Source organism: Streptomyces olivaceus, assembly GCF_000721235.1.
Classification (GTDB): domain Bacteria; phylum Actinomycetota; class Actinomycetes; order Streptomycetales; family Streptomycetaceae; genus Streptomyces; species Streptomyces olivaceus.
This window is the reverse complement of sequence record NZ_JOFH01000016.1, coordinates 1-112,856: the sequence shown is the minus strand read 5'-3', so window position 1 is coordinate 112,856 and position 112,856 is coordinate 1. Positions and strand designations below refer to the sequence as shown.

General features: G+C 73.7%; 105 protein-coding genes, 1 pseudogene and 1 riboswitch (1 of these 107 running past the window's edge). Of the genes and pseudogenes, 61 read left to right on the top strand and 45 right to left on the bottom strand.

Going from position 1 to position 112,856, the window contains the following annotated elements; all coding sequences use genetic code 11:
• On the top strand, nt 1-68 hold the end of the coding sequence (locus IG94_RS0119530; protein WP_224221567.1) for a PASTA domain-containing protein. Its footprint begins 682 nt before the window's first position; 68 of the gene's 750 nt are visible here — the last part of the coding sequence; the start codon falls outside the window, past its left edge; its stop codon occupies nt 66-68.
• 24 nt (nt 69-92) lie between these two features.
• Here IG94_RS0119530 and IG94_RS0119525 read toward each other — a convergent pair whose 3' ends face one another.
• Nucleotides 93-1,064, bottom strand: coding sequence for a glucosyl-3-phosphoglycerate synthase (locus tag IG94_RS0119525; protein ID WP_031038186.1), 972 nt, complete (start codon nt 1,062-1,064; stop codon nt 93-95).
• A 189-nt stretch (nt 1,065-1,253) separates the two neighbouring features.
• Nucleotides 1,254-1,418, top strand: a riboswitch (SAM riboswitch).
• Between the two features lie 17 nt (nt 1,419-1,435).
• Between IG94_RS0119525 and thrC the strand changes: the two genes are divergently transcribed.
• The 6 genes from thrC to IG94_RS0119495 all read left to right on the top strand — a co-directional run bounded on the left by thrC (nt 1,436) and on the right by IG94_RS0119495 (nt 8,574).
• A complete protein-coding gene (gene thrC, locus IG94_RS0119520; RefSeq protein WP_031038183.1) occupies nt 1,436-2,725 on the top strand; it encodes a threonine synthase in 1,290 nt (429 codons plus the stop codon).
• A complete protein-coding gene (locus IG94_RS0119515; RefSeq protein WP_031038180.1) occupies nt 2,722-2,997 on the top strand; it encodes a MoaD/ThiS family protein in 276 nt (91 codons plus the stop codon). Before thrC ends, IG94_RS0119515 begins: the two co-directional genes overlap by 4 nt.
• A 406-nt stretch (nt 2,998-3,403) precedes the next feature.
• Nucleotides 3,404-3,607 (top strand): cold-shock protein, encoded by a 204-nt coding sequence (locus IG94_RS0119510; RefSeq protein WP_004929928.1) that lies wholly within the window; start codon nt 3,404-3,406, stop codon nt 3,605-3,607.
• A 335-nt stretch (nt 3,608-3,942) separates the two neighbouring features.
• A complete protein-coding gene (gene groL, locus IG94_RS0119505) occupies nt 3,943-5,568 on the top strand; it encodes a chaperonin GroEL (RefSeq protein WP_031038175.1) in 1,626 nt (541 codons plus the stop codon).
• Nucleotides 5,569-5,848: 280 nt separating this feature from the next.
• Nucleotides 5,849-6,979, top strand: a complete 1,131-nt coding sequence (locus IG94_RS0119500) for an NADH:flavin oxidoreductase (RefSeq protein WP_031038172.1) — start codon at nt 5,849-5,851, stop codon at nt 6,977-6,979.
• Nucleotides 6,980-7,041: 62 nt separating this feature from the next.
• The gene (locus IG94_RS0119495; protein ID WP_031038170.1) at nt 7,042-8,574 is read left to right on the top strand and encodes a carboxylesterase/lipase family protein; all 1,533 of its coding nucleotides are present in this window, start codon (nt 7,042-7,044) and stop codon (nt 8,572-8,574) included.
• Nucleotides 8,575-8,664: 90 nt separating this feature from the next.
• On the opposite strand, the gene IG94_RS0119490 is transcribed toward IG94_RS0119495, so the two are convergent.
• A complete protein-coding gene (locus IG94_RS0119490; protein ID WP_031038168.1) occupies nt 8,665-9,273 on the bottom strand; it encodes a TetR/AcrR family transcriptional regulator in 609 nt (202 codons plus the stop codon).
• A 94-nt stretch (nt 9,274-9,367) separates the two neighbouring features.
• On the opposite strand from IG94_RS0119490, the gene IG94_RS0119485 reads away from it, so the two are divergent.
• On the top strand, nt 9,368-10,117 hold the full coding sequence (locus IG94_RS0119485) for an SDR family NAD(P)-dependent oxidoreductase (protein ID WP_031038166.1): 750 nt from the start codon (nt 9,368-9,370) through the stop codon (nt 10,115-10,117).
• 36 nt (nt 10,118-10,153) lie between these two features.
• Here the strand turns inward: IG94_RS0119485 and IG94_RS0119480 are convergent, their stop codons facing one another.
• The 3 genes from IG94_RS0119480 to IG94_RS0119470 form a co-directional block, all read right to left on the bottom strand.
• Nucleotides 10,154-10,723, bottom strand: coding sequence for a hypothetical protein (locus IG94_RS0119480; protein ID WP_031038165.1), 570 nt, complete (start codon nt 10,721-10,723; stop codon nt 10,154-10,156).
• Between the two features lie 69 nt (nt 10,724-10,792).
• Nucleotides 10,793-11,728, bottom strand: coding sequence for an N-acetylmuramic acid 6-phosphate etherase (gene murQ, locus IG94_RS0119475; RefSeq protein ID WP_031038163.1), 936 nt, complete (start codon nt 11,726-11,728; stop codon nt 10,793-10,795).
• A 143-nt stretch (nt 11,729-11,871) separates the two neighbouring features.
• Nucleotides 11,872-12,828, bottom strand: coding sequence for a MurR/RpiR family transcriptional regulator (locus IG94_RS0119470; RefSeq protein WP_031038161.1), 957 nt, complete (start codon nt 12,826-12,828; stop codon nt 11,872-11,874).
• 68 nt (nt 12,829-12,896) lie between these two features.
• On the opposite strand from IG94_RS0119470, the gene IG94_RS0119465 reads away from it, so the two are divergent.
• Both IG94_RS0119465 and IG94_RS0119460 read left to right on the top strand, forming a co-directional pair.
• Nucleotides 12,897-13,274, top strand: coding sequence for a hypothetical protein (locus tag IG94_RS0119465; RefSeq protein WP_031038160.1), 378 nt, complete (start codon nt 12,897-12,899; stop codon nt 13,272-13,274).
• A 13-nt stretch (nt 13,275-13,287) separates the two neighbouring features.
• A complete protein-coding gene (locus IG94_RS0119460; RefSeq protein ID WP_031038158.1) occupies nt 13,288-13,566 on the top strand; it encodes a DUF4031 domain-containing protein in 279 nt (92 codons plus the stop codon).
• Here the strand turns inward: IG94_RS0119460 and IG94_RS0119455 are convergent.
• Entirely contained in the window at nt 13,548-14,609 is a 1,062-nt protein-coding gene (locus IG94_RS0119455) for a GNAT family N-acetyltransferase (protein WP_031038155.1), read from the bottom strand. The genes IG94_RS0119460 and IG94_RS0119455 overlap by 19 nt on opposite strands.
• 58 nt (nt 14,610-14,667) lie before the next feature.
• Nucleotides 14,668-15,330 carry an HD domain-containing protein gene (locus IG94_RS0119450; protein WP_031038152.1) on the bottom strand — a complete coding sequence of 221 codons (663 nt, stop codon included), beginning with the start codon at nt 15,328-15,330 and terminating at the stop codon, nt 14,668-14,670.
• A 61-nt stretch (nt 15,331-15,391) separates the two neighbouring features.
• Here IG94_RS0119450 and IG94_RS0119445 point away from each other — a divergent pair, with 61 nt between their 5' ends.
• Nucleotides 15,392-16,075: a maleylpyruvate isomerase family mycothiol-dependent enzyme gene (locus IG94_RS0119445; protein WP_031038149.1), complete on the top strand. Its 684-nt coding sequence runs from the start codon at nt 15,392-15,394 to the stop codon at nt 16,073-16,075.
• A gap of 151 nt (nt 16,076-16,226) precedes the next feature.
• Complete coding sequence (locus IG94_RS0119440) at nt 16,227-16,916, top strand: copper homeostasis protein CutC (protein ID WP_031038146.1); 690 nt, start codon at nt 16,227-16,229, stop codon at nt 16,914-16,916.
• 95 nt (nt 16,917-17,011) lie between these two features.
• Here the strand turns inward: IG94_RS0119440 and IG94_RS0119435 are convergent, their stop codons facing one another.
• Nucleotides 17,012-19,087 (bottom strand): HelD family protein, encoded by a 2,076-nt coding sequence (locus IG94_RS0119435; RefSeq protein ID WP_031038143.1) that lies wholly within the window; start codon nt 19,085-19,087, stop codon nt 17,012-17,014.
• A gap of 315 nt (nt 19,088-19,402) precedes the next feature.
• Here IG94_RS0119435 and IG94_RS0119430 point away from each other — a divergent pair, with 315 nt between their 5' ends.
• Nucleotides 19,403-19,582 carry a hypothetical protein gene (locus IG94_RS0119430; RefSeq protein ID WP_031038139.1) on the top strand — a complete coding sequence of 60 codons (180 nt, stop codon included), beginning with the start codon at nt 19,403-19,405 and terminating at the stop codon, nt 19,580-19,582.
• A gap of 23 nt (nt 19,583-19,605) precedes the next feature.
• Here IG94_RS0119430 and IG94_RS0119425 read toward each other — a convergent pair whose 3' ends face one another.
• Both IG94_RS0119425 and IG94_RS0119420 read right to left on the bottom strand, forming a co-directional pair.
• Entirely contained in the window at nt 19,606-21,252 is a 1,647-nt protein-coding gene (locus IG94_RS0119425; protein WP_031038136.1) for a DNA repair helicase XPB, read from the bottom strand.
• A 149-nt stretch (nt 21,253-21,401) separates the two neighbouring features.
• Nucleotides 21,402-23,978: a helicase C-terminal domain-containing protein gene (locus IG94_RS0119420; RefSeq protein WP_031038133.1), complete on the bottom strand. Its 2,577-nt coding sequence runs from the start codon at nt 23,976-23,978 to the stop codon at nt 21,402-21,404.
• A gap of 239 nt (nt 23,979-24,217) precedes the next feature.
• Here IG94_RS0119420 and IG94_RS0119415 point away from each other — a divergent pair, with 239 nt between their 5' ends.
• The gene (locus tag IG94_RS0119415) at nt 24,218-25,243 is read left to right on the top strand and encodes a membrane protein (RefSeq protein WP_031038131.1); all 1,026 of its coding nucleotides are present in this window, start codon (nt 24,218-24,220) and stop codon (nt 25,241-25,243) included.
• Between the two features lie 615 nt (nt 25,244-25,858).
• Entirely contained in the window at nt 25,859-26,518 is a 660-nt protein-coding gene (locus IG94_RS0119410; protein WP_031038129.1) for an HAD family hydrolase, read from the top strand.
• Here the strand turns inward: IG94_RS0119410 and IG94_RS0119405 are convergent.
• A complete protein-coding gene (locus tag IG94_RS0119405) occupies nt 26,473-26,745 on the bottom strand; it encodes a hypothetical protein (RefSeq protein WP_031038128.1) in 273 nt (90 codons plus the stop codon). The genes IG94_RS0119410 and IG94_RS0119405 overlap by 46 nt on opposite strands.
• Nucleotides 26,746-26,919: 174 nt before the next feature.
• Between IG94_RS0119405 and IG94_RS44090 the strand changes: the two genes are divergently transcribed.
• Nucleotides 26,920-27,303, top strand: coding sequence for a cold-shock protein (locus IG94_RS44090; protein ID WP_003974650.1), 384 nt, complete (start codon nt 26,920-26,922; stop codon nt 27,301-27,303).
• Nucleotides 27,304-27,321: 18 nt separating this feature from the next.
• On the opposite strand, the gene IG94_RS0119395 is transcribed toward IG94_RS44090, so the two are convergent.
• From IG94_RS0119395 to IG94_RS0119380, 4 genes are read right to left on the bottom strand one after another with little or no spacing between them, the layout of a single operon-like run.
• Nucleotides 27,322-28,278: a 1,4-dihydroxy-6-naphtoate synthase gene (locus tag IG94_RS0119395; RefSeq protein ID WP_372459480.1), complete on the bottom strand. Its 957-nt coding sequence runs from the start codon at nt 28,276-28,278 to the stop codon at nt 27,322-27,324.
• Entirely contained in the window at nt 28,262-29,020 is a 759-nt protein-coding gene (locus tag IG94_RS0119390) for a futalosine hydrolase (protein WP_078892350.1), read from the bottom strand. The genes IG94_RS0119395 and IG94_RS0119390 overlap by 17 nt, the downstream gene beginning before the upstream one ends.
• On the bottom strand, nt 28,990-29,502 hold the full coding sequence (locus IG94_RS0119385; RefSeq protein ID WP_224326469.1) for a DUF2771 domain-containing protein: 513 nt from the start codon (nt 29,500-29,502) through the stop codon (nt 28,990-28,992). The genes IG94_RS0119390 and IG94_RS0119385 overlap by 31 nt, the downstream gene beginning before the upstream one ends.
• A gap of 58 nt (nt 29,503-29,560) precedes the next feature.
• Nucleotides 29,561-30,952 (bottom strand): MFS transporter, encoded by a 1,392-nt coding sequence (locus IG94_RS0119380; RefSeq protein ID WP_031038113.1) that lies wholly within the window; start codon nt 30,950-30,952, stop codon nt 29,561-29,563.
• Nucleotides 30,953-31,565: 613 nt separating this feature from the next.
• Between IG94_RS0119380 and IG94_RS0119375 the strand changes: the two genes are divergently transcribed.
• Together IG94_RS0119375 and IG94_RS0119370 are read left to right on the top strand one after the other, a co-directional pair.
• Nucleotides 31,566-32,492 (top strand): DUF3027 domain-containing protein, encoded by a 927-nt coding sequence (locus IG94_RS0119375; protein WP_031038109.1) that lies wholly within the window; start codon nt 31,566-31,568, stop codon nt 32,490-32,492.
• Nucleotides 32,493-32,953: 461 nt separating this feature from the next.
• Nucleotides 32,954-36,115, top strand: coding sequence for a sacsin N-terminal ATP-binding-like domain-containing protein (locus tag IG94_RS0119370; protein WP_031038107.1), 3,162 nt, complete (start codon nt 32,954-32,956; stop codon nt 36,113-36,115).
• A 67-nt stretch (nt 36,116-36,182) separates the two neighbouring features.
• On the opposite strand, the gene IG94_RS0119365 is transcribed toward IG94_RS0119370, so the two are convergent.
• A complete protein-coding gene (locus tag IG94_RS0119365) occupies nt 36,183-38,585 on the bottom strand; it encodes a cation-translocating P-type ATPase (protein ID WP_031038104.1) in 2,403 nt (800 codons plus the stop codon).
• 141 nt (nt 38,586-38,726) lie between these two features.
• Nucleotides 38,727-38,993: a DUF2530 domain-containing protein gene (locus tag IG94_RS0119360; RefSeq protein ID WP_031038101.1), complete on the bottom strand. Its 267-nt coding sequence runs from the start codon at nt 38,991-38,993 to the stop codon at nt 38,727-38,729.
• A 237-nt stretch (nt 38,994-39,230) separates the two neighbouring features.
• On the opposite strand from IG94_RS0119360, the gene IG94_RS0119355 reads away from it, so the two are divergent.
• Nucleotides 39,231-40,688, top strand: a complete 1,458-nt coding sequence (locus tag IG94_RS0119355; RefSeq protein ID WP_031038099.1) for an NCS2 family permease — start codon at nt 39,231-39,233, stop codon at nt 40,686-40,688.
• Between the two features lie 25 nt (nt 40,689-40,713).
• On the opposite strand, the gene IG94_RS0119350 is transcribed toward IG94_RS0119355, so the two are convergent.
• Nucleotides 40,714-40,902 (bottom strand): hypothetical protein, encoded by a 189-nt coding sequence (locus IG94_RS0119350; protein ID WP_031038097.1) that lies wholly within the window; start codon nt 40,900-40,902, stop codon nt 40,714-40,716.
• Between the two features lie 150 nt (nt 40,903-41,052).
• Between IG94_RS0119350 and IG94_RS0119345 the strand changes: the two genes are divergently transcribed.
• Both IG94_RS0119345 and IG94_RS0119340 read left to right on the top strand, forming a co-directional pair.
• Complete coding sequence (locus tag IG94_RS0119345; RefSeq protein WP_031038094.1) at nt 41,053-41,490, top strand: MarR family winged helix-turn-helix transcriptional regulator; 438 nt, start codon at nt 41,053-41,055, stop codon at nt 41,488-41,490.
• A gap of 27 nt (nt 41,491-41,517) precedes the next feature.
• Entirely contained in the window at nt 41,518-42,882 is a 1,365-nt protein-coding gene (locus tag IG94_RS0119340; protein ID WP_031038090.1) for an MFS transporter, read from the top strand.
• 16 nt (nt 42,883-42,898) lie between these two features.
• Here the strand turns inward: IG94_RS0119340 and IG94_RS44215 are convergent, their stop codons facing one another.
• Complete coding sequence (locus IG94_RS44215; RefSeq protein WP_308043533.1) at nt 42,899-43,042, bottom strand: hypothetical protein; 144 nt, start codon at nt 43,040-43,042, stop codon at nt 42,899-42,901.
• A gap of 238 nt (nt 43,043-43,280) precedes the next feature.
• On the opposite strand from IG94_RS44215, the gene thpR reads away from it, so the two are divergent.
• The gene (thpR, locus tag IG94_RS0119330) at nt 43,281-43,865 is read left to right on the top strand and encodes an RNA 2',3'-cyclic phosphodiesterase (RefSeq protein WP_031038087.1); all 585 of its coding nucleotides are present in this window, start codon (nt 43,281-43,283) and stop codon (nt 43,863-43,865) included.
• Nucleotides 43,866-44,042: 177 nt separating this feature from the next.
• Here thpR and IG94_RS0119320 read toward each other — a convergent pair whose 3' ends face one another.
• The 3 genes and pseudogenes from IG94_RS0119320 to IG94_RS0119310 form a co-directional block, all read right to left on the bottom strand.
• Nucleotides 44,043-45,035, bottom strand: coding sequence for an aldo/keto reductase (locus tag IG94_RS0119320; protein ID WP_031038084.1), 993 nt, complete (start codon nt 45,033-45,035; stop codon nt 44,043-44,045).
• Between the two features lie 51 nt (nt 45,036-45,086).
• A pseudogene (locus IG94_RS41785) lies at nt 45,087-45,413 on the bottom strand (Uma2 family endonuclease); the annotation flags it as partial.
• A gap of 59 nt (nt 45,414-45,472) precedes the next feature.
• A complete protein-coding gene (locus tag IG94_RS0119310) occupies nt 45,473-46,153 on the bottom strand; it encodes a GDSL-type esterase/lipase family protein (RefSeq protein ID WP_031038078.1) in 681 nt (226 codons plus the stop codon).
• 123 nt (nt 46,154-46,276) lie between these two features.
• Between IG94_RS0119310 and IG94_RS0119305 the strand changes: the two genes are divergently transcribed.
• Nucleotides 46,277-47,257, top strand: coding sequence for a hypothetical protein (locus IG94_RS0119305; protein WP_031038075.1), 981 nt, complete (start codon nt 46,277-46,279; stop codon nt 47,255-47,257).
• Here the strand turns inward: IG94_RS0119305 and IG94_RS0119300 are convergent.
• Entirely contained in the window at nt 47,231-48,055 is an 825-nt protein-coding gene (locus tag IG94_RS0119300; protein WP_031038072.1) for a TetR/AcrR family transcriptional regulator, read from the bottom strand. The two genes, IG94_RS0119305 and IG94_RS0119300, sit on opposite strands and share 27 nt — an antisense overlap.
• A 111-nt stretch (nt 48,056-48,166) precedes the next feature.
• Between IG94_RS0119300 and IG94_RS0119295 the strand changes: the two genes are divergently transcribed.
• The 5 genes from IG94_RS0119295 to IG94_RS0119275 all read left to right on the top strand — a co-directional run bounded on the left by IG94_RS0119295 (nt 48,167) and on the right by IG94_RS0119275 (nt 52,560).
• On the top strand, nt 48,167-49,171 hold the full coding sequence (locus IG94_RS0119295) for a daunorubicin resistance protein DrrA family ABC transporter ATP-binding protein (protein WP_031038069.1): 1,005 nt from the start codon (nt 48,167-48,169) through the stop codon (nt 49,169-49,171).
• A complete protein-coding gene (locus tag IG94_RS0119290) occupies nt 49,168-49,992 on the top strand; it encodes an ABC transporter permease (RefSeq protein WP_031038065.1) in 825 nt (274 codons plus the stop codon). Before IG94_RS0119295 ends, IG94_RS0119290 begins: the two co-directional genes overlap by 4 nt.
• A gap of 158 nt (nt 49,993-50,150) precedes the next feature.
• Nucleotides 50,151-50,684 (top strand): hypothetical protein, encoded by a 534-nt coding sequence (locus IG94_RS0119285; protein WP_031038062.1) that lies wholly within the window; start codon nt 50,151-50,153, stop codon nt 50,682-50,684.
• Nucleotides 50,685-50,686: 2 nt separating this feature from the next.
• Entirely contained in the window at nt 50,687-51,886 is a 1,200-nt protein-coding gene (locus IG94_RS0119280; RefSeq protein WP_043484040.1) for a sensor histidine kinase, read from the top strand.
• Nucleotides 51,883-52,560 carry a response regulator transcription factor gene (locus IG94_RS0119275; protein WP_031038057.1) on the top strand — a complete coding sequence of 226 codons (678 nt, stop codon included), beginning with the start codon at nt 51,883-51,885 and terminating at the stop codon, nt 52,558-52,560. The genes IG94_RS0119280 and IG94_RS0119275 overlap by 4 nt, the downstream gene beginning before the upstream one ends.
• 4 nt (nt 52,561-52,564) lie before the next feature.
• Here IG94_RS0119275 and IG94_RS0119270 read toward each other — a convergent pair whose 3' ends face one another.
• Nucleotides 52,565-53,047 (bottom strand): hypothetical protein, encoded by a 483-nt coding sequence (locus IG94_RS0119270; protein ID WP_031038055.1) that lies wholly within the window; start codon nt 53,045-53,047, stop codon nt 52,565-52,567.
• A 133-nt stretch (nt 53,048-53,180) separates the two neighbouring features.
• Here IG94_RS0119270 and IG94_RS0119265 point away from each other — a divergent pair, with 133 nt between their 5' ends.
• Entirely contained in the window at nt 53,181-53,360 is a 180-nt protein-coding gene (locus IG94_RS0119265; RefSeq protein ID WP_031038052.1) for a DUF397 domain-containing protein, read from the top strand.
• A gap of 4 nt (nt 53,361-53,364) precedes the next feature.
• Here the strand turns inward: IG94_RS0119265 and IG94_RS0119260 are convergent, their stop codons facing one another.
• The 4 genes from IG94_RS0119260 to IG94_RS0119245 all read right to left on the bottom strand — a co-directional run bounded on the left by IG94_RS0119260 (nt 53,365) and on the right by IG94_RS0119245 (nt 59,198).
• Nucleotides 53,365-54,213: a putative RNA methyltransferase gene (locus tag IG94_RS0119260; RefSeq protein ID WP_031038049.1), complete on the bottom strand. Its 849-nt coding sequence runs from the start codon at nt 54,211-54,213 to the stop codon at nt 53,365-53,367.
• A gap of 307 nt (nt 54,214-54,520) precedes the next feature.
• Nucleotides 54,521-56,146: an ABC transporter substrate-binding protein gene (locus tag IG94_RS41775; RefSeq protein WP_031038046.1), complete on the bottom strand. Its 1,626-nt coding sequence runs from the start codon at nt 56,144-56,146 to the stop codon at nt 54,521-54,523.
• The gene (locus tag IG94_RS0119250) at nt 56,143-58,413 is read right to left on the bottom strand and encodes a hypothetical protein (RefSeq protein ID WP_031038043.1); all 2,271 of its coding nucleotides are present in this window, start codon (nt 58,411-58,413) and stop codon (nt 56,143-56,145) included. Before IG94_RS0119250 ends, IG94_RS41775 begins: the two co-directional genes overlap by 4 nt.
• The gene (locus IG94_RS0119245) at nt 58,410-59,198 is read right to left on the bottom strand and encodes a hypothetical protein (protein ID WP_157852277.1); all 789 of its coding nucleotides are present in this window, start codon (nt 59,196-59,198) and stop codon (nt 58,410-58,412) included. The genes IG94_RS0119250 and IG94_RS0119245 overlap by 4 nt, the downstream gene beginning before the upstream one ends.
• Before the next feature lie 172 nt (nt 59,199-59,370).
• On the opposite strand from IG94_RS0119245, the gene IG94_RS0119240 reads away from it, so the two are divergent.
• Nucleotides 59,371-60,030, top strand: a complete 660-nt coding sequence (locus IG94_RS0119240; protein WP_169752371.1) for a hypothetical protein — start codon at nt 59,371-59,373, stop codon at nt 60,028-60,030.
• Nucleotides 60,031-60,089: 59 nt separating this feature from the next.
• On the opposite strand, the gene serC is transcribed toward IG94_RS0119240, so the two are convergent.
• Nucleotides 60,090-61,208 (bottom strand): phosphoserine transaminase, encoded by a 1,119-nt coding sequence (serC, locus tag IG94_RS0119235; RefSeq protein WP_031038035.1) that lies wholly within the window; start codon nt 61,206-61,208, stop codon nt 60,090-60,092.
• A 110-nt stretch (nt 61,209-61,318) separates the two neighbouring features.
• On the opposite strand from serC, the gene IG94_RS0119230 reads away from it, so the two are divergent.
• Entirely contained in the window at nt 61,319-64,192 is a 2,874-nt protein-coding gene (locus IG94_RS0119230) for an FAD-binding and (Fe-S)-binding domain-containing protein (RefSeq protein WP_031038033.1), read from the top strand.
• A gap of 118 nt (nt 64,193-64,310) precedes the next feature.
• Complete coding sequence (locus tag IG94_RS0119225; protein ID WP_031038030.1) at nt 64,311-64,892, top strand: DinB family protein; 582 nt, start codon at nt 64,311-64,313, stop codon at nt 64,890-64,892.
• A 124-nt stretch (nt 64,893-65,016) separates the two neighbouring features.
• On the opposite strand, the gene IG94_RS0119220 is transcribed toward IG94_RS0119225, so the two are convergent.
• The gene (locus IG94_RS0119220) at nt 65,017-65,700 is read right to left on the bottom strand and encodes a DUF3159 domain-containing protein (protein WP_031038027.1); all 684 of its coding nucleotides are present in this window, start codon (nt 65,698-65,700) and stop codon (nt 65,017-65,019) included.
• Nucleotides 65,701-66,054: 354 nt separating this feature from the next.
• Between IG94_RS0119220 and IG94_RS0119215 the strand changes: the two genes are divergently transcribed.
• The 3 genes from IG94_RS0119215 (at nt 66,055) to IG94_RS0119205 (ending at nt 68,118) form a co-directional block, all read left to right on the top strand.
• Nucleotides 66,055-66,708: a GOLPH3/VPS74 family protein gene (locus IG94_RS0119215; protein WP_031038024.1), complete on the top strand. Its 654-nt coding sequence runs from the start codon at nt 66,055-66,057 to the stop codon at nt 66,706-66,708.
• A gap of 65 nt (nt 66,709-66,773) precedes the next feature.
• Nucleotides 66,774-67,442, top strand: a complete 669-nt coding sequence (locus IG94_RS0119210; RefSeq protein ID WP_031038022.1) for a Type 1 glutamine amidotransferase-like domain-containing protein — start codon at nt 66,774-66,776, stop codon at nt 67,440-67,442.
• 115 nt (nt 67,443-67,557) lie between these two features.
• A complete protein-coding gene (locus tag IG94_RS0119205; protein WP_063763396.1) occupies nt 67,558-68,118 on the top strand; it encodes a hypothetical protein in 561 nt (186 codons plus the stop codon).
• 128 nt (nt 68,119-68,246) lie between these two features.
• Here the strand turns inward: IG94_RS0119205 and IG94_RS0119200 are convergent, their stop codons facing one another.
• Complete coding sequence (locus IG94_RS0119200; RefSeq protein WP_031038018.1) at nt 68,247-69,179, bottom strand: NADP-dependent oxidoreductase; 933 nt, start codon at nt 69,177-69,179, stop codon at nt 68,247-68,249.
• A gap of 180 nt (nt 69,180-69,359) precedes the next feature.
• On the opposite strand from IG94_RS0119200, the gene IG94_RS0119195 reads away from it, so the two are divergent.
• Entirely contained in the window at nt 69,360-69,740 is a 381-nt protein-coding gene (locus IG94_RS0119195) for a winged helix-turn-helix transcriptional regulator (protein ID WP_031038015.1), read from the top strand.
• A 25-nt stretch (nt 69,741-69,765) separates the two neighbouring features.
• Here IG94_RS0119195 and IG94_RS0119190 read toward each other — a convergent pair whose 3' ends face one another.
• Nucleotides 69,766-70,380 (bottom strand): TetR/AcrR family transcriptional regulator, encoded by a 615-nt coding sequence (locus IG94_RS0119190; RefSeq protein ID WP_031038013.1) that lies wholly within the window; start codon nt 70,378-70,380, stop codon nt 69,766-69,768.
• 122 nt (nt 70,381-70,502) lie between these two features.
• On the opposite strand from IG94_RS0119190, the gene IG94_RS0119185 reads away from it, so the two are divergent.
• Together IG94_RS0119185 and IG94_RS0119180 are read left to right on the top strand one after the other, a co-directional pair.
• Nucleotides 70,503-71,438 (top strand): zinc-binding dehydrogenase, encoded by a 936-nt coding sequence (locus IG94_RS0119185; RefSeq protein WP_031038009.1) that lies wholly within the window; start codon nt 70,503-70,505, stop codon nt 71,436-71,438.
• A 109-nt stretch (nt 71,439-71,547) separates the two neighbouring features.
• Nucleotides 71,548-71,961 carry a hypothetical protein gene (locus tag IG94_RS0119180; RefSeq protein WP_031038006.1) on the top strand — a complete coding sequence of 138 codons (414 nt, stop codon included), beginning with the start codon at nt 71,548-71,550 and terminating at the stop codon, nt 71,959-71,961.
• A 28-nt stretch (nt 71,962-71,989) separates the two neighbouring features.
• On the opposite strand, the gene IG94_RS0119175 is transcribed toward IG94_RS0119180, so the two are convergent.
• The gene (locus tag IG94_RS0119175; RefSeq protein ID WP_031038002.1) at nt 71,990-72,442 is read right to left on the bottom strand and encodes an NUDIX hydrolase; all 453 of its coding nucleotides are present in this window, start codon (nt 72,440-72,442) and stop codon (nt 71,990-71,992) included.
• Nucleotides 72,443-72,647: 205 nt separating this feature from the next.
• On the opposite strand from IG94_RS0119175, the gene IG94_RS0119170 reads away from it, so the two are divergent.
• The 10 genes from IG94_RS0119170 (at nt 72,648) to IG94_RS0119125 (ending at nt 84,189) form a co-directional block, all read left to right on the top strand.
• Complete coding sequence (locus IG94_RS0119170; protein ID WP_031038000.1) at nt 72,648-73,613, top strand: EamA family transporter; 966 nt, start codon at nt 72,648-72,650, stop codon at nt 73,611-73,613.
• A gap of 271 nt (nt 73,614-73,884) precedes the next feature.
• On the top strand, nt 73,885-74,691 hold the full coding sequence (locus IG94_RS0119165; RefSeq protein ID WP_031037996.1) for a TIGR03084 family metal-binding protein: 807 nt from the start codon (nt 73,885-73,887) through the stop codon (nt 74,689-74,691).
• A complete protein-coding gene (locus IG94_RS0119160; RefSeq protein WP_031037994.1) occupies nt 74,688-76,358 on the top strand; it encodes an acyclic terpene utilization AtuA family protein in 1,671 nt (556 codons plus the stop codon). Before IG94_RS0119165 ends, IG94_RS0119160 begins: the two co-directional genes overlap by 4 nt.
• On the top strand, nt 76,355-76,522 hold the full coding sequence (locus tag IG94_RS42600; RefSeq protein ID WP_157852273.1) for a hypothetical protein: 168 nt from the start codon (nt 76,355-76,357) through the stop codon (nt 76,520-76,522). Before IG94_RS0119160 ends, IG94_RS42600 begins: the two co-directional genes overlap by 4 nt.
• Nucleotides 76,519-78,126, top strand: coding sequence for an acyl-CoA carboxylase subunit beta (locus tag IG94_RS0119150; protein WP_031037992.1), 1,608 nt, complete (start codon nt 76,519-76,521; stop codon nt 78,124-78,126). Before IG94_RS42600 ends, IG94_RS0119150 begins: the two co-directional genes overlap by 4 nt.
• Nucleotides 78,127-78,134: 8 nt before the next feature.
• Nucleotides 78,135-79,985 (top strand): acetyl/propionyl/methylcrotonyl-CoA carboxylase subunit alpha, encoded by a 1,851-nt coding sequence (locus tag IG94_RS0119145; RefSeq protein WP_031037990.1) that lies wholly within the window; start codon nt 78,135-78,137, stop codon nt 79,983-79,985.
• 80 nt (nt 79,986-80,065) lie between these two features.
• Entirely contained in the window at nt 80,066-81,208 is a 1,143-nt protein-coding gene (locus IG94_RS0119140; protein ID WP_031037988.1) for an acyl-CoA dehydrogenase family protein, read from the top strand.
• 55 nt (nt 81,209-81,263) lie between these two features.
• Nucleotides 81,264-82,832: a 4-coumarate--CoA ligase family protein gene (locus IG94_RS0119135; protein ID WP_031037986.1), complete on the top strand. Its 1,569-nt coding sequence runs from the start codon at nt 81,264-81,266 to the stop codon at nt 82,830-82,832.
• The gene (locus tag IG94_RS0119130; protein ID WP_031037984.1) at nt 82,829-83,563 is read left to right on the top strand and encodes an enoyl-CoA hydratase family protein; all 735 of its coding nucleotides are present in this window, start codon (nt 82,829-82,831) and stop codon (nt 83,561-83,563) included. The genes IG94_RS0119135 and IG94_RS0119130 overlap by 4 nt, the downstream gene beginning before the upstream one ends.
• Nucleotides 83,551-84,189 carry a TetR/AcrR family transcriptional regulator gene (locus IG94_RS0119125; RefSeq protein ID WP_031037982.1) on the top strand — a complete coding sequence of 213 codons (639 nt, stop codon included), beginning with the start codon at nt 83,551-83,553 and terminating at the stop codon, nt 84,187-84,189. The genes IG94_RS0119130 and IG94_RS0119125 overlap by 13 nt, the downstream gene beginning before the upstream one ends.
• Here IG94_RS0119125 and pdxH read toward each other — a convergent pair.
• A complete protein-coding gene (gene pdxH / locus IG94_RS0119120; RefSeq protein ID WP_052410759.1) occupies nt 84,179-84,808 on the bottom strand; it encodes a pyridoxamine 5'-phosphate oxidase in 630 nt (209 codons plus the stop codon). The two genes, IG94_RS0119125 and pdxH, sit on opposite strands and share 11 nt — an antisense overlap.
• 519 nt (nt 84,809-85,327) lie before the next feature.
• On the opposite strand from pdxH, the gene IG94_RS0119115 reads away from it, so the two are divergent.
• A complete protein-coding gene (locus tag IG94_RS0119115) occupies nt 85,328-86,428 on the top strand; it encodes a citrate synthase 2 (protein ID WP_031037978.1) in 1,101 nt (366 codons plus the stop codon).
• A 577-nt stretch (nt 86,429-87,005) separates the two neighbouring features.
• Nucleotides 87,006-88,412, top strand: a complete 1,407-nt coding sequence (locus tag IG94_RS0119110) for a PAS domain-containing protein (protein WP_031037975.1) — start codon at nt 87,006-87,008, stop codon at nt 88,410-88,412.
• Between the two features lie 131 nt (nt 88,413-88,543).
• Here the strand turns inward: IG94_RS0119110 and IG94_RS0119105 are convergent, their stop codons facing one another.
• Nucleotides 88,544-89,299 (bottom strand): SIS domain-containing protein, encoded by a 756-nt coding sequence (locus tag IG94_RS0119105; protein WP_031037973.1) that lies wholly within the window; start codon nt 89,297-89,299, stop codon nt 88,544-88,546.
• Nucleotides 89,300-89,545: 246 nt separating this feature from the next.
• Between IG94_RS0119105 and IG94_RS0119100 the strand changes: the two genes are divergently transcribed.
• Together IG94_RS0119100 and IG94_RS0119095 are read left to right on the top strand one after the other, a co-directional pair.
• Nucleotides 89,546-90,238 (top strand): iron-dependent transcriptional repressor DtxR, encoded by a 693-nt coding sequence (locus tag IG94_RS0119100; protein ID WP_031037972.1) that lies wholly within the window; start codon nt 89,546-89,548, stop codon nt 90,236-90,238.
• A 567-nt stretch (nt 90,239-90,805) separates the two neighbouring features.
• Nucleotides 90,806-91,741 (top strand): alpha/beta fold hydrolase, encoded by a 936-nt coding sequence (locus tag IG94_RS0119095; protein WP_031037969.1) that lies wholly within the window; start codon nt 90,806-90,808, stop codon nt 91,739-91,741.
• A gap of 50 nt (nt 91,742-91,791) precedes the next feature.
• Here the strand turns inward: IG94_RS0119095 and IG94_RS0119090 are convergent, their stop codons facing one another.
• From IG94_RS0119090 to IG94_RS0119080, 3 genes are all read right to left on the bottom strand, one after another.
• The gene (locus tag IG94_RS0119090; RefSeq protein ID WP_031037967.1) at nt 91,792-93,438 is read right to left on the bottom strand and encodes a hypothetical protein; all 1,647 of its coding nucleotides are present in this window, start codon (nt 93,436-93,438) and stop codon (nt 91,792-91,794) included.
• Nucleotides 93,435-94,208: an ABC transporter ATP-binding protein gene (locus tag IG94_RS0119085; RefSeq protein ID WP_031037963.1), complete on the bottom strand. Its 774-nt coding sequence runs from the start codon at nt 94,206-94,208 to the stop codon at nt 93,435-93,437. The genes IG94_RS0119090 and IG94_RS0119085 overlap by 4 nt, the downstream gene beginning before the upstream one ends.
• Before the next feature lie 241 nt (nt 94,209-94,449).
• Nucleotides 94,450-95,103, bottom strand: a complete 654-nt coding sequence (locus tag IG94_RS0119080; protein ID WP_031037960.1) for a bifunctional DNA primase/polymerase — start codon at nt 95,101-95,103, stop codon at nt 94,450-94,452.
• Nucleotides 95,104-95,405: 302 nt separating this feature from the next.
• Here IG94_RS0119080 and IG94_RS0119075 point away from each other — a divergent pair, with 302 nt between their 5' ends.
• Together IG94_RS0119075 and IG94_RS0119070 are read left to right on the top strand one after the other, a co-directional pair.
• Nucleotides 95,406-96,791: an NsdA family TPR-like regulatory protein gene (locus IG94_RS0119075; RefSeq protein ID WP_031037956.1), complete on the top strand. Its 1,386-nt coding sequence runs from the start codon at nt 95,406-95,408 to the stop codon at nt 96,789-96,791.
• 201 nt (nt 96,792-96,992) lie between these two features.
• Complete coding sequence (locus IG94_RS0119070) at nt 96,993-98,780, top strand: hypothetical protein (RefSeq protein WP_031037953.1); 1,788 nt, start codon at nt 96,993-96,995, stop codon at nt 98,778-98,780.
• A gap of 69 nt (nt 98,781-98,849) precedes the next feature.
• On the opposite strand, the gene IG94_RS0119065 is transcribed toward IG94_RS0119070, so the two are convergent.
• Nucleotides 98,850-100,166, bottom strand: coding sequence for an ABC transporter substrate-binding protein (locus tag IG94_RS0119065; RefSeq protein ID WP_031037950.1), 1,317 nt, complete (start codon nt 100,164-100,166; stop codon nt 98,850-98,852).
• A 170-nt stretch (nt 100,167-100,336) separates the two neighbouring features.
• Here IG94_RS0119065 and IG94_RS0119060 point away from each other — a divergent pair, with 170 nt between their 5' ends.
• A complete protein-coding gene (locus IG94_RS0119060; protein WP_052410758.1) occupies nt 100,337-100,783 on the top strand; it encodes an SCO4402 family protein in 447 nt (148 codons plus the stop codon).
• Nucleotides 100,784-100,861: 78 nt separating this feature from the next.
• A complete protein-coding gene (gene purU / locus IG94_RS0119055; protein WP_031037945.1) occupies nt 100,862-101,755 on the top strand; it encodes a formyltetrahydrofolate deformylase in 894 nt (297 codons plus the stop codon).
• Nucleotides 101,756-101,998: 243 nt separating this feature from the next.
• Here purU and IG94_RS0119050 read toward each other — a convergent pair whose 3' ends face one another.
• Nucleotides 101,999-103,288, bottom strand: a complete 1,290-nt coding sequence (locus IG94_RS0119050; RefSeq protein WP_031037942.1) for a maleylpyruvate isomerase N-terminal domain-containing protein — start codon at nt 103,286-103,288, stop codon at nt 101,999-102,001.
• A complete protein-coding gene (locus tag IG94_RS0119045; RefSeq protein WP_031037939.1) occupies nt 103,285-103,881 on the bottom strand; it encodes a sigma-70 family RNA polymerase sigma factor in 597 nt (198 codons plus the stop codon). Before IG94_RS0119045 ends, IG94_RS0119050 begins: the two co-directional genes overlap by 4 nt.
• Nucleotides 103,882-104,226: 345 nt before the next feature.
• On the opposite strand from IG94_RS0119045, the gene IG94_RS0119040 reads away from it, so the two are divergent.
• From IG94_RS0119040 to IG94_RS0119025, 3 genes are all read left to right on the top strand, one after another.
• Entirely contained in the window at nt 104,227-104,607 is a 381-nt protein-coding gene (locus IG94_RS0119040) for an STAS domain-containing protein (protein ID WP_031037936.1), read from the top strand.
• A 154-nt stretch (nt 104,608-104,761) separates the two neighbouring features.
• Entirely contained in the window at nt 104,762-105,274 is a 513-nt protein-coding gene (locus tag IG94_RS0119035; RefSeq protein ID WP_031037934.1) for an EF-hand domain-containing protein, read from the top strand.
• Nucleotides 105,275-106,013: 739 nt separating this feature from the next.
• Nucleotides 106,014-106,496: an ATP-binding protein gene (locus tag IG94_RS0119025; RefSeq protein WP_031037933.1), complete on the top strand. Its 483-nt coding sequence runs from the start codon at nt 106,014-106,016 to the stop codon at nt 106,494-106,496.
• 377 nt (nt 106,497-106,873) lie between these two features.
• Here the strand turns inward: IG94_RS0119025 and IG94_RS0119020 are convergent, their stop codons facing one another.
• Nucleotides 106,874-107,965 carry a GlxA family transcriptional regulator gene (locus tag IG94_RS0119020; protein ID WP_224326471.1) on the bottom strand — a complete coding sequence of 364 codons (1,092 nt, stop codon included), beginning with the start codon at nt 107,963-107,965 and terminating at the stop codon, nt 106,874-106,876.
• A gap of 71 nt (nt 107,966-108,036) precedes the next feature.
• On the opposite strand from IG94_RS0119020, the gene IG94_RS0119015 reads away from it, so the two are divergent.
• Nucleotides 108,037-109,371, top strand: a complete 1,335-nt coding sequence (locus tag IG94_RS0119015; RefSeq protein WP_031037930.1) for an MFS transporter — start codon at nt 108,037-108,039, stop codon at nt 109,369-109,371.
• A 102-nt stretch (nt 109,372-109,473) separates the two neighbouring features.
• On the opposite strand, the gene IG94_RS0119010 is transcribed toward IG94_RS0119015, so the two are convergent.
• A complete protein-coding gene (locus IG94_RS0119010) occupies nt 109,474-110,709 on the bottom strand; it encodes a flavin-containing monooxygenase (protein WP_031037928.1) in 1,236 nt (411 codons plus the stop codon).
• 99 nt (nt 110,710-110,808) lie between these two features.
• Here IG94_RS0119010 and IG94_RS0119005 point away from each other — a divergent pair, with 99 nt between their 5' ends.
• Nucleotides 110,809-111,438 carry a GNAT family N-acetyltransferase gene (locus tag IG94_RS0119005; protein ID WP_037767878.1) on the top strand — a complete coding sequence of 210 codons (630 nt, stop codon included), beginning with the start codon at nt 110,809-110,811 and terminating at the stop codon, nt 111,436-111,438.
• 106 nt (nt 111,439-111,544) lie between these two features.
• On the opposite strand, the gene IG94_RS0119000 is transcribed toward IG94_RS0119005, so the two are convergent.
• Entirely contained in the window at nt 111,545-112,252 is a 708-nt protein-coding gene (locus IG94_RS0119000; protein ID WP_031037925.1) for a pyridoxine/pyridoxamine 5'-phosphate oxidase, read from the bottom strand.
• The gene (locus IG94_RS0118995) at nt 112,249-112,674 is read right to left on the bottom strand and encodes a pyridoxamine 5'-phosphate oxidase family protein (RefSeq protein WP_031037923.1); all 426 of its coding nucleotides are present in this window, start codon (nt 112,672-112,674) and stop codon (nt 112,249-112,251) included. Before IG94_RS0118995 ends, IG94_RS0119000 begins: the two co-directional genes overlap by 4 nt.
• Nucleotides 112,675-112,856 lie beyond the last annotated feature (182 nt).

Sequence of the window (112,856 nt, the reverse complement as noted above, 5' to 3'; positions counted from 1 at the left end):
GCGAGTACCTGACCTGCCGGCAGGACTCCGGCGGCGTCTGGCGCTGGTCGGACGGCGTCCCCGGCTGACGCGCGGGTGAGGGGCGGCGGGCCTCAGGCCACCCGCCGGGCCGCGTACTCCGCGATCTCCGCCATCGGGGGCCGCTCCTCGGTGTCCACCGCGTAGGTGCGCGGCTCGAAGCCGTCGGCGCCCCGCTCGAACTGGGTGAGCGTCGGCCGGACCAGGTGGCCGCGGGCCAGCCGGAGCTGGGCGGTGCGGTAGATCGCGGCGGCCATCCGGCCGAGTGCCCGCCCGTCCTGGTGGCGGTGGACGCGGACCCCGACGTCGACCTGCGCGAGCGCGTCCAGGCCCACCAGGTGCAGGGAGTCGACCAGCATGCCCAGCTCGACGCCGTAGCCGACGGGGAAGGGGAGCCGTTCCAGCAGGGAGCGGCGGGCCGCGTACTCGCCGCCGAGCGGCTGGACGAACCCGGCCAGCCGCGGCCAGTGCAGGTTGAGCAGCGGGCGGGCCACCAGCTCCGTGACCCGGCCGCCCTCCCCGGGAGCCGTCCGGCCGGCGGCCGGCCCGTCGGACACGGTGAGCGGACGGTCGTACATCGCCTTGACGAGGTGCACGTCCGGGTCGGTGAGCAGCGGGCCCACGATCCCGGAGACGAAGTCGGGGGAGAACGCGCGCAGGTCGGCGTCGACGAAGCAGACGATGTCGCCGCCGGTGACCAGCAGCGAACGCCACAGCACCTCGCCCTTGCCCGGCACCGCCGGTATGCGCGGCAGGATGGCGTCGCGGTGCACGACGCGCGCGCCGGCCGCCGCCGCCACCTGCGACGTACGGTCGCTGGACCCGGAGTCGACGACCACGATCTCGTCGATGAGCGGTGCCCGCTCCATCAGCTCGCGGCGGATCACCGCGACGATCCCGCCGACCGTCGCCTCCTCGTCGAGCGCGGGGAGGACCACGCTGACCGACTGCCCGGTGGCGTGCTTGGCGGCCAGAAGCCGCTGCAGCGGCCGGTCCCCGGCGGACCAGGAGCGGGCGTTCAGCCAGCGCTCGACTTCTTCCAGCACGGTCGGGGGCTCCTTCACGATCTTCTCTGGCCGATCTTCTGCGGTCCGCTGTGATGCATCTCGCGGTGCGGACGGCTGTCTCAACCGCCCTGGCCTTCGGTTACAGTCTTGAACAACGCGTGGGACCACCGCATGCCGGGGTCACCGCGCACCACGGAAGAACAGCACCTCCGAAGAACAACTCCATACCGCTCATCCAGAGGGGCAGAGGGATACGGCCCGTTGAAGCCCCGGCAACCCTCCAGTCGGTTCTTGTCGCACATCGGTTTCTGTCACACCGGTACGGCGAGGCTCCCGACTAGGGAAGGTGCCAAATCCGTCTCACGGCGAGATGCGTCGTGAGGAAGATGAGGAGAAAGGGCCTCGCCTCCATGGCTGTGCAGACTGCCGAAACCACCACGAACTCCGCGAACACCGTCGATCTCGGCCCCGCCGCCGCGCTGAGCTGCCGGGAATGCGGGCATCAGGTGCCGCTGGGACCGGTCTTCGCCTGCGAGGAGTGTTTCGGCCCGCTCGAGATCGCCTACGACTTCTCGGCGTACGACACCGAGGAACTGCGCCGGCGCATCGAGGCCGGCCCCGCGAACATCTGGCGCTACGCCCCTCTCCTGCCCGTCCCCGCCGACGTGGCCGACAAGCCGAACATCAACCCCGGCTGGACCAAGCTCGTCAAGGCCGACAACCTCGCCCGCGAGCTGGGCGTCACCGGCGGCCTGTACGTCAAGGACGACTCCGGCAACCCCACGCACTCCTTCAAGGACCGCGTCGTCGCCCAGGCCATCGAGGCCGCCCGCGCCTTCGGCTTCACCACCCTCTCCTGCTCCTCCACCGGCAACCTCGCCGGCGCCGTCGGCGCCGCCGCGGCCCGGGCCGGCTTCCGCTCCTGCGTGTTCATCCCGCACGACCTGGAGCAGGGCAAGGTCGTCATGGCCGCCGTCTACGGCGGCGAGCTGGTCGGCATCGAGGGCAACTACGACGACGTGAACCGCTTCTGCTCCGAGCTGATCGGCGACCCGGCCGGCGAGGGCTGGGGCTTCGTCAACGTCAACCTGCGGCCCTACTACGCCGAGGGCTCCAAGACCCTGGCGTACGAGATCTGCGAGCAGCTCGGCTGGCGGCTGCCCGACCAGCTCGTCGTGCCGATCGCGTCCGGCTCCCAGCTGACGAAGATCGACAAGGGGCTGAAGGAGCTGATCGCGCTCGGCCTGGTCGAGGACCGGCCGTACAAGATCTTCGGCGCGCAGGCCAAGGGCTGCTCGCCGGTCTCCACCGCGTACAAGGCCGGCCACGACGTGGTCCGCCCGCAGAAGCCGGACACCATCGCCAAGTCGCTGGCCATCGGCAACCCGGCCGACGGCCCCTACGTCCTCGACATCGCCCGGCGCACCGGCGGCGCCGTGGAGGACGTGACCGACGAGCAGGTCGTGGACGCCATCAAGCTGCTCGCCCGCACCGAGGGCATCTTCGCGGAGACGGCGGGCGGGGTGACCGTCGGGGTGACGAAGAAGCTGATCGACGAGGGCGTCCTCGACCCGTCGCTCACCACCGTCGTCCTGAACACCGGCGACGGTCTGAAGACCCTCGACGCGGTGGCCGGCACCGGCCTCACCGCGACCATCCGCCCGAACCTGGACTCCTTCCGAGAGGCTGGCCTCGCATGAGCGTGACCGTTCGTATCCCGACCATCCTGCGCACCTACACCGGCGGCAGGGCCGAGGTCAGCGCCGACGGCGCCAACCTCGGTGAGGTCATCTCCGACCTGGAGAAGAACCACACCGGCATCGCCGCCCGGGTCCTGGACGACCAGGGCAAGCTGCGCCGCTTCGTCAACGTCTACGTCAACGACGACGACGTCCGCTTCGAGCAGGGTCTGGAGACCGCGACGCCGGACGGCGCGGGCGTTTCGATCATCCCGGCGGTCGCCGGCGGCTGACACGCCTCGTAGTGCCGATTGCCCTCTCCGTAAGAGAAGCGGAGGGGGCAATTCCATGTGGTTGAGCGCGGTAGAGTTGGGGAACGCGCTCCCGATCGCCACATCGGGAACCCTGAATTCCTGCCGCTCGCCCGACAAGAAGTAGCCAAAGTGTGGGCGTCTTTCGCGGCTTTTGTGCCTTTTATGTGACCCGACTTGACCCGAATTCAGGCGAAAGTTCGCTAGATTCCGGACCGGGTACGTCCTAATTTCTCGTCCGATTGACCTGTTGCAGACGGCAGTTGGACAGATACATTCAGCCGCGGTCGACGCGTTCCGGCGCACGCCCCCAGTCGTGGGGGGCGAGGTCTGACCCGGATTCGCGAAGTGCGGATCTGTGCAAGGGCCAGTAATAGGGGAGTTAGGCATGGCTCAGGGCACCGTCAAGTGGTTCAACGCGGAGAAGGGGTACGGCTTCATCGCGGTCGACGGTGGTGCGGATGTTTTCGTCCACTACAGCGCGATTCAGATGGACGGCTACCGCACCCTCGAAGAAGGCCAGCGGGTCGAGTTCGAGATCTCGCAGGGTCAGAAGGGCCCGCAGGCCGACATGGTGCGCCTCAGCGCCTGAGACGTCCGGCCACCGCAGCACCGGTCTTCAGTCCGAAGGGCCCGTACCCGCTGGGTACGGGCCCTTCGGGCTGTTCGCGGGCGGCCCCGGCCCCGCCGGGCCGCTGTTCGCGGGCGGCTGAGCGGGGCCCCCGATCCCCGAGAGGCGCTTGCACTCGGCATGGTCGAGTGCTAATCATTGCGTTAGCACTCTGAAGGTGAGAGTGACAACGAAGGACCGGGTCGGTGAGGCCCGCAGGCCGGGTGGGGAAGGAACCACAAGGCCGGCGAGCCGTCCGTCGCGGGCGCGGGCGCGGTCCGAAGGAATCACCCCCAGTCCTGGAGGGACCACTTCACATGGCCAAGATCATCGCGTTCGACGAGGAGGCACGGCGCGGCCTCGAGCGCGGCATGAACCAGCTCGCGGACGCCGTCAAGGTGACGCTCGGCCCCAAGGGCCGCAACGTCGTCCTCGAGAAGAAGTGGGGCGCCCCCACGATCACCAACGATGGTGTCTCCATCGCCAAGGAGATCGAGCTCGAGGACCCGTACGAGAAGATCGGCGCCGAGCTGGTCAAGGAAGTCGCCAAGAAGACGGACGACGTCGCCGGCGACGGTACGACCACCGCGACCGTTCTCGCCCAGGCCCTGGTCAAGGAAGGCCTGCGCAACGTCGCGGCCGGCGCCAACCCGATGGCCCTGAAGCGCGGTATCGAGAAGGCCGTCGAGGCCGTCTCCGCCGCCCTGCTCGAGCAGGCCAAGGACGTCGAGACCAAGGAGCAGATCGCCTCCACGGCCTCGATCTCCGCCGCCGACACCCAGATCGGCGAGCTCATCGCCGAGGCCATGGACAAGGTCGGCAAGGAAGGCGTCATCACGGTCGAGGAGGCCCAGACCTTCGGTCTGGAGCTGGAGCTCACCGAGGGCATGCGCTTCGACAAGGGCTACATCTCGGCGTACTTCGCCACCGACATGGAGCGTATGGAGGCGTCGCTCGACGACCCGTACATCCTGATCGCCAACTCCAAGATCGGCTCGGTCAAGGACCTGCTGCCGCTCCTGGAGAAGGTCATGCAGTCGGGCAAGCCGCTGCTGATCATCGCCGAGGACGTCGAGGGCGAGGCCCTGTCCACCCTGATCGTCAACAAGATCAAGGGCACCTTCAAGTCCGTCGCCGTCAAGGCTCCGGGCTTCGGCGACCGCCGCAAGGCCATGCTCGGCGACATCGCCATCCTCACGGGCGGCGAGGTCATCTCCGAGGAGGTCGGCCTCAAGCTGGAGAGCGCGTCCCTGGACCTCCTGGGCCGCGCCCGCAAGGTCGTCATCACCAAGGACGAGACCACCATCGTCGACGGCGCCGGCTCGACCGACCAGGTCAACGGCCGCGTCAACCAGATCCGCGTCGAGATCGAGAACAGCGACTCGGACTACGACCGCGAGAAGCTCCAGGAGCGCCTGGCGAAGCTGGCCGGCGGCGTGGCCGTCATCAAGGCCGGTGCCGCCACCGAGGTCGAGCTCAAGGAGCGCAAGCACCGCATCGAGGACGCCGTCCGCAACGCGAAGGCGGCCGTCGAGGAGGGCATCGTCGCCGGTGGTGGCGTGGCCCTGCTCCAGGCCTCCTCGGTCTTCGAGAAGCTGGACCTGACGGGTGACGAGGCGACCGGCGCCAACGCCGTGAAGCTCGCCCTGGAGGCCCCGCTGAAGCAGATCGCCGTCAACGGCGGTCTCGAGGGCGGCGTCGTCGTGGAGAAGGTCCGCAACCTGACCGTCGGCCACGGCCTGAACGCCGCCTCCGGTGAGTACGTCGACATGATCGCCGAGGGCATCATCGACCCGGCGAAGGTGACCCGCTCTGCCCTGCAGAACGCCGCCTCCATCGCCGCGCTGTTCCTCACCACCGAGGCCGTCATCGCCGACAAGCCCGAGAAGGCCGCTGCCGGCGGCGCCCCGGGCGGCATGCCGGGCGGTGACATGGACTTCTGATCGACCGCTTCCGGTTGATCGGCCGTTCCGCACGAACCGAGGGCGGCACTCCCTGTCAGGACAGGGGGTGCCGCCCTCGGGCGTTCCCCTCCCACGGGACGAGATGTGGGGTGGATCACTCCCGGGACTGCGGCGCGGGCGGAATGCGGCGCGGGGGAGGCGGGTTTCCCGGAGGTGCGGTACATGCGTGCGCACATACTGCATGCGCGGCACATTTCAGTCGGCCCCTCCCCATTGCCCGCAGTCGGCACCCCCGATCGCTCACCGAAGGAGTCCCCACGTGACCGCCACCCCCGTCGAGTCCGCCTCCCGCGCCGCCCGGCTCCTCGCCCGCCCCACCACCATCAACGGCCTCACCGTGCCCAACCGCATCGCCATGGCGCCGATGACCCGGATGTTCTCCCCGGGCGGCATCCCCGGTGAGGACGTGGTCTCGTACTACGGGCGCCGCGCCGCCGCCGGTGTCGGCCTCATCGTCACCGAGGGCACCTACGTCGGCCACGACTCCGCCGGGCAGAGCGACAGCGTGCCCCGCTTCCACGGCGAGGAGCAGCTCGCCGGGTGGGCGAAGGTCGCCGAGGCCGTGCACGCGGGCGGCGGCACGATCGTGCCGCAGCTGTGGCACATCGGCATGGTCCGCGAGGCCGGGGAACCGCCCTTCACCGACGCGCCGCCCGTCGGCCCGTCCGGCCTGCGCCTGGGCGAGGACGAGCCCACCGGCCGGGCGATGACCCAGCGCGACCTGGACGACGTCATCGGCGCCTTCGCCGAGTCCGCGGCGGCCGCCGAGCGCATCGGCTTCGACGGTGTGGAGATCCACGGGGCCCACGGCTACCTCGTCGACCAGTTCCTGTGGTCCGGCACCAACCGCCGTACCGACGCCTACGGCGGCGACCCCGTCTCCCGCACCCGGTTCGCCGCGGAGATCGTGGCCGCCGTGCGCGAGACGGTCTCGCCCGACTTCCCGGTGATCTTCCGCTACTCCCAGTGGAAGGGCGGGGACTACACCGCCCGGATCGCCGAGAACCCCGGAGAGCTGGAGGCCGTTCTCACCCCGATCGCCTCGGCCGGTGTCGACGCCTTCCACGCCTCCACCCGACGGTACTGGCTCCCCGAGTTCGACGACTCCGACCTCAACCTCGCCGGCTGGACCAAGAAGCTCACCGGCAGGCCCACCATCACCGTCGGCTCGGTCGGCCTGGACGGCGAATTCGGCGCGGCGTTCCGGGGCGAGGGCGCCGAGGTCAGCAGCCTGGACAACCTCCTCGACCGCCTGGAGCGCGACGAGTTCGACCTCGTCGCCGTCGGCCGCGCCCTGCTCCAGGACCCGCGGTGGGCCGAGAAGGTCCTCGCCGGCCGCTTCGACGAGCTGGCGGCGTACGACGCGGCGTCGCTGAAGACCCTGAGCTGAGCCGGGCCGCCCGACAGGCCCTCGGCCGGGCGCGGTGCGCACCACGGCGTAGGGTCCGTGGGATGACGATCCCTGGACCCGTGGAGTCAGCCGAACCCGTGGTGCGCACCGCCTGCGGTGCGGTGCGCGGCCGGAGCGAGGGCGGATCGGCCGTCTTCCGCGGCATCCCCTTCGCCCAGCCCCCGGTGGGGGCCGCCCGGTTCGCCGCCCCGCGCCGCGCCCGCCCCTGGGACGGCATACGTGACGCGTACGCCTTCGGCCCGCCGCCCCCGCAGGACGCCGGCGCAGCCGGCCCGCCGGACGTCCCCGACGGCGACGACTGGCTGACGCTCAACGTCTGGACCCCCGCGCCCGACCCGGCCGCCCGGCGTCCGGTCATGGTCTGGATCCACGGCGGCTCCTACAAGTTCGGCCACTCCGGCAGCCCCGCCTACGACGCCCACCGCATCGCCGCCGACGGCGACCTCGTCGTCGTCACCCTCAACTACCGCGTGGGCATGGAGGGTTTCGCCCACATCGAGGGCGCCCCCGCCAACCGCGGCCTGCTCGACCAGGTGGCGGCGCTGGCCTGGGTGCAGGAGAACATCGCCGCGTTCGGCGGCGACCCCGACCGGGTCACCGTCTTCGGCGAGTCGGCGGGCGCCGGTTCCGTGGCCGCCCTGCTGGCGATGCCCCGTGCGCAGGGCCTCTTCCAGCGGGCCGTCGCCCAGAGCGTGCCGGGCACGTTCTTCTCCGCCGGACTCGCCCGGGACCTCGGTGCCGCCCTCGCCGCCGAGCTGGGCCTGGACCCGACCGTCACCGACCTCTCGGACGTCGCGCCGGACCAGCTCGTCAAGGCGGGCCAGGCCCTCGCCCCGAAGATGCCCGGCAACGTCGCCCGGTGGGGCCGGGCGGCGCCCACGGTCACCCCGTACGCGCCGGTCGTGGACGGCGAGATCCTCCCGGTCACGCCGTGGCGGGCGCTCGCGTCCGGCGCGGCCCGCGACATCGACCTGCTGGTCGGCCACAACCGCGACGAGACGCGCCTGTTCTCCGCGCTGGCGGGCCGGCTCGGCGAGATCGGCGAGGAGCGCGCGGGCGCCGCCCTGCGCCTGTACGCCCCGGGCGGCGAGGCGGCCTACCGCGCCGCGTTCCCGCAGGATTCGGCCGACGACCTCTACGAACGCCTCCAGACCGACTGGCTGTTCGCGATGCCGTCCCTGCACCTGGCCGAGGCCCACCTCGCGGGCGGCGGCCGGGCCCACGTCTACGAACTCGCCTGGCCCGCCCCGGCCCGGGGCGGTGCCCTCGGGGCCTGTCACGCCCTGGACATCCCCCTCCTCTTCGGCACCTTCCAGGCGGGCCTGGCGCTGCTCCAGTTCGAGGGCGCGGAGCCGTCCGAGGAGGCGCTGGCCCTGTCGTCGCGGTTCCGCTCCTCCTGGACGGCGTTCGCCCGCACCGGCGACCCGGGCTGGCCCGCGTACGACACGGACCGCCGCCTCGTCCAGATCCTGGACGCCGAGCCGACCGTCGCGCCGTACCCGCGGGAGACGTCCCGGCGCCTGTGGGAGGGGTACGAGTTCGCGCCGCTGCCGCTGCTCGACCCGGAGGCGTAGCGCTTCCGAATCGCCTGCTCCCGGCCCGCGACGCTTCGGCGGCGCGGGCCGGTCGCCGTCGTCAGCCGGTCGCCGTCGGTCCGGTCGCCGTCACGCCGGCGGCCAGCCGCGCAGCGCCACGTCGGCCACCTGCCCCAGGTCGTCGCGGCCCGCGCCGCCGGCGGCCTGCACGGAGATGCCGTTGGCGACGGTCATGAGGTAGCGCGCGAGGACCGCGGGGTCGGACCCGGCCGGCAGGTCCCCGTCGTCGACGGCCTGCCGGAACCGGTCCCGGAGGCGTGTGACGCCCTCGTTGCGCCAGTCGGCGAGCAGGTCCCGCGCGGCGCGCCCCGTCTCGCCCGCGGCGAGGGAGCCCTGGACGCCCAGGCAGCCGGACGGGCACCCGGGGCGCGTACTGGTGTGCACCGCGCCGTCGAGGAACGCCCCGGCCACTTCGCGGGCGGTGGGCTTGCGCAGGGCGCGCGCCACATAGGCGGCGGGGCCCTCCTCGTAGCGCTCCAGCGCCTTGCGGAACAGGTCCTCCTTGTTGCCGAAGGCCGCGTACATGCTGGTGCGGGTGATGCCCATGGCGCTGGTCAGGTCGGTGAGGCTGGCGCCCTCGTAGCCGCGCTCCCAGAAGACCCGCATGGCCTTTTCCAGGGCCTCGTCGGCGTCGAAGCCCCTCGGGCGGCCGACCGGCCCCTTCTGTCGCGTCTCCATGACGGCATTCTACGTCTTCCGTATCGGTCGGTACAGATGTGCTACGGTCGTTTTCAGTACCGATCGGTACTGAATCTTGCGGAGGTCATTCACCATGGGACAGCTCGAAGGCAAGACCGCCGTCGTCACCGGCGGCGGCACCGGAATCGGCCTGGCCAGCGCGGTCCGGCTGGCGGCCGACGGAGCGCACGTGTTCGTCACCGGCCGGCGCAAGGCCGAACTGGACGCGGCCGTGGAGACCATCGGCGCGGCACGGGCCACGGCAGTGGCCGGCGACACCACCGACCCGGCCGACCTGGACCGGCTCTACGAGGCGGTCCGCGCCCGCGGCCAGGGCCTCGACGTGGTCTTCGCCAACGCGGCGACGGCCGCCCTCGTGCCGCTGGAGGAGATCACCCACGAGCACTTCGACCAGATCTTCGGCGTCAACGTGTGGGGCCCGCTGCTCACCGTGCAGAAGGCGCTGCCGCTGCTCAACGACGGTGCCTCGGTGATCCTCAACGCCTCCACCGCCGCCGGGAACGGAGCGGAGGCGTTCAGCCTGTACGCCGCCTCGAAGGCCGCCGTCCGGACCTTCGCGCGGGGCTGGGCCAACGAACTCAAGGACCGCGGCGTCCGGGTCAACGCCGTCTCCCCGGGACCGGTCGACACCCCGGGGATCACCAACCTCTTCGGCCCCGAGAACGCGCCCGGTGTCCGCGAGAAGCTCGCCACCGACACGGCCATCGGGCGGATGGGGCGCCCCGAGGAGGTCGCCGCGGTGGTGGCCTTCCTCGCCTCGGGGCAGAGCAGCTTCGTCTACGGCGCCAACTGGTACGTCGACGGCGGCGAGAACCAGATCTGAGCCGCCCGGCGCTCCAGGGGCGATACCGGGCCGGTCTCAGAGGCCGTTCATCGGCTCGATGTCGACCCGTACCGGCGTCCCCCACACCCGCAGCACCTCGTAGTCCGTGAACTCGTGGACGAGCCGGTACGCCATCGCCGCGCGCGGTCCGCGCAGTTGGGCCGCGATGTACAGCTCGGCCTCGCGGCGGTCGCGGCGCGGGGTGCCGCACAGCTGCCACGCCTGCCCGTTCCACAGCTCCGGCAGCCAGCGCTGCTGGGGCTGCGGACGGTCGCCCCGCACGCCGTACCGGGACGGGACCGGCTCGGTGGGGCGGGCGGGCAGCGGACCGCCGTTGTACTCGGCCCGGCGGGCGGTGCGGCGGCGGGTCTCGCAGAGCAGGCACAGGTCGGGGGCGGCCTCGTCGACCGGGCCCGTCGGGTGCTCCGCGCAGCGCGTGCTGGGCACGGCGGTCGTGATGCCGTCCTCCAGCAGGTCCAGCGCGCGCTTCAGGTCCGCGCGGACCTCGTGCAGCTTGGCGTCCGGCGAGTCGGTGGTGAGGGCCTCGCCGTGCTCACCGAGGAGACGCAGGGCGCGGCCCAGGGCGGTCAGCTGGGCGTGGTTCATGTCCCTCAGAATCGCACACGGCGGATCGCGTCCCGTCGCTCCCGACCGCACCCGGCCCGGCCGGGGCGCTCAGCCCCGCGCCGCCAGGAGCGCCGCCCGCAGGTGCCCGGCGGACTCCTCCAGGAGGCGGGCGGCCGTCGGCCCGTCCACGTCGGCCAGCAGGACCAGGATCGCGTGCTTGACCTCGCCGTCCGTCGCGGCCAGCGCGCGCTCGACGTCCGCGTCCGCCGCCCCGGTGGCCTGCGCGACGATACGGCGCGAGCGGGCCCGCAGCTTCTCGTTGGAGGCGCGGACGTCCACCATCAGGTTCCCGTACGTCTTGCCGAGCCGGACCATCGTGATCGTCGAGAGCATGTTCAGGACCAGCTTCTGCGCCGTGCCGGCCTTCAGCCGCGTCGAGCCGGTGATCAGCTCCGGCCCGGTGACGACCTCGATCCCGTGCTCGGCGGCCGCGGCGAGCGCGCTGCCCCGGTTGCAGGCGAGGCCGACGGTCAGGGCGCCGAGCGCGCGGGCGTGCTCCACGGCGCCGACCGCGTACGGGGTGCGCCCGGACGCGGAGACGCCGACCACCGCGTCGTCGGCGGTCAGGCCGAGGGCGTCCAGGTCGGCGCGGGCCAGCTCCGCGGAGTCCTCGGCGCCCTCGACGGAGGTGACCATGGCGTCCGGGCCGCCCGCGATCAGGCCGACGACCTGCCCGGGAGTGGTGTTGAAGGTGGGCGGGCACTCCGAGGCGTCCAGTACGCCCAGCCGGCCGGCCGTACCGGCGCCCGCGTAGACCAGCCGCCCGCCGCGCGCCATCCGGGCGGCCACGGCGTCCACGGCGGCGGCGATCTCGGGCAGCCGCTCGGCGACGGCGCCGGGCACGGTGGTGTCCTCACCGTTCATCAGCCGGGCGAGGTCGAGCGTCGGCAACCGGTCGATCTCGGCCAGCTCGGGCCGGAACGCCTCGGTGGTGAGACTCTCCAGCTGGGAACGGAGGTCGGGGTGACGGGGGGTGGCGGTCATGAGGGTGCGGCTCTCTCCGGTCTCTTGTCGGCGCTCTGCGTCTGCTGGGTGATGCGTTCGGTGCGCTGTGCCGGTGCCCGGTGCCCGGTGCCCGGTGCCCGGTGGGCTGGGCGCTGGGCCCTGTGCCCGGCGGTACGACCGTCCTACGGCCTTCCGCGGAGCGGCCCGTGCCGGTGGGCCAGCGCCTCGTAGGAGGCGGCCAGCGCGGGTGCGGCCGATTCGTAGGTCCGCTGCGCCACCCCCACGAACAGGCAGTCCACCACCAGCAGCTGACTCGTCCGGGACGACATCGCCGCCGGCCTCAGCTCGCTCTCCCGCGACGTGGACGTGGTCAGTACGTGGTCGGCGTACTGCGTGACGGGCCCGTCGGGGCGGCCGGTGACGGCGATGGTCGTCGCGCCGCGCTCGAAGGCGGCCCGCAGCGGTTCGATGACGTCGCCCGTCGAGCCGGAGTGCGTGATCGCGAGGGCGACGTCGCCGGCCCGCAGCTGCACCGCGTTGGTGACGGCGAGGTGCGGGTCGCTGTGGGCGTGGGCTATGAGCCCTATCCGCAGCAGTTTCTGGGTGAGGTCCTGGGCGACCAGGCCGGAGGCGCCGATGCCGTACACGTCGGTGCGGCGGGCGGCGGCGAGTGCGGCGACGGCCGCGCCGAGCTGCACGGTGTCGAGCCCGGCGGCGGTGTCGGCGAGGGTCTGCTGCTCGTCGTAGGCCAGCTTGGCGACCACGTCCGCGATCGGGTCGTCGACCGCGATGTCCGTCGTGATGGCGGGCGCCCGCCCGGACTGCTGCTGGGCGGCGAGCCCGGCCAGCGCGAGGCGCAGGTCGCGGTAGCCGGGGTAGCCGAGCAGCCGGGCGGTGCGCACGACGGTCGCCTCGCTGGTGCCGGTCAGCTCGGCCAGGCCGGTGACCGTGAGGGCAGCGCAGCCCGCCGGGTCGCCCGCGACGGCCTCGGCGACCCGCTGCATGGAGCGGGTCATCGACGGCGCCAGCGTGCGGACCTTGGCCGCGAGGGCGGCGGGCGCGGGCGGCGCGCTGCCGCCGCCGGTGGCGCGCCGGCCCCCGGAGGCACGGACGAAAGTTTCCTTCACTTCATCGGTCACTCGTGAAAGATATTTTCGTTCCGGTCCACGGGTCAAGAGCGCGGTTCGGGAGTGCGCACAATGGACGCATGGACCCCATCAGCCCCCTGGAGCAGACGCTGCACGCCGCCCGTGCCCTCGTCCTCGCCGACCTGGTGGCCGGCCAGGTCGCCGAGCCGGACGTGGTGTCGCTGGTCGAGGAGTCCGTCGTGCAGCGGCGCTGGTGGGTCGAGCAGTGGCCCGACGGGGCGCCGTACGTGGCCGGGCTGGTCGCGCAGGACGTGCAGGACGCGCTCCTTGAGCGGTACGGCCGCTGGCCGCTGTGCCCGGTGTGCGGCTCCGGCGACCCGCACGCCCTGGAGGTCGAGCCCGAACTCGGCCCCGACCCGCACTGGGTGTGCCACAAGGCCGGCGTCGACGTGGCGGCGGTCGGTTCGCTCGGCGCGGCCATTGGCGGCACCTCCTGATGAGGACCCGCCGATGACCCTCTACATCGACCCGCCCGCCTGGCCGGGCCACGGCCGCCTCTGGTCGCACCTGGTCAGCGACGTCTCCTACGCCGAACTGCACGCGTTCGCCGAGACCCTCGGCGTGCCCCGCCGCGCCTTCGAGCGCGACCACTACGACCTGCCCGCACACCGGTACGCCGACGCGGTCTCGGCCGGTGCGCGGGAGGTCAGCAGCCGCGAGGTGGTGCGGCTGCTGCACGGGGCGGGACTGCGCAGGCGCAAGGGGAGCGGTCAGCGGCGCAGCTCGTAGGCGTACTGCCCGCTCTCCCCGCCGTGCTCCTCCACGACCGTGGCCCGGCGGAAACCGGCGCGGGCGATCACCGCCTGGGACGCGGCGTTGTGCGGCTCGGTCGTCGCGAACACGGACGTCACCTCGTCGCGGTCCAGCGCCCACGCGGACAGCGCCCGCAGGCCCTCGGTCGCGTAGCCGTTGCCCCGGGCGGCCTCGGCGAGGTCGTAGCCGATCTCCACGCGGCCGTCCTCGTCCGGCGCCCCGTGGAACCCGATGCCGCCGACCGCGCGCCCGTCCGCGCGCCGGACAAGCACGAAGACGCCCCACTCCGGCCGGTGCGTGCCCGCCTCGTACGCCTTCAGCACCATCCCGGCGGAGAAGCGGGTGCCCTCCAGGGGGCCGCCGTCGACCCACGCGAAACCGCCGTCGCCGCCCGCCGCGAGGTCGGTGGCGGCGGCGGGCGTGACGCCCTGGAGGGTGAGCCGCTCGGCCGGGACCACCAGGTTGTTGCGCCAGCGCCACTCGGTGACCGGCGCGCGGCCGGGCAGCTCGCCGCGGCCGGTGGCCCACAGCAGGGTGCGCCAGGCGTCCCCGCCGGGCCGCACGTGCGGGAAGAGCCGGGTCAGCACGTCCGCGCACAGCCCGGCGGGCGGCTCGTAGGACAGGCCGAGGCCCTCCGCGATGTCGTGCGTGTGCAGGAGCACCTCGGCGACCCCCATGGCGGCGAAGCCCTCGCGGTTCGCGCTGCGGTAGGGGTACGGGTGGAAGGCCCGGACCTCGCGCGGGGTGGTGCGCAGGGTGGCGGCGAGCAGGGCGCCGGTCGTCTCGATCACCCGCAGCACGCCCTCGTTGCCCGTGCCCTCGTCCAGGGTGATCTCGAAGGGCACGTACGCCGTGGTGGCGCGTCCGGCCAACTGACCGGCGTACGCGATGAGATCGCCCGCGACGTGCTCCGCCGTGTACCGGCAGCTCCACTCCAGCCGCCCCGCCCGCACCGCATCCCAGTCCCGGTCCGCCGCCGTCGCCAGCAGCGCGACGGCGCCCGCGACGGCCGCCTCCACCTGTTCCGCGCCGAGTTCCCCGCCCGCGACCCCACCCATGCTTCCCATGCCGGGCAGGCTAGAGGCCCGGCGTGTCCGGGAGCGACAGCATTTCCAGCTCGCCGGCGAGGTTGTGGCGGGCGGTCGCCTCCCACGCGCGCCGGCCGTGCGGGGTGTGGAAGAGGCGGGGCAGGCCGAGGAGTTGGCGCAGGATCGCGGCGCGGCCCTCGCGGAAGGCCTCGTCCGGCACGAAGTGGTACTCCTCGCGGACGGCCGCCGTGTACGCCGCGTACCCCGCGGGCGGCGAGGCGAGGACCGCCAGGTCCGCGTCGCACAGCACCTGCCCGTCGCGGTCGCCGTCGTCCGGGGCGTGCGTGACGGTGAGCCGCACCAGCCGGGCCACCTCGGCGGTCCTCCCGGCCGGCACCCCGGCCTCGGGCAGGGCGCGCTCGGCGAGCCGCGCCGAACGCTCCTCGTTCTCGGACCGGTCCGGCAGGTACACGGCGTCGTGGAACCACGCGGCCAGGCGGACCGCGTCGGCGTCGACGGCGTACTCCTCCAGCGCGTCGACATGGTCCAGGACCGCGGTGAGGTGCGCGAGGGTGTGGTAGCGCCGCTGGGGCTCCTGCCAGCGGGCGATCAGGTTGTCGGCGTACGGCGCGGGGTCGGCGCCCGGGCCGGGGGCGGCGGCTCCGGCCAGGGCGTGGGCGAAGCGTGAGCGCAGGACGTCCGGATCGGCCATGCGCGCATCCTTCCAGACGGCCCGGTCCCGCCCGTGGCGCCCCGCCCCTAACGTGGGGTCCATGACGACTCCCGCAGACGTGCACGCCGTACGCGACCCCGAGCTGCCCGGCCGGCTGCTGACCATCGAGCGGGACGAACTGGTCCCCCTGCTCCGGTCCCGTCCCGACACGGACTTCGCGCTGCCGGTGGCCGCGTGTCCGGGCTGGACCGTGCGCGACGTCCTGGCGCACAGCTCCGCCGCGCTGACCCGGACGGTCGAGAACCGCTTCGAGGACGGTGTCTTCTCCCCCGAGTCCAACGACCGCGACATCGCCGAACGCGCGGACTGGCCCCACTCCCGCGTCGTCGACGAGCTGGAGCGCGGTCTGACCGACGCCGGCGAGGTGATCGCCCGCGCGGGCGGCGCGCTGGACGGGCTTGCGCTCGGCGAGTGGGTGCACGCCGGTGATGTGCGGGCGGCTCTGGGCGAGCCGGGAGCGTACGCCGGGCGTGCGCTGCCGGAGGTGCTCGCGCTGCTCTCGACGCTCACCCGCGAACGCGGCCACGTGGCGCTCCACGCCGACCTCGACGACGTCGACGAACCCCTGAAACTGGGCGCGGCCAGCGGCGAGCGGCCGCCGGGCCGCTTCCTCGGCGACGCCGCCACCCTCGTACGGCTGTACGCGGGCCGGGTCACGGACGGCGTGGACGGGTACGAGCTGGCCGGGGTGGAGGCGGCCGAGCTGAACCTGTTCAGCGGCTGAGCGCGCCGGCCAGGGCGGACGGGTGCCCCGTGAGCCGGCGGTCCGGGCGTAGTCTTAGATTGGACTAGACCTGTAGGGGGCCACGCATGCCCGCCGCCGAAGCCCGCCGAAGCCTGCCGAAAGCCGCCGAATGCCCGACGATTGGGGTCCCATGAGCAAGCGTGCAGTCCTGGAGGTGATCGCCCTCGACGTCGAGGACGCGGTCGCCGCCCAGGCCGGAGGCGCGGATCGCCTCGAACTGGTCACCGACATGGCGGCCGACGGACTCACCCCGCCGGCCGCCACCGTCGCCGCGATCCGTGCCGCCGTCGACATCGACCTGCGCGTCATGCTGCGGCTCGCGGACGGGTTCGCCGCCGGGGACGCCGAACGGCTCACGCGGGTCGCCGGGCAGCTGCGGGAGGCCGGGGCCACGGAGTTCGTGCTCGGCTTCCTCGACCCGGCCGGTGACGTGGACCTGCACGCGGTGGAGCGGGTCGCGGCGGTGCTGGACGGATGCCGGTGGACGTTCCACCGCGCGATCGACCACGCCGCCAACCGGGACGCGCTCCGCAAGCAGCTCGCGGACTTCCCGGGGCTGGACACCTACCTGACGGCCGGCTCGGCCGCGGGCGTGGACGCGGGCATGGCCGTACTGCTCGCGGAGGCCCGGCGGCGGGGAGAGCAGGGCTACGAGCAGCAACTGCTGGTCGGCGGCGGCCTGCGCCTGGAGCACGTACCGGACCTCCGGGCCGCGGGCGTCGACGCCTTCCACATCGGCGGCGCGGCCCGGCCCGCCGGATGGAGCGCCCCGGTCTCGGCGGACGCGGTGGGGGAGTGGCGGCGGGCACTGGGGGACTGAGCGCCGGCCGCGAGCACGGCCGGTCCGGTGCCCGCACGGGGCGGACGGCGCGGCCCGGCGCCCCGCAGCCGCCTCCGCGGCCGGCCGCCGCCGTCTCAGCCCAGCTGCGGGGGCAGCCCCGTCGCGTGGGTCACCACGAGGCCCGACACCGCGCGGGTCAGCGCGACGTACAGGCGGCGCAGGCCCGTCCGTTCGTCCGGCTCGCCGTCGACCACGGCGCGCGGCTCGTCCAGGACCACGTAGTCGTACTCCAGGCCCTTGGCCAGCGAGGCCGGGACCAGGGTCAGCCGGACGGCCGGGGTGGTCTCCTCGCCGGGGCCGACGTGCCCGATCCCGGCCGCCTCCAGCGCCGCCGCCAGCTCCGGCACCCGCGCGTCGGCGGCGATCAGGCCGACCGAGCCCTCCCGCTCCAGCAGCTCGCGGCAGGCCGCGAGGACGCCGGCCGCACCGGCGTCCGCCGCGCGGATCTCGAAGAAGCCCGGGTTCTCCCGGATCGACGCCACCGGCGTCAGCCCCGGCGCGATGTGCGGCAGCAGCCGGGAGGCGTACGCGATCACGTCCGTCGGCACACGGAAACCGGCCGTCAGCTCCTCCACCACGGCCTCGCCCTTGCCCAGGTGCGACAGGGCCTCGGACCAGCTCCGCGTCGCCCACGGCGTGGTGCCCTGCGCCAGGTCGCCGAGGACGGTCGCGGAACCGGTGGTGCAGCGCCGGCCCACCGCGCGGTACTGCATCGGCGAGAGGTCCTGCGCCTCGTCGAGGACCACGTGCCCGAGGGAGTGGGTGCGCTCGACCAGGTCGGTGGCCTCGTCGATCAGCACGGCGTCCGCCGGCGACCACCCGGCCGACTTCACCGAGCGGGCCGGCCTCACCCACAGCACCGCCTTCTGCTCGTCCGCGTCGAGGACCCCCTCGGCGTGCTCGGCGAGGAAGTCCGCGTCGGACAGCAGGCGCAGAACCAGTTTCGCCGGGTCGACCTGCGGCCACACCGCCTTCACCGCGGCCTTCACGGCGGCGTTGCGCGCCACCGTGTTCTGCACCCGGTCGTCCGGCGCCTCGCCCGCCCGCTCCATCTGCACCAGCACGGCGTGCGCGATGCGCTGCGGCAGGGCCTCGCGCGCGGCGCCGTAGCGGATGTCGCGGGCGAGCAGCTCGCGGACGATCTCCTCCAGCTCGTACACCGGCACCCGCCAGCGGCGCGAGCCGCGCACCACCACGATCCCCTCGGTGGGCATCGCGACGTGCGAGTACAGCGCCCTGCGCAGCACCTCGGCCATCCGCGCGTCGCCCTTGACCACCGCCGTCGCCGCCTCGTCGGCGCCGCGCACCTCGACGTGGGCCACCAGGTCGTCCACGGTCGCCTGGCGGACCGCCAGCTCGCCGAGGGCGGGCAGCACCTGCTCGATGTAGTGCAGGAAGGACCGGTTCGGGCCGATGACCAGCGTGCCGGTGCGGGCCAGCCGCTCGCGGTGCGCGTACAGGAGGTAGGCGACCCGGTGCAGGCCGACGGCGGTCTTGCCGGTGCCGGGCCCGCCCTGCACGCAGACGGAGCCGCTCAGCCCGGCGCGCACGATCTCGTCCTGCTCGGGCTGGATCGTCGCCACGATGTCGCGCATCGGGCCGACGCGGGGCCGCTCGATCTCCTGCTGGAGCAGCTTGCTGGTGACGGCGGTCTCGGCCGGGTCGGACAGGTGCTCGTCCTCGTACGCCGTCAGGTCGCCGCCGGTGTAGCCGAACCGGCGGCGCAGCGAGATGTCCTGCGGGTCCTTCTTCGACGCCCGGTAGAACGGCTGGGACACCGGCGCCCGCCAGTCGATCACCATCGGGTCGCCGTCCGTGTCGTGCACGTGCCGGCGGCCGACGTAGAAGAGTTCCCCCTCCCCGCCCTCGGCCTGTTCCGCGCCCGGCGCGTGCAGGTAGTCGAGCCGGCCGAAGAAGAGCGGGGTCTCGCTGAGGTCGGCGAGCGCCTTGATGCGATCCTCGATCTGCTTCTCCAGGACGGCCGCGTTGACCCAGTTCGCGGTCACGTCGGCGATGTCCAGGGACTCCACGTCCTCGCGCATGGCACGCAGGGCGGAACGGGAGGCGGCCAGGTGGGAGCGTTCTCTGGCGAGGGGGTCGGCGGAAAGAGGGGCGTCGGAGAGGGGATCGTCGTGGGCGGGCGTGGACAAGGGGGTGCCTCCGGATGACCTGCGGGTGGTGACGGCGGGCGCGGTCCGCGCGCGCGGTGGGCCGACCGGTTTCCGTCCGGAGGGCAGCACTCCGCTGGGGGAGGCGGGCAAGAGCGGAGATTCTAGGGGAGCGGGGGCGGCTGCGGCCAACCGTTTTCCGGGGCCGCGGTGCCGGCCCCGCCGCGGTGCCGACCCCTAGGGGTCGGTGTCTCCGACCTGAGGGGCATGGGTCCACCCGGAGGTGTACGCGAGGGTGGACGGGATTCGCTCCCGAGACCGATGCCGCCGGAGGGGGCGCGGTCGCACCATGGAGACATGAGCGCAGCAACCATCTCCCCAGCCCCAGGCCGCGCCTCCGGTGCCACACCGGTGGCCGGCAGCCACCGGCACCGGCTCGGCGACGCCCTGCGCGCCGTCAGGGTGTTCGCCGGCGCCGCCCTCGACGTGGTCGTACTCGGCGAGTACGGCGAAGAGGCGGGCGTCCGCCGCCGCTAACCACGCCCCGGAACGGCGGCCGGTCAGGCGTCCTCCGCCAGGACCTCGTCCGCGTCCATGATCCGGTAGGCGTAGCCCTGCTCCGCCAGGAAGCGCTGCCGGTGGGCGGCGAAGTCCTGGTCGAGGGTGTCGCGGGCGACGACCGAGTAGAAGTGCGCCTGGTGGCCGTCGGCCTTCGGCCGCAGCACCCGGCCCAGGCGCTGGGCCTCCTCCTGCCGGGACCCGAAGGTGCCCGACACCTGGATGGCGACCGTCGCCTCCGGCAGGTCGATCGAGAAGTTGGCGACCTTCGACACGACGAGGACGCTGATCTCGCCCCGGCGGAAGGACTCGAAGAGCTTCTCGCGCTGGGCGTTGGACGTCTCGCCCTTGATGACCGGCGCGCCCAGGTGCTCGCCCAGCTCGTCGAGCTGGTCGATGTACTGGCCGATGACGAGGACCTGCTGCCCGGCGAAGCGCCGCACGATCGCCTCCGTCACCTTGCGCTTGGTGTCGGTCGTCGCGCAGAAGCGGTACTTCTCCTCCGTCTCGGCGGTGGCGTACGCGAGCCGCTCCGCGTCGGTGAGGTTGACCCGGACCTCCACGCAGTCGGCGGGCGCGATGTAGCCCTGCGCCTCGATCTCCTTCCACGGCGCGTCGAACCGCTTCGGGCCGATGAGGGAGAACACGTCCGACTCGCGGCCGTCCTCGCGCACCAGGGTCGCGGTCAGGCCGAGGCGGCGGCGCGCCTGCAGATCCGCCGTGAACTTGAAGACCGGTGCGGGCAGCAGGTGCACCTCGTCGTAGACGATCAGCCCCCAGTCCCGGGAGTCGAACAGCTCCAGGTGCGGGTAGACGCCCTTGCGCCGGGTCGTCAGCACCTGGTACGTCGCGATGGTGACCGGCCGGATCTCCTTGCGGGTGCCGCTGTACTCGCCGATCTCGTCCTCGGTCAGGCTCGTCCGCTTCACCAGCTCGTGCTTCCACTGCCGGGCGGAGACGGTGTTGGTGACCAGGATCAGCGTCGTCGACCTGGCCTGCGCCATCGCCCCGGCGCCCACCAGCGTCTTGCCCGCGCCGCAGGGGAGGACGACGACACCGCTGCCGCCGTGCCAGAAGTTCTCCACGGCCTGCTTCTGGTACGGGCGCAGCGCCCAGCCGTCCTCGGCCAGCTCGATGGGGTGCGCCTCGCCGTCGACGTACCCGGCGAGGTCCTCGGCGGGCCAGCCCAGCTTCAGCAGCGTCTGCTTGATCTGCCCGCGCTCGGAGGGGTGGACCGCCACCGCGTCGTCGCCGATGCGGGCACCGACCAGCGGCGCGATCCGCTTCGACTTCAGCACCTCCTCCAGGACCGGCCGGTCGGTGGTCGTCAGGACCAGTCCGTGCGCCGGGTGCTTGGAGAGGGTGAGGCGGCCGTAGCGGTCCATCGTCTCGGCGATGTCGACGAGCAGCGCGTGCGGCACGGGGTAGCGGCTGTACTCGACGAGGGCGTCCACGACCTGCTCGGCGTCGTGGCCCGCCGCCCGCGCGTTCCACAGGCCCAGCGGGGTCACCCGGTAGGTGTGGATGTGCTCGGGGGCCCGCTCCAGCTCGGCGAAGGGCGCGATGGCGCGGCGGCAGTCGCCGGCCTGCTCGTGGTCGACTTCGAGGAGCAGGGTCTTGTCGGACTGGACGATCAGCGGACCATTCACGGGCGGCACCCTTTCGCGTGCGAGCGGCCGACGGCGACTGGACGGAGCGGCCAAACGTCCAGTGTGCCTGATCGCGGGGCGGGGCTGCCGCAGAGCGAGGGATCACGCCGCACACCCGCGAGTGCGCGGAAGCTCCCGCGCGTATTCCGTCAGCGCGCGTCGTCGGCCAGTTCCGCCACGCCCGTGACGCGGTGCAGCGGATAGGTGCGCACCTCGTCCGCCGTGTGGTCGTACGCCGTGACGAAGCCGCCCTCGACCCGGATCGGCGCGATCACGCGCTGGCTGGCGGCGCCCTCCGCGTTCACGTAGCCGATCCACAGCGCCTCGCCGGTCAGCACCGCCGCCTGCATGGTGGCCAGGGTCTCGGCGGCACCCGTGCGGGGCAGTTCGCCGCCCGGGGCACCGTCCTCGCCGTCCCCGGGGCCGGGTTTGCGCGGGGTGGTGGCGGCCAGGTCGCCCGCCCGGACGGCACGGATCGCGGCGGTCAGGAGCGTGTCGTCCGGGGCCGGCGGACCGTCCGGGACCGGCTCGGGCGCCGTCCGGGGCGGAGTGCGCCGGGAGTCCGCGCGGGCGATCACCACGTCACCGGCGGCGGACTCGGCGGCCGGCGCGAACCCGATCGCGCGCAGCCCCTCCAGGAGCACCGCCGGGTCGGCCTGCGCGGCCAGCACCGTCGGCGCCAGACGGCGCAGGCCGAGACCCGCGGCCCGCTTGTCGGCGAGGATCTCGTCCAGCGTGGCGTCGTCGTCGCAGCGCACGTACGCCGAGGCCGCGCCCACCCGCAGCCGCCCGTGCCGCCGGGCCACGTCGTCGATCAGATACGTCAGCGGCTGCGGAACCGGCGTGCGGGAGCGCCGGGTGAGGAAGGCGTGCAGGTCGGCGGCGGTCTGCCCGGCGTCGAGGGCGCGGCGCACCGAGCCCGGCGTGAACCGGTAGACGGTCGCGCCGCCCTTGGACTCCACGTCCGCGAGCACGCCCAGCACATCGGCCAGCTCACGCTCCAGCGGCCCCGGCGCCACCGCCGTCAGGTCGGCCTGGAGCAGCACGTGGTCCAGCGGCTCGGGCAGCAGCGGCGCGAGCAGCCGGGCGGCGTGCGCGGTGGCGGCGGCGCGTTCCGGGGGGCCTGCGGGGACGGGCACGGGGGGCGTGTGGTGGTGCACGGGGAGCTTGTCGCCGGGCCCCTCGGGCTCCGGCGCCGACTGCGGCGCGGGGTGGGACGGTTCGGGCGCCCCGATCAGGGCCCGCCCCGGCGCGGCCAGCGCGCCCCGGCCGGTGATGCCCAGCAACTCGGCCTCGGACAGCGTCCACCGGGCCAGCCGCGACCGCAGGTCGTCGTCGCCGGGCGCCCGCCGGTCCCGCTGGGGCCCGCGCAGCGGACGCTCCCAGCGCAGCCGGGCCAGCACCGACTCCGCCCCCGGCGAGGCGCCCTCGGGCAGCCCCGCCAGCAGGGCCAGCACCCGGTGCCGTACCTCCGGCGCCGCCGAACGGTCCAGGTTCGGGCCCAGCGCCGAGAGCGTACGGTCCTTCGCGTCCCGCCCGCCGACCACGCCCGGCGTCCGGGTGGCCGGCAGCCACGCCGCCGCGAGCCGCGCCCAGCGCTCGCCGGTCGGCAACTCCCGCCACTCGTCGTACGCCGGGGTCGCCGCGTACCGCTCGTCGGCCTCCCCGTCGGAGGCGATCAGCCCGGCCGCGTAGGCGAGTTCCAGCCAGAACGCCGCGACCGGCTCGGACACGTCCAGGGCGACGGCCGTGCGCTTCAGGTCCCGCACGCTCAGGCCGCCGGCCCGCAGCACCGTCGGGCCGCCCTCGTCCCACTCCTTCAGCAGCTCGTCGACGGTCGCCAGCGCCGCCAGGGCCTGTCCGGCCGCGGTGGCGTCCACCACCTGGGGACGGTGCGTGGCGGCGGCCTCCACCGGCGGCGGCACCGGCTCCGGCGCGCGGTGCGCCCGGCCCGCGCGCAGGTGCAGGGCCACCTCGCGCGGCAGTACGACGGTGCCGGGCGCGGTCGGCAGCAGCAGGCCGCGGTCGAGGAGCGCGCGCAGGTGCGCGGCGGGGTCGTGGGTGACCTGCCCGTACGGCGGGCCCCACACCAGCCGGTCCAGCACCTCCCGGGAGTCCCCGGGCAGTGCGGCGAGGAGCGCCGCCATCCGCTTCCGGTCGGTGAACAGCTCACCGAGCGCGGACACGGCGGAGACGGAGTCGTGCGTCGAGGACAGGCCGACGGTGGTGAGGATCTCCTGGATCCGGCCCGGGGACATCCCCGCCGTCGCCTCCCGCACGGTGGGGCCGAGCCCGGTCGGGGACGGGTGCTGCGGCGACGGCGCGAGCAGCTCGCGGGCGGTGCGCACCAGGCGCAGCCGGTCGTCGGCGCCCCACAGCAGCGCCTGCTCGCGCAGCAGGGCCACGGCGCGGGGGAGCGCGGCGGCCACGGCGGGGTCCGCCTCGTCGCCGGCCATCAGGCGGAGCAGTTCGCCGTACGGCGCCGGGTCCGCCGCCACGGCCAGCGCCTCCGCCGTCTGCAGCGCGAAGCGGTCCAGGCGCTCCAGGGCCCGGACGACCGAGGCGCGGGTGCCGGCGCGGGTGGCGAGCTGCGTGAGGTCGGTGGGGACGGGGGTGACGAGGTCGGGGCGGCTGCGCAGGAGGGCGGCCAGGGACACGTCGTCCCTGACGCGGAGCGCTTCCGCGAGGGAGCGGGGGGCTGCCGCGGGCTTCTCCTCGGGGCTCATCCGGCCCACGTTAGCGGGTGGGGCGCGGGGAGGGGGTGCGGTGCGGGGTGCGGTGAGGCGGTTCCGGGGCCGGCGTCGTCCGGTGGCCGGGGGTGGTGCGGCCCGGCTTCGCCGCGTGGCCCGGGGGTGGTGGCCGGCCGGGGCGGGGCGCGCTGCCCGGCGCAGTTGTCCGCAGGTGCACGCCGGGATTCGGTACCGTCGTGCCACGGGTTTTGCCGCGCACCGTCCCGGAGGGGAACGTGGGGATCGAGAGCGATCAGGTCGTCTTCGAGTATCTGAGCCGCGTCGGCGACGTGGCCCAGCAGCGGCAGTTGCCGTCGGCTGACCGCATGCGGCTGGTGTCCGAGCTGCGCGGCGAGATCGACCGGCACCGCGCCAGGACGACCGTGGACAGTCCCGCCGCCGTCCGCCGCATCCTGGACCGGATCGGCAGCCCCGACGACCTCGTCACCGCGGCGGGCGGCACGGGCCCGGCACGCCGGCCGGCCGCGCCGCCCCCCGCCGCCGTGCCCGACCAGCGGGACCCCGAGCCACGCGCCGAGCCGGGCGGCACCGAGCGGCGCGGCACCGGACCGCGCGGCATCGAGTGGCGCAAGAGCCGGCGGCGACCCGCGCCCGAACCCCCGGCCGCCCCTGCCGCCGCCTCCCCTCCGCACCTGGCGAGCGCCCAGGAGCTGGGGGACGGCGACGACATGCCGCCGGACTGGTGGCGGGTCGACGACGCGCCGTTCGCCGGTGTGCACGGCCTCGGCGACAGCGTGCCCGGGTTCGTCGGCGGCGTGGAGATCCCGGAGCTGCTCAAGCCGCCGCCCGGGCCTGAAGCCGAGGCGGAGAGGGAGAAGCAGGCCGCCCCGGACGGGAAGGCGGTGGCGGAGGCGGTCGTCGAGCCGGTCGCCGGGACGGAGAAGGGGGCGGGCCGCCGCAGGCTGCCCCGCGTCTGGCCCCAGGGCGGCTGGAACAACCCCCTTCTGCTGATCGCCGCGGTCCTGCTCGTCGCCGGCGCCGTCCTCGGCAGCCTCGTCCCGATGGGCCTGGGCTGGCTGATCGCCTACCTCTCCCGCCGGCTGACCCCGACGCAGTCGAAGTGGGCGGTGCTGGGCCTGCCCGGCACGGTCGCCGCCGCCGGAGCCGTCTGGCTGTGGAACCGCACCGACGGCCACATCGACGGCGACGCCGTCGCCGACACCTGGCCCTGGGTCCTGCGCACCGCCGCCGTGGGCACCGCCCTCTACCTGCTCTGGCGCTCCCGCGCCCCCCGCGGCTGACGGAGGTCGCCGGGAGCGGCCGTCGGGTTGGCCGGGGCAGACCTTGTGTGTCGGCCGGGACCGACCGGAGCGGTCGTCGGGTTGGGCGGGGCCGAGTGGGGTGCCGGCCGGGGTCACCGGGAACGCTTCGGCCGCTGCTGACCGCGCGCAGCGCCGAGCGGGCGGACACCCTGATCCTGAGCGGTCTTCGGGTTGGCCGGGACCGGCCTGACGCACTGGCCGGGCCCGCCAGGAGCGGCTTCCGAGCCGGCCGGGGCGGGCCTGTGGCGGGTACGGGTGGTCTGAGGGTTGGTCGGGCACACGATTGGATCGGCTTCTGAGCCGGCGGGGACGGATCTGTGGCGGGCGTGGCGGCCTGGGCCCGCCGGGAGCGGTTCCTGAGCCGACCGGGACTGGCCTGCGGCCGACCTGGGCGACCCGAGGGCCGACCGGTCCCACCCGGGCCCGACCGGGGCCCACCCGGAGTCGCCCCTGAGTCGACCGGCACTGACCTGCGGCCGACCCGGGCGACCTGAGGCCGCCTGGGCCGACACCGGGACCGACCGGGATCGGGGGCCGACCTGGGCCGGGACCGGGCTCGACCGGCTCCGCGGGGCGCCCGGCACAATGGGGGCCATGTCCTCCACGACCCGCCGCCCCGCGCCCACCGTCGGTTTCGACCTCGACATGACGCTGATCGACTCGCGGCCCGGCATCCGGGCCTGCTACCTGGAACTGAGCGCGCGGACGGGGACGTACGTCGACGCCGACCTGGCCGTCACCCGGCTCGGGCCGCCGCTGGCCGAGGAGCTGGCCCACTGGTTCCCGGCCGAGGAGATCGAAGCCGTCGCCGACCTGTACCGGGAGATCTACCCGGCGTACGCGATCGAGCCCACGCCCGCGCTGCCCGGCGCCCGCGAGGCGATCGGGGCCGTGCGCGGGGCCGGCGGGCGGGCGGTCGTCGTCACCGCGAAGCACGAACCCAACGCCAAGCTGCACCTTGCCCACCTCGGCATCGAGCCGGACGCCGTGATCGGCGGCCTGTGGGCCGAGCAGAAAGCGGTCGCCCTGCGCGAGCACGGCGCGGAGATCTACGTCGGCGACCACGTCGGCGACGTGCGCGGAGCCCGGGCCGCGGGCGCCCGCTCCGTGGCCGTCCCCACCGGCCCCTGCGACGCGCGGGAGCTGCGCGCGGCCGGCGCTGACGTCGTCCTCGCCGACCTGACCGCGCTCCCCGGCTGGCTCGACGCCTACCGCGACGGCGACGCCGAGGGGCTCGACGCGGCCCGCGCCTGACGCCGCCCGGCCGCGATCGACCGGAGGACGCCCGCGCCCGCGACCAGGAAGCCCGCGCCCATCAGCATGCTCAGCCCGAACATGTAGGTGGGAAAGGGCGTCGTGCCCAGCAGCAGTGGGGCCACCGTGACCAGAGTGGCGACGGCGCCGACGAAGAAGACGATCGCACCGGCCCGGATCAGCCGGTCGCCGGGCGCGGCGGAATTCGCTTGGGTTTGTTCACGCACCCGACCAGGGTAGTTCCCAGGCCTGGAGAACAGCCGGGGGACGTCTTGTCACCCGCCTGAAGACCATTAGCCTTGGTACCCGGCGGGTCCGGACGACCCGCCCAAGTGCTATCCAAAGCCGTTTTCGAGCAGTTTTCCGAGCGTATCCCGACGAGTACGAGGACGAGGACAGACGTGCCTACCGGCAAGGTCAAGTGGTTCAACAGCGAGAAGGGCTTCGGCTTCCTCTCCCGCGACGACGGCGGTGACGTCTTCGTGCATTCCTCGGTCCTCCCCGCCGGAGTCGAGAGCCTGAAGCCCGGCCAGCGCGTCGAGTTCGGAGTCGTCGCCGGCCAGCGCGGCGACCAGGCGCTGTCCCTGGCCCTGCTCGACCCGGCCCCCTCGGTCGCCGCCGCGCAGCGCAAGAAGCCGGACGAGCTGGCCTCCATCGTCCAGGACCTGACGACGCTCCTGGAGAACATCACCCCGATGCTGGAGCGCGGCCGCTACCCCGAGAAGACCGCCGGCAAGAAGATCGCCGGACTGCTCCGCGCGGTCGCCGACCAGCTCGACGTCTGACCGTCCGGCCCCGCGGCCCTACGGGAACGCCAGCGCGTCCGGGCCGAGGGCCGGCACCAGTCCCTCGGCCGCCGCGCGGGTCAGCAGGCCGCGGATCGCCGCGTAGCCGTCCTCGCCGAGGTCGGCGGTGAACTCGTTGACGTACAGGCCGATGTGCTGGTCGGCCACGGCCGGGTCCATCTCCTGGGCGTGCTCCATGACGTACGGCCGGGAGGCCTCCGGGTCGTCCCAGGCCGCGCGGACCGAGGCACGGATCGCGTCCGCCAGCCCGGTCAGGGTCTGCTCGCCCAGCGAGCGCCGGGCGATGATCGCGCCGAGCGGGATCGGCAGCCCGGTGGTCCGCTCCCAGTGCTCACCCATGTCGGCGAGCTTGTGCAGCCCGTAGTTCCGGTACGTGAAGCGCGCCTCGTGGATGACCAGTCCGGCGTCGACCCTCCCGTCGCGCACGGCCGGCATGATCTCGTGGAAGGGCATGACCACGATCTCGCCGACCCCGCCGGGCACGGTGTCCGCCGCCCAGAGGCGGAAGAGGAGGTAGGCCGTGGAGGTCTCGCTGGGCACCGCCACCGTGCGCCCCCGCAGGTCCGCGTCCGCCTCCCGCGTCAGGACGAGCGGTCCGCAGCCCCGGCCCAGCGCGCCGCCGCAGGGCAGCAGGGCGTAGTCGTCGAGGACGTACGGCAGGACGGCGTACGACACCTTCAGCACGTCCGACTCGCCGCGCTCGGCCATGCCGTTGGTGATGTCGATGTCCGCGAACGTCACGTCGAGCGCGGGGCCGCCCGGGATCCGGCCGTGGGCGAGGGCGTCGAAGACGAAGGTGTCGTTCGGGCAGGGGGAGTAGGAGATCCGCAGGGTCCCCGCGCCCGCGCCCGCAGCGCCGGTCGCGGGAGCGGATTCGGTCGTGCCGGTCGTGCCGGCCGTGCCGGTGGCGTCGGTCGTGTCAGCCGTGTGGGCCGTGTCAGCCGTGTGGGTCATGTGGGGTCCAACTCCTCAGGACGGGGGCGAGCTTCCCGAAGGCGTCCGTCAGTGCGCCGAGCGCCTCGCCGATGCGCCAGGCGGCCCGGTCGCGCGGGCCGACGGGGTTCGAGACGGCGCGCAGCTCCAGTACCGGCACACCGTGCGCGGCGGCGGCCTCGGCGACGCCGAAGCCCTCCATCGCCTCGGCGAGGGCGCGCGGGTGGCGCGCGCGCAGCAGCGCGGCGCGTTCGGCGGTGCCGGTGACGGTCGACCCGGTCAGGACGGTGCCCGGCCGGGCACCGGTCGCGGTGGCCGCGGCGGCGACGAGGCCGGCCGGCGGGTGGTGGGTGACGGTGCCGAACCCGAGGTCGGTGACCGGCAGGAAGCCGTCGGCGGTCTCGGCGCCCAGGTCGGCGGCGGTGATCTCGTCGGCGACGACGAGCGAGCCGACGGGCGCGTCCGGCAGGAAGCCGCCGCCGATGCCGGCCGAGACGACCAGGGCGTAGGGGGCGCCGTCGAGGGCCGCGGCGGTCAGCGCGGCGGCGGTGGAGGCGGCGGCGAGGGCCGGGCCGACACCGGCGGCCAGCAGGTCGGGGCCGCCGTCCGGGAGCCGGTGGAGGACGGTACCGGGACGGGACAGCTCGGCGGCCGGTTCCGGGAACGCCCGGGCCACCGCGTCCCGTTCGACGGGCACCGCGGTGGCGACGAGGATGCGCGGGGAGGACGTGGTCAGCTGTCCTTCTTCAGCTTGAAGGACCACAGGCCGGTCGCCTTCTCGCTGCCGGTCTTGCCGTCACCGGCCTTGATGGTGACGAGCGTGGAGTCGCCCTGGGCGCCGTACTGGGCGTTGAAGAACACGCTGCCCGGGACCGTCCGGTAGGTGTTGTCCGTGTCGTCGGTGAGCTGCTGACCGTTCATCAGGATCGTCCAGCGCTGGTCCGCGACGTCCGGGTCGACGCCGAAGCGGACCGTGTCGTCGGCGTTGACCGTGATGGACTTGACGTCGTCGTCCTGCAGGCACTTCTGGATCGCGGCGTTGTCCAGGGCCTTGTCCTCGCCGCCGCAGGTGGCCTCGGAGCTGACCGAGTCGCTGCCGACCGTGACCGTCGACATCGGGGTCGGCTCGTCACAGGCGGACAGCAGGAGCAGTCCGGCGGATACGGCGCCGGCGGCGGCGACGGCGCGGCGGCGTCGCACTACGCCGTGTCCGATAGCGGCAGTGCCGCGGGCAAACGTGGTCATGGGCGAAGGCTATACGGCGCCCCGGGCCCGCTCCCCACCTGGGTGCGGCGCGGCGTGGTCACGCCACCCTCGGGCGCGCCGGGCCGCCGTGCCGCGCCGAGTCGACCAGTCCGCGTACGGTCGTCAGCCACCCGGCGGCGATGATCGCGGCCGCCACCGACAGGCCCAGCGTGCCGTTGAGCGGCAGCACGATGCCGACCGCGCCGCCGAAGACCCAGGAGACCTGGAGCAGCGTCTCCGCACGCGCGAACGCCGAGGTGCGCACCTGCTCCGGCACGTCCCGCTGGATCAGCGCGTCCAGCGACAGCTTGGCCAGCGCCTGCGCGAACCCCGCGACCCCGGCCAGGCACGCCACCAGCACGGTGCTGAAGAACACCGCCGCCGTGACCGCCGCGCCCAGCGCGACCGCGACGACCGTCACGATGATGATCTCCGGTGCCCGGGAGCGCAGCCACGCCCCGACCGCCGTGCCCAGCGCGTTGCCCGCGCCGGCCGCGACGCCCACGATGCCGAGCGAGACCGCCGCGCTCTGCCCGGTCATCGGGTGCACCCGCAGCAGGAACGCCAGGAAGAAGATCAGGAAGCCGGAGAGGCAGCGGATCCCGGCGTTGGCGGCCAGCGCGTGCGTCACCGCCGGGCCGACCGTGCGCAGTCCGGGCCGTTTGCTCCGCCCCCGCAGCGGCCCCGGCAGGTGCTCCTCGTCGGCGGCGAGCAGCGCCCGGTCCTCGCCGCGCGCCGAGTCCACCTTGCGCGGCAGCGTGAACGACAGCACCGTGCCCGCCACGAAGATCACGAACGCCCCGTACAGCGGCCAGGGCGGCCCGAGCTGCTGCAGCCCCGCCCCGATCGGCGCGGCCGCGCCCGTGGCGAGCAGCCCGCACAGCGTGACCCGCGAGTTCGCCTTCACGAGGGAGACCCGGGGCGGCAGCAGCCGTGGCACCACGGCGCTTCTCACCACCCCGTACGCCTTCGAGGCGACCAGTACGCCCAGCGCGGCCGGGTACAGCTCGATGCCGCCGGCGGCGACCGCCCCCGACAGGACCAGCGCGAGCAGCGCACGGGCGCCCATGGCGGTCGCCATCGCCGCGCGGCGGCCGTGCGGCAGCCGGTCGAGCAGCGGGCCGATCACCGGCGCGAGGAGCGTGAACGGCGCCATGGTGATCGCGAGGTAGAGCGCGACCCGGCCGCGGGCCTCGTCGGTGGGCACGGAGAAGAAGACGGTCGAGGCCAGCGCGACGGTGATCATCACGTCGCCGGCGCCGTTGACGCCGTGCAGCTCGATCAGCTTGCCGAGCCCCGACTCGCCCGCCCCGTGCGCGTGCGTCGCCCGGCGGATCCCGCGCGCGGTGCCGGTCACCGGCAGGCGCAGGACCCGGCCGAGCGCGCGGAACCGGGAGCCGGGTCCACGCCTCCGGCTCCCGCTTTTGAACTCCGTCCGTGCGGCTGCCACCCCGTCATAGTGCCCCGACAGCCGGGACTGTAGCGTCCATACGCCACGGATGACGCGACCGATGACGGCCCGTATGGCGGCGGCCGGGCGGGAACCCGGGCGGGGACCGGGCGGACCGCGGGACGACCGCGGGCCCCTGCGGGCGGCGACCCGGTGACGCCGCCGGGTGACATCACCGGGCGACATCGCCGGATGACAGCACCGGGTGACGCTGCGCGGCCGGCGCGCGGGCGATGCCACCGGGTGACGTCGCCGGTCGGGCACGACGGTGCTCCGGCCGGTCCGGCGGCGACACCCCGGGCCGCCGCGCGACACTCCCGGCAGGGAGGACGACATCCCGGGCAGGACGGGCGACATCCCGGCCGTTGCCGGACCGTACCCGGCCGAAACTCCCGTCGGTGTAGGCCCAGCGCACGTGAGCAGGTAGCGTGCGTAGCGCGCCGTGGCGAACGTTCTCGGCCGCGCGCCGTACGGCCATCCCGCAGAATGGATGACGTAGGTGCGCCCGAGCGCGATCGGGCGCGGACGTCGACGCGGTCCACAGGTCCGCTCCGTCCGCCCCTCGCACACAGCGGCGCACTCGTGAGACGGCGTATGGAGAGAAGCGATACCTGTGAGCGCAGCGACAACGCGAAGCCGCACCCCCGACCGTCTGTGCGCCGAGGCCGTCGACCTCGCCCGGGCCGTGGCCGAGGAGGTCGCCGCCCCCGGCATCGTCGGCGAGCACGACGGCATGGTCTCGGAGGGCGACCGGGTCGTCACCCATTACTTCGCCTGCAAGGAGATGGGCTACCGCGGCTGGCGCTGGGCCGTCACGGTGGCCCGCGCCTCCCGCGCCAAGATCGTCACGGTGGACGAGGCGGTCCTGCTGCCCGGCTCCGACGCGCTGCTCGCGCCCGAGTGGGTGCCGTGGAGCGAGCGGCTGCGTCCCGGCGACATGGGCCCGGGGGACCTGCTGCCCACCGACGCGGAGGATCTCCGCCTGGAGCCCGGCTGGACCGGCGAGGACGAGCCGCCGCCGAACTCCGCCGTCTCCCACGAGATGGCCGACCTAGTCGAGGCCGAGGACGCCGAGGTCACCGCCGGACCGCCGGCCGAGCTGTCCGCCGTACCGGCGCGCGGGACGATCTCGGCGGTCGCCGAGGAGCTGGGTCTCAGCCGCGCCCGGGTCCTGTCCCGGTACGGGCTGCACGTCGCCGCCGACCGGTGGGAGGACGGCTACGGCCCCAAGACCGCGATGGCCCAGGCGGCCCCCGCCCCCTGCGTCAGCTGCGGGTTCCTGGCCCGCATCGGCGGCTCGCTCGGACAGGCCTTCGGCGTGTGCGCCAATGAGTTCTCCCCGGCCGACGGGCACGTCGTGTCGCTGGCCTACGGGTGCGGCGGGCACTCCGAGGCGGCGGTCATGCCGAAGCCCCCGCGGGTGGCTCCGCCGGTGATCGACGAGACGCGGGTGGACCCGTTCCCGCTGCGGCCGGCCGCGGACTCCGGGTCGGTACCGGCGGCCGAGGACCAGGATTCGGCGGAGCTGGGCCACTCGTAGGCCGTGCGCAGGCCGTGCGCAGGCCGTGCGCAGGCCGTGCGCAGGCCGTGCGCAGGCCTTGCGTAGACCCCGCGCACCGCCCGCGCGGGCCCTGCGCAGGCCCCGCGCCCCTCCGCGCAGGCCCCGCGCACCCCTCCGCGCACCCGCCGCGCAGGCCCCGCGCCCCTCCGCGCACCCGCCGCGCAGGCCCCGCGCACGCTCTGCTCGGGGCCCGTCCGAGTCCTATTCGGGCCTCGTGCGGGCGCCGGCCGGGCTCTGCTCGGCCCCGCGAAGGCCCCGCGCACGCTCTGCTCGGCCCCGCTCCGGCCCGCTCAACCCCGCCCCACCTCCCCGTAGCCGCAGCTCAGCCCCCTCCTCAACCCCCGCCCGGTTCCTCGGCGGCCCCCCGCGGCCCGGTCTCTCGCGGCGGGCCGGGTCCGCCCGCGCGGTACCTTCGTGGTCCGTCGACGAGGAGAGTCACCGTGAGCATGTTCGTACGGCCTGCCGCCGAGGGTGCCGACCCGTTCGGCACGGCACGTCTGCGGCGCGGGGTGCTGGACGCCTGGGCGACGAGCCCGGCCCGGTTCCGTGAGGACGCCAACGCGGAGGAGGACCTCGTCCTCGGCGGCTACCGCGACCGGCTGGTCGTCGAGCTGGCGCAGAACGCCGCCGACGCCGCCGCGCGCGCCGGCGTGCCCGGCCGGCTCCGGCTCACCCTGCGCGACGGCGTCCTCGTCGCCGCCAACACCGGCGCCCCGCTCGACGCGGGCGGTGTCGAGTCGCTGTCCACCCTGCGCGCCTCCGCCAAGCGGGACGCGGGCAACGACGCGGTCGGCCGGTTCGGGGTCGGCTTCGCCGCCGTCCTGGCCGTCACCGACGAGCCCGCCCTCGTCGGCCGGCACGGCGGGGTGCGCTGGTCGCTGGCCGAGGCCCGCGACCTGGCCGCGGACACCGCCCGGCACAGCCCCGGCCTGGGCGACGAGATCCGGCGGCGCGACGGACACGTCCCGCTGCTGCGGCTGCCGTTCGCCGCCGAGGGAAGCGCCCCCGCCCCCTACGACACGGCCGTCATCCTCCCGCTGCGCGACCCGGCCGCCGCCGACCTCGCCGAACGGCTCCTGCACGGCGTGGACGACGCCCTGCTCCTCGGCCTGCCCGGCCTGGCGGAGGTCGTCATCGAGGCCGGGGACGAGACGCGTACGCTCTCCCGCCGCGACGAGGACCCGCTCACCGTCGTGGAGGACTCCCGCACGGGCACCACCCGCTGGCGTACCGCCGCCGCGCACGGCCCCCTCACCCCCGACCTGCTGGCCGACCGGCCGGTCGAGGAGCGGCTGCGGCCCCACTGGTCCGTGACCTGGGCCGTCCCCGTGGACGCCGACGGCGCCCCCGCGCGCCCCCGCACCAGCCCCGTGGTCCACGCGCCGACGCCCAGCGAGGAGCCGCTCGGCGTGCCGGCGCTGCTCATCGCGTCCTTCCCGCTGGACGCCACGCGCCGGCACACCGCGCCCGGTCCGCTGACCGACTTCCTGACCGAGCGCGCGGCCGACGCCTACGCCGGTCTGCTCGCCGACTGGCGGCCGGTCTCCGCCGGCCTCATCGACCTGGTGCCCGGCGCCCTGGGCCGGGGCGAGCTGGACGGCGCGCTGCGCCGGGCGATCCTCGAACGCCTCCCGCGCACCGCCTTCCTGCCGCCCGCCGTCCCGGCCGAGGACCGGTCCGCCGAGGACGACGACCTGCCGCACTCCCTGCGGCCCCGCGACGCCGAGGTGGTGGAGGGCGCGGGCGCCGACACCGTGCGGGTCCTCGCCGAGGTGCTGCCGACCCTGCTGCCCGCCGGCCTGGAGCGCCGCGCGGAGCTGCGCACACTGGGCGTGGCCCGGGTGCCGCTGACCGACGCGATCGACCGGCTGGCGGGCCTGGAGAAGGACCCCGGCTGGTGGCGCGAGCTGTACGACAGCCTGGCCGGGGTCGACCCCGACCGGCTGTCCGGGCTGCCGGTGCCGCTGGCCGGCGGTGCCCCCGAGGCGTTCGGCACCGGGGCGGGGCGTACGGCCATCGGGCCCCGGCAGGTGCTGCTGCCCTCCCCGGAGGGCGCCTCCCTGGACCCCGGGGTCCTCGCCCGGCTCGGCCTGAAGATCGTCCACCCGGATGCCGCCCATCCGCTCCTGGAGAAGCTCGGCGCGCTCCCGGCGACCCCGCGCGCCGTGCTCACCACCCCGCAGGTCCGGGCCGCCGTCGCTGCCTCCCTGGACGACGAGGGCGCGGCGAACTGGGAGGAGGACGCCCTCGACGCCGACGAACTGGCCGAGACCGTCCTCGGCCTGGTCCGTGACGCCGGACTCGACGCCGGGGACGAGCCCTGGCTGGGCGCCCTCGCGCTGCCCGACGAGGACGGCGAACTCGCCCCGGCGGGCGAACTCGTCTTCCCCGGCGGCCCCTTCGCGCAGGTCATGCGCGAGGACGAACTCGCCACCGTGGACGCCGAGCTGGCCGGCAAGTGGGGCCCCGACCCGCTGGCCGCCTGCGGCGTGCTCGTCACCTTCGCCCTCGTCCGCGCCACCGACGTCGTCCTCGACCCCGACGAACTGGAGCCCCGCGAGGGCGACTTCGCCGAGCCGGACGACGCGGGCCTGCTCGACGCCGTGGACGTGTGGAGCGAGGACGTCCTCGACCGCTTCCCGGACACCCCCGTGCCGCCGGTCGCCACCGAGATCGTCGCCGTGCGCGACCTGGACCTCGTCGACGACGACCGCTGGCCCGAGGCGCTCGCCCTGCTGTCCCGGCCGCCGCTGCGCGACGCGCTCGTGCAGCCCGTGCGCGTGCTGCTGCCCGACGGCACCCACGAGGTCGTACGCCCGTACACCGCGTGGTGGCTGCGCGGGAACCCGGTGCTCGGCGGACGCCGCCCGGCCGGCCTGCGCGCGGCGGGCGGCGACCCGCTGCTGCGGGGCCTGTACGACGAGGCCGACGCGACCGGCTTCGAGGACGAGCAGGTGCTGCGGGCGCTGGGCGTGCGCACGTCGGTCGCCGCCCTCCTCGACGAGCCCGGCGGCGCGGCCGAACTCCTCGACCGGCTCGCCGACCCCGACCGCCCGGTCTCGGCCGCCCAGCTGCACGCCCTGTACGGCGCGCTGGCCGACCTCGACCCGGAGCAGGTCACGCTGCCGGACGAGGTGCGGGCCGTGGTCGACGGGCGGGTGGAGGTGGTGGACGCCGCCGACGCCGTGGTGGTGGACTCGCCGGACCTGCTGCCCTTCACGTCCGGGGTGCCGCTGCTGCCGGTCCGCCCGGCCCGCGCCGCCGAACTGGCGGAACTCTTCCAGGTGCGGCGGCTCAGCGAGTCCGTCACCGGCCGGGTCGACTCCGAGGGCGCCGAGCACGACGTACCGGAGCCGGTGCGGGTGCTGCTCGGGGCGCGGACCCCGGCGTCGTACGTGGAGCACGGGGAGCTGGTCGTCGACGGCGTGGAGATCGACTGGCGCCTGACCGACGACGGCGCGCTGCACGCCGCGACCCTGGAGGGCGTGGCCGCGGGCCTCGCCTGGGCGGCCGGCCAGTGGCCCCGGCGCTTCGAGGTGGCGGCGCTGCTGGAGGACGAGTCGCGCACGGAGGAGCTGGCCAGGGACCGCTGGTTCGACTGACGGCGCCGTCCCTCGCGCCCGCGCCCGCGTCCGGACCCGGGCCCGGGCGCGAGGGACCGCGGACGCCTCACACGGGCAGCCGCCGGTCCACCCACCGCCACACGGCCTCCAGCAGACCCGCCCCGGCCACCGCGATGCCGACGGCGGTCCACGGCATCGTGACCCCCACCAGCTTCAGGGCGAAGAAGTCCTGGAGCCACGGCACCACCAGCACCACCAGGAAGCCCAGCCCCATCGCCGCCACCAGCACGACCCGCCACCAGGTGTAGGGGCGGGCGATGATCGCCAGCACCCACATGGAGATCAGGAACAGCGTCAGCGTCGCCGCGCTGGTCTCCGCGGCCAGCGCGTCCGGACCGGAGTAGTGGTGCCGGGCGGCGAGGTACGTCACGAAGGTCGCCGCGCCCGCCACCACGCCGCCGGGGATCGCGTACCGCATCACACGCCGTACGAAGTGGGGCCTGGCCCGTTCCCTGTTCGGGGCGAGGGCCAGGAAGAAGGCGGGGACGCCGATGGTGAGCGTGGACAGCAGGGTGAGGTGGCGGGGCAGGAACGGATACTCGACCTGCGAGCAGACCACCAGGATGGCGAGGAGCACCGAGTACACGGTCTTCACCAGGAACAGCGTCGCCACGCGCGTGATGTTGCCGATCACCCGGCGGCCCTCGGCCACCACCGACGGCAGCGTGGCGAAGCTGTTGTTGAGCAGCACGATCTGCGCGACCGCGCGGGTCGCCTCCGAGCCCGAGCCCATCGCCACGCCGATGTCGGCGTCCTTGAGCGCGAGGACGTCGTTGACGCCGTCGCCGGTCATCGCGACGGTGTGGCCGCGCGACTGGAGGGCGCCCACCATGTCCCGCTTCTGCTGCGGGGTGACCCGCCCGAAGACCGTGCCCTCGTCGAGCGCGCCGGCCATCTCCTCCCGCCCGGCGGGCAGCCGCCGCGCGTCGACGGCTCTGCCGGACAGCCCCAGCTTGGCGGCCACCGCGCCGACCGACACCGCGTTGTCGCCGGAGACGACCTTGGCGCTCACGTCCTGGTCGGCGAAGTAGCGCAGGGTCTCGGCGGCGTCCGGGCGCAGCCGCTGCTCCAGGACGACCAGGGCGAACGGCTCGACGCCCTCGGCCACCCCGGGGTCGTCCAGGGCGCGGGCGGCGCGGGCGAGCAGCAGGACGCGCAGGCCCTGCTCGTTGAGCCGCCCGGTCTCCGCGAGGGCCGGGTCGTCCTCGGCCAGCAGCACGTCCGGCGCGCCCAGCAGCCACGTACGGGAGGCGCCGTCGCCCTCGTCGAACGCGGCGCCGCTGTACTTGCGGGCGGAGGAGAAGGGCAGCGCGCCGGTGCGGCGCCAGTCCGCGTCGGCCGGGCAGGCGTCGATCACGGCCTGCAGAGAGGCGTTCGGGCGGGGGTCGGACGCGCCGAGGGCGCCGAGCACCGTGCGCACGTACGCCTCGTCGGCGCCGCCGAGGACGCGCAGGCCGGTGACGTCCATGCCGCCCTCGGTGAGGGTGCCGGTCTTGTCGAGGCAGACGGTGTCGACGCGGGCCAGGCCCTCGATGGCGGGCAGCTCCTGGACCAGGCACTGCTTGCGGCCGAGCCGGACGACGCCGATCGCGAAGGCGACGGAGGTGAGCAGGACCAGGCCCTCCGGGACCATGGGGACGATGCCGCCGACGGTGCGCGCGACCGAGTCGTCCAGCGCGTTGTCCTCGGCGAGCAGCTGGCTGAGGATCAGGCCGATCGCGGTCGGGACCATCATCCAGGTGACGTACTTGAGGATCGTGGAGATCCCGGAGCGCAGCTCGGACTGGACCAGCGTGAAGCGGGAGGCCTCCTCGGCGAGCTGCGCGGCGTACGCCTCGCGCCCCACCTTGGTCGCCCGGAAGGCGCCGCCGCCCGCCACCACGAAGCTGCCCGACATGACCTGGTCGCCGGGCTGCTTGACGACGGGGTCGGCCTCGCCGGTCAGCAGGGACTCGTCGATCTCCAGCCCGTCCGCCTCGACGCACACGCCGTCGACGACGACCTTGTCGCCCGGCCCGGTCTCGATGACGTCGTCCAGCACGATCCCGGACGTGCCGATCTCGGTGGCCGTCCCGTCCCGGCGCACCGTCGGCCGGGCCTCGCCGATGACGGCGAGCGAGTCCAGGGTCTTCTTGGCCCGCCACTCCTGGACGATGCCGATGCCGGTGTTGGCGAGGATCACGAAGCCGAAGAGGCTGTCCTGGATCGGCGCGACGAACAGCATGATCACCCACAGGACGCCGATGACGGCGTTGAACCGGGTGAAGACGTTGGCGCGGACGATGTCGGCCGGCGAACGGCTGCTGCGCACCGGCACGTCGTTGACCTGGCCGCGCGCGATCCGTTCGGCCACCTGGGCCGCCGTGAGTCCGGTCGCGGAGGCGGGGGCGGAGGCAGCGCCGCCGGAGTGCGCGGGATCCAGCCGATCATCCGCGTCGAGATGCGTCATGCGTTCGACGGTACGTGCGGATATGGGCCCCCACCCCCCGAAAAGGGCGAAGATCAGACCTGGGTACGAGGCGGCCCGACGCGGCGTCCTGCCCTGGTACTACCCCGCTGCTCCCACCGTTCCGCTGCCCCCGCCACTCCGCTACCCCTCCGCGGGCTCCCGCGCGGCGGCGTCCCGCTTGATCGCGGCGTCGCGCCCCCGGACGTACCAGATGCCGATCAGGCCGAGTCCGGCGCCGGCCAGGCAGGTCCACACCCACCAGGCGTGCCCCCGGTCGTCGAACCAGCCGTAGAAGGGCAGCTGCGCCAGGAAGAGGACGAACCAGAGGACGGTGCCGCCGATGACCGTCGGAACCACCGGGCCCTCCAGGGGCTCCGGCGCCTCGTGCGTGGGTGTCCACTTCGTCATGCGTACAGCTTACGAGGCGGGTGCGGGCGGCGTGACGGCGCGGCGCCGACGGGGTGACGGTGCGGAGCCCGCCGGTCGACGGCGCGGCGCCCACGGGGGTCTACGCGCGGAGATAGCGCTCCGCGAGCCATACGTTCATACTGAACCCGTTTGTCTCTGACTGTTTTCATTCGTAGGAAACACCAATAGGAACACCGACAAGGCCGTGGGGGAACCTGTTGGTGATGAGGTCCCCGCATGCCCACCTCGGCCTCCGCCAAGGTCCCCCCGTCCCCCGAGCCGCCGGAAGACCGCCGGCCGCCGCAGAACGGCCTCGACCGCTATTTCAAGATCTCCGAGCGCGGCAGCACCCTGCCGCGTGAGATCCGCGGCGGCTTCGCCACCTTCTTCGCGATGGCCTACATCATCGTGCTCAACCCGATCATCCTGGGCAGCGCGAAGGACATGTACGGCCACCAGCTCGACAACGGCCAGCTGGTCACCGCCACCGCCCTGACGGCCGCGTTCACCACGCTGCTCATGGGCGTCATCGGCAACGTGCCGATCGCGCTGGCCGCCGGCCTCGGCGTGAACTCGGTCGTCGCCCTGCAGCTCGCCCCGCGAATGGCCTGGCCAGACGCCATGGGCATGGTGGTGCTTGCGGGCCTCATCGTCATGCTGCTGGTCGCCACCGGCCTGCGGGAGCGCGTGATGAACGCGGTGCCCTACGGCCTGCGCAAGGCCATCTCCATCGGTATCGGCCTGTTCGTCATGATCGTCGGCCTGGTCGACTCCGGCTTCGTCACCCGGATGCCCGACGCCGCCCAGACCACCGTGCCGCTCCAGCTGGGCACCGGCGGCCACCTGCACGGCTGGCCGGTGCTGGTCTTCGTCCTCGGCGTGCTGCTGACCCTCGCGCTGATCGTGCGGAAGACCCCGGGCGCGATCCTCATCTCGATCGTCGTGATGACCGTGATCGCGGTGATCATCAACGCCGTCACCGACATCCCGTCCTGGGGCCTGACCACCCCCGAGTGGCCGGGCAACCCCGTCGCCACGCCCGACTTCGGGCTGGTCGGCGAGGTCAGCCTGTTCGGCGGGTTCGGCAAGGTCGGCGTGCTGACCGGCGTGCTCTTCGTCTTCACCGTGCTGCTGTCGTGCTTCTTCGACGCGATGGGCACGATCATGGGCGTCAGCGACGAGGCGAAGCTGACCGACGCCGAGGGCCAGATGCCGGGCATCAACAAGGTCCTCTTCGTCGACGGCGTCGCGGTCGCCGCGGGCGGTGCCAGCTCCGCCTCCGCCACGACCTGCTTCGTGGAGTCGACGGCGGGCGTCGGCGAGGGCGCCCGTACCGGCTTCGCCAACATCGTCACCGGCGCGCTGTTCGCCCTGGCGCTGTTCCTCACGCCGGTCGCCACGATGGTGCCGTCCCAGGCGGCGACCCCGGCGCTGATCGCGGTCGGCTTCCTGATCCTGGCCGGCTCGATCCGGGAGATCGACTGGTCCGACTTCACGATCGCCATTCCGGCCTTCGTGACGATGCTGATGATGCCGTTCACCTACTCGATCACCAACGGTATCGGCATGGGCTTCCTCACCTTCTCGGTGCTGCGCCTGGCGGCCGGGCGGGGCCGCGAGGTGCCGGTGGCGATGCACGTGGTGTCGGCGGTCTTCGCCTTCTACTACCTGATGCCGGCCCTCGGCCTGACGTGAGCCCGGCCGGGCCCGCGGGGCACGCTCAGGTGACCCCGTAGAAACGTTCCGTCTCCTCCACGGCGGACTGGAACCGCTCGTCGAAGTCATCGCGGATGAGCGTCCGGACGACATAGTCCTGGACGCTCATTCCCCGTTTGGCCGCATGATCCCGGAGCCGGTCGAGCAGCTCCCCGTCCATCCGCAGGCTGAGCACACTGGTCCCCATGGGCACGAGGGTCACCCCCGCCGGACGGGTGATGCTCCGCTTTCCGTAACCGACTCACTCGTACGGGTGAACTGGAGGTTTCAGTGGCGGGCGTCACGGGCACACGGGCTGTCGGGCGGTAGTACTTCGCCAGACTAATGAGTTACGCTAAGGAACATGCCGGACCTCAAGCATGGCGACGACGCCGCCGCCGTGAATTCCCTGCGCTCCGCCGTGATGCGGTTGTCCCGTCGGCTCAAGCACCAGCGCGTCGACGAGTCGCTGAGCCCCACCGAGATGTCGGTCCTGGGCACCCTGGGCAACTGCGGCAGTGCCACCCCGGGCGAGCTGGCCCGCAAGGAGCACGTCCAGCCGCCGTCGATGACCCGCATCGTGGCGCTGCTTGAGGCCAAGGGCCTGGTCCGGCTGGAGCCGCACCCCGAGGACCGGCGCCAGAAGGTCGTGACGCAGACCGAGCAGGCCGTGGTGATGCTCGAGGAGAGCCGCCGCAAGCGGAACGCGTTCCTGGCCACGCTGGTCGAGGGACTCGACGAGGACGAGTGGGCGAAACTGCGCGCCGCCGCCCCCGTGCTGGAGAAGCTCGCACACCGGTAAGCAGTTTTCGCGAGGAGGCGAACCCTTTTGAGTACGGGATCCGGAGCAGCTTCCGCCCCCGCACCTGACGGCCACGATCCGACCACCCGCACTCCCGACGCCCCTCGCAAGACGTCGATGTTCGCCTCCCTGAAGGTCAGGAACTACCGCCTGTTCTTCATGGGCCAGGTCGTCTCCAACATCGGCACCTGGATGCAGCGCATCGCCCAGGACTGGCTGGTGCTCAGCCTCACCGGCTCCTCGGCCGCCGTCGGCATCACCACCGCCCTGCAGTTCCTGCCGATGCTCCTGTTCGGCCTCTACGGCGGCGTCCTCGTCGACCGCTGGCGCAAGCGGCCCACGCTGCTCGGCACCCAGTCCGCGATGGCCGTCACCGCCCTCGCCCTCGCCGTCCTGACCCTGACCGGCCACGTCCAGGTCTGGCACGTGTACGTCGCCGCCTTCGCGATGGGCCTGGCCACCGTCCTCGACAACCCCGCCCGCCAGTCCTTCGTCGCCGAACTGGTCGGCCGGGACCAGCTGCAGAACGCGGTCAGCCTCAACTCCGCCAACTTCCAGTCGGCCCGCCTCGTCGGCCCCGCCGTCGCCGGTCTCATGATCACCGGCGTGGGCACCGGCTGGGCGTTCCTGGCCAACGGGCTGTCCTTCGTCGCGCCGCTCAGCTGCCTGCTGCTGATGCGCGCCCGCGACCTGCACGCCGTCCGGCGCAGCCCGCGCGGCAAGGGCCAGCTGCGCGAGGGCCTGCGCTACGTCGCCGGGCGCCCCGAGCTGATCTGGACGATCACGCTGGTCGGGTTCATCGGCACCTTCGGTTTCAACTTCCCGGTCTTCCTGTCCGCCTTCGCCGACGACGTCTTCGACGCGGGTGCCGGGGCGTACAGCCTCTTCAACACCCTCATGGCCGTCGGCTCGCTGGCCGGCGCCCTGCTCGCCGCCCGGCGCGGCACGGCCCGGCTGCGCGTCCTGATCGCGGCGGCGCTGGCCTTCGGCGCCCTGGAGATCGTGTCGGCGGCGGCACCGGCGCTGTGGCTCTTCGCGCTGCTCATGGTCCCGATCGGCGTGTTCAGCATGACGGTCAACGTCACCGCCAACACCAGCATCCAGATGTCCACCGACCCGGCCATGCGGGGCCGCGTCATGGCCCTGTACATGATGGTGTTCCTCGGCGGTTCCCCGGTCGGCGCCCCCATCGTCGGCTGGGTCACCGACACCTACGGCGCCCGGGCCGGCTTCGCCTCCGGCGGCGCGGTGGCCGCGACCGCCGCGCTGGTCATCGGCCTGATCCTGGCCCGCGTGGGCAACCTGCGCCTGTCGGTCGGCTGGCACCGCGGCCACCCCCAGCTCCGCTTCGTCCCCCGGGAACGCCGGGAGGCGCTGACCCCGGCGGCGTAGCGGTTCCGGCGACCGGTCAGTCGCGGGGGAAGTCGTCGGTCTTGAGGGTGAGACCGACGACGGTCCCGGTCAGGTCGACGTCTTCGCCGAACCCGAAGCTGACGCACGCGTGGTATTTGCCGCAGGAGCTTGCGCGGGTAAGCGGCACGTAATTGCTCAAGGATGTTCGCGGTGATGTCCCAGTGAGTGTCCCGCTGCGGCCACAGAAAGACGTGGCCGCCGACGATCTCCGACTTGTACCCCTCGGGGATGGGCAGTTTCTCCAGCCAGTCGAACATGGCGTCGAGGGTGAGTTCGCGGTCGCTGCCACTCAAATCCACGGTGCCTCCTCAGGCGCTGCAACTGCCCAGCACAACGACTGCTGCGGTCCCAGGTCGTGCCCGGCAGACTGGGCTGCCATGAGACTCTTCGCCGCCGTGCTGCCGCCCGAGGGCGTCACCGCGTCCCTCGCCGACGAGGTGGCCGCGCTGAGGGGGCTGCCCGGTGCGGAGGGGCTGCGCTGGACCGGGCGCCCGGGGTGGCATCTCACCCTCGCCTTCTACGGTGAGGTCGACGACGACGCCGTACCCGACCTGTCGGCACGCCTGGAGCGGGCGGCGCGGCGTACCGCGCCCTTCGGGCTGGCGCTGCGCGGCGGTGGGCAGTTCGGCCGGGGACGGGTGCTGTGGGCGGGCGTCGCGGGCACCGGGGGTGGCGGCCTCCCGGCCCTGCGGCTGCTGGCCGGCCGCGCGGAGGCGGCGGGGCGCGGGGCGGGCGTCCCGATGGGCGAGCACCGGCGCTACACACCGCACCTGACCCTGGCGCGCGGCCGCGAGCCCCTCGACGTACGGCCCCACCTCACGCTGCTGGACGGCTTCACCACTCCCGCCTGGACCGTGACGGACCTGGCGCTGGTGCGCAGCAACCTGCCGGACTCGGGCGTGCCGGGCGAGCAGCCCCGCTACGCGACGGTCGCCCGCAGTCCGCTCGGCGCGTCCGGTTAGGCTCGGGGCGTGGACCCGAAGACCCGTAACCAAATCATGGCCGGTGTGCTCGTGCTGATGCTCCTGGTGGTGGCGGTGGCGGCCGCCCTGGGCTGATCGGCCCGGAGCGGCCGCCCCGCTCATCCGCCGCGCACCGGCTCGGCGGCGCACCGGCTCAGTGGCTCGCCGGCTCGCCGGTCACCAGGCGAAGGCCTCCGGAGAGGGCCCCGGGCCCGGGAAGATCTCGTCGAGCCCGGTCAGCAGCTCGTCCGACAGCTCCAGCTCCACCGCCCGCAGCGCCGACGCCAGCTGCTCGGCCGTGCGCGGGCCGACGATCGGGCCGGTCACGCCGGGCCGGGTCAGCAGCCAGGCCAGCGCGGCCTCGCCCGGCTCCACACCGTGCTTGTCGAGCAGGTCCTCGTAGGCCTGGATCCGCGCCCGGCCCGCCGGGTCGGCCAGGGTGTCGGCCGCCCGCCCCGAGGCCCGGCGCCCGCCCTGGACCTCCTTCTTGAGGACGCCGCCGAGCAGCCCGCCGTGCAGCGGCGACCACGGGATGACGCCGAGGCCGTACTCCCGCGCTGCCGGGACGACCTCCATCTCGGCGCGGCGCTCGGCCAGGTTGTACAGGCACTGCTCGCTGACCAGCCCGATGGTCCCGCCGCGCCGGGCGGCGGTCTCGTTGGCCTGGGCGATCTTGTACCCGGGGAAGTTCGACGACCCGGCGTAGAGCACCTTGCCCTGCTGGACCAGGGTGTCGACGGCCTGCCAGATCTCGTCGAAGCCGGTGTCGCGGTCGATGTGGTGGAACTGGTACAGGTCGATGTGGTCCGTCTGCAGCCGCTTGAGGCTGGCGTCGACGGCACGCCGGATGTTCACGGCGGACAGCTTGTCGTGGTTGGGCCACGCCTCGCCGTCGGCGCCCATGTTGCCGTACACCTTCGTGGCGAGGACCGTCTTGTCGCGCCGGTCGCCGCCCTTGGCGAACCAGTTGCCGATGATCTCCTCGGTACGGCCCTTGTTCTCGCCCCAGCCGTACACGTTGGCGGTGTCGAAGAAGTTGATGCCGGCGTCCAGCGCCGCGTCCATGATGGCGTGGCTGTCGGCCTCGTCGGTCTGCGGACCGAAGTTCATGGTGCCGAGGACGAGTCGGCTGACCTTGAGTCCCGTGCGTCCGAGCTGCGTGTACTTCATGGTCCCCAAGCCAACGACTTGGAGTGCGCTCCAGGCAAGCGGGGCGGGCGGTCAGTCGCGGGGGAAGGCGTCGGTCCTGAGGGTGAGGCCGAGGACGGTGCCGGTCAGGTCCAGCTCCTGTCCGAAGGCGACCGTGGTCTCGGTGGTGTAGTCGCCGTCCTTGGGGTGTGTGAAGACGTGGCAGCGGCCCCGGTACGGATCGGCGATCAGGTAGAGGGGGACCTCGGCCGCGGCGTACGCGAGCCTCTTGGGGCCGTAGTCGATGGCGGCGGTGCCCTGGGAGATGACCTCGGCGACGAACTCGACGTCCTGGTGGCGCCACCGATCGTCATCGGCCTTCTCCGCTGTTGCGCTGAGCAGCGCCACGTCCGGGCAGAAAACGATACGCACGGCGCCCGGGACACGGGAGGGCGTGCATATGCCAGGAGGTGTCGGGCCTATGAAGAGGCGGAGTAGGGTCCGCCCAGCCCCCACCCCTCGTCCATCGCGTCCGCGAACGCCGCCGCGACCCGGTGTTCGCCGCTCTCGTTCGGGTGGGTGCCGTCGTACGTGTCGGCGTGGAAGTCGTACGGTGCGGGTGCCGGGACGAGCAGCAGCGGGGAGCGCGGTTCGTCGAGGGCGGCGACGGTCTTGGCGAGGAGTTCGTTGAAGTGGTCGACCTGCTCGGCGAAGGCCGGGTCGGCGTCCACGCGGATGTTGTGCAGGACCGGCAGCACGGCGACGTGGACGCGCGGGTTGGCCTCGCGGGCGGCGGCGAGGAAGGCGCGGACGTTGTCGTCGGTCTGCTCCGCGTTCGTGTAGAAGCCGAGGTCGATCAGGCCGAGGGAGACCAGGAGCACGTCCGCGCGGTGGGCGCGTACCTCCGCGCCGATCAGCGGCGTCATGTGGTGCCAGCCCTCGCCCCAGCCGGCCAGGTGGGCCCGGGGGAAGCCGGGCTCGGCGTAGGCGTACGACGTGGGCGCGTCCGTCATCCGGTCGTGCAGCGTCTCGCGCGGGCCGACGAACGTGAAGGGGCGCCCGTACGAGCCGCACAGGTGCTGCCACAGCCGGTAGCGCCACGTGTGCTCGCCCGCACTCCCGATCGTCATGGAGTCGCCGACGAACATGAACCTGAGCATCCGCTCATCATGGACGATCGGCCGGTCGCGCGCGACATGAGCCCGAGCACCCCGGGTGGGCGGCGGCGGGCGTGCGGGGCGACCGGTCGCGTGAACGCCCGTGCGGGATGGCAGGCTTGGCGCATGCGCCGCCCCTTCGCCCTCCTCGCCCCGCTCCTCCTCGTGGGCGCGTTCGCCGTGCCCGCCTCCGCAGCGGACGGGGACGACGGGCCCGCCGGGAGCGACGGCTTCACGATCAAGGATCCGCGGATCGCCGAGTCCAGCGGCCTCGCCGCCTCCCGCCTCCACCCGGGCATCTACTGGACGCACAACGACCAGGACACCGGCCCCTACATCTACGCCGTCGACGGTGCCACCGGCGAGACCGTCGCCCGCGTCTCGCTGTCCGGCGTCGGCACGCCGCGGGACGTCGAGGCGATCGGCATCGGCCCGGGCAACCGCATCTTCGTCGGCGACCTCGGCGACAACCTCGGCGGCACCTGGCCGCACGTGTGGATCTACGAGCTGCCCGAGCCCGAGGAGCTGAAGGACCAGACGGTGAAGGCGACGCAGTACGTCGTGAAGTACGCGGACGGCGCCCGCGACGCCGAGTCCCTGCTGATCCACCCGAAGACCGGCCGCGTCTACATCATCGACAAGAACGAGGACGGCGGACACCTCTACGAGGGCCCGGAGGAACTCTCCGCCTCCGGCACCAACACCTTCGAGCCCACCGTCCCCGTCGACCTCCAGGCCACGGACGCGGCCTTCTCCCCGGACGGCGAGCAGATCGCCGTACGCAGCTACTTCGGGGGCGTCCGGTACGACTGGAACGGAGGGAAGATCCAGCGCAAGGGCCGGATCAGCGCGCCGCTCGGCCAGGGCGAGTCCGTCACCTACACCATCGACGGCAAGAAGCTGCTGCTCGGCATGGAGGGCGCCAACAGCCCCGTCAAGGCCGAGGACGTGCCCGGCAGCGGCGGCGGCTCGGACGGCGGTTCCGGCTCCGACGCCTCGGGCGGCTCTGACGGCCCCGGCGGGGACACGCTGAAGCTCGGGGCGGTCGGCCTCCTCGTCGCCCTCGCCGCACTCTTCGGGCTACGCCGGCTGTTCCGGCGCCGCTGAGCCCGCGGGGGGCGCGGACGGCGCGGACGGCGCGGGGGCGTCCGCCGCCCGGCGCCGGGCCACCAGCACCTCCAGCCCGTCCAGGATGCGCTGGAGCCCGAACTCGAAGTGGTCGAAGCCGGTGCCGAAGGTGTCCTCGGCGAGGGAGGCCAGCACCGGGTAGCGTCCGCCGGCCATGGCCTGCTCCAGCGTCGAGCGCTGGGCCTCCCAGAACTGCGCGTCCGTCAGCCCGGATGTGCGCCCGGCCTCCTGCTCGTACACCTGGGTGCGGGCCGCCCCGACGACGTACCCGTCGATCATGACGACGGCCGACACCAGCTCCGGGTCGGACAGGCCCATCGCCTTGATCCGGGCGAGCACCTTCTCCATGCCGTCCAGGGCGCTCGGGCCGAGGACCGGGCGGGACTGGTTGACGTCCAGCAGCCAGGTGTGGCGGCGGTAGAGGGCGAGCGTGGCGTGCCCGAGGGCGTGCAGCGCCGAGCGCCAGTCGCCTTCGCCGAGGTCGGCGGGGTCCTCGGAGGGGCGCTGTACGCGGTCCAGCATCAGGTCGATCAGCTCGCCCTTGCCGGGGACGTACCGGTACAGGGACATGGCGCCGGTGCCCAGCTCGGTGGCGATGCGGCGCATCGAGACCGCGCCGAGGCCCTCCCGGTCGGCGACCTCGACGGCGGCCGCCACGATCCGCTCCAGCGTCAGCCCCGGTCTGGGGCCCCGGCTGGGGCGCCGGCCGGTGTCCCAGAGCAGTTCGAGGGTCCGGCCGAGGTCGCCGCTGCCGCTGGTCTCCGTACCGCTTGCCATGGGGCCAGTGTAGGTCCGCGCGGAAAAACCGAGTACGTCGTACGCGCAATAGAGTACGGTGTACGCGAAACCGGGTACGGTGTACTCAGTCAGGGAGCGGAAGGGGGACCCATGGGTGACGGACACGCGGTACGGGCCGAGGGCCTGGTGAAGAGGTACGGCGGCAAGCACGCCCTCGACGGCTTCGACCTGGCCGTGCGCGAGGGCACCGTGCACGGCCTGCTCGGGCCGAACGGCGCGGGCAAGACCACCGCCGTGCGCATCCTGTCCACGCTGATCCGGCCGGACGGGGGCCGGGCCGAGGTGGCCGGCCTCGACGTCACCCGGCAGGCGCGCGAGGTGCGGGCGCGGATCGGCCTCACCGGGCAGTACGCGGCCGTGGACGAGGTGCTCACCGGCCGGCAGAACCTGGAGATGTTCGGGCGCCTGTTCCACCTGGGCGGCAGGCGGGCCCGGTCCCGCGCCGTCGAGCTGCTGGCGCGGTTCGACCTGACCGACGCGGGCGACCGGGGCGTGGGCAAGTACAGCGGCGGCATGCGGCGGCGCCTCGACCTCGCCGCGTCGATGATCCTCGCCCCGTCCGTCCTGTTCCTGGACGAGCCGACGACGGGACTGGACCCGCGCAGCCGCGGCGAGGTCTGGGACTCCGTCCGGGCCCTGGTGGCGAGCGGTACGACGGTCCTGCTGACCACGCAGTACCTGGAGGAGGCCGACAAGCTGGCCTCCCGCATCACCGTCCTGGACCAGGGGCGGGCCATCGCCGACGACACCCCGGACGGGCTGAAGAACCTGGTGGGCGGCGACCGGATCGAGGTCGTGGCCGCCGAGCGGGCCGGGATACCGCGGGCGGTGGAGGCGGTCGCCCGGGTCTGCGACGGCGCGCCGGAGGTGGACGAGGAGGCGCTGCGGGTGCACGCCCCGGTCACCGACCGGGTGCGGGCGCTGACCGAGGTGGCCCGCGCCCTCCAGGACGGAGGCGTCGCGGTGGAGGACATCGGCCTGCGCAGGCCCAGCCTCGACGACGTCTTCCTGCGCCTGACCGGCCACGGCACGGAGGCGACGGGGACGGGCCCGGCGGCGTCGCCGTCGGAGGAGAAGGAGGCGGTGCCGGCATGAGCACCCTCGACCTGGCGACGCCCCCGCGGGAGCACGGCCGCCTCTACTGGCTGCTGGCCGACTGCGCCAACATCGTCCGCCGCGGCCTGACCCACTACCAGCGCCAGCCCGTCAACATCGCCTGGCAGCTCGGCTTCCCGATCCTGTCCGTCCTCCTCTACGGCTACGTCTTCGGCAGCGCGATGACGGTGCCGGGCGGCGGGGACTACAAGGACTTCCTGATGCCCGGCATGTTCACGATGACCATGGCGTTCGGCTTCATCAACACCGCGACGCTGGTCGTCCACGACTCCACGAAGGGCGTCATCGACCGTTTCCGGTCGATGCCGATGACCTCCTCGGCGGTGGTGGCGGGCCGCGGCGTGACCGACCTGGTGGTCGCGTGCGCCGAGTTGACGATCCTGATGCTGACGGCGCTGGCCATGGGCTGGCGCCCGGACGGCGGCTGGGGCTTCCTGGCCGCGTTCGGACTGCTGCTGTGGCTGCGGTTCGCGCTGATCTGGCTCGGCGTGTGGCTCGGTCTGCTCGTCCCCAACCCCGAGGCGGCGGGCGGCCTGTTCGCGGTGGCGTTCCCGCTGACGATGATCTCCAGCATCTTTGTCGCCCCGCAGCTCATGCCCGACTGGCTGGGCTGGGTGGCCGCCTGGAATCCGATCTCCTCCACGGCCGCGGCGGCCCGCGACCTGTTCGGCACGCCGGTGGGTGGCGGCGACTCGTGGGTCGAACAGCACGCGCTGCTGATGTCCTGCACCTGGCCGCTGGCGCTGACGCTGCTCTTCCTGCCCCTGGCGGTACGACGCTTCCAGCGGCTGAGCAAGTAGGGGCGCCACCTGGCGACCGGGCGACCGGGAGAACTGGGACGGGGGCCGGGGCCCGGGGCCGGGGCCGGGGGTGGAGACCGGAACGGCCGCGGATCTCCACCCCCGGTTCCACCCATGGGTCCAGGAGTTGCGGGCCTGGTCAGAGCAGCCTTGGGGGCATGACAACGACTGAGTGGATCACCGACATCGCCCTCGTGCTGGTCGTCTTCCGGCAGCTGCGGGAAGGCAGGCTCGACCACAGGACCTTCCTGATCCCGCTGGGGATCGTGGCCTTCGTGGCGTACTCGTACCTGGACTCGGTGCCGACCGGGGGCAACGACCTCGTACTGATCGCGGCCTTGACGGGCGTGGGCGCGGTGCTCGGCGTCGCGGGCGGCGTCTACACCCGGATCCGGGCCCTCGACGGGCACCTCATGATCAAGGCCGGCGCCGTGTCGGCGATCCTGTGGGTGCTGGGCATGGGGGCCCGCATGGGGTTCCAGATCTGGGTCGAGCACGGCAGCGGCGCCGACGACGTCGCCCGGTTCAGCGTCGCTCACCACATCACGAGCGACCAGGCCTGGGTGACGGCGTTCGTGCTGATGGCGGTCACCGAGGTGGTCACGCGGGTCGCCACCATCTACGTCCGCAGCCGCCGCGCCCAGCTCGGGGCCGTACGCCCCACCGCGCCCGTGCTCGACCGTACGGCCTGATCGTGCGCTATCTTCTGCCGGTGTCCGCCACCGAGAAGCTCCCGCCCCCGGCCCCGGGGGCGGACCCGCGACCGGTCCCCGGTCAGAATCCGCGGCTGCAGTGGGGTCTGAGCCTCGCGGTCGTCGTCGTGGGAGCCGTGACGATCCGGCCCATGGGGTTCACCGGCCAGGGTCTGGCGGTCACCGCCCTCTTCGTGCTCAACTCCGCGGCCCTGCTGGCCCGGGGCCTGCCCGAGCACCGGGTCTCCCCGCGGGCGACGCTCATCTGGCTCACCCTCGGCGTCGTCGCGGCGGCGGCGCTGACCGGCGTCAGCGCCGGCGGTACGGGCTACCTGTTCGCCTACTTCCTCGCCGGGCACATCGGCTACCGCCTCGACACCAGGCCGGCCCTCGTCCTCGCGGCGACGTGCTCCCTGCTCTGCGCCGCCGTCCTGTACTTCCACCTGGGGCCGGGGAACCCGGAGCTGCCCTGGGTGCAGGGACTCACCACCGGCGTCCCGGTCGTGGTCGGCATCCTCAACCGCAGCCAGCGCCGGGCCGTGCGGTCGGCGCTCTCGGCCGCCGAGTCGGCGGAACGCGCCGCCCGTGCGGAGGCCCGGACCGCGGTGCTGACCGAGCGCGCCAGGATCGCCCGGGACGTCCACGACGTCCTCGCGCACTCCCTCGCCGGGATCAACATGCAGTTGGAACTGGCCGACGCGCTCCTGGACACCGGAGACCTGAAGAAGGTCAGGGAGGCCACGGGCACGGCACACGGCCTGGTCAAGGAGAGCCTGAAACAGGCGCAGTGGACCGTGCACGCGTTGCGGGAGGACGCGTTGCCGCTGCTGGAGAGTCTCACCGCGATGGTCGAGTCGGCGGGACACCAGGATGCCCTGACCGTCACCGGAACCGTCCGCGAGGTCCCGGCCCGGGTGACGCAGAACCTGTTGAGGATCGCCCAGGAGGCCCTGACCAACGCGGCCCGGCACGCGCCCGGCGGGCCGGTCGCCGTCGAGCTGGCCTTCACCGCCGGGTCGGTCACACTGAGGATCCGCAACGGCCCCGCCACCCGCGCGGTGACGCCGGGAGGCGGCAGCGGGATGGGCCTGATCGGCATGCGCGAACGCGTCGCCCTCCTGGACGGGAGGGTCGGCGCCGGACCGGTCACCGAGGGGCAGGACCGGGGCGGCTGGCAGGTGGAGGCAGTGATCCCGGGATGAGCGAACAGGCTGGTGAACCCGTGCAGTTGAAGGTGGTCGTCGCGGACGACCAGGCCGCCGTGCGGGAGCCGCTCGCCGCGGTGCTCGGACTGGCCGAGGACATCGACGTCGTCGCGTCGGCCGCGGACGGCACCGAGGTACTGGAGGCGGTGGCCGCCGGGCCCGTCGACGTGGTGCTGATGGACCTGAGGATGCCCGTGATGGACGGCATCGAGGCCACCCGCCGCCTGAGCGAGGAGCATCCGGAGGTGGCGGTGGTCGTCCTGACCACCTTCGCCGACGACGAGTCGATCCTGGGCGCGCTCGGTGCCGGGGCCCGCGGCTACCTGACCAAGAACGCGGGCCGCCAGGACATCACCCGGGCGATCCGGGCCGCGGGCGCGGGCCAGTCCGTACTGGACCGGGAGGTGCAGGACCGCCTGCTCGCCACGGCCCGGGCGAAGGCGCCGGCCACGGAGCAGGCGGCTCGGCAGCCCCTCCCCGACGACCTCACACCCCGTGAACGCGAGGTCCTCGCACTGATCGGCCAGGGCCTGTCCAACCGGGGAATCGCCGAGACCCTCTTCATCAGCGAGGCCACGGTCAAGACCCACATCAACAACCTCTTCGCCAAGGCCCACATCCGCGACCGCGCCGACGCGGTCCGCCGCGCCATCGGGGCGGGGCTGTCCTGATCCCTCAGGGCCCCGGACAGGGAAGGGGCTGCGACTCGTCGTCCGGGAAGCAGCTCACCAGGGCGAGGGAGAGGAACGCGGGGCGTTCGAGGTAGTAGCCGAGCGATACGTCCCCGCCCCACCCGAGGCGTGCCTCCGCCGAGGCGGCGACGCCGGACAGCCAACGGACGTCACGCTGGGCGTCGCCGCACATGAAGCGGGGCGCGTACTCGGCCAGCCGCTCACCGAGCCACCCCGCCGCCTCCGCCGGATCGGCCCAGGTGCCGCACACCTGCGCACGCGGCTTGCGCAGCCAGTTCCGCGTCTCCAACGGCGGCAGGTCGCAGGACGGGAACTCGGCGGCGACCTCGCGGTACCGCGCGACCACCTCCGGCCGGCTCCCGACGGGCGGCGGCTCGGGGTGGGGAGGGCGCCGCAGGGCCTCCTGGTCGAAGCGGGACTTGGGGCCGACCCAGAGGTAGCCGTGGTGATGCCTGTACTGCCGCACCGGCGTCCCTTCGGTGTTCCCTTCCCGACGCTTACGCCAATGCGTTCGACCTACTGCGATCGTCGGCGTTGGCGCCGGAGGGGAGCGGGAAGCTCATCCGGGGCATACTCCGGAGCTTGAAGGAAGACGCATCGTGACCGAGGTCGTAAGCCCCTTCTGGAAATCCTCGTACTCGGGGCAGGAGAACGCCTGCGTCGAAGTCGCCGACACCGCACCCGGCGGGCGCGCCGTACGCGACAGCAAGCAGCACGAAGGCCCCCTGCTCACCGTCTCCCGCGACGGATGGCGCGCGTTTCTGCGCCAGTTCGCGTAGGCGTTCACCGCGGGCGGTAGGAGGTGGCCAGGACCGAGACGGTGATCCGGTCCGGCAGAGCCCCGCGACCGGCCAGGTCCTCCTGACCGAGGTGCCGCGCGCTGGGCGTCATGCCCACCAGGTCGACGGCTTCCTGGCGGGTCAGCTCGGCGGTGTACTCAAGGCGTCGGGTTCCTGCGGCTTCGAAGAAGGGGCCCAGTGCCCGGTGCAGGCGCCGTTCCTTGTCCGGGTCGATCGTGACCATCCCCGTTACGTGAGCGCGTAGTTCGGCCAGGTGCTGCTGGGTGGGCCGGACCACGATCAGGCGGCCGGACCCCCGCAGGACGCGGTGAAACTCGTGCGGGTTGCGCGGCGCGAACACGTTCAGCACCACGTCGACCGCCTGGTCCGCCAGCGGAAGGGGGCGGAAGACGTCCCAGCTTGCCGCAGCGGCTCGCTCGTGGGACCGCGCGGCCGAGCGCAGCGCCCGTACTGATGCGTCCAGTCCCAGGCCCCGTGCGGTGGGAAGCCGGTCGAGCACGCCGGCGAGGTAGTAGCCGGTGCCGCAGCCGGCATCCAGGACCGTTCCCCGAGTGGACACGGCCTCGGCGGCCAGGTGGGTCAGGACTTGGCTGACGGGGGCGTACGTGCCGGTGGCGAGGAACCGGGTCCGGGCCTGGACCATGGCGGTGTCGTCGCCGCTGAGCGCGCGAGCGCCGGTCAGGAGGCTGACGTAGCCCTGGCGGGCGATGTTGAAGGTATGGCCCGTCGGGCAGCGCAGTGCGCCTTGGGCGGGGCGGAGAGCGGCGCCGCACACAGGGCAGCGCAGCGTGTCGAGAAGTGGTGCGAGGGCAGGGGGAAGCACGGCAGGCACGAGACGCTCCTGGCAACGGTGAGGAAAGGGGGCCGTGCCTGCGCGTGTTCTCGGGACCGCGTTTCAGCAGCAGGAAGAAGCGGTGCGGGACGTAGCAGGCACACCTGGGAGGGCGACGTCGGTCGGCGTCGCCCTCAGCGCCTCGTCGTTACAGAGCCTGGTCGTGCGGGGTCCTCATCCGGCCAGCCTAACGCGGAGGTGCGCCCGGCGGATCGTCCTTTTTCGGGGGGCGATTGGACAGTCTGTCCCGCGCGACACGCCGTACAGGAGGCGTGTCGCGCGGGACGAACTGTCCAATCGCGTCGGCTCACGGGGCCGGGCAGGTGTTCTTTCCCGGTACCTGGTAGGTCCGGTACAGCGGGGACTTGTCTCGGCGTTCCACCGGGAAGGTCACTATGGGTACCGGCTTGCACACCGGCCACAGGCCGTCGACCCGCTCGGTCCCGGCACTCGCTTCCGCCCCGGCGCTCTCGTCGACGAACGTGAAGACGCCGCTCGCGCCCGGTACGCAGCCGGCGGCACAGTGCTCCAGGGGGCTGCCCCGGCGGAGTTCGTCGTAGACGTCGTTGTGGGTCACGGCGTCGATGTCGCTGTCCCGGGCGGCCGCGACGGCGGTTCCCACGGCGGTGAGCGCGTCGTGGTACATCACGGCGTATCCGTCGTCGAGGGCGTCGGGGCCCTCCTCGAAACGCTCGTCGTAGGACGCGGCGAAGCGGGCGAAGGCCTTGGGGACCTGCTTGTCGCCGACGGCGCCGGCGTGCCACCCGGGTGCGTCGACGGCGACGGCGGTCACGATCTCGATGTTGTTGCGTTCGGCGATCCCGCGCATCTTCTCGCTCTCGGTGACCGGGTCGCGGCCGGTGCTGACGCGCAGGATGCGCAGCGGCTCGTCGTCCGAGCCCCGGTCGCAGGAACTGGCCTCGTCGATTCTCTTCAGGAAGGGCGGCAGATCCGCGTCGCGGCCCGCCAGGAACACGGTGCGGGCGTCGACCGCGCACATGGCGTCCACCGCCCGCCGGAAGATCTGCGGTGTGCCCTGCGAGGGCCCCTTGATGCCCTGGTAGGTCTCGGTCCGCCGTTCCACCTCGTCGGGGGTGATGCCGTACTGCTCGCCGAACTCCCGGCGGAAGGCCCGGCGGAGGTTGGCCACGTAGTTGTCGTCGCGGTCGTCGGCGATCATGAACGTGTTCTTCCGGTCGACCTCGTTGGCGCTCACATAGCGCTGGAGCGCGTCGACGAGCTGGTCCGTGGAGGGCGAGACCTTGAACAGGTAGGGGTTCTCCATCTCGCGGGAGCTGAGTACGGCGCTCACCGCCGGGATCTGCGCGGGCCCGAGACCGTCCTCGACGGCGTCGAGCGTGGCGTCGTCGCTGTTGGGGAAGCCGATGGCGGCCACGACCGGTGCGTCACCCCCGCGCCGGGCCGCCAGCGCGTCGGTCACGGTCTTCCAGTGGCTCAGGTCCTCGCCGACGTTGGCGAAGAGCAACTGGACGGCGGTGTCCCCGTCGTTCTGGGATTTCTGGGCGACGTAGGCGCCCTGGAGGGAGTGCAGGATCAGCTCCTGCGACATGGCCGCGCCGGGGCTCTGCGCGGTGTACGGCATGACGACGGCGACGCTCACCACCGGCTTGCCCGACGTCCGCGCCCTCTCGTTCTCGCCCTTGATGAGGCCGAGGATGTCGCCGAGGTTCGGGTCGAAGGAGTACGCCTCGGCCGTGACGCCGATGCACTCCTGGCCCGCACGCCGCAGGTCCCGGTTCGCGGTGCAGTAGTCGCGGTGCTGCCGGTAGCTGTCCAGGCCCCACCACGCACCGGCCGTCGTCAGGGCGGCGACCAGCGTCCACAGGACCACCACGTCGACCAGGCCGAGCACCCGGAAACGGAGCCGCCGTGGCAGCCAGCGCCAGGTCCGCCGGTCCCGCAGCCCCCTCATGCCGCGCCTCCCCTGCGCGCTCCTTCTCCCTGCCAGCGGTGGTCCAGGGGCCAGTCCTCGCCGTCCTTGACCGCACGGGGCCAGCGGATGGCGGCCTGGGCGAGGACCGCGCGGCCGGTCAGGTGCTGGGCGGAGAGGAAGGACAGGTCCTGGCCGATCCGGTCGACCAGGGGCCGGTCGGCCTCGGCCAGTTCGTCCGCCGCGTACCACAGGGCGTGCAGCAGCCGGTTGACGGCCTGCTTCTCCAGGCCCGTACCCGGGTCGGCCCGATACTGGAGCAGGTCCCGGCGTCCCCGGGCGACCTCCTGGCACTGCTCGAACCAGCTGTTGCCCGGCGGGCGCGGCGCATGGGCGACGGTCCGCAGGACGTGCAGCCAGTCGACCGCGTCGCCGTCGTGCCGGAGGAACTCCGCGTGCAGCCGGTCGACGACCTCCGGCGCCTGCCCCGCGGCCAGCCGGTGCCACAGGAAACGCGACCACTCGTCGCGCGCCGACCGTCCCGAGCGGCCCTCCGCCCGCTGCCGGTGGTGGTCGGCGAGCAGGGCGTGCGCGCCGGACCAGTCCACGCCCCGGCCGCCGCGTCCGCTGCGCATCTGGTGCACCAGCAGCGCGCGCAGAAAGCGGTCGGTGATGAAGGGCCGGCTGCCCGGTCCGCGCGACCAGCGCTCCCGCTCCAGCTGGGCGGCGGCACCGTCGGCCGCGGGCAGCCCGTCGATGCGGCGCGGCACCCATCGCTCGGCCAGCCGCTCGGCGGCCTCCCGGTCCCAGGCCAGGGAGAACAGGCACAGCTCGTCGTGGTATTCGCTGCCGACGAGGGTGTCGAGCAGCCCCCAGACGACGGACTCCCCGGCCCTGCTGGAGTGGGCCAGGTCGAGCAGTTCCTCGGCCGCCACCCACTCCTCGGTACGGGACCGGTCCACCACCGCCTCGCACAGCCTGCGGGCGCCCATCGGATGCCCCCGGGTCAGGTCGTGCACCGCGTTGGCGATGTACGGGTCGAAGGAGGCGCGGTCGTCGCGCCTGAGCATCCGCTCCAGGTGCTCGCACTCCAGCGGGGGCAGCGGCAGGAGCAGTACGCCCGCCGAGGGCGCGGTGCCGTGACGGGTCCAGCCGGAGTCCGTGCCCATGTCGTGCAGTGAGCGCCGGGCCGCCTGCGGGTAGGGGGCGTCCTCTCCGGCGGGGCCGTCGCCCCGGGCGTCCGGAGCGTCGTCGCCGTGCAGCTCGGTGGCGATCACCACCATCCGGTCGCGGGCGCCGCCGGACCGGGCCCGCTGCTCCAGGAGCAGTTCGAGGAAGTCGCGGCCGGCGTCCGTGTGCACGTTGTCCAGGAGCACCAGGGGACGCGGGGTGCGGTTCGCGCGCCGTAAGCGCCCGTAGCGCACGTCCTCCAGGAAGGCCGCCGTCAGCATGCGTTCGACGCCGCGGCGGAAGCCGCGGCCCTGGTGGAACTCCTGGCACATCCGGGCCACGGCCGGTGCGCGCTCCGCCGCCGGCACCGGGCGCGGCTGTCCCGAGGCGCCCGGAGGCAGTCCGCGCAGCCGGTTGTCGGCCTCGCTGCGGTAGGTCTCGTACCAACCGACCAGCCGACCGGAGGCGAGCCCCGGGGAGTGCCTGCGGCGCTGTCCGCCCAGGAAGGTGCGCACGGCCGCCTCGGGGAACGCCGCGGGGTCGGGGGAGCCGCCGTCGGGGGGTGCGGGCAGCGCGGGGCGGAACAGCGCGTCCCAGGTGGGGCGCGGCCGCGTGTCCGGCGGAACGCCCATCAGGGTGGCCGCGTGCCGGTCGGCCACCCGCAGTTCGCCGTCGTGGCCCGGGCGGCGGGCGGACACCACGGCGAGCAGGCCGGCGGTGGTACGGGGGAAGCGCAGCCCGCCGAACCCGGCGACGGGACGGGACAACTGGGCGACCAGCTCGACCAGCATCTCCACCGCGTAGGAGTTGTTGGACATCTCCGGCCCGACCCTGGCCTGTTCCTGCAGCTCCGTGCAGTTGATCCGGGCGAAGGGCACGCGCGGGCCCGGCCAGGTGCCGGTCTCGGGTGCGTAGGCCTGCTGGAGGTCGTCCAGCATGGCGCTCTTTCCGGTGCCGTGCCGGCCACTGAGGAGTACCACCGGCAGGTCGTCGGCGAACTCGTGGTGTGCGCGCCTGCGGTGGCGGTCGCGGTCCAGGCCGACCATCCGTGGCACGAGCCGGTGCAGCACGGGCTGGCGTGCGTACACCTCCGGGATCTGACTGTCCGCCGTCGGCGCCGGGCCGAAGGGGGCGGTCATCCCAGCCTCAGCAGGGAGCCGAGGAGGTCCGACAGCATGCCGGAGGCCATGTCCCGGCCCATGGAGCCCACCGACCTCGAACCGGCCTGCACGAGGTCCCGGCTGTGCTCCAGGAAGCGCTCCACGGCGCCCGGATCGGGCTCGGCGCCGCTGCGCGAGGCATCCGTCAGCGCGGCGGCGAGGTCGCGCACCTGCCGCAACTCGCTGTCGCTCTCCGAGAGATCGGGGCGGGACGCCTGCACGAGCCTGGCCAGCTGCTCGAAGGAGAGGAAGACTCCGGCGCCCTGCTCCATGACGCCGACATGCATGGGGGCGGGCAGGTCCAGGTGGTCCTTGGCGTAATCCAGGTCCTCGAAGGCGAGCTGCCGGCCGCAGTAGAAGGCCTCCCGCGCCCAGAGGAAGTCCTCGGCACCGGCCCCTCCGTCGCCGTACTGGCCGACCCGGTCCCACCAGGCGAACAGGGCCGCCTTGGCGTAACGGCGGCGGGACTCGCGGTCGTCGTACGCCTCGTCCCACACCCCCGCCTCGTCGAGGCCCGTGGTGGTCGGACTGACCAGCGGCGGTACGGCGCCGGAGTCGTTGTGCACGGTGATCCAGCCGAGCGCGGCCAGGCGTTCCACGACGTCCTCGACCAACTCCAGGGTGCAGCGCTCGTGGTGGGCATAGGCGGAGCTGGCCACACGGTGCCCGTGAGTCTCCCCGGTCTCCTGGCGGAGCCACAGCAGGAACCTCGCGGACGCGGCACCGGTCTCGTCGTAGACCGGCGACAATCCGTTCGTGGGCACCGCTCCGGATCTGATCATCGTTGTCCCCCAACTCCCGTGACCAGCCATGTGCGTTCGCCTTCCCAGAGGGAGGAATTCAAACACGTCACATTTGACGTCAATGTGCCCGACGCCCTCTGTCACCGTCCTGGTGACGGCTGCGGGTAACAGCTGGACGTACTACTTGGCCCACATGTACGCCAAGTACCGGCTGCCGCCGTTCCTTCTGGTGGTGTGCAAGGACAAGGTGACCGCGTCCTGGGCGGCGGAACCGATCCGTGTGGGGCGCGGCTTTCATACGAGCATGGTCGTCTTCCCGCTGGTTCTGGGGCCTGGAAGTCTCCCCGTGATCACAGAGCCGGACGAGGCGGCTCAGGACCTTGCAGTTGCCGTCTTCTCCGCACTCGCCCACGCCACGGATCCGGGGCTGACTGCCATACTGGAAGCGCTGGCGTCAGGAGTGGCGTACGACGCCGAGAAGTCCGGGTCCGCGGTCAACGGGGAGACGGGCGAGGGCGGGGACGTGGACCGTGTGGACTGGGCGGAGATCGTCGAAATCGGTCTGGGCGAGGGCTCAGGTCGTGAGTACTGGAGGCATCTGATGGCCACTTACACCCCAAACTTCCCGGGCAGCAAGACGATCGTCGAGGAGTCCTGGCTCGAGGGCCGCGCCAAGGGGCAGGCCGAGGGCAAGGCCGAGGACATTCTGCGCATCCTTGAGGTGAGGGGTGTCGAGGTTCCCGACAGCGTCCGGGAGCGGGTCACCGGGTGCACCGATCTCGACGTCCTGGGGGCCTGGTTCGACCGCTCCCTGAGCGCGGCGCATGCCGAGGAGCTGTTTGTCGAAGGGTAGAGCGTACAGAGGGCGCCCGGCGTTCCGCCGGGCGCCCTCTGACGTAGTACTGCGGGCGACTACAGCTTCTCGATCACGTAGTCGACGCACTTCGTCAGGGCCTCGACGTCCGCCGGGTCGATCGCCGGGAACATCGCGACGCGCAGCTGGTTGCGGCCGAGCTTGCGGTACGGCTCGGTGTCGACGACTCCGTTGGCGCGCAGCACCTTGGCGACGGCCGCCGCGTCGATGTCGTCGGAGAAGTCGATCGTGCCGATGACCTGCGAACGCTGGGCCGGGTCCGAGACGAACGGCGTGGCGTACTTGGACTGGTCGGCCCAGGTGTACAGGCGGGTCGAGGAGTCCTTGGTGCGGGCGGTGGTGAAGTCCAGGCCGCCCTGGCCGTTCATCCAGTCCAGCTGCTCGCCCAGGAGGAAGAGCGTGGCGAGGGCCGGGGTGTTGTACGTCTGGTTCTTGCGCGAGTTGTCGATCGCCGTGGGGAGGGAGAAGAACTCCGGAACGTGGCGGCCCGACGCGTGGACGCGCTCGGCGCGCTCGATCGCCGCCGGGGAGAAGAGGCCGATCCACAGGCCGCCGTCGGAGGCGAAGGACTTCTGCGGGGCGAAGTAGTAGACGTCGGTCTCCGAGACGTCCACCGGCAGGCCGCCGGCGCCGGACGTCGCGTCGACCAGGACCAGGGCGCCCTCGTCGGCGCCCGCCACCCGCTTGACGGGCATGGCGACGCCGGTCGAGGTCTCGTTGTGCGTGAGGCCGTAGACGTCCACGCCGGCCTCGGCGCGCGCCTCGGGGTGCGTGCCCGGGTCGGAGGAGACGACGGTCGGCTCGGCCAGCCACGGGGCGAGCTTCGCGGCCTTGGCGAACTTGGAGGAGAACTCGCCGAAGCTCAGGTGCTGCGACTTGTTCTCGATCAGGCCGTGCGTCGCGACGTCCCAGAACGCGGTGGAACCGCCGTTGCCGAGGACCACCTCGTAGCCGTCGGGGAGCCGGAACAGCTCGCGGACGCCCTCGCGGACCTTGCCGACCAGGTTCTTGACGGGCGCCTGGCGGTGGGAGGTGCCGAGCAGGGACGTACCGGTGGCGGCCAGGGCGTCCAGCGCCTCCACCCGCACCTTGGAGGGACCCGCGCCGAATCGACCGTCCGCGGGCTTGATGTCAGCAGGAATCTGGATCTCAGCCACGTGCCGGAGGGTATCCCCTCGGCCAAACCGGACGAAGCCATGTCCGTCCGATGAGACGAGATCTCCGCCGTACGGACATGTACGGACCCACGAGCGCTCATGCTGGAGGAATGAGCGATCTGGAGGCAGCACTGCGCAGGGCCGTCGGCGGCGAGGTCGGGTTCGACGTCACCTCCCGGGCGCTGACCACCATGGACGCGTCCAACTACCGCAGGGTCCCGCTCGGTGTCGTGGCACCGAGAGACGCCGACGACGTGGCGGCCGTCCTCGACGTGTGCCGGGAGCGCGGGGTGCCGGTCGTGGCGCGGGGCGGCGGCACGTCGATCGCCGGGCAGGCGACGGGGACGGGGGTGGTGCTCGACTTCACCCGGCACATGAACCGGCTGGTCGGTCTCGATCCGGAGGCGCGTACGGCCGTCGTCCAGCCGGGGCTGGTCCTCGACCGGCTCCAGCGGTCCGCCGCCCCGCACGGGCTGCGCTTCGGGCCCGACCCCTCCACCCACAGCCGCTGCACGCTCGGCGGCATGATCGGCAACAACTCCTGCGGCTCCCACTCGGTGGCCTGGGGCACGACGGCCGACAGCGTGGGGGAGCTGTCCGTCCTCACCGCGCGGGGGCGCCGGCTGCGGCTGGGCAGGGAGTGGGCCGGGGCGCCCGAGGGCCTGCGCGACCTGGTGGACGGTGACCTCGCCCGCCTGCGCACCGGCTTCCCCGACCTCCCGCGCCGCATCTCCGGCTACGCGCTGGACGCGCTGCTGCCGGAGAACGGCGCCGACGTGGCCCGCTCCTTCTGCGGCTCCGAGGGCACGCTCGGCGTGGTCACGGAGGCCGTCGTACGGCTGGTCGAGGCACCGCGCGCGCGTGCGCTGGCGGTGCTGGGCTACGCCGACGAGGCCGGGGCGGCGGAGGCCGCGGCGGGGCTGCTGCCGCTCGGCCCGCTGACGGTCGAGGGCATGGCGGCGGACCTGGTGCCGTCCACGGAGGGGCTGCCCCGGGGCGGCGCCTGGCTGTTCGTGGAGACCGGCGGCGACACGGGGGCGCAGGCACGCGCGCGTGCCGAGGCGGTCGTACGGGCCGCGGACGTCGTGGACGCGCTGGTGGTCACCGACCCGGCCGGGCAGCGGACGCTGTGGCGCGTACGGGAGGACGCGAGCGGTACGGCGACGCGGATGCCGGACGGCGCGGAGGCGTGGCCCGGCTGGGAGGACTGCGCGGTGCCGCCGGCGCGGCTGGGCGCCTACCTGCGCGACTTCCGGGCGCTGCTGACCGCCCACGGCCTGCGCGGCACGCCGTACGGACACTTCGGCGACGGCTGCATCCACGTACGGATCGACTTCGACCTGCTGACGGACGCCGGGGTGGCCCGCTTCCGGCGCTTCTCGGAGGAGCTGGCGGACGTGGTCGTGGCGCACGGGGGCTCGCTGTCGGGGGAGCACGGGGACGGACAGGCGCGCGCCGAACTGCTGCCCAGGATGTACGGCGCGCAGACGGTGGCCCTCTTCGAGCGCGCGAAGGCCGTCTGGGACCCGGACGACCTCCTCAACCCCGGCATGCTGGTCCGCCCGGCCCCGCTCGACGCGAACCTGCGCTTCGCCGTCCTGCCGCGCGAACCGGTGGACGTGGAGTTCGGCTACCCCTCCGACGGCGGCGACTTCTCGGCGGCGGTGCGCCGCTGCGTGGGGGTCGCCAAGTGCCGTACGACGTCGGCGGCGGGCTCCTCCGTCATGTGCCCGTCCTTCCGGGCGACGGGGCAGGAGGAGCACTCCACGCGGGGCCGCGCCCGCCTGCTGCACGAGATGCTCGCCGGGGAGCTGGTGACGGACGGCTGGCGGTCGACGGAGGTCCGCGACGCCCTGGACCTCTGCCTGTCCTGCAAGGGCTGCCGCTCCGACTGCCCGGTCGAGGTGGACATGGCCACGTACAAGGCGGAGTTCCTGCACCACCACTACGAGGGGCGTCGCCGCCCGGCCGCCCACTACGCGATGGGGTGGCTGCCGGTGTGGCTGCGCTGGGCGGCCCGGACGCGGGCGGCCCCGGTCGTCAACGCGCTGGCCTCCGTGCGGCCGTTGGCGGCGGTGGCGAAACGGCTGGGCGGGATCGCGGGGGAGCGGGAGGTGCCTCGGCTGGCGGGGGAGACGTTCAGCAGGTGGTGGCGCGGGCGGCACCGGGGGACGGCCGGTGGCGGCGACCTGGTGGTCCTGTGGCCCGACACCTTCACCGAGCACCTCTCGCCCTCGGTCGGCCGGGCGGCGGTACGGGTGCTGGAGGCGGCGGGGCTGCGGGTCGTACTGCCGCCGACCCTGCGGGGACGCGCGCCGGTCGGCGACGGCGCGTCGAGGTCGGCCCTGGCGCTGCTGACGGCGCGCCGGGGACAGGTGTGCTGCGGCCTGACGTACGTCTCGACCGGCCAACTGGACCGTGCCCGCGCGGTGATGCGCCGCACGCTCGACCTGATGGGCCCGGTGCTGGAGACGTCCGCGCCGGTCGTCGTCCTGGAACCGAGCTGCGCGGCGGCCCTGCGCACGGACCTGCCCGAACTGCTGCACGACGACCCGCGCGCCGCCCGGCTCGCCTCCCGCGTCCTGACCTTCGCGGAAGCCCTGGAGCGCCACGCCCCCGGCTGGAGGCCGCCCGCCGTGGACCGTCCGGTCACCGGGCAGACCCACTGCCACCAGCACGCGGTCCTGGGCGACGCGGCCGACCGCCGCCTGCGCGAGGCGGCGGGCCTGAGCGGCGAGTTGACCGGCGGCTGCTGCGGCCTCGCGGGCAACTTCGGTTTCGAGGACGGCCACTACGAGGTCTCCGCCGCCTGCGCGGAGGACCAGCTGCTGCCGGCGGTGCGGGAGGCGCCGGACGGGGCGGTGGTCCTGGCGGACGGTTTCTCCTGCCGGACCCAGCTGGAGCAGCTGGCGGGGGTGCGGGGGCGGCATCTGGCGGAGGTGCTGGCGGAAGGGCTGGGCGGGTCCGGTATGGGCGCGCGCTGAGCCGGCTCCGCACGCCAAAAAGCTCAGCAGGTTGGCTCTCTAGGTCAAGAGCTGACCTAGAGGGTTCCTAGCGTGGGTCCCGACCGACGGAGCAGGAAAACACCGGAAGGCGGAGACCATGAACTTCGACGAGCGGACCACCGGCCCGGCCACCCGCGACGAGTCGGCCGACGCCCAGGCCGTCCCGGCCGTCACTGGTGAACGGGCCGACCTGCTGGAGGCGCTCGCCAAGCAGCGCCACTTCCTGCGCTTCCCCACCCGCGACCTCACCGACGAGCAGGCGGGGCTCCGGACCACCGCCGGCGAGCTCTGTCTGGGCGGCCTGATCAAGCACGTGACGTCGGTCGAGCGCGGCTGGGCGGAGTTCATCCGCACCGGACCGTCGGCGATGCCGGACTTCACGGCGATGACCGAGGCCGACTGGGCCCGGCGGGCCGACGACTTCCGGATGCTCCCCGGCGAGACGCTGGCCGGTGTGCTGGCCGCGTACGCCGAGGTGGCCGGCCGCACCGACGAGCTGGTCGCCACGCTGCCGGACCTGGACGCCGCGTGGCCGCTGCCGAAGGCCCCGTGGTTCGAGGCCGGCGCCGAGTGGTCGGCCCGCCGGGTGCTGATGCACATCGTCGCGGAGACCGCCCAGCACGCCGGCCACGCCGACATCCTCCGCGAGTCCCTGGACGGGGCCAAGAGCATGGGCTAGCGGAGTTCCGGCTCGCGAGGGGCCTGAAACGAGAGGCGGCGGACGGTTCCTCTCCCAGGAGGGAGGAGAACCGTCCGCCGCCGAGTGGCTCGTGCGGGCCTGAGGGCTCGCACGAACCCCGGGGTCAGGCATGCTTGGCCGGCAGCAGGCCGATTTCCTTGAGCCGCTTGTTGGAGCAGCGGGCGGCCCACGCGACCACCAGGAGAGCCACGGCGAGCAGCGGGAAGCCCATGAGGATCTTGGCGGCGCCCAGCTCGTTGACCTGGTCGGTGGCGTAGAAGTACTGCTGGACCGCGAACCGGGCGCCGAAGACGGCGGTGAGCGTCAGGGTGGCGATGTCGTAGTACAGCCGCGAGCGCCGGTCCGCGCGCCAGATCTGGCCCTTTCCGGTGGCGGCGTTCCACAGCACGCCGGCCAGCGGCCACCGCACCAGGACGGAGGCGAGGAGGAGTACGGCGCCGGCCAGGCTCGCCCAGATGCCGATGAGGAAGTAGTCCTTGGCGGACCCGGTGAACCAGACGACACCGGCGGCGACCGCGACACCGAACACGCCGCCGATCGCGGGCTGCACCGACTCCTTGCGCGCCAGGCGCCACACGCCGATCGCCACCGCGAAGCCGAGGGCGGCGAGGACCGACCCGGTGATGCCGGTGAAGTTGTGGGCGACGACGAAGGCCAGTGCGGGCAGGGCCGAGTAGACGACTCCTGCGGGGCCGCCCGCCTGGTCGAGGACCGAAGGCCGCTGCGGGGGCGCCGCCTGATCCGTCTGCGTGCCGGACTCTGTTGCCGGGGAGGTCGTGGTGTTCATGGCGGTCAGTTCTCCCGAGTTCAGTGGGGGACGATGCGGTGTCACTGTGTCGCTTAGTGCCATCTTGGCATTTAGTGACAGTCCAAGCAAGCCCTCTTAGTGTGATGCAGGTCACATGTCCGTTTCCTTGGGCGGTCGACCCTTCCCTGTTGCGGGCTGCGGGTTCGCTTGACCCCTTCTGCCCCTAACCGTGCGACTCGAACGGGCAGTTGACTGCTCGGGCCGGAAAGGCGTCGGGGGGCGTGCTTGCGGTCCGTGTCATTAAGTGACACTGTCATTAAGTGACATCCGGGCCTTCGGTGCGGCACGCCCCCTGGCCCGCCACCGCAAGCGTCGATCGCCGAGGAGAACACCATGACCGCGACCCTGCCGCAGCGGCTGTACTTGATCTGCTACTCGGTGGACAAGGGCAAGTTCAAGCTCGACGACATGCAGGGGCGCGGGCAGCTGCTGCGGGCCGGTGCCCTCACCGAGCTGGCCCGCGACGGTCTGCTCGGCATCACGGAGAAGAAGGTCGTCCGCAAGCCCGGGAGGGCGCCGCACGACCCGTTCGCCGCCTCCGTCTGGCAGGACCTGCCCGACAGCACGCCGAAGAACTGGCTCCGGTTCGTGCACAACAAGGCCCACACGGCCGAGACGCCGGTGCGCGACCAGCTCGCCGCCGCCGGGGAGGTCACCGTCTCCCGCGGCAAGGTGATGGGGCTCATCCCGGCCGACCGGGTCGCCGTCAGCAACCCGGAGGAGGTGACCGCCCTTCAGGAGCGGGTGCGCGGGGCCGTGCTGGACGGGGCCGACCCGGCGTCCGTTCCCTTCGAGGAGCTGACCATGGCCGTGTTCACGGCCGAGCTGGAGACGAGCAGCGTGTGGAGCAACGCGGAGCTCCGCACCCACAAGCAGGCGCTCAAGGCGCTCAAGGCGCGGTACGACGAGTCCGTCCCCGGCCTGCGCAAGGCCCTGCGCGACTCGTACCTGTCGAGCCGGGCGGTGGGCGGCGGCTGGAGCGCCTGAGCCGGCGCCCCGGGCGGGACCCGGGGTTCGTTGCGCGCGTCCGCCGGCCGTGTTTGGCTCGCCCGATGAACCTTCTGCTGACGGCGAGCGGCCTGCGCAACGAGACGCTCCGGGACGCGCTGCGCGACATGCTGGGCAAGCCGTTCGGATCGGCGAACGCCGTGTACGTGCCCACGGCGTCGGTCGCCGAGCCCGGGGATCACGGGTGGGTCGTCGCGGACATGAACCGGATGTACGGCCTCGGCTGGCGGGAGTTCGACATCCTGGAGCTGAACGGCCTTCCCCGCACGATGGTGCTCGACCGGCTGCTGAACGCCGACGTCATACACGTCGGGGGCGGCAGCCACTACCACCTCGCGCGCAGCATCACCGGCAACGGCCTCGCCGACGGCATCCTGGAGGCGTTGGAGAGCCGGGTCTACGTGGGGTTCAGCGCCGGGTCGATGATCTTCAGCCGCCATCTCACCGCACACTCCGCCGACGGCATCGGGGACACCGCCGACCTCCACGCGCTCGGCGCGACGACCGTGGAACCGCCGTTCGGCCTCTTCGACTGGTACCTCAAGCCCCACCTGTACTCGCCGGACTTCCCCGAGCGGGACGACGCCTGGGCCGATCGCATCGCCGCGCGGGCGGACTTCCCGGTCTACTTCCTCGACGACGAGTCGGCCGTCCGCGTCCGGGGCGGCGAGGTGGACGTGGTCTCCGAGGGCCGGTGGCGGCTCCATCCGTGACGGCCCCTGCCGGGCGGCGCCGGGGTGGCGTACGGCGGTGTCCGCGACCCCGCCCCTGTGCCACACTGCACCGTTCGACGGCCGTGGGAGGCCGTCAAAGGGAGGGTGAGCCCCGGTGCGAAGACTTGGCCTCGCGGCCGTAGGCGTCGGTACGGTCGTGTTGCTGATCACCAGCTGCGGTGGAGGCGCGAGCCGTGCCGACACCGCCCCGACGGAGCCGGACGGCACGGGCGCGTCGGTCTCCGCCTCGCCGGCGGCTCGACAAGGCGGGACCAACGGCAAAACGGTCGAGCAGGTCGAAGAGGACCTGCGGTCCGCGACCGCGTCCCTGGGCGATCTCGTCGTCCTGGACGACCCACTGGGCCGGGACTGCCGTGTCAACGCCGCCCTGCCGACTCGCGAAGTCCTCGACTCCGGGGCGGTGCAGGACATCATCCACCGGCTGCAGCGACGGGGCTGGACGCCCGACGGCCCCGTCGAGCGGATCTCCGACGGCCCCGGTGAGATGAGCATGGGCAGCGCCGAGGCCGGTGACTGGGAGGTGCTGCTGGGCACGGCGCCCGTTCCCGAAGAGGCCGAGCAGGCGTACGCGCCGAACAAGGGTGCCGTCACCGTCAGTGCGAGCGCTCAGTGCGGCCCCGCCGAGAACCCGATCAAGAAGAAGTCCGCGGACTGAGGGCCCGACCCCCGCCTTCGGGCAGGCTGAGGCTTCCCCCGCCGACGCCTCCCGGCCCCCGGCCTCCCGGCCCCCGGCTTCCGCAGGCGAGGCGATCGAGGCCGTCGAAGTACCCGGCGCACGAGGGATCAGAGGCTGAGGACGAGCTTGCCCCGGAGGTGGCCGGCGTCGAGCAGCCGGTGTGCGTCGGCGACCCGCTCGAACGGGAACGTCTCCTGCACGTGGACTCGGAGCCTGCCCTGCTCGACGAGGTCGACGAGGCCGTGCAGGGCGACCGGGTCGGGGTCGACCGCGATGCCGCTGAAGCGCATGCCCGACGCCTCGTACCGGGCGACGAGCCGTGCGTCGTCCTCGGCGACCGCCGTCACCAGGTGGCCGCCCGGACGGAGCACCGCGAGAGACCGCTCGGCGGTGTCGCCGCCGATCGTGTCGAGCACGACGTCGATGTCGCGGGCCGCCTCGGTGAAGTCGACCGCCGTGTAGTCGATCACCTCGTCGGCGCCGCACTCCTCGGCGAACTCCCGCTTGTCCCCGCCGGCGGTCGTGATCACGTGCGCGCCCAGCGCTTTCGCGATCTGGATCGCGACGTGACCGACCCCGCCGCCCCCGCCGTGGACCAGGACGCGGTCGCCCTCGCGCACGCCGGCGAGGTCGACGAGGCCCTGCCAGGCCGTCAGCCCGACGACCGGCAGCGCCGACGCCTCGACGTGCGAGAGCGACGCCGGCTTGCGTACCAGGTGCAGCGCCGGCGCCGACACGACCTCGGCGTACGCGTTCGCCGCCCGCGGGAACAGGGGCATGCCGAACACCTCGTCGCCGGGCCTGAACCGATACGTCAGCGACCCTTCCGCGACTACGCCGCTGATGTCCCAGCCGAGGACGAACGGCGGCCGGCCGAGCAGCGGGGGGAACTCGCCGGCGCGCACGAGCGCCTCGATCGGGTTCAGTCCGATCGCCTTGACGCGGACGAGAACCTCGGTCGGGAGGGGCCGGGGCTCGGGCGCGTCCACGACGGTGAGCACCTCGGGGCCGCCGAGCGTCTGCTGGGTGATGACTCGCATGATTTTCCTGCACTCTCCTGGTTCGGACGGCCGAGACGGCCGAGACGGCCGAGGTGGCCGAGACGGCCGAGGTGGCCGAGACGGCCGAGGTGGCCGAGACGGCCGAGGTGGCCGGGACGGCCGAATGGGGGAGTGACCAGGCTAGGTTTCCGACAGGAACCCGCAGGTACCGTTGGCGCCATGAGCGGTTTCGGTCCTGGTGATCCCTTTCTCGCCGACTGCCCGGGGCGTCTGACGGTCGAGCTGATCGCCGACAAGTGGACGGTGGTCGTGCTCGCCGGTCTCAGCAGGGGACCGGTGCGTCACGGCGAGCTGATCGAGCTGATCGGCGGCATCTCCCGCAAGGTGCTCACCCAGACCCTCCGCCGGCTCGAGGCGCACGGACTCGTCCGCCGCCACGCCTACGCCGAGGTACCGCCCCGCGTCGAGTACGAGCTGACCCCGCTCGGGGCGTCGCTGACCGGGCCGATCCACGTGCTGACCGAGTGGGCCAGGGAGAACGTCGACGCGGTGCTCGACGCGCTCGACGCCGGTCCCGGGGCGGTCGCGCACCGCGGCTGAGGGCTCGGCCGGGGTGCCGGCGTGCTCACGCCTCCAGGGTCAGGGCCGAGGTCATCGATGCGAAGGAGCGGCGCAGCAGGGCGGGGAGTTCGCCCGGTGCGCAGTCCGGCAGCCACTCGTCCAGGGTGCAGTGCCAGGCGGCCACGAAGAACTCGATGAGCAGCCGCAGTTCGAGGCGGTCCGGTACGCCCAGCCGGCGGACGAGCTCCTCCTGGACCTCGGCGCAGTGCCGCAGGGCGTGGCCGTCGAGCGCCGGTGAGTCGGCGACCAGCCGGAGTGTGGGAGGGAAGCGCCGGTACCAGTCCTCGTCCATGCGCTCCAGGGTGGCCAGCATGGCGCCGAGGAGGACGTCGGCCAGCGGTCCGGACTTCTCGGCGGCGTCCACGGCCTCCAGGTAGGCGTCCCAGAGCTGTTTGACGGCGGTGAGCGCCACGTCCTCCTTCGAGCGGAAGTTGCGGAAGAAGGTCCGCCGGGAGACCTCGACCTGCTCAAGGAGCGCGTCCAGCGGGGTGCCGTCGAATCCGCGTGCGCCGAAGAGCGTGACGGCGGTGTCGGCCAGGGCCCGGCGCGTGCGCTGCTTCTTGCGCTCGCGCAGGGTGACCGGCTCTTCGGCGGAGGTGGAAAGGGCGGAGGGGGGCATCGGACGGATTCTAGCGCGCGTGCCTGCGATGTGCATATGCTCTACTGGAGCCAATGCCACACTGTGGCACTTTCGCTCCCGCGTCAGAATCCCAAGGTCATCCGAAGGTGAAAGGCACCCCCATGCGCGCACTCGTCGTCGACCACGCCTCGCCGGGACATCTGACGCTGGCGGAGGACGTGCCCGAGCCGCGGCCCGCCGCCCACGAGGCGCTCGTCCGGGTCGAGGCCGTCTCCCTGAACTCCGGCGAGGTCCACGCCGCGACCCGGCCCGAGACGCCCGACGGCACCGTGCTCGGCTGGGACGCGGCCGGTGTCGTCGTACGGGCGGCCGCCGACGGCTCCGGCCCGGCCGAGGGGGAGCGGGTCGTCACCGTCGGGTACACGGGCTGGGCCGAACTGCGGGCCGTGCCCGCCGCGCTGCTCGGCACCGCCCCGCAGGACGCCGACCCCGGTGCGCTCGGCACCGTCCCGGTGGCCGGACTGAGCGCCCTGCACGTACTGCGCCGGATGGGGCCGGTGCTCGGCCGCCGCGTCATGGTCACCGGCGCCTCCGGCGGTGTCGGGCGGTACGCCGTCCAGCTGGCCGCCCGCGCGGGAGCGCACGTCGTCGCCGTCAGCCGGGACCCCGAACGGGCGGACGCGCTGCGGGCCCTGGGCGCGCACGAGGTCCACCCGGAGCCCGCCGACGTACGGCAGCCCGTGTGGGCCGTGCTCGACAACGTCGGTGGACCGCACCTCGTCGACGCCTTCGCCGCGCTGGAGGCGGGCGGCACCCTCGTCAGCGTGGGCCGCTCCTCCCGGGCCGACGCCGTGTTGTCGCCGGACGTCCTGCTGGGCGACGGCGGGCGGCACGACCGGTCGATCCGCACCTTCTTCCTCTTCGGCGACCCCGGCGCCGACTTCTCCGCGGACCTGACCTGGCTGGCGCACGAGGTCGCCGCGGGCCGGCTTGACCCGGGCATCAGCTGGCGCGGCCCCTGGACGCGGCACGCGGAAGCGGTGGAGGCGCTGCTCGGCCGACGGCTGCACGGCAAGGCGGTTCTCGACGTCGGATGAGCGGGCCCGCCCCGGGCGGAACGCGGGCCGAGCGGGGCGCGGGCTCGTCGCCGGCGTCTCCCGCGTCGCCGTCGTCGTCAGAAGTCAACTCGGCTGCGAACATGATCACATGAGACTTCCGCTGCGCGTCGTCCTGTGGATATACATCGCGTTCAACCTGGCACAGACCGCCGTGCTCGCGTTCGCCCCCGAGGTCATCGACCGTGCCTACCTCGGCGGGGAGATGACTCCCACGCGGCGCTTCCAGTGGTACGCCGTGGCCGGTTACCACGTGCTGATCATCGCCGTCACCGTCATCGCGATGGGCCTCGAACGCGCCGCCGACCGCCGCAGACTCGTCGTCGTCAACGCGCTGATGTACATCCTCTGGGACGCGGCCTCACAACTCGCCTACTGGGGCGGCGCCATCGGCATGGCCACCTCCGACCTGCTGGTCAACTCCGGCGTCAGCATCGCGGGCGGCGCAGCCCTGCTCGTCGTGGCGTGGCGGGACCGGGACGCCGGGGCGGCGCCGACCCGGTGACGGCGTGGGACGGGACCCCGCGTTCCCGTCAGGGCGTCGTCTCGCCCCGTATCAGCGGCACGCACACGGGCTGGGCGTCCGCGGGGAGGTCGTCGGGGCGGCACCAGCGGGCGTCCAGGATCTCGGCCGGGTCGAGGCGCAGTTCGCCGCCGAGCAGGCGGGCCTCGTAGGCCACTTCGAGGCGGGTGCGCAGGCCGCTGTTGAGCATGACCAGGCGGCCGACCTCGACGTCCAGGTCCGTCTCCTCCTTGACCTCCCGGACCACGGTCTGGCGGAAGTCCTCGCCCTTGTGCGCGAAGCCGCTCGGCAGGCCCCACTGGCGGCCCGGCGGCCACATCCGGTGCTTCAGGAGCAGGACCCGTCCCTCGTCGTCGCGCACGACGCCGGTCACGCCGACCACGTACTTGGCGTGCAGCAGCCACATCAGGCGGCTCTGCACGGGGCGCAGCAGGCGCCAGAGGCGGGTCAGGAGTCGTCTCACACGGCGGACGGTACCCGGTCGGCCGCCGGCCCGGCCGGGCGGTCCCTTCCGCCTCCGGTTCGCCTGGCGGACACGCGTTGACAGGTGAGTCTCCGGGACCTGACAGTTGCGTAAGAGAGCGACGTGCCTGACAGGGTCCATTACTCTGGACCGTGCCGTACAACGTGTTGAACTACGTCCACCCGCCCACCGTCCCGGAGCCCCCGTGAGTACCCCCAGCGCCGACCCCGGCACCCCGTCCCCGGCCGTCGCCGCCCCCGTGGGCGATCCCGCGGCCGTACTCGACTCCGGGCAGGGCGGCGGCCGTCGGGGCTCCCTCGGGCCGGTCGGGCTGGTCCTCGCGGGCGGCCTGTCCGTGCAGTTCGGCGCCGCGCTCGCGGTGACCCTGATGCCGCGGGCCGGGGCGCTCGGCGTGGTGACGCTGCGGCTGGCCGTGGCCGCCGTCGTCATGCTGCTGGTCTGCCGGCCCCGGCTGCGCGGCCACTCCCGGGCCGACTGGGGCACGGTCGTCGTCTTCGGTGCCGCCATGGCCGGTATGAACGGCCTCTTCTACCAGGCCGTCGACCGCATCCCGCTCGGCCCCGCAGTCACCCTGGAGGTGATCGGCCCGCTCGCCCTGTCCGTCCTCGCCTCCCGCCGTGCCGTCAACCTGGTGTGGGCCGGGCTCGCCCTGGCCGGCGTCTTCCTGCTGGGCGGCGGCGGCTTCGACGGCCTCGACCCGGCCGGTGCCGCCTTCGCGCTGGCGGCGGGCGCCATGTGGGCGGCGTACATCGTCTTCAGCGCCCGCACCGGACGCCGCTTCCCGCAGGCCGACGGGCTGGCCCTCGCGATGGGGGTCGGGGCGCTGCTGTTCCTGCCGCTGGGCATCGTGGAGTCGGGGGCCGAGCTGATCGACCCGGTGACGCTCGGGCTGGGCGCCGGGGTCGCCCTGCTCTCCTCCGTACTGCCCTACACCCTCGAACTCCTCGCCCTGCGCCGCCTGCCCGCCCCCACCTTCGCCGTCCTGATGAGCCTGGAGCCCGCCATCGCCGCCGGGGCCGGTTTCCTCGTCCTCGACCAGGCCCTGAGCGCCGCCCAGTCCGCCGCCATCGCCCTGGTCGTCGCGGCGAGCATCGGCGCGGTGCGAACCCAGGTCGGGCGCCGGAAGCGGCAGGCGCCGGCGGTTTCCTGACCGTGCAGGGCGCGGACCGTGCCCTGCCCACCCGTGGTACCGGGCCGCGCCGATCGAGATCGAGCCCGTCGGTGTCCGGCAGGTGGCGCCCGCCCCCTTCGGCCGATGTCACGGAGCCCGATTTCCCGCCCGGCGCCATCGGGTCGGGCGGTGTGGCCGTGAAAAGCCAGCAAGCGTAAAAAGCCAGCAAGCGTGCTTGATTGTTTTCTGGCCCCCTGCCATGCTCCTCACCACACCGCGCCGCACGCCGCCGTGCCCGAGGGGAGCGATCGTGTCCGATCCGACGCCCGTGATCGACGACCTGCGTGACGAGAGCGAGGAACTCGACGCGCTGATCGCCCGGTTGACGCCCGGCCAGTGGCGGCTCGCCACCCCCGCGCCCCGCTGGACGGTCGCCCACCAGATCGCCCATCTGAACTGGACCGACCGCGCCGCCCTGACCGCCGTCACCGACGAGGACGCCTTCCGGCGCCTGGTCGAGCAGGCCCTCGCCGCGCCCGACCGGTACGTCGACGACGGCGCCGAGGGCGGCGCCCGGCAGGAGCCTGCCGCGCTGCTGGCTCTCTGGCGGGAAGGGCGAGCCGCCCTCGACAAGGCGCTCCGCGCGGCGGCACCCGGCAGCCGCTTCCCCTGGTACGGGCCGCCCATGGCCGTCGCCTCCATGGCCACCGCCCGCCTCATGGAGACCTGGGCCCACGGCCTCGACATCGCGGACACCCTCGGCGTCGTACGCCCGCCCACCGGCCGGCTGCGGCACGTCGCCCGCATCGGCGTCCGCGCCCGGGACTTCGCCTACGCCGTCCACGGACTCACCCCGCCCGCCGAGCAGTTCCGCGTCGAACTCACCGGGCCCGGCGGCGACCTGTGGACCTTCGGCCCCGAGGACGCCACCCAGCGCGTCACCGGCCCCGCGCTCGACTTCTGCCTCCTCGCCACCCGGCGCGCCCACCGCGCCGACCTCGCCCTCGCCGCCGAGGGGCGGGACGCCGGCCACTGGCTGGACATCGCGCAGGCCTTCGCCGGACCGCCGGGAGCCGGACGCCCGCCGCGAGGGACCCCGCAGGGGGAGGCCCGGTGAGCGTGCTCCGCGTCGGCAACGCCTCCGGCTTCTACGGCGACCGCTTCGACGCCATGCGCGAGATGCTCACCGGCGGCCCCCTGGACGTCCTCACCGGCGACTACCTCGCCGAGCTGACCATGCTCATCCTGGGCCGCGACCGGCTGAAGGACCCCGGCGCCGGGTACGCCCGCACCTTCCTGCGGCAACTGGAGGAGTGCCTCGGCCTCGCCCGCGAACGGGGCGTGCGTATCGTCACCAACGCCGGAGGCCTCAACCCCGCCGGGCTCGCCGACGCCGTGCGGGTGCTGGCCGACCGCCTCGGCATCCCCGTCCGCGTCGCGCACGTCGAGGGCGACGACCTCACCGCCGCCCACCCGGGAGCGCTGGCCGCGCACGCCTACCTCGGCGGGTTCGGCATCGCCGAGTGCCTGCGGGCCGGCGCCGACGTCGTCGTCACCGGGCGCGTCACCGACGCCGCGCTGGTCACCGGGCCCGCCGCCGCGCACTTCGGCTGGGGGCCGACGGAGTACGACCGGCTCGCGGGCGCCGTCGTCGCCGGGCACGTCCTGGAGTGCGGGGCGCAGGCGACCGGCGGCAACTACTCCTTCTTCCAGGACGGCGACGTACGGCGCCCCGGCTTCCCGCTCGCCGAACTGCACGCCGACGGCACCTCCGTCGTCACCAAGCACGACGGCACCGGCGGCTTCGTCGACGTCGGCACCGTCACCGCCCAGCTGCTGTACGAGACGCACGGCGCCCGGTACGCCGGCCCCGACGTCACCGCCCGGCTGGACACCGTACGGCTCAGCCAGGACGGGCCCGACCGGGTCCGCGTCGAAGGGGTGCGCGGCGAGGCACCGCCGCCCACCCTCAAGGTCGGCCTGAACCGCCTCGGCGGTTACCGCAACGAGGTCGCCTTCGTCCTCACCGGCCTCGACGTCGAGGCCAAGGCTGCGCTGTTGCGGGCCCAGCTGGAGCCGGTGCTCGACAGGGTCGCCGACGTCCGCTGGGACCTGGCCCGCACCGACCGGCCCGACGCCGCGACCGAGGAGACGGCCAGCGCCCTGCTGCGGCTCGTCGTCCGGGACGCGGACCAGCAGGTCGTCGGGCGGGCGCTGAGCGGTGCCGCGGTCGAGCTGGCCCTCGCCGGCTACCCCGGCTTCCACGTGCTCGCGCCGCCCGGGAAGGGCATGCCCTACGGGGTGTTCGACGCCCTCCACGTCCCCCGGAACACCGTCGCCCACGTGGCCGTCCGCCACGACGGACGCCGGGTGCCGGTGCCGGACGTCCAGGAGACCGCCGTACTGCGCGCCGTACCGGAACCACCCCTGCCGCGGCCCCTCCCGCCCGGCCCCGTCCGCCGCGCCCCCCTCGGCCTCGTGGCCGGCGCCCGCAGCGGCGACAAGGGCGGCGACGCCAACGTCGGTGTGTGGGCCCGGACCGACGAGGCATGGCGCTGGCTCGCCCGCGAACTGACCGCCGACCGGTTCCGCGAGCTGATCCCCGAGGCCCGCGACCTGCCCGTCGTCCGGCACCCGCTCCCCAACCTGCGCGCCCTGAACTTCGTCGTCGAGGGCATCCTCGGCGAGGGCGTCGCCGCGCAGGCCCGTTTCGACCCGCAGGCCAAGGCGCTCGGCGAATGGCTGCGCGCCCGGCACCTGGACATCCCGGAGGCCCTCCTGTGACCGCCGTCCCGCCGGTGCCGCCGGTCCCGCCGGGTGGTCTGCCGCCGACGGCCGTCGCGCCGTACGGGCCGGAAGGCCGCCTGCCGTCGAAGACCGCCCCGCCGCACACGCCGAACGCCCCGCAGTCGGCCGCCCCGCCCCGCACCCCGGAGGTCCCGCTGTGACCGTCCTCGCCTCCGCCCTCGACCCCGCCGCCCCCGAACACCTCGCCAACCGCGAGACCATGCTCGCCAAACTCGCCGACCTGGACGCGGAACACGCCAAGGCCCTCGCGGGCGGCGGCGAGAAGTACGTGGCCCGGCACCGGAAACGCGGCAAGCTCCTGGCCCGCGAGCGCATCGAGCTGCTCCTCGACCCCGACACGCCCTTCCTGGAACTGTCCCCGCTGGCCGCCTGGGGCAGCGAGGCCCCCGAGTACACCGTCGGCGCCTCCCTCGTCACCGGCATCGGCGTCGTCGAGGGCGTCGAGTGCCTGATCACCGCCAACGACCCGACCGTGCGCGGCGGTGCCAGCAACCCCTGGTCGCTGAAGAAGGCCCTGCGCGCCAACGACATCGCCCTCGCCAACCGGCTGCCCTGCATCAGCCTCGTCGAGTCCGGCGGCGCCGACCTGCCCTCCCAGAAAGAGATCTTCATCCCCGGCGGCGCGATCTTCCGCGACCTCACCCGGCTGTCGGCGGCCGGCATCCCGACCGTCGCCGTGGTCTTCGGCAACTCGACCGCGGGCGGCGCGTACATCCCCGGCATGTCCGACCACGTCATCATGGTCAAGGAGCGCGCCAAGGTGTTCCTCGGCGGTCCGCCGCTGGTCAGGATGGCCACCGGCGAGGAGAGCGACGACGAGTCGCTGGGCGGCGCCGAGATGCACGCCCGCACCTCGGGACTCGCCGACCACTTCGCCGAGGACGAGCCGGACGCCCTGCGCCAGGCCCGCCGGGTCGTCGCCCGCCTCAACCACCGCAAGGCGTACGCCGATCCGCCCCTCGCCGAGCCGCCCAAGTACGACCCGGAAGACCTGCTGGGCATCGTCCCCGGCGACCTCAAGGCACCCTTCGACCCGCGCGAGGTGATCGCCCGGATCGTCGACGCCTCCGACTTCGACGAGTTCAAGCCCCTGTACGGGACCAGCCTGACCACCGGCTGGGCGAGCCTGCACGGCTACCCGGTCGGCATCCTCGCCAACGCACAAGGGGTCCTGTTCAGCGAGGAGTCGCAGAAGGCCGCCCAGTTCATCCAGCTCGCCAACCAGCGCGACATCCCGCTCCTCTTCCTGCACAACACCACCGGCTACATGGTCGGCAGGGAGTACGAGCAGGGCGGCATCATCAAGCACGGCGCCATGATGATCAACGCGGTCTCCAACTCCCGCGTCCCCCACCTGTCCGTCCTCCTGGGCGCCTCCTACGGCGCCGGTCACTACGGCATGTGCGGCCGCGCCTACGACCCCCGCTTCCTCTTCGCCTGGCCCAGCGCCAAGTCCGCCGTCATGGGCCCGCAGCAGCTCGCCGGCGTCCTGTCCATAGTGGCCCGCCAGTCCGCCGCCGCGAAGGGCCGGCCGTACGACGACGAGGGCGACGCGGCGCTGCGCGCCATGGTGGAGCAGCAGATCGAGTCCGAGTCGCTGCCCATGTTCCTGTCCGGGCGGCTCTACGACGACGGCGTCATCGACCCGCGCGACACCCGAACCATCCTCGGCCTGTGCCTGTCCGCCGTCCACAACGCGCCCTACGAGGGCGCCCGCGGCGGCTTCGGCGTCTTCCGGATGTGAGGAACCACGTGATTGCTTCCGTACTGGTCGCCAACCGGGGCGAGATCGCCTGCCGGATCTTCCGCACCTGCCGCGAGGCGGGCATCCGCACCGTCGCCGTGCACTCCGACCCCGACGAGAACGCCCTCCACGCGCGCGTGGCCGACGCCGCCGTACGCCTGCCGGGCGCGGCCCCCGCCGACACCTACCTGCGCGGCGACCTGATCGTGAAGGCCGCCGTCGCCGCCGGCGCCGACGCCGTCCACCCCGGCTACGGCTTCCTGTCCGAGAACGCCGGTTTCGCACGCGCCGTGCAGGACGCCGGACTGGTGTGGATCGGGCCGCCGCCCGAGGCCATCGAGGCGATGGCGTCCAAGACCCGCGCCAAGGAGCTGATGGGCGTCGCGCCCCTCGCCGGCGTCACCGAGGCCGACCTGCCGGTGCTGGTGAAGGCGGCGGCCGGCGGCGGCGGACGCGGCATGCGCGTCGTACGCCGCCTCGCCGACCTCGACGCCGAACTGACCGCCGCGCGCGCGGAGTCCGCGAGCGCCTTCGGCGACGGCGAGGTGTTCGTCGAGCCGTACCTGGAGAACGGCCGCCACGTGGAGGTGCAGATCCTCGCCGACACCCACGGCACGGTTTGGGCGCTCGGCACCCGCGACTGCTCCCTCCAGCGCCGCCACCAGAAGGTGATCGAGGAGGCCCCGGCGCCCGGCCTGGCGCCCGGACTCACCGCCGAACTCCACGACCTCGCCGTACGCGCCGCCCGCGCCGTCGACTACGTCGGCGCCGGGACCGTCGAGTTCCTCGTCGCCGACGGCCGGGCGCACTTCCTGGAGATGAACACCCGCCTCCAGGTCGAACACCCGGTCACGGAGGCCGTCTTCGGCATCGACCTCGTCGCCCTCCAGCTCCGGATCGCCGAAGGCCACGCCCTGGAGAACGACCCTCCGCGCGCGCGGGGACACGCCGTCGAGGCCCGCCTGTACGCCGAGGACCCGGCCCGCGGCTGGGCCCCGCAGACCGGCCGCCTGCACCGCCTCGCCGTCCCGGACGGCATCCGCCTGGACACCGGCTGCTCCGACGGCGACGAGATCGGCGTCCACTACGACCCGATGCTCGCCAAGGCGGTCGCCCACGCGCCCACCCGCGCGGAGGCCGTCCGCCGCCTCGCCGGCGCGCTGGAACGCGCGGCGATCCACGGCCCGGTCACCAACCGCGACCTGCTCGTCCGCTCGCTGCGCCACGAGGAGTTCACGTCCGGCCGCATGGACACCGGCTTCTACGACCGCCATCTGACCGCCCTCACCGAACCGGCCCCCGACCCCCTCGCCCCGCTGGTCGCCGCCCTCGCCGACGCGAGCGCACGCGCGGGCCGCTTCGGCGGCTGGCGCAACCTGCCCTCGCAACCCCAGGTCAAGCGGTACGCCGTGGCCGGGGAGGAGCACGAGGTCCGCTACCACCACACCCGGACCGGCCTCACCGCCGACGGCGTCCGCGTGATCCACGCCGACGGCGACCGGGTCGTCCTCGAAACGGACGGCGTACGACGGAGCTTCGACATCGCCCGCTACGGCGACCGCGTCCACGTCAACGCCACCACCCTCACCGCCCTGCCCCGCTTCCCCGACCCCACCGCCCACCATGCCCCCGGCTCCCTCCTGGCCCCCATGCCGGGCACGGTCGTCCGCGTCGCGGAGGGCGTGACCGAGGGAGCGACGGTGGAGGCGGGCCGGCCCCTCCTCTGGCTGGAGGCCATGAAGATGGAACACCGGATCACGGCCCCGGCCACGGGAACACTCACCGCGCTGAACGCCGAGCCGGGCAGGCGGGTGGAGGTCGGCACCCTCTTGGCCGTAGTGGAGGAACACGCCGATTAGGGGCGCGGGGCTGCATTGAATATGCGGCTCCGCCGCGTGGGCGCGAGCAACCACACCCAACCCGCACCCGAAGGAGCACAGTGACCACCCTCATCGAATCCGACGAGCACAAGTCCCTCCGCGCAGCGGTAGCCGCCTTCGCCGAAACCCACCCCCACACCCTCGACCCCGAAGACAACCAACGCCTCTGGCAAGCCGCAGCCAAGCTCGGCTACATAGGCGTCAACCTGCCGGAGGCATACGGCGGGGGCGGCGCCGGCATCACCGAACTCGCCCTCGTCCTCGAAGAGCTGGGCGCCGCGGGGAGCCCCCTGCTCATGATGATCGTCTCCCCGGCGATCTGCGGCACGGTGATCGCCCGCTTCGGCACCGAGGAGCAGAAGCGCGAGTGGCTCCCGCGCCTCGCCGACGGCACCCGCCTCATGGCCTTCGGCATCACCGAGCCCGACGCCGGTTCCAACAGCCACCGCCTCACCACCACCGCCCGCCGCGACGGCACCGACTGGCTCCTCACCGGCCGCAAGGTCTTCGTCTCCGGCGTCGACATCGCCGACGCCACCCTGATCGTCGGCCGCACGGACGACGCCCGCACCGGCAGGCTCAAGCCCTGCCTGTTCATCGTTCCGCGCGACACCCCCGGCTTCGAGCGCCGCCCCATCGACATGGAACTCAGCGCCGTCGAGAGGCAGTTCGAGCTGGTCCTCGACGACGTCCGGCTGCCCGCCGACGCCCTGGTCGGCGACGAGGACGCGGGGCTGCTCCAGCTGTTCGCCGGACTCAACCCCGAGCGCGTCATGACCGCCGCGTTCGGGATCGGCATGGGCCGCCACGCGCTGGGCAAGGCCCTCGACTACGCCCGCGAGCGCACCGTCTGGAAGACCCCCATCGGCGCCCACCAGGCCATCGCGCACCCCCTCGCACAGGCGCACATCGAACTCGAACTCGCCCGCCTGATGATGCAGAAGGCCGCCCACCTCTACGACGCGGGCGACGACGCGGGCGCCGGCGAGGCCGCCAACATGGCCAAGTACGCGGCCGGGGAGGCCTGCGTGCGGGCCGTCGACCAGGCCGTGCACACCCTCGGCGGCAACGGCCTCACCCGCGAGTACGGGCTCGGCCGGCTGATCACGGCGTCCCGCGTCGCCCGTATCGCCCCCGTGAGCCGGGAGATGATCCTCAACTACGTCTCCCACCAGACCCTGGGCCTGCCCAAGTCGTACTAGCCGTACCAGTCGTACCAGTCGCACTAGGCCGTTCCCGAGCGGCGTTGGAGGAACCGTGTTCCGCAGCGCGTACGCAGACGTCCCGCCCGTCGACCTGCCCATCCACGACGCGGTGCTCGGCGGTGCCGCCGCCTTCGGCAGCGCCCCGGCGCTGATCGACGGCACCGACGGCACCACCCTCACCTACGAGCAGGTGGACCGCTTCCACCGGCGCGTCGCCGCCGCCCTCGCCGAGACCGGCGTCCGCAAGGGCGACGTCCTCGCCCTGCACAGCCCCAACACCGTGGCCTTCCCCCTGGCCTTCTACGCCGCCACCCGCGCGGGCGCCTCCGTCACCACCGTGCACCCGCTCGCCACGGCCGAGGAGTTCGCCAAGCAGCTGAGCGACGCGGGGGCCCGCTGGATCGTCACCGTCTCCCCGCTGCTCGACACCGCCCGCCGGGCCGCCGGACTCGCGGGCGGCGTCCGGGAGATCCTGGTCTGCGACAGCGCGCCCGGCCACCGCTCGCTCGTCGACATGCTGGCCTCGACCGCCCCCGAGCCCGAGGTCGCCGTCGACCCCGCCGAGGACGTCGCCGCCCTGCCGTACTCCTCGGGCACCACCGGCGCCCCCAAGGGCGTGATGCTCACCCACCGGCAGATCGCCACCAACCTCGCCCAGCTCGAACCGTCGATGCCGTCCGCACCCGGCGACCGCGTCCTCGCCGTACTGCCGTTCTTCCACATCTACGGCCTCACCGCGCTGATGAACGCCCCGCTCAGGCTCGGCGCGACCGTCGTCGTACTGCCCCGCTTCGACCTGGAGCAGTTCCTCGCCGCCATCCAGGACCACCGCATCACCAGCCTGTACGTCGCCCCGCCGATCGTCCTGGCCCTCGCCAAGCACCCGCTGGTCGCCGACTACGACCTGTCCTCGCTGAAGTACATCGTCAGCGCCGCCGCCCCGCTGGACGCGCGCCTCGCCCTCGCCTGCTCCCGGCGGCTCGGCCTGCCGCCCGTCGGCCAGGCGTACGGCATGACGGAACTGTCCCCCGGCACCCACGTCGTCCCCCTGGACGCCATGGCCGACGCACCGCCCGGCACCGTCGGCAGACTCATCGCCGGGACCGAGATGCGCGTCGTCTCCCTCACCGAACCCGGCGAGGACCTCGGTACCGGCGAGGCCGGCGAGGTCCTCATCCGCGGGCCCCAGATCATGAAGGGCTACCTGGGCCGCCCCGACGCCACCGCCGCCATGATCGACGAGGACGGCTGGCTCCACACCGGCGACGTCGGACACGTCGACGCCGAGGGCTGGCTGTTCGTCGTCGACCGCGTCAAGGAGCTGATCAAGTACAAGGGCTTCCAGGTCGCTCCCGCCGAGCTGGAGGCCCTCCTGCTCGGCCACCCCGGCGTCGCCGACGCGGCCGTCGTCGGGGCGTACGACGACGACGGCAACGAAGTGCCGCACGCCTTCGTCGTCCGCCGGCCGGACGCGCCCGGCCCCTCGGAGAGCGAGCTGATGATGTACGTCGCCGAACGCGTCGCCCCCTACAAACGCGTCCGCAGGGTCACCTTCGTCGACGCCGTCCCCCGCGCGGCGTCCGGCAAGATCCTGCGCCGGCAACTGAGGGAGCCCCGGTGACCACCGTCGTCCGCACGCGCGCGCGGGGCGTCGAGACCCTCAGCCTCGACTCCCCGCACAACCGCAACGCCCTGTCCGCCGCCCTCGTCGGGGACCTCGCCGCCGCCCTCACCGAGGCGGGCGCGGACCCCGGCGTCCGCGCCGTCGTCCTCACCCACACCGGCAACACCTTCAGCGCCGGCGCCGACCTGCGCGACCCGCCCGCACCGGACGCCCTGACCGGCCTGCTCCGGCAGATCGCCGAGGTGCCGAAACCGGTGATCGCCCGCGTCGCCGGGCACGTCCGCGCGGGCGGCCTCGGCCTGGTCGCCGCCTGCGACATCGCGGCGGCCTCGGCGGCGGCCACCTTCGCCCTCACCGAGGTCCGGATCGGCGTCGCACCCGCCGTCGTCTCCCTGACCCTGCTGCCGCGCACCGACCCCCGCGCCCTCGCCCGCTACTGCCTCACCGGCGAGCGCTTCGACGCCGCCGAGGCCGCCCGCATCGGCCTGGTCACCGCGGCGGGCGACGACGTGGACGCCGTACTCGAACCCGTCCTCGACGGTGTGCGCCGCGCCTCACCGCAGGGCCTGGCCGAGACGAAACGGCTGCTCACGGCTAGGGTGCTGGAGGCCTTCGACCGGGACGCGGCCGACCTGACCGCACTCTCGGCCAGGCTGTTCTCCTCCCCGCAGGCCCGCGAGGGGATGACGGCCTTCCTCGAACGACGGGATCCGGAATGGGTGCTCTGAGCGGCGCCGTGAACGCGGCCGAGCGCGCCGAGCGCGTGCCCAAGCAGGACCGCAGCCGGGCCACCCGGCAACGGCTCCTGGAAGCCGCCGTGGCCTGTCTCGCGGAGCGCGGCTGGGCCGGGTCCACCGTCTCCGTGGTCGCCGAACACGCCGGCGTCTCGCGCGGCGCCGCCCAGCACCACTTCCCGACCCGCGAGGATCTCTTCACGGCCGCCGTGGAGTACGTCGCCGAAGAACGCTCCACCGCGCTGCGCGCCCTGTTCCCGCAGGGCGCGGCACCCGGTGACCGCCGGGCCGTCGTCGCCGCCCTCGTCGACCTCTACACCGGCCCCCTGTTCCGCGCCGCCCTGCACCTGTGGGTGGCCGCCTCCGACGAGGAGCAGCTGCGCGGCCGGGTCACCGAACTGGAGGCCCGCGTCGGCCGAGAGACCCACCGCATCGCCGTCGACCTCCTCGGCGCCGACGAGAGCCGCCCCGGCGCCCGCGAAACGGTCCAGGGACTCCTGGACATGGCCCGCGGCCTGGGCCTGGCCAACCTCCTCACCGACGACGGGCCACGGCGGGAACGGGTCGTGGAGCAGTGGGCCCGGCTGCTGGACGAGGCGCTGGGCGGAATCACGGGCTGAGCCGCTCCACCCGCCAGCCGCCGCCCTCCTGCGCCACGTACCGCAGCCGGTCGTGCAGCCGGTTCTCCCGGCCCTGCCAGAACTCCACCGCCTCCGGCGCCACCCGGAACCCGCCCCAGTGCGGCGGTACCGGCACCTGCTCGCCGCCCGGGTAGCGGGCCGCCAGCTCGACGTACGCCGCGTCCAGGGAGCGCCGCCCGGACACCACCGCCGACTGTGCGCTGGCCCAGGCGCCCAGCTGGGAGCCGTGCGGCCGGGTCCGGAAGTACGCGGCGGTCTCGTCCCGGCCGGTGCGCCGCGCGACCCCCGTCACCACGACCTGCCGGGCCATCGGATGCCAGGGGAAGAGCAGCGAGACATACGGGTTCTCGTCCAGCTCGCGGCCCTTGCGGGAGTCGTAGTTGGTGTAGAAGACGAAGCCCTGCTCGTCGAAGTGCTTCAGCAGCACCGTGCGGGAGCTGGGTCGGCCCCGGGTGTCCGCGGTGGAGACGACCATGGCGTTCGGCTCGAACAGCCCGCCGTCCGTCGCCGCCTGCTTGAACCAGCGCGCGAACTGCTCGACGGGCGTCGCGGCCAGCTCGGTCTCGGACAGCCCCTCGGTCCGGTACTGCCTGCGCATCGAGGCGAGGTCCGGGGGAGCAGAGGGCGGCGCGGAGGGCGGAGCAGAGGATGAGGGCGCGGCGGGCGCGGCGGGCGTGGTGGAGGGGACGGCGGACGCGGCGGGGACGGCGGAATCGGCTTCGCGATCGGTCACGCCGCCCATCCTGCCGCATCCCTCCCGGCGCCCCGCGCGGCCCCGGAAGAACGGCCGGTGTCCGACGACTGCCCGGCGCCCGGCGGCCGAAGTCCGGCGACCGGTGGCCGAAGTCCGGCGACCGTCCGACGCCCGGTCCCGGCACCCGGTGTCCTTCGGCACCTACTGGCACCGAGTGCCGCGACCACTCCCCAAACGTGACACTCGGGGATAGGGTGCTTGGTCCCGCTCCGGTCGGACGACCGCCGGCCGTACGGGGCGTCACCGGGAGACCGGCAGGACCGCGAGTCGGGGGACGACCGCGGATCCACGGAGGCGACCGCACCGCTTCCGCCCGGGCCGCCGCACATGCCGCCACAGACCACGATCACGAGGAGCCGCCTGATGTCCGACTTCGTACCCGGGCTCGAAGGAGTCGTCGCGTTCGAGACGGAGATCGCCGAACCCGACAAGGAGGGCGGCGCCCTGCGCTACCGCGGCGTCGACATCGAGGACCTCGTCGGCCACGTGTCCTTCGGCAACGTCTGGGGCCTGCTCGTCGACGGCGCCTTCGACCCCGGCCTGCCGCCCGCCGAGCCGTTCCCCCTCCCCGTCCACTCCGGCGACGTCCGCGTCGACGTGCAGTCGGCCCTCGCCATGCTCGCGCCGGTCTGGGGGCTCAAGCCCCTCCTGGACATCGACGCCGAGCAGGCCCGCGCCGACCTCGCGCGCGCCGCCGTCATGGCGCTGTCCTACGTCGCCCAGTCCGCGCGCGGCCAGAGCCTGCCCATGGTTCCGCAGCGCGAGATCGACAAGGCCCGGTCCGTCGTCGAACGCTTCATGATCCGCTGGCGCGGTGAACCCGACCCCAAGCACGTGGCCGCCGTCGACGCCTACTGGACCTCCGCCGCCGAGCACGGCATGAACGCCTCCACCTTCACCGCCCGCGTCATCGCCTCCACCGGCGCCGACGTGTCGGCCGCGCTCTCCGGAGCCGTGGGCGCCATGTCGGGACCGCTGCACGGCGGCGCCCCCTCGCGCGTCCTGCACATGATCGAGGAGATCGAGCGCACCGGCGACGCCGAGGCCTACGTCAAAAGGGCCCTCGACGCGGGCGAACGCCTCATGGGCTTCGGCCACCGCGTCTACCGCGCCGAGGACCCGCGCGCCCGCGTCCTGCGCCGCACCGCCCGCGAACTCGGCGCCCCGCGCTACGAGGTCGCGGAGGCCCTGGAGAAGGCCGCCCTCGCCGAGCTGCACGCCCGCCGCCCCGACCGGGTCCTGGCCACCAACGTCGAGTTCTGGGCCGCCATCGTGCTGGACTTCGCCGAGGTCCCGGCCCACCTGTTCACCTCGATGTTCACCTGCGCCCGCACCGCCGGCTGGTCCGCCCACATCCTGGAGCAGAAGCGCACCGGCCGCCTGGTCCGCCCCTCAGCCCGCTACGTGGGCCCCGGCCCGCGCGACCCCCGCGACATCGGGGACCACACCGACGCCGCGAGCTGACCGCCACCGGACCGCCCCTCCCACCTGTCCGGCACCTGTCCGGCCTGTCCGGACACGCAGACGACCCGCGAGTCTGGTTCCTCCGTGGAGGAGCCGGCCGGACGTACCGGCGACTCGCGGGTCGGGTGACTGCCTGGGATTGGGCCGGCTGCACGCGTCTGTCACGCGCTGATCCGGCACCGCACTGAATGGGGTGACGGGCGCTAGCCCGCAGTCACCTCACGCGTCCGGTTGTCATACATCTGCCGAACCACCTCCCTTCTCGTGTACGGACCACCCTAGGAACCGGTCGGCCGCCGATCAATCGAATTTCCCGATCCGATTCGCAGTCGATCACCCATGGACGCGTTGTCCCTGGTCACTTACGGTTTCACGCACGGCGAAACGGTTGAGGCGAAGCGTCGGCCGGCCGCGCGGTATGCCCCGTCATGACGGCGGCGTATGCCGGGTTTCCGCAGTACAACGATTTCCGTGAACTTGCGGGAACCCGCTGTGTGCTGCATCACGTTCGAGTTGAATGAAGGCCAGTGAGCGAACCGACGTACCGTACGGCGGACGCAGCCTGCAGGGGGTCCGGGTGAGTGCTTCGCGGCGTAGTGGGACCACCGACGAGCTGGGGCCGGACGAGCCGGAGCAGCCCGATCGGGACGGTGCGGACCTGTTGGCCGCGCTTCTCGACGGGATGGACGCGGCCCTGTGCGCGTTCGACGCGGACGGGGTGGTCACCCACTGGAACCGGGAGGCGGAGCGGATCCTGGGCTGGAGTGCCGCCGAGGCCGTGGGCCGCCAGGGCTTCGCCGGGTGGGCCGTGCGCAGCGCGGACGCCGGTGAGGTGGAGGACCGGCTGCTGTCCGCGATGCGGGCGCCGGGACGGCAGGTGCACGAGTTCGCGCTGCTGACCAAGGACGGCGGGCGGGTGCTGGTGCGTACGCAGTCCGCTGCGGTGCGTGGACCGGACGGGAAGCCCGCGGGGGTGTACTGCGCGTTCAGCGAGGTGCACGCGCAGATCGACCTGGAGCGGTCCATCGCGCTGAGCGAGGCCCTGCTGGAGGACGCGAGCTGGGGTGTCGTCCTGGTCGACGCGGACCTGCGGCCCGCCGTGGTCAACGCGCACGCGGCGCGGGCGCTGGGCGCCGGGCGCACGTCCGTGCTGGGCCGGCCGCTCGGCGAGCTGCTGACCCAGGGCGTCGAGGAGCTGGAGAACGCGCTGACGCACGTCCTCGCCGAGGGCGCGCCGCCCGCGCCGGCCGAGGTGTGGGTGCGGCTGCGGACCCCGGAGGGCGAGCGGCGCCGGTGCTGGCGCAGCGGGTTCGTGCGGCTGGCCTCGCCGCTGGCGGAGGAGCCGGTGCCGTTGGGCGTCGGCTGGCTGTTCCAGGACATCACCGAGGCCAAGCAGACCGAGCAGGAGGCGGCGCTGCTGCGGTTCCGGGCCAATCAGCTGCACCGCGCGGCGCGTGCCGCGGCCGAGTGCGATGACCCGGCGGAGGCCGCGGTCGTCCACCTGGACTTCGCGCTGGCCGGGTTCGCCGACCACGCGCTGATCGACCGGGTCGTGGGCGGGGCGGCGGTGGACACCGACGCGGCGGAGCCGGTGCGGCTGGTGCGGGTCGCGGCCACGCCGTCCGGCGCGCCGGGGCCGAGCGTGCTCTCCGGCACGAGCGGGATGCCGGTGCGGTACGGCGAGGGGCACCCGGCGGTGCAGTGCGTGGAGCGGACGGGTTCGGTGCGGGCCAGCGCCGGTGCGCGCGCGGCGCAGGCCGCCGAGCAGGTGCGGCAGTGGGCCGCGGCCCGGCAGTGGCCGGCGGACACCGCGCACGGCCTCTGCGCGGTACTGCGCAGCCGGGGCCGCACGCTGGGCGTCGTGACGTTTCTGCGGGGAACGGGACGGAGCGCGTTCGAACGGTCCGACGCGATGTACGCCGAGGACGTGGCGGTCCGTATCGCGGCTGCCCTGGATCTGGGCGGGGCGCTGGAGGAGCGGTAGCGGGGCGTGGTGGGACGGTGAAGGAACGATTGCGCGGGTCTCGCGGCGGGCGCGGGTGACGCGGGCTGCGCGCGTGAGGCGGGCTGTCCCGGTGCCGCCCCCCCCGGTTCGTCCCGGTGGCCCGTGCCGGGTCAGCGGCGGTAGAAGATGCGGTCGGCGTACTGCTCCAGTACCCGGCGGTTCCAGTCGTGGCCGCCGTCCACGTTGCCCGAGCGCAGCAGCGGCGGCTCGACGCCGCGGTCGGCGAGGGTGGCGGCGGCCGTCGCCAGGGTGGCCTGCATGAGGGCGCTGGTGACGACCGTGGAGGCGGGGGCGAAGGGGGCCGGGACGGTGTCCAGGGTGAGTTCCGCGTCGCCGACGGCGATCCGGGAGTCCAGCACGATGTCGCAGTGGTCCTTGAGGAAGGTGCCGGAGGAGTGCCGGGAGGACGTCTCGGACGCGTACGCCACCGAGGTCACGCCGATGACCCGGACGCCGAGGGCGCGGGCGTGCACGGCCATCTCCACGGGCAGGGCGTTGCGCCCGGAGAGGGAGATGATCACGAGGGTGTCGCCCGCGCGGAGCGGCGAGGAGTCCAGTACGGCGCTCGCGAGGCCGTCGACGCGCTCCAGGGCGGAGCCGAGCGTGGCCGGCATGACGTCGACGCCGACGACGCCGGGGACGGTGAGCAGGTTCATCAGGGCCAGCCCGCCGGCCCGGTACACCACGTCCTGGGCCGGGAGGGACGAGTGACCGGCGCCGAAGGCGAAGAGCCGGCCGCCGTTCTGCACGGTGTCGGCGAGCAGCGTGCCGGCCGCCTCGATGCTGCCGGCCTCCTCGTCGCGGACCTGCCGCAGGAGCTCGATCGCCGCGTCGAGGAACTCGCCGGCCGGCTTGCGGTCGCTCATGCGGGACCCCTTCGGTGTGGTCGGTTCGGTGTGGTCGGTGAGGCTGTGTCGCGGATCACGGTGCGGTCTGGACCAGTGCGGTGTCAATACGGCTGCGGTACGGCTGCGGCGGACCGCGCAGGGCCCGTGTGGACCCGGCTTCACGCGGCGGGGCACGGTTGTCGGTGGTATGCGTCAGAATTGACTGCAGGGCCAGCGCACACGCCGGTGGGCCTGAGCCTCCGGCAATCTCATCGAGGGGCACGTATGTCCGGACTGATCGACACCACGGAGATGTACCTCCGCACCATCCTGGAGCTGGAGGAGGAAGGTGTGGTCCCGATGCGCGCCCGGATCGCCGAGCGGCTCGACCAGAGCGGCCCGACGGTCAGTCAGACGGTGGCGCGCATGGAGCGCGACGGTCTGGTGTCCGTGGCGTCCGACCGGCACCTGGAGCTGACCGAGGAGGGCAGGCGGCTGGCGACGCGCGTGATGCGCAAGCACCGGCTCGCGGAGTGCCTGCTCGTCGACGTGATCGGCCTGGAGTGGGAGCAGGTGCACGCCGAGGCGTGCCGCTGGGAGCACGTGATGAGCGAGGCCGTCGAGCGCCGCGTGCTCGAGCTGCTGCGCCACCCGACCGAGTCGCCGTACGGGAACCCGATCCCGGGCCTGGAGGAGCTGGGCGAGACGGACATCGCCGACCCGTTCCTGGACGAGGGCATGGTCTCGCTCGCCGACCTCGACCCGGGCATGGAGGGCAAGACGGTCGTCGTGAGGCGGATCGGCGAGCCGATCCAGACGGACGCGCAGCTGATGTACACGCTGCGCCGGGCAGGTGTGCAGCCCGGCTCGGTGGTGAGCGTGACCGAGTCGGCGGGCGGCGTGCTGGTGGGCAGTGGCGGCGAGGCGGCCGAGCTGGAGTCGGACACCGCCTCCCACGTGTTCGTGGCCAAGCGCTGAACGGCGGGCCGGTCGGCGTGCGCCACTTCGCGGGGGCGTGCGCCGGCGCGTGAATCTGGCCGATTCGAAGTGCTGTGCGCCGAACCGCAGCGTCCGGGCGCCGCGCGTGCAAGGCTGTGCGGTGAGGCATATGACGAAGGGGCTCCCGGCCGTGGGCGGCAGCGACGCCGTCGGCCGGAGAGGGGGGTGGGGACGTGCCGGACGGGCCTGAGAGACGCGGAGGGCCCCGGCGCCGTGGGGCGCCGGGGCCTGTCCTCCCCTGTGCTGACCCGGAGCCCCGAGCTCCCAGGGTCAGCTCCCGCGGGCCGTTTTCCCCGAGCGGTCCGCCTCCCGCTGAAGATCTCCCCTGGGCGGTGGCGATCAATCCCTGAGGGGTGTCACTCGAATGAGGGTTGTTGCTCACCGAGGCGGCTTTTTCGAATAGGTATTCGATAGTCTTGCGGGCGTCGGACGACCGCGGGCACAACGGCGGGGACGGCAAGGCACGGCAGGCAGGACACGGTTCACAGGACCGGCCGGCCCGGACGGGGCGGGCGGTCCGAGCGGCGCTTGGGGGTGCCAGGAGCTATGGCGCGACGCATCGACGTGACCGGCGCGGGCGGAGTACGCCTCGCGGCCTGGGAGTTCGGCGACCCTCCCAAGACGGATCCCAGGACCGATCCCGAGACCGACCCCGGGACTGATCAGCTGTCCGGTCCGCAGTCCGGTCCGCAGACCGCCCCCGGGGCCGGTGACGGGCCGGGGGTGCTGTTACTGCACGGGCTGATGGGCCGCGCCTCCCACTGGGCGCCGACGGCCCGCTGGCTGTCGGGAGGCCACCGGGCCGTCGCCCTCGACCAGCGCGGTCACGGCCGCAGCGACAAGCCCCCGCGGGGCTCCTACACCCGGGAGGCCTACGTCGAGGACGTCGAGGCCGCCCTGGAGCAGCTCGGCCTCGGCCCGGCCGTCCTGATCGGTCACGCCATGGGTGCGCTGACCGCCTGGCAGCTGGCCGCCAAGCGCCCGGACCTGGTGCGCGGCCTGATCATCTGCGACATGCGGGCCTCCGCCCTCGGCGCCGCCTCGCAGCACACCTGGACCGAGTGGTTCCGGGCATGGCCGGTTCCCTTCGCCACCCTCGCCGACGTACGCAAGTGGTTCGGCGAGGACGACCCGTGGGTGGAGCGGCCCAACCCGTCCCGGGGCGAGTGGTACGCCGAGGTGATGGCCGAGTCCCCGGACGGCTGGCGGCCCGTCTTCGAGCCGGACCAGATGCTCCGCTCCCGCGAGACCTGGGTCTACGACGCCCACTGGGAGGAGCTGGCCCAGGTCCGCTGCCCCACCCTGGTCGTCCGCGGCCTCGACGGCGAGCTGGGCCGTGCCGAGGCCCAGGAGATGGTCCGCGTCCTGCCCCGCGGCCAGTACGCGGAGGTCGCCGACGCCGGCCACCTCGTCCACTACGACCAGCCGGAGGCGTGGCGAGCGGCGATCGAGCCGTTCCTGGACTCGCTCCGGGACGCCTGAGCCGCGGGAGCCACCGGGAGGGGCGCGGGCGCCCGGCCCGGCGGGGGACGTCAGCCCTTGCTGACCGCCGTGAGGATCTCCGGCAGCCGTGCCGCCGTGCGCGGTGCGGCCAGGCGCAGGCCGAGCAGCGTCAGCACGGCGCCGTACCCCGCGCCGACCGGCAGCAGCAGCCAGGTCAGGCCGTCGCCGCCCGCGCTGACGTTCAGCCAGATCGTCAGCGCGATCACCGGCGCGCACAGCAGGGCCGCGCCCACCATCCCGCCGAAGATCGAGATCCAGGCCAGCCCGGCCTGCCCCGGGGCGACGTTCTTGTACCCGTCCTGCGGGATCGAGTACGGGAACTGCGCCGAGGTCCACGCACCGCTCGCCAGCATCGCCCCGAGCAGCGCGAAGGACAGGCCGAGCGTCTGGGGGAGGGTGGGCCAGTCGTCCAGGATCGCGGTGGTCAGGACGGTCACCAGGGTGGCGTACGGCAGCGTGACCAGCAGCAGGGCCAGCGCGCGGGCGCGCAGCTCGACGTACGCGTCCCGGGTCGAGGAGATCGTCATCGCGACCATCCAGAACGCGGAGGTGTCCTGCCCGAACTGGTTGTACATCTGGATGCCGAGCATTCCGGCGGCGAAGCAGGCGAAGTACACCGACCCGGTGCCCTGCCAGGCGTTGAACACCGGCACGATGAGGCCGATGGCCAGCGAGGTCACCCAGGCCGCCTTGGTCTTCGGGTCGCGCCACACGTAGCGCAGGGTGCGCTCCATGGTGGTGCCGGTGCGGCCCGCCGGCAGCCACCGGGCGGGCCCGGCCGAGCCGCGTTCGCGCACCGGCCGGGTGTCGCTCTGGATCGTGGAGCCGTCCGGCGTCGTCATCAGCCGGGTCAGATGGCGCGCCCACACCCACAGCAGCAGCACCAGCGCCGCGGCGGTCAGCGCCAGCTGGGCCAGCGCGACGCCGTACGACCCGTCGCTCGCCGCGTCCATCGCGCCCACCGCCGACGCGGGCGGCACCCAGCGCACCACGTCGGCCACCGGGTCGAGCCGCCCGAGCCCCGCCGAACCGAGCCGCTGCGCCCCGAAGTTGACGACCTGCGCGCCCACCGCGACGACGAGCCCGCTCAGCACCGCCAGATCGCGGCCCTTGCGGCTGGTCAGCAGCCGTACGTTGGCGGCGGCGACGGCCCGCGCGAGGGTCACGCACACCAGCAGCGCCAGGACCGCGCCGACGACACCGACGGCGTACGCCGCCCCGCCGTGCGCGACCGCGACCACGGAACCGGCGAACACGCACAGCGTGAACAGCGGCCCGATGCCCACCAGCGACGCCGCGAGCAGGGCCCGGACCAGCGGGCGGGGCCGCAGCGGCAGCATCACCAGCCGGGTGGGGTCGAGCGTCTCGTCGCCGCTGGAGAAGAACAGCGGCATCACCGCCCAGCCGAGGGCCAGCACCGCCGCCAGCAGAACCACCAGCGAGTCGGCGTGCGCGTAACCGCGCAGTGCGATCAGGCCGAGCAGCGTGAGCGCGGCGAAGAGCAGGACGAGGACGGCCGAGGCGATGTAGGCGGCCTGCCGCCCGCCGGACTGCCGCAGCCCGTTGCGCAGCAGGGACAGCTTCAGCCGGACGAAGACGGACGTGACCGGGGCGGCGCCGGGCGCGGGGCGTGCGCCCGGCGTACCGGACGTCAGGGGCGCGGTCTGCGCGCTCACCGGGCGCCGCCGCCCAGCCAGTCCAGGTCGGCGCCGGCGGTCCGGCCGCCGGCGCCGACGAGTTCCAGGAACGCCTCCTGCAGCGAGGCCGCCTCGCCGCGCACCTCGGCCAGCGTGCCGGTGGCGCGGATGCGGCCGGCGGCCAGCACCGCCACCCAGTCGCACAGCGACTCCACCAGTTCCATCACGTGGGAGGAGAAGACGACGGTGGCGCCGGAGGCGGTGTAACGCTCCAGGACACCCCGGATGGTCTGCGCGGAGACCGGGTCGACGCCCTCGAACGGCTCGTCCAGGAACAGCACTTCCGGATTGTGCAGCAGCGCGGCGGCCAGGCCGATCTTCTTCCGCATGCCGGTCGAGTAGTCCACGACCAGCTTGTGCTGCGCGCCGGACAGGTCCAGCACGTCGAGGAGCTGCGCGGCCCGCTTGTCGACCTCCGCGCCGGGCAGCCCCCGCAACCGGCCGGTGTAGCCGAGCAGTTCCCGCCCCGACAGCCGCTCGAAGAGCCGCAGCCCCTCGGGCAGCACCCCGATCCTGGCCTTCACCTCCGCCGGGTCGCGCCACACGTCGTGCCCGACGACCTCCACCGAGCCCTGGTCCGGGCGCAGCAGCCCGGTCACCATGGAGAGCGTGGTGGTCTTCCCGGCGCCGTTCGGCCCGACCAGCCCGATGAACTTGCCCGCGGGCAGCTCCAGATCGATGCCGCCCACGGCGACCTGCTGCCCGAACCGCTTCCAGAGCCCCTGTACCCGTACGGCGCTGCCACTCACTACGTCTCCCTCCGTCGGCCTCGAACCCTACGGGGGGACGGCGCCCCGCAGGGGCGCGGGACCGTGCCGATACGGCTTCGCCGCGCGGGCGCGACCCACCACGCACCGCGCGCACGCAGCACGGCGCGCACGCAGCACCGCGCACACCGGGCCGCGCCGGACAGCAGGCGCCCCGGCGGACGAACACGCGCCTCGGCGGACTGACGGGCGCCCCGGCGGGCGGAAGGGCGCGAGGGCGTTTCTAACGCTCCCTCCCGCACGCGTACGCCAACGAGGGGATCAGCTCCTCCACGTCCGGCAGCCACCGGTTCGCCGGGGTCGGCCGGCAGGCCCACTGCACGGCGCCCCGCGCCCCGAACCGGGTGGGCGGCGCCGCCACGTACGCCCCCTCGCCGAGCACGCCCAGGTCGAGCGTCCGGGGCGGCCAGCCCAGCCGCCGCACCAGTTCGGGCACCTTCACCGCCGCGCCCGGCAGCACGAAGAACCGCATCCGCCGGTCCGGCGCCAGCGTCACCGGCCCGAGCGCCAGCTCCATCCGCTCCATCCGGGCGAGCGCCAGGAACCCCGCCGTCTCGGGCACGTCGACCGCGTCGAACGTCCGGCCCGTGGGCAGCAGGACCGAGGCCGTCGGCTGCTGCTCCCACATCCGGCGGGCGGCGCTCGCACTGCCCGTCGCCTGCGCCGCCCAGTCATCGCGCGCCGGGTGTGCGCCCGGGGCGGAGCACGCCGAGGCGCCGCAGGAGCAGAGCTGCCTCCCGTCCGCGGCCACCAGCCAGGTACCGGGGAACACGTCCCAGTGGCGCTCCTCGGCGTAGCGTACGGCGGTCTCCAGCGGCGACGTGCCTCGCTGCTGCGGGATCTGAGCGGCTTCGGTGCCCGGGATGGTCTCTTCCACGTCGAACTCAACTCCCGTGTTCACCGGGGGTTACGCGGCGCGCGCGTGCGACGGAGGAGCGCCGGTGCCGCATTCGGGGCGCATGGGCGCAAATGTGGGGGCGCGCGAGAGGATTCCGCGCGGGAGTTGGGTAGCCAGGTCTGGGGCCGGCGGGCCGACGTGTGCCGTCGTCCCGGCAATCCTCGCAAGCTTCGCAAGTCTCGCATTGTCGGCACATCGACGGGGCATTGATCTTCACGGCCGGGACTTCTCGTCCGCCGGGACAGCATCGAGACCGCATGAGACCGCATGGGGGTTACGCCATGGCCGCAAGGCCTCTCGTCGCGCGGCAGCCGAACGAACGACTGCAGGCGCTCATTCAGGAAGCGGGCTGCTCCAACGCGGGCCTCGCCCGCCGGGTCAACGTGTGCGGGGTCGAGCACGGGCTCGACCTCCGGTACGACAAGACCTCCGTGGCCCGCTGGCTGCGCGGACAGCAACCGCGCGGCAGGGCACCGGCGATCATCGCCGAGGCGCTCGGCCGCAAGCTCGGCCGCACGGTCACGATCGACGAGATCGGCATGGCCAACGGCAAGAACCTCGCGTCCGGCGTCGGCCTCCAGTTCTCGCCGACGGTGCTGGGGGCCATCGAGCAGGTCTGCGAGCTGTGGCGCAGCGACGTGGGGCGCCGGGACTTCCTGTCCGGCTCCTCCGTCGCCGCCTCCGCGCTCGTCGAGCCCAGCCGGGACTGGCTGATCTCCGCCCCCGACTCGCAGGTGTCGCGTTCGGCGGGGCCGCGGGTGGGGCCGTCCGACGTGGCGGCCGTGCGGGCGATGACGCAGGCCCTGGTGGACCTGGACCACCAGTACGGCAGCGGGCACGTCCGCCCGGTGCTGGTGCACTACCTGAACAGCGTCGTCTCCGGACTGCTGGCCGGCTCCTACCGGGAGGCGGTGGGGCGGGACCTGTTCGCCACGGTCGCGCGACTGACCGAGCTGGCCGGGTACATGGCCGTCGACACCGGCCAACCCGGTCTGGCCCAGCGGTACTACATCCAGTCGCTGCGGCTCGCGCAGGCGGCCGGGGACCGCGGCTACGGCGGGTACGTGCTGGCCGCGTCCATGAGCCACCTGGCGGCGCAGCTCGGGAACCCGCGCGAGATCGCGCAGTTGGCGCGGGCGGCGCAGGAGGGCGCACGCGGGCGGGTGACGCCGCGCGCGGAGTCGATGTTCCACGCCGCCGAGGCCCGCGGCCACGCGCTCCTGGGCGACGTACGGGCGGCCCACGAGGCGGCCGGGCGGGCGGTCGGGGCGATGGAGTCGGCCGATCCCTCCTCCGGGGACGACCCGGTGTGGATCGCGCACTTCGACGACGCCTATCTCGCCGACGAGTTGGCGCACTGCCACCGCGACCTCGGCCAGGCCGACGCGGCGGCGCGGTACGCGCGCCAGTCCCTCCAGGGCCACCCCGAGTCGCGGGCGCGCCGGCGGGCCATCGGGCATGTGCTGTTGGCCACGGCCCAGGTGCAGCAGCGCGAGGTCGAACAGGCCTGCAACACCGCCACGAAGGCCGTGGAACTGCTGGAGGGGCTGCGCTCGAACCGGGGCGCCGAGTACCTGGAGGATTTCCAGGCGCGACTGGAGCCGTACCGGGAGGAATCCGTGGTCAGGGAGTTCGGGGCGCGGCTGGATTTGCAGGCCGCCGCGTGAACGATCGGGCCGCGGATGCGTGAACACGCGTGAAACCGCGGTGGGGTGAGCGCGAAGGTACATGAACAGCGTGCCGCGGCCCGGTTTTGTTACTGCTGTCACAGGGAAGGAGTCGAGGCCCCCTGCGGCGTGGCAGTGGGCTCGGGGGACCCGGTAGCGTGAGCCGACGATACCGAAGGTCCCCCATTCACAGGAGTCCCGGTGACGCAGAGTGGACAGGGCGAGGAGCCCTCGCCGCGACAAGCGCGCGAAGGCATCGTGCTGCCCTCGGACGGTGGCGAGCCCCTGCTGCCCGGTCTGGCCGGGCAGCCCGTCGCCCCGCAGGCCGGTGGTCCGGTGCCCACCTCGGCGCCGCCCGGCGGCCAGGCGTGGGACCGGCCCTGGGGTCCGGAGCAGCAGAGCCCGGACTCCGGCCAGGGCTGGCCCGCCCCGCCCGGCGCCCAGTCCTGGGGGGCCTCCGGGACCGCTCAGCCGTCCTCCCCGCCGCCGGTCGAGGCAGCGACCCAGACCTGGCCGCCCATGCCGGGGGGCCAGGCCGAGGCGCCCGGCGCCCTGCCGTCGCGGTCCGGCCCGGGCCCGCTGCCCCCGGAGGGCACGCAGTCCCCGGCGTACGGGACACCGGCCGGTACGTACGGCGGGCAGCCGTCGTACCAGCAGCACGAGCAACAACAGCACCAGCAGCACGAGCAGCACCAGCACGAGCAGCAGCAGGCGTACCAGCAGCAACAGCCGTACCAGCAGCACGGGCAGCAACAGCATCACGAGCCGTACCAGCAGCACCAGCAGAACCAGGGGCACTACCAGCAGCAGGCCCAGCACTACGGCGGTCAGGGGGCCGCGTCGCTGCCGCCCGCCGACGAGGGCGCCACCCAGCTGATACCGCCGGTCCCCATACCCGCCGACGAGGGCGCGACGCAGTACATACCGCCCGTCGGACCCGGGGCCCTGCCTCCGGAGCAGCCCGCGCAGGCGCACGCCGAGTCGACCCGGTTCCTCGGCCGGCAGTCCCCGTACCCGGCGCAGCCCGCGCCCTCCGCACCGCCGGCTCCGGCGGCGCACTCCGACGCCGAGGCCACGCAGTACATCGCGCCCGTGCCCGGCGGCCCCGCCGGCGGCCCGTACGGTGCCGCGCCCGGCGGGGACGAGGGGCGTCAGCCGCCCGCCGAGTTCGACAACCTCTTCCGCAGCGCCCCGGGCGCCGACGGCGCCGCCTCCGCCACCCAGCAGCTGCCCCAGTTCGACCAGCCGCAGCAGTACCAGCCGCCCGGCCCGGCCGGATACGCCCCCCAGGGCCCCGGTGGCCCCGGCGGCGGCAAGCGGCGCGGGAACGGCGGGGGCGGCCGTGGCGGGCGTACCGGCTCGCGCATGCCCCTCTTCGCGGCCGTCGGCGTGGGTATCGCCGTCGTCGGCGTCGGCGCCGGAGCGATGATGGCCGGCGGCGGGGACGACGGGGACAAGGGCGCCAACCAGACGGTGTCGGCCACGGCCGACGCCTCCGAGTCCGCGTCCGCCTCGGCCTCGGCGCCCCCCGATCCGGTACGGGAGCAGGCCGTTGAACTGGACAAGCTGCTCGCAGAGAGCGGCACCGGCCGCACCACGGTGATCAACGCCGTGGGCGACGTGAAGTCCTGCGAGAACCTGCCCGAGGCGGCCAAGGACCTGCGCGAGGCCGCCAAGCAGCGCAACGGCCTGGTCGAGAGCCTGTCCGAGCTGTCCGTGGACAAGCTGCCCCAGCACACCGAACTGACCACCGCCCTCACCAAGGCGTGGAAGGCCTCGGCGTCGGCCGACGACCACTACGCCGCCTGGGCGGACCAGGCGGCCGGCAAGAAGGGCTGCAAGAAGGGCCAGGCCCGCACCACCAAGGAGACGCAGGCCGGCAACCGGGAGAGCGGCACGGCCAGCAAGGAGAAGACCAAGGCGGCCGGGCTCTGGAACGCGATCGCCAAGAAGTACGGCCTCACCGAGCGCCAGCCGACCCAGCTCTGATCCGCACGGCGCCGGTCGGGGCCCGTGCCGGCCGGCACCCGCTGCGGCCGGTTCCCCGTCCCGGCCGGCTCAGGTCACGTCGGCGTTCCGCAGGATGCGGGCGGCGTCCACCGTCCCCTCGCGGGCCGAGACCAGGCGGCCCTCCCGTACGACCTGCAGGGTGACCTCGGTGTTGACCAGGCGCGGGAAGCCGACCGAGGCCAGCTCGGCCGCGAAGGACCACCGCAGGGGCGGGGTGAGCCCGCCCGTGCCGACCTCCAGGCCGCCGTCGAGGGCCCGCCGGACGGAGCCGGCGCTCACCTCGCCGTCACCCAGCGACCCGACGACCGCCTTGAGGACGGTGTAGGCGATCCAGGTGGTCTGCACCCCGGCGTCCGCCGCGTCGACGTCGTTGTCGCCGAACGCCTGCCCCTTGATCAGCTCCTTCAGCCCGTCCCAGGCCGGGTCGCCCGCCGACGGGTACCAGCCGGTGACGTACGCCCCCTCGTAGGGGCCGGACGCTCCGCCGCTCGCGTTGACCGAGGCCTGGTCGGCGCTGCCCAGCACGGTCGCGGTCCGCACGCCGGGGTGGTCCTCGCGGGCCCGCCGGAAGGAGTCCATGAAGGTGCCGGTGCGGTCGCCGAGGGCCGGGACCACGCACCCGGGGTCCCCGGAGCCGGTGGCCGACCGCTCCAGGGCCTGCTCGGACTGGCCGGAGTACTCGGTGGCGTCCTCGTCGGCGCGCTGGTCGTGGGCCCGCTCGTGCCCGCCCGAGGTCAGTCCCGAGTCCAGCAGCACGGGCAGCTGGTCGCCGGCGATGGTGTCGGGCCGGACGAGCGTGACCGGCCCGCAGGCGTCGGCGAGCACGCTGCCCAGACCCGCGAGGAGCGCCGGCTGGCCCCCGTTGACCGGGTACGACAGCGGGCTGGTGAACTCCGTGTTGGTGATCCCGTAGCCGCCGATGTACGGGATTCCGGCGCCCTCCAGGACGGGGAAGAAGGAGTCGGCGTGCTGGCTGTAGGAGCCGACGACGGCGACCGCCTTCTCCTTGACGGCGCGCCGCGCGCACTTGGCCGCGGTCACGCCGTCGTTGCGGTCGTTGCAGGTCAGCACCTCGAGCTTGCGGCCACCGAGGCCGCCCTGGGCGTTGACCGAGCGGGCGTAGGCCTGCGCGAGCGCGGGCATGCCGGGTTTGTTGGTCGCGCCGGTGTCCTGCGGCGCCCAGGTCATGACCGTGATCGTGTCGTCCCCGGAGCCCCCCGCGGCACCGGGGACGACCCCGCAGCTGGCGGCGAGCGACGCACACGCCGCCAGCGCGCCCGCGGACAGGACGCCGGTGCGGGTGGCCCGGAGGCGGCGTCGGAGGCCGCCGGGCGGAACGCTGCGGTGGGGTCGGCTGCCGGTCATGTTTCCGTACGATTCCGTCATGCGGCCAACCGCGGCGTGACCCGTGGTCAACGCACGGTGACAGCGAGGTGAACAGCGGGGGCCGGCGGGGCGCGGACGCGGGGAACGTAAGATCGACGACCGTGCAAGGTTCGGAGAACTCTTCCCGTCGCGGCCGTCGCTCCTCCACCATGGGCGGCATGCCACTCAACGACATGCCGTGGTGGCGCTGGCGCAGTCAGGTGCGCTCCGCGCTGCACATGCTCTCCGCCCCCGCCTTCCAGCGAGACGTCTGGCTGGCCGGTGTCGACGGCTACGGCGACGTCACCGACGCGGTCTACCGCCTGGTGGAGGACACCTGGCTGGACCACTGGTCCGCCGAGAAGTACGTGGGCACGGTCTTCCGCGACTCGCAGGAGGCGGCGCTGGTCGACACCGCCGTACTGCGCGTTCTGAGGATCATGCACCAGGTCGGTCCCGACGCGCCGGTGAACGCCTATCTCGCCCACGCGGACTGGCCGGAGGCGGTACGGGCCGCGCGCGACGCGCACGTGCGGCTGGCCGCCAGCGACGGCGACGACCCGGAGACGGAGCCGCGCACGCTGGAGGTGCTGCAGATCATGATCCGGACCGCCTGATCCCGGGCCCGCCGGGCGGTGGTCCGGCTGCCGGACGGCGCTCGGTTCGAGGGGGCCGGATATGGGACCCTGTGTCGCATGAACGAGCAGTCCTCCGCCGCCGTCCCCGCGGCCGCCGCCCCGGCCGGCCAGTACGTCCTCACCCTGTCCTGCCCCGACAAGCAGGGCATCGTGCACGCCGTGTCGAGCTACCTGTTCATGACCGGCTGCAACATCGAGGACAGCCAGCAGTTCGGCGACCACGACACGGGTCTGTTCTTCATGCGCGTCCACTTCTCGGCCGACGAGCAGGTGACCGTGGACAAGCTGCGCGCCAGCTTCACGGCGATCGGTGACGCCTTCCACATGGACTGGCAGCTCAACCGGGCCGACGCGAGGACGCGCGTCGTGCTCCTGGTGAGCAGGTTCGGGCACTGCCTGAACGACCTGCTGTTCCGGGCGCGGACCGGCGCGCTGCCGGTGGAGATCGCGGCCGTGGTGTCCAACCACACCGACTTCGCCGAGCTGGTCGGCTCCTACGGCATCCCCTTCCACCACGTGCCCGTGACGAAGGACACCAAGGCGGAGGCCGAGGCGCGGCTCCTGGAGATCGTGCGGGAGGAGAACGTCGAACTCGTCGTGCTGGCCCGCTACATGCAGGTCCTCTCCGACGACCTGTGCAAGCAGCTCAGCGGCCGGATCATCAACATCCACCACTCCTTCCTGCCGAGCTTCAAGGGCGCGAAGCCGTACCACCAGGCGCACGCGCGGGGGGTGAAGCTGATCGGCGCGACCGCGCACTACGTGACGGCCGACCTCGACGAGGGGCCGATCATCGAGCAGGAGGTCGAGCGGGTCGGTCACGACGTCACGCCGGACCAGCTGGTGGCGATCGGGCGGGACGTGGAGTGCCAGGCGCTGGCCCGGGCCGTGAAGTGGCACGCGGAGCGGCGCATCCTCCTGAACGGCCGCCGGACGGTCGTCTTCGCCTAGAGGGCCCGGGGGCCGCTGGGGCCCGGGGCGCGGCCCCGCGGGCGGCTGCGGGCGGTGCCCGCTTGCCCGTGCTCCTTGAAGGCTTGAGGGACGTGCGGGCCGACGCCCGCTCAGGGGCGCGGGGAACTGCGCGAGCAACCGGCCACCACCCCGCAGCCGCCCACGAACCGGCAACCCACCCCCGCATCCGGCTCGGGCCAGCTACATCCGGCTCAGGCCCGGCTACATCCGGCTCAGGCCCGGCTACATCCGGCTCAGGCCCGCCGCGGCGAACAGTACGTCCCGGATCGCCTCCCGGTCCCCGACCTGACCGGCCGCCGCCTCCGCCGGAGGCACGTGGCCCGCGGCCAGGCGGCAGAACTCCACGCCGTCCAGCGCGACATGGGCCACCTCGTGCTCGGCGGAGCCCACCGCGCCCGGGGAGTCGAGCGGGATGAGCCACTCGCCGCCGCCCGAGCCCTCGATCTCCAGCCGCAGGCTGCGTCCGGGCTTCCCCGCGGGCACCAGATGCGGGCGTACGCCGGGTGCGGCGAGCCCGGCCCGGCGGCGGGCCGCCAGGACGCCCGGCAGCATCCGGGCCGCGAGGTCGATCATGCCGTTGAGGTGGCGGGCGGAGGGCGGCTCGTACGGGTAGTCCACCGCGTCGGCGATGTCCTCCGCGTGCACCCAGCACTCGAAGGCCCGGTCCAGCATCGCGTCCCGCAGCGGCAGCTCGAAGTCGCCGTACGACACCGGCATCCCGCCCGCGTCGCCGGTGAACGACACCGTGCGGACGATGTCGTGGCTCTGCTCCCGCCAGGGCGCCCGCACCAGCCGGGTGGGCGGAGCGTGCGAGCCCCGCCAGTACGCCTCGGTGCGGACGGCCGGGGCACGGCTGGACGCGGTGATGTCGCCCAGCGGGTCGGTGAGGCCCAGCGCGACCGCGACCGCGCCGTCCACCGCCAGCAGGTGCGCGATGACCCCGGCGACGGTGGTCCGGCGGCTCGCGGGACCGTCCTCGCCGAACCAGCGCAGCCGGACCGGCGCGTGCCAGTCGGAGTCCCCGATGTCCTGGAGCAGGGCGTCCAGGCGGGCGGTCTCCGCGTCGTACGGAGCGGCCCACTCGGGCACCGGGATGCGGGGCGGGCGCCGCTCCAGGCAGCCGTCCAGGACGCGGGTGCGCAGGCCGGGGTCCAGGTCGAGGCTCTCCGGTCGCTGGAGCAGCGTGACGGCCTCGCGCAGGCGCAGCGCCTCGTCGGCGCAGGCGTCGCACTCCCCGAGGTGGTCCTCTACGGCCGCCGCCTCCTGTGCCGAGCAGGCGGCCAGGGCCCACGCCCCGAGCAGTGATGTCAGCACGTGATGCTCCAACGCGGCCGGCGCGACCTCGGGCAGTGGCCGTCCACTGTCCTCGACGGAGACCCGGGGCAGCGGTATGCGCGGCCCGCCGAAGGACCCCGGCCGGGCGTCGCCGGGCCCGTCGGCCGGACCGCCGGTGGCGTCGTCCTCGCCGTTCCCGCCGTTCCCGCCGGTCTCGTCCTCGTCGTACGCCGTCACGCCGCACCCCCGTACCCGGGTGGTGCGCCGGGGGACTCCGGGGCGGCGGTGGCGGCGTCGCGGGCGGTGGACAGGAGCTGGAGGCCCAGGCGGAGGCGGCGGCGGGCCTCGTCCTCCGTGACGCCCAGGTCGGCTGCGGTCTGGCGGTAGTCGCGGCGCTGGAAGTAGGCCAGTTCCAGTGCGGCGCGCAGCGGGGCCGGCATGGACTGGACGATGTAGTCGGCGCGGGCGGCGACCGCGGCCTGGCGCACTCTGGTCTCGAGTTCCTCGGCGGTGCCGGGCCCGCCGCGGGCGAGGGCGGCCGTCCCGGTGGCGCGCAGCCGCTGGACGGCGAACCGGTGGGTGAGCGTGGCGATCCAGGTGCGCAGCGGGCCCTGGCGCGGGTCGTAGGCGTCGGGATGCTCCCAGACGTGCGCGAAGACGTCGCGCGTGAGGCGGTCGGCGGCCCGCTCGTCGGCCAGCACGCGGTGCGCCAGTCCGTGCACGAGCGAGGCGTACCGGTCGTACAGCTCGCCCAGGGCGGCGGCCTCGCCGCGGGCGAGCCGCTGCTGCATCTTGCGGTCCCAGCGCAGCGGTATGTTCCTCTTCGCCATCCGACCCTCCACCCCCTGCTCCGTCCGCCCCGGGTGCACCAGCCTGTGGCAGTCCACTCCTCGAATGTAGTCCGCACGCCGTACGACGCACGCCCCTTTGTTCCAAAGTGCGCCCCCGGCTGTGCGGAGGTGATATGCGCCTCCACTACCCTCTATCGTGCGAGCAAATTCGATCGAACAGGATCGAAACCGTCTGAATCAAGCCTCTTTTGATCGGGCACCGTTTCCGGGCGGGTGTTTGCGGGAACGGCCGGTGGGCAGGCGCGCCGCCAAGAAACGTAAGCAGGGCTTCCGTTTTCGGGTGAAACCAGGAGAACTACCCAGACGTACCGACGAGGGAAGGGCATGGTGGTGACGTTCAACGTGACCGGCGGTGAGCAGGGCCCGTGGGCCGTGCTCCAGGTGTCGGGCGAGCTGGACCTGGTGACGTCACCGGTGCTGCGGCAGCGCGTGCACGACGAGGTGGCCGAGGGGCGGCACAGCCTCGTCCTCGATCTCTCAGAGGTCCTCTTCTGCGATTCGAGCGGGGTCGGCGTACTCATCGCCTCCCGCCGGCTCATCCGCTCCTGCCAGGGCCGCCTGCGCCTGATACTCCCCGCGCAGGGCGCCGCCGACGGCTCCCACGTCAACCGTGTCCTCGGTGCGCTGGGCGTGCGCCGCCTCTTCGACTGCCACCCCGACCTGGACTCGGCGACCGGGGACGAGCCCCGGCCCCTGTCCGCCTGACCGCCCCGCGCGCACAACGGCGCCACGCCCGTACAACCGCGCCCCGTCCGCGTCACCGCGCCCCCCGCCCGCGCCCCTGCCCACGGCGTGCCCGTCGTCGTACGCTCCGGGCCAGACGCATCCCGACACCGACGTGAGGCAGCCGGAGACAGACATGGCCAACAGCGAGCACGAGCGCAGGATCGCCGCGCGGTTCACCGTCTTCGACCAGGACGGCAACGGCCACATCGACCGTTGTGACTTCAGCGCGGCGGCCAAGGCGCTGCTGGCCGAATTCGGTGTGGCGGCCCGGTCCGAGAAGGGGCAGGCCCTCTACGGCGGCGCGGAGGCGCTGTGGCAGGGGCTGGCGGGCATCGCCGACCGGGACGGCGATCAGCGCATCACCCGTGAGGAGTTCGTCACCGGAGCGGTCAAGCGGCTGCGGGACCGGCCGGAGCGGTTCGCCGAGATCGCCCGCCCCTTCCTGCGCGCCGCCCTGGACGCCGCCGATCCCGACGGCGCCGGCGCACCCGTCGTCGCGGATGCCGCGCGGGTCCTCGCCGCGCTCGGCGTGCCCGGCGACGCCGCCCGGCAGATCGCGGCCGGACTCGACGCGGACGGCGACGGCAGGGTGGGGGAGGCGGAGGTCGTCCCGGCCTTCGCCCGGTACTTCACCGTGCCGGAGTAGCGGGTTCACCGTGCCCGTCAGACGGGTCCACCGTGCCGGGCGGCCGCCCACCGCAGCCGCCGCCGAACCGACGGGAACGCCACCCGGGTTGGCGTCCGGAACGCCGATCGGGGTCGCGTCCGGAATGCCGACCGGGTTCGCGTCCGGAATACCGACCGGTTTCATGTCCCGGACACCGACCGGATTGGCTTCCGGAATCAGGTCTGGAGCCGAGTCCGGAATCCCGTCCGGAATCACCTCCCGAATCGCGTCTGGTTTCGCGTCCGGCGCGATGTCGCGGGTCGTGGCGCACGGGTGTCACGGAGCGTTGATTCCGGCTCATATTCGTCGAGTTGCCCGTCACGGTCCGGAGTCGGTGCCACGTTCCGGTACTTTGTGCGGGATGCGAGAGATCCGGGGCGCCCGCCATGGCGGAGCCGCGCTCGGATCCGCCCCGGAACCGGCGGCGCGCACCGTGCCCCGCCGGGCGAAACAGCCGTTGTCCGTCACCTGTTCGAGTCCCCGGAAAGTGCGTCGCACAGTATGCCGCACGGGTACTCCTTCGCGCTGGAATATGCCCGAAGCGCTTGTTGAGGTGACTGAACGTCAATCAAGCTGTCCTTCACGGAACTCACGTTCCGTGATCTCTGTCCCGGCCGTTGTTCTGGCCATGCTGGAAATGGCTACGATCGTGGCCCTCATGAGGCGCGAGCCTTCGTGTCCGCCGGTTCGGATGGTGTGAGCGGTGCAGGTGCTTCAAGTGCAGTTGGAGGTCCGACCCGACCCCTCGGAAGTGGGGCGCGCCCGGCGCTGGGTGCGCGCACGGCTGGCCGGGACGGGGATACGGACCGACGAACCACTCGCCGAGACCTTGGTCCTGCTCGTCTCGGAGCTCGTGACCAACGCCGTCGTGCACACCGGCTGTTCGGCCGTGCTGCGGCTGGTGCTGCCGGGGGCGGTGACGGACGAGGCCGGGGAGGCCACCGTGCGCCTGGAGGTGGACGACGCCAGCGACCGCGCCCCCGTTCCCCGTTGGGTCGACGGCGACGCGACCGGCGGCCGGGGCCTCGCCCTCGTCGACGGGCTGGCCGACCGCTGGGGCTGGAGCCGTGAGGGCACCGGCAAGCGCATCTGGTGCGAACTGGACCGCGCTGCGGAGCGCGAGGAGGCCGCGCCGGCCGGAGGGGACGGCGACGGCGACGGCGCGGAGACGTACGGCGGCTTCGCGTACGAAGTGGTGTGACCGCCCCGTGGGGCGCGCCGGGTGTGTGGGCCGCCGTTCCTCGCGGCGGCGCTGCGGGAGTGCGCCGGGGTGTGCTTCCGTGCGCGTCTCCGCGAAACGGGACGCAAGTCGCGAACGGCCATGCACCGGTTGACGGATCGTGACCGCTTCCTCACGCTTGGAGGCATCGATTCGCCGCGAGGGGACGACGAGGGTTCGGTGACGGTGCCCTCGGCGAGTGTGGGTCGAGTTTCGGCGGCGGTTCCCCCGGGGGCGACGGGAACCGGGCGGGAGCGCCGGAGTCGGACGGCGGCGCGCGATGCCATGCCGGGGGCGGCCGGCGCCGCGCCGCCGCCCGACGAATCCGCAGGACCTCGGGGCTCTTGGCGTTCCCCGGCCTAGGCTTCCTGAAGCTCCACATTTTCTCCACAGGTTGTGGACAACTCCGCGCGGAAGGTCCGCCGGTACCCGGTCGGCGTCACCCCGAGCGCCGCCTGCAGGTGCTGCCGCATCGACTGGGCCGTGCCGAAGCCCGCGTCGCGGGCCACCTGGTCCACGGAGAGGGCGGTGGACTCCAGCAGGTGCCGGGCCCGTTCGACCCGCTGCCGGGTGAGCCACTGGCCCGGACTGACGCCCACCTCCTCGCGGAAGCGGCGGGTGAAGGTCCGTACCGACATCGACTCCCGGGCGGCCATGTCCCGCAGCTGGATCGGCTCGTGGAGGCGGTCGAGCGCCCAGGCGCGGGCGGCGGTCGTGGAGGACTGCTGCGGATCGGGCACCGGCCGCTCGATGTACTGCGCCTGCCCGCCGTCCCGGTGGGGCGGTACGACGGTGCGGCGCGCCACCTCGTTGGCCACCGCCGTGCCGTGGTCGCGGCGCACGATGTGCACGCACAGGTCGATGCCGGCCGCGACCCCGGCCGAGGTGAGCACGTCGCCGTCGTCGACGAAGAGCACGTCGGCGTCCACCCGGGCCTGCGGGAACAGGCGCTGGAAGTGCTCGGCGGAGGCCCAGTGCGTGGTCGCCGGACGACCGTCGAGCAACCCGGCGGCGCCCAGTACGAACCCGCCCGTGCAGATCGCGACGAGCCGGGTGCCGGGTCGTACGAGGGCCAGCGCGGCGGCCAGCTCCCCGGTCAGCACCCCCTCGTCGTACACCGGGCCCAGCTCGTAGGAGGAGGGGATCACGACCGTGTCGGCGGTGGCCAGCGCCTCCGGACCGTTGCCGACCAGGACCGCGAAGTCGGCGTCGGTGGCGACCGGGCCGGGCGGCCGGACCGAGCAGGTGACGACCTCGTACAGCGGGCGCCTCAGCTCGTCGCGGGCGAGACCGAAGATGCGGGGCGCGATGCCCAGCTCGAAGGGGAGGACCCCGTCGAGGGCCAGGACGACGACACGGTGCGGACGGCCGGCTCCGGACGGATGGCCGGCTCCGGGCGGGCCTTCGGCTCCGGGCGGGCCTTCGGCGCGGGGTGCGGGTTGCAGGGGCATGGCCCGATCCTAGCGAATGCTGTCTTTCGGGCCACTCGTTGCCGCCCGCCCCGTGCCGGAAGCTCAGTGACGTGACCCAGACAACCGACGCCACCGCAGTACCCGAGGGCCGGGACCGGCCGGAGCCGCGCCGTCCGCCTCGTCCGCGCCGGCGCGTGCACCGCGCCTGGTGGGTCGCCGCCGTCACCTTCGTGACGATCATCGGCGCCGCCGCCTTCCGCTCCCTGCCCGGCATCCTCATCGACCCGCTCCACGACGAGTTCGGCTGGTCGCGCGGCACGATCGGCGCCGCCGTCTCCGTCAACCTCGCGCTCTACGGCCTCACCGCCCCCTTCGCCGCCGCGCTGATGGACCGCTTCGGCATCCGGCGGGTGGTCGCCGGCGCCCTGGCCGTGATCGCGCTCGGCTCCGGTCTGACGGTGTGGATGGACTCCGCCTGGCAGCTGATCCTCTGCTGGGGGCTGCTGGTCGGCCTCGGCTCCGGCTCGATGGCCCTGGCCTTCGCCGCCACCGTCACCAACCGCTGGTTCACCGAGCGGCGCGGCCTGGTCACCGGCATCCTCACCGCCGCCTCCGCCTCGGGGCAGCTGATCTTCCTGCCGCTGCTCTCCTGGATCGTCCAGACGCACGACTGGCGCCCGGCGGCCGTCACCGTCGCCCTCGCCGCCCTCGCGGTGATCCCCTTCGTCTGGCTGCTCCTGCACGACCACCCGGCCGACGTCGGCCAGAAGCCGTACGGCGCCCAGGAGTTCATCCCCAAGCCGCCGCCCGTGCCCGGGGCCGCCCGCCGCGCCCTCGGGGTCCTGTTCTCCGCCGTCCGCACCGGCCCCTTCTGGCTCCTCGCCGGGACCTTCGCGATCTGCGGCGCCTCCACCAACGGCCTGGTCCAGACGCACTTCGTGCCCGCCGCCCACGACCACGGCATGCCGATCACCGCCGCGGCCTCGCTGCTCGCCGTGATCGGGGTGTTCGACGTGGTCGGCACGGTCGCCTCCGGCTGGTTCACCGACCGCTTCGAACCGCGCCGCCTGCTCGCCGTCTACTACGCCCTGCGCGGCGTCTCGCTCCTCTTCCTCCCCATGCTCCTCGCGCCCAGCGTGCACCCGCCGATGGTCTTCTTCATCGTCTTCTACGGTCTCGACTGGGTCGCCACCGTCCCGCCCACCCTCGCCCTGTGCCGCGAGCAGTACGGCGAAGACAGCGCGATCGTCTTCGGCTGGGTCCTCGCCTCGCACCAGGTGGGCGCCGCCCTCGTCGCCTTCCTCGGCGGCGTGGCCCGCGACCGCTTCGGCTCCTACGACGTGGTCTGGATCGCCTCCGGCGCCCTGTGCGCGGCGGCGGCGCTGATGGCGCTGGTGATCCGCCGCCGGCCGGCCGCGGCCGTCGCCTCGGCCGGGCAGACGTGACAGGCGCCGGCCGGGAAGATGTGGGACGGGTCAGCCGGGCAGCCGTGAGACCCGTCAGCCGGGCAGGCGTGGAACGGGCCAGCCGGGCAGGCGTGACATGCGTCAGCCCGGCAGGCGTGACACGCGCCCGGCCTCGCGCCTGGCGACTGCCTTGGCGATCCGTTCCGCGTCCAGGGCCAGTTCGCGGAGCATGCCGCTGATGGGGTTGGTGAAGCCGGTGAAGTACAGGCCCGGGACGTCGCGCGGGGTGCGAGCCCCGTGGACGACCGGCCTGCCCCGCGCGTCGAGCACGCCGAGGTCCCCGACCAGCCCCTCCAGGCCCCGCCGGTACCCGGTCGCCGCGAGCACCGCGTCGGGGGCGATGCGGGTGCCGTCGGCCAGCAGGACCTTGCCGTCCTCGAAGCCGTCCATAGCGGCGACGACCTCCACCCGGCCGTCGCGCACCGCGTCGAGCAGGCCGACGTCCTGGACCGGGATGGCGCCCTCCCTGACCCGGCTGTAGAGCCCGGTCCCGGGACGCGGCAGGCCCTGTGCCGACAGGTCGGGCACGCTGATCCGGGCCAGCGGCCGGGCCAGCCGGTCGACCAGCGCGACCGGAAGGCGCCGGCAGGCGATGCCGGTGTACTGGGCGGCCCAGCCCGCGGTGGAGCGGCGGACGATGTGCGGCACCGTGCGCACGGCGAGCCGGACCCGGGCCGCGCCGCCCTCCACCAGGTCCACCGCGATCTCGGCGCCGGTGTTGCCGGCCCCGACGACCAGGACGTCCCGGCCGGCGTACGGAGCGGCGCTGCGGTACTCCGAGGTGTGCCGGAACTCGCCGGTGTACGTGTCCCGGCCGGGCCAGTCCGGGATGCGCGGGGTGTGGTTGAAGCCGGTGGCGACCACGACCGCGGCGCCGGTCAGCTCGCGGCCCCCGGAGGCCCGCAGCAGCCAGCCCGCGCCGTCGGAGGCCCGCCGCACGCGGAAGACCTCGACGCCCGTGACGATCTCCAGCTTGTGGTGCTCGGCGTACTTCTCCAGGTACCGCACCACGTCGTCGCGGGCCACCCACCGCCCGAAGCGGCGCGGCATCGGCAGGCCGGGCAGCGACGACAGCCGGCGGGTGGTGTGCAGGTGCAGCCGGTCGTAGTGGTGCCGCCAGGAGTCGCCGACGTGCCCGGCGCGTTCCAGGACGACGGCCCGCAGACCGCGGGCCCGCAGCGCGTGGGCGACGGCCAGGCCACCGGGGCCGGCGCCTATGACGTACACCGGACGGTCCGCGGGGTGTGCGGGCGGGGGTCCGGGCTGCTGTGCGGGCCGCGGATCCGCGGACGGGGTGAGGTCGGTGGGGTCGGCCATGCGGCGAGCGTAATCGCGCTCCGGTTTGATGGGTATCGGTCAAGACCGGAATCGGTTGCGGATCGGTCACGACTGTCGCCGGTCGGCTTGAATGGACCGATGGCCCCTACACCTGCGCACCGCACGCACGCCACCGGCGTCCCCGATCCCTCCCGCGCCGAACCCCGCGGCCACGGGCTCCACCTCCGCTCCTGGGACGCGGACTCCGACTCCGACGCCGAGGCGTGGCTGCGCGGTTTCCTGGACCCCGAGTTCCAGCGCTGGAACACGCCGCTCAACCTGTGGACCGACCTCGCCGGCGCCCGCGAGTCGCTGCGCGCCCGGGCGCGGGACGCGGCGGACGGCAGGTCGGTGTCGTTCCGCGTCACGGACGGCGGGAGCGGTACGACGCTGGGGCACATCGGCGTCAACGAGATCAGCCGGCAGATGAAGGTGGCCCGGGTCGGCTACTGGGTGCTGCCCGCGGCCCGCGGCCGGGGCGTCGCGGGTCGCGCCCTGCTCCTCGCCTCCCGCTGGGCCTTCGCGGAACTCGGCCTGCACCGTCTGGAGCTGGGCCACGCCATGGGCCACGAGGCGTCCTGCCGGATCGCCGAACGGTGCGGCTACCGTGCCGAGGGGACGCTGCGCGAGGCGATGTTCGAGTCCGGCCGGCACGACGCCTTCCGCGACGTGCACCTGCACGCCCGGCTGGCGACCGACACGGAGCCCGCGCCGCCGGACACGCGGTGAGGGTGGTGCGGTGCGGCGGGACCCCGGGGGCGGGCCCGGTTCCCCGCGCGCGGCGTCCGCCGCTGAGCGCGTCGGCGGCCCGCGCCCGCTGCCCCGTCGCGGCGGTTCAGGGCCACAGCAGCCGCCGCTCCCAGCCACCCCCGCCGCCCCCGCCGTCCCCCTCGCCCTCCGTGGCCTCGCCGCCCGGCGTCCTCCGGTAGGTCAGCCGCACATGGCGCCGGCGGGCGTCCCCCTGGAAGAACTCCACCTCCTCGGGGCGCAGCCGGTACAGCGTCCAGGTCGGCGCCGGCGCGTCCGGCTCCCGGCCGGCCCGCTCCCAGGCCGCCTCCGAGGCACGGGCCAGCTCTGCCACCGAGCCCAGCTCCGCGCTCTGCCGGCCGGTCAGCGCCGCCGCCAGCGCACCGGCCGAGCGCGCGTGCAGGTCGGCCTGCGCCTCCTCGGCCGGAGCGACGGCGACCGGGCCGCGTACGCGCACCTGGCGGCCGAGCACCGGCCAGTAGAAGAGGAGCGCGGCGTACGGGCGGGCGGCGAGGTGGCGGCCCTTGCGGCTGTCGGCGTGCGTGGCGAAGGACCAGCCGTCCGCGTCGGCGCCGTGCAGCATCACGACCCGTACGTCCGGCAGGCCCTCGGGGCCGGCGGTCGCCAGCGACACCGTGTGCGGCTCGCTCTGCCCGGCCGCCACCGCCTCGCCGAACCACCGCGTGAACAGGGCCAGCGGGTCGGCGGGCGCGTCGGCCGGGTCGAAGGGCGGCAGTTCGGTGACTGCCGGGTCCCAGACCCGCAGCGACCTCAGCAGCTCGTCGACGCTCCTCACACCGAGCCGAGGTCGGAGGAGACCCAGCGTTCGGGCCGCATCCGGACGACGACGCCCTCGCCGTGGTTGGCCAGGGAGAACGCGACGTACTCGGCCACCTTCTCGGCGGGGAGGTAGCGGGCGGCCATCTCCCGCAGGTGCTCCTCGGTCGAGTCGGCCGTCTCGACGACGGGCCCCTCCACCGACACGTACCGGACGGTGGGCTCCAGCCGTTCGACCATCAGCGAGAGCCGGCCCTCCTGCTGGATCAGCCGGTTCTTGCGGCTGTCGCGCCCGGTCAGGATCCAGGCGTCGCCGCCGGGTTCGTACTGGTACCAGATCGGCACGGTCAGCGGGGCGCGGCCCGCCCCGGCGGCTACGGCGAGCGCGGCGATGCGCGGCTCGGCCAGGAACGTCTCACGCTCTTCGCGGGTCAGGGCCACTGCGGTCTCCTCCGGCGGTTGCGGACGTACGTGCTGAGTACAACGTGGGCCGGGCGGAAGGCTGTTCCCGGGTGCGGACATCGCGGGGCCGAACTTCGAGGCGCCGGTCCTCATGCCGGTACGGCCGGGGCCGGGCACGGGCGCCGAGTTCGGGCGGGCGGTCGGCGAAGGGGGGTGGGGGG

Bases quoted from the DNA above. Each gene is read 5' to 3' on its own strand.
- IG94_RS0119105 (WP_031037973.1), bottom strand. From the start codon at position 89,299: ATGAGCGACCGCAAGCCGGCCGGCGAGTTCCTCGACGCGGCGATCGAG.
- IG94_RS0119490 (WP_031038168.1), bottom strand. From the start codon at position 9,273: ATGGAGACGCGACAGAAGGGGCCGGTCGGCCGCCCGAGGGGCTTCGAC.
- IG94_RS0119295 (WP_031038069.1), top strand. From the start codon at position 48,167: ATGGGTGACGGACACGCGGTACGGGCCGAGGGCCTGGTGAAGAGGTAC.
- IG94_RS0119250 (WP_031038043.1), bottom strand. From the start codon at position 58,413: ATGACCGCCCCCTTCGGCCCGGCGCCGACGGCGGACAGTCAGATCCCG.
- murQ (WP_031038163.1), bottom strand. From the start codon at position 11,728: ATGACCGCCACCCCCCGTCACCCCGACCTCCGTTCCCAGCTGGAGAGT.
- IG94_RS0119230 (WP_031038033.1), top strand. From the start codon at position 61,319: ATGAGCGATCTGGAGGCAGCACTGCGCAGGGCCGTCGGCGGCGAGGTC.
- IG94_RS0119450 (WP_031038152.1), bottom strand. From the start codon at position 15,330: ATGGCCGATCCGGACGTCCTGCGCTCACGCTTCGCCCACGCCCTGGCC.
- IG94_RS0119200 (WP_031038018.1), bottom strand. From the start codon at position 69,179: ATGCGAGTCATCACCCAGCAGACGCTCGGCGGCCCCGAGGTGCTCACC.
- IG94_RS0119095 (WP_031037969.1), top strand. From the start codon at position 90,806: ATGGCGCGACGCATCGACGTGACCGGCGCGGGCGGAGTACGCCTCGCG.
- IG94_RS0119060 (WP_052410758.1), top strand. From the start codon at position 100,337: ATGGGCGGCATGCCACTCAACGACATGCCGTGGTGGCGCTGGCGCAGT.
- IG94_RS0119420 (WP_031038133.1), bottom strand. From the start codon at position 23,978: ATGAGCCCCGAGGAGAAGCCCGCGGCAGCCCCCCGCTCCCTCGCGGAA.
- IG94_RS0119240 (WP_169752371.1), top strand. From the start codon at position 59,371: ATGTACGCCAAGTACCGGCTGCCGCCGTTCCTTCTGGTGGTGTGCAAG.
- IG94_RS0119320 (WP_031038084.1), bottom strand. From the start codon at position 45,035: ATGAAGTACACGCAGCTCGGACGCACGGGACTCAAGGTCAGCCGACTC.
- IG94_RS0119515 (WP_031038180.1), top strand. From the start codon at position 2,722: ATGAGCGTGACCGTTCGTATCCCGACCATCCTGCGCACCTACACCGGC.
- IG94_RS0119225 (WP_031038030.1), top strand. From the start codon at position 64,311: ATGAACTTCGACGAGCGGACCACCGGCCCGGCCACCCGCGACGAGTCG.
- IG94_RS0119495 (WP_031038170.1), top strand. From the start codon at position 7,042: ATGACGATCCCTGGACCCGTGGAGTCAGCCGAACCCGTGGTGCGCACC.
- IG94_RS0119290 (WP_031038065.1), top strand. From the start codon at position 49,168: ATGAGCACCCTCGACCTGGCGACGCCCCCGCGGGAGCACGGCCGCCTC.
- IG94_RS0119410 (WP_031038129.1), top strand. From the start codon at position 25,859: ATGTCCTCCACGACCCGCCGCCCCGCGCCCACCGTCGGTTTCGACCTC.
- IG94_RS0119045 (WP_031037939.1), bottom strand. From the start codon at position 103,881: ATGGCGAAGAGGAACATACCGCTGCGCTGGGACCGCAAGATGCAGCAG.
- IG94_RS0119115 (WP_031037978.1), top strand. From the start codon at position 85,328: ATGTCCGACTTCGTACCCGGGCTCGAAGGAGTCGTCGCGTTCGAGACG.
- purU (WP_031037945.1), top strand. From the start codon at position 100,862: ATGAACGAGCAGTCCTCCGCCGCCGTCCCCGCGGCCGCCGCCCCGGCC.
- IG94_RS0119460 (WP_031038158.1), top strand. From the start codon at position 13,288: ATGACCCTCTACATCGACCCGCCCGCCTGGCCGGGCCACGGCCGCCTC.
- IG94_RS41775 (WP_031038046.1), bottom strand. From the start codon at position 56,146: ATGAGGGGGCTGCGGGACCGGCGGACCTGGCGCTGGCTGCCACGGCGG.
- IG94_RS0119355 (WP_031038099.1), top strand. From the start codon at position 39,231: ATGCCCACCTCGGCCTCCGCCAAGGTCCCCCCGTCCCCCGAGCCGCCG.
- IG94_RS0119440 (WP_031038146.1), top strand. From the start codon at position 16,227: ATGAGCAAGCGTGCAGTCCTGGAGGTGATCGCCCTCGACGTCGAGGAC.
- IG94_RS0119365 (WP_031038104.1), bottom strand. From the start codon at position 38,585: ATGACGCATCTCGACGCGGATGATCGGCTGGATCCCGCGCACTCCGGC.
- IG94_RS0119285 (WP_031038062.1), top strand. From the start codon at position 50,151: ATGACAACGACTGAGTGGATCACCGACATCGCCCTCGTGCTGGTCGTC.
- IG94_RS0119185 (WP_031038009.1), top strand. From the start codon at position 70,503: ATGCGCGCACTCGTCGTCGACCACGCCTCGCCGGGACATCTGACGCTG.
- IG94_RS0119020 (WP_224326471.1), bottom strand. From the start codon at position 107,965: ATGCCCCTGCAACCCGCACCCCGCGCCGAAGGCCCGCCCGGAGCCGAA.
- groL (WP_031038175.1), top strand. From the start codon at position 3,943: ATGGCCAAGATCATCGCGTTCGACGAGGAGGCACGGCGCGGCCTCGAG.
- IG94_RS0119010 (WP_031037928.1), bottom strand. From the start codon at position 110,709: ATGGCCGACCCCACCGACCTCACCCCGTCCGCGGATCCGCGGCCCGCA.
- IG94_RS0119430 (WP_031038139.1), top strand. From the start codon at position 19,403: ATGAGCGCAGCAACCATCTCCCCAGCCCCAGGCCGCGCCTCCGGTGCC.
- IG94_RS0119360 (WP_031038101.1), bottom strand. From the start codon at position 38,993: ATGACGAAGTGGACACCCACGCACGAGGCGCCGGAGCCCCTGGAGGGC.
- IG94_RS0119345 (WP_031038094.1), top strand. From the start codon at position 41,053: ATGCCGGACCTCAAGCATGGCGACGACGCCGCCGCCGTGAATTCCCTG.
- IG94_RS0119210 (WP_031038022.1), top strand. From the start codon at position 66,774: ATGAACCTTCTGCTGACGGCGAGCGGCCTGCGCAACGAGACGCTCCGG.
- IG94_RS0119305 (WP_031038075.1), top strand. From the start codon at position 46,277: ATGCGCCGCCCCTTCGCCCTCCTCGCCCCGCTCCTCCTCGTGGGCGCG.
- IG94_RS0119125 (WP_031037982.1), top strand. From the start codon at position 83,551: ATGGGTGCTCTGAGCGGCGCCGTGAACGCGGCCGAGCGCGCCGAGCGC.
- thpR (WP_031038087.1), top strand. From the start codon at position 43,281: ATGAGACTCTTCGCCGCCGTGCTGCCGCCCGAGGGCGTCACCGCGTCC.
- IG94_RS0119065 (WP_031037950.1), bottom strand. From the start codon at position 100,166: ATGACCGGCAGCCGACCCCACCGCAGCGTTCCGCCCGGCGGCCTCCGA.
- IG94_RS0119510 (WP_004929928.1), top strand. From the start codon at position 3,404: ATGGCTCAGGGCACCGTCAAGTGGTTCAACGCGGAGAAGGGGTACGGC.
- IG94_RS0119075 (WP_031037956.1), top strand. From the start codon at position 95,406: ATGGCCGCAAGGCCTCTCGTCGCGCGGCAGCCGAACGAACGACTGCAG.
- pdxH (WP_052410759.1), bottom strand. From the start codon at position 84,808: ATGCGCAGGCAGTACCGGACCGAGGGGCTGTCCGAGACCGAGCTGGCC.
- IG94_RS0119275 (WP_031038057.1), top strand. From the start codon at position 51,883: ATGAGCGAACAGGCTGGTGAACCCGTGCAGTTGAAGGTGGTCGTCGCG.
- IG94_RS0119040 (WP_031037936.1), top strand. From the start codon at position 104,227: ATGGTGGTGACGTTCAACGTGACCGGCGGTGAGCAGGGCCCGTGGGCC.
- IG94_RS0119180 (WP_031038006.1), top strand. From the start codon at position 71,548: ATGAGACTTCCGCTGCGCGTCGTCCTGTGGATATACATCGCGTTCAAC.
- IG94_RS0119035 (WP_031037934.1), top strand. From the start codon at position 104,762: ATGGCCAACAGCGAGCACGAGCGCAGGATCGCCGCGCGGTTCACCGTC.
- IG94_RS0119215 (WP_031038024.1), top strand. From the start codon at position 66,055: ATGACCGCGACCCTGCCGCAGCGGCTGTACTTGATCTGCTACTCGGTG.
- thrC (WP_031038183.1), top strand. From the start codon at position 1,436: ATGGCTGTGCAGACTGCCGAAACCACCACGAACTCCGCGAACACCGTC.
- IG94_RS0119465 (WP_031038160.1), top strand. From the start codon at position 12,897: ATGGACCCCATCAGCCCCCTGGAGCAGACGCTGCACGCCGCCCGTGCC.
- IG94_RS0119480 (WP_031038165.1), bottom strand. From the start codon at position 10,723: ATGAACCACGCCCAGCTGACCGCCCTGGGCCGCGCCCTGCGTCTCCTC.
- IG94_RS0119195 (WP_031038015.1), top strand. From the start codon at position 69,360: ATGAGCGGTTTCGGTCCTGGTGATCCCTTTCTCGCCGACTGCCCGGGG.
- IG94_RS0119300 (WP_031038072.1), bottom strand. From the start codon at position 48,055: ATGGCAAGCGGTACGGAGACCAGCGGCAGCGGCGACCTCGGCCGGACC.
- IG94_RS0119310 (WP_031038078.1), bottom strand. From the start codon at position 46,153: ATGCTCAGGTTCATGTTCGTCGGCGACTCCATGACGATCGGGAGTGCG.
- IG94_RS0119385 (WP_224326469.1), bottom strand. From the start codon at position 29,502: ATGACCACGTTTGCCCGCGGCACTGCCGCTATCGGACACGGCGTAGTG.
- IG94_RS0119485 (WP_031038166.1), top strand. From the start codon at position 9,368: ATGGGACAGCTCGAAGGCAAGACCGCCGTCGTCACCGGCGGCGGCACC.
- IG94_RS0119220 (WP_031038027.1), bottom strand. From the start codon at position 65,700: ATGAACACCACGACCTCCCCGGCAACAGAGTCCGGCACGCAGACGGAT.
- IG94_RS0119395 (WP_372459480.1), bottom strand. From the start codon at position 28,278: ATGACCCACACGGCTGACACGGCCCACACGGCTGACACGACCGACGCC.
- IG94_RS0119445 (WP_031038149.1), top strand. From the start codon at position 15,392: ATGACGACTCCCGCAGACGTGCACGCCGTACGCGACCCCGAGCTGCCC.
- IG94_RS0119100 (WP_031037972.1), top strand. From the start codon at position 89,546: ATGTCCGGACTGATCGACACCACGGAGATGTACCTCCGCACCATCCTG.
- IG94_RS0119190 (WP_031038013.1), bottom strand. From the start codon at position 70,380: ATGCCCCCCTCCGCCCTTTCCACCTCCGCCGAAGAGCCGGTCACCCTG.
- IG94_RS0119005 (WP_037767878.1), top strand. From the start codon at position 110,809: ATGGCCCCTACACCTGCGCACCGCACGCACGCCACCGGCGTCCCCGAT.